We start from the raw sequence: 111876 nt of genomic DNA, 5'->3' as shown, positions 1-111876 counted from the left end.
GACCCGAGGACGGGATGGAGCCGGCGTCCGGGCGATCCGCCGTGCCGCCACCCTCCTTCCCCGCGGAGCCCGTCTCCTCGGCCTTCGCCGTCTCCCGCGTCGTCGCGTCCCGCGGACCGGCTCCTGTGCCGTCCTCGGGTGCCGACGGCCGGCCGGAGGGCGGTGCGGCGGGGGCGGCGGCGTCCGCGGGGCCGTCGGAGGGCGCGGACCGCTCCTTGACGACCAGCCCGCCGGCGAGCAGCAGGACGACGCCGGCCGTGAGCCCGGCCCACAGCAGCGGCGGTCTGCCGCGCCGGCGGCGGGCCCGGCTCCCGCGGCGGCGTCGGCGGGACGCGTCGGAGGCGGAGGGCGGAGTCGATCGGTGCACACTCATGATCACGCAGCCTGACCGGACCGTGTGATCGCCCATGGACGGCTTGTGGACCGCTGTGTAACAGCCGTGCCCCGCGCGCGGCGGTTCGCACGTACATACGCATACTGAGATCCATGCCACGGGTCCTGATCATCGAAGACGACCGCGCCGTCCGGGACGGCGTGCGCCTGGCCCTGCGCCGCCAGGGACACGAGGTCGCCGCCGCCGCGACCGGCGAGGAGGGGCTGGAACTGCTGCGTTCCTTCCGGCCCGACGCCGTCGTCCTCGACCTGATGCTGCCCGGCATGACCGGTCTGGAGGTGTGCCGCCGCATCCGCGCCCACGACCAGGTGCCGATCATCATGGCCACCGCCCGCGGCGACGACACGGACATCGTCGTCGGACTGGAGTCCGGGGCCGACGACTACGTGGTCAAGCCGGTCCGGGCCCGTGTGCTGGACGCGCGCATCCGCGCCGTGCTGCGCCGCGCGGGCACGACGGACGACCCGGGCGCCTCCCGGGTGGAACACCACGGCGATCTGGTCATCGACCGGGCCGGGCTCACCGTCACCCACCGGGGGCAACCGGTCGCCCTCGGCCCCTCCGAACTCAGGCTGCTCCTGACCCTGTCCGCCTCCGCCGGGCAGGTCTTCAGCCGCCAGCAGCTCCTGGAAGCCGTCTGGGAGCACAACTACCACGGCGACGCGCGGCTGGTGGACGCCTGTGTCAAACGGCTGCGGGCCAAGATCGGCGAACCGGCGGGCAGTCCGCACTACGTCCACACCGTGCGGGGCTTCGGCTACCGCTTCGGGCCCCGGTGAGAACGCCACGCGTGCCGCGCGCGCTCAGCGGGCTGCGCGTGCGGCTGGTGGTGGCCTTCACCCTCGTCGCCGTCGTGGCCGCGGTGACCACCGGCGCCCTCACCTTCCGCGAGGCGCGCAACGGCGTCCTGCAGCAGAGCCAGGACACCGTGATCGAGGACTTCCGGCACCGCGTCAACACCCTCGCCCCCAACTACCGCTTCCCGCCCGACGCCTCCGACCTGCAGTCCTTCGCCACCGACGTGTCGCGCGGCGGGCCGTCCCAGAACTGGCGGGTGCTCGTCGCCTACCGGGAGGCGCGCGCCACCTCCGAGCCCGGCGACGAGTTCCGCGAACTGTCGCCCCGGATGCGCGAGTCGGTGCGCACCCGGCTGGCCACGGTGTTCCAGCGCGTGACCCGCGACGGCCACTCCTCGCTGGTCGTCGGCATGCCCGTCACCTTCGCGGGGCGCTACACCACCGAACAGCCCGCCTCCGGGCTGGAGGTCTACCTCACCGTGCCGCAGCGCGAGGAGCAGGGCTATGTGGACGCGCTGGTCACCGCCATCGAGCGGGCCACCGTGCCCGCCCTGGCCCTCGCCGTCCTGGTCGCCCTGCTGGCCGCGCGGGGAGTGCTGCGGCCCGTGCGGGCCCTGCGCCGGGCCACCCGCAGCATCGCCGAGGGCCGCCTCGACACCCGGCTCGCGGTCCAGGGCTCGGACGAACTGGCCGACCTGTCCCGCACCTTCAACGAGACGGCCGCCGCGCTGGAGGGGTCGGTGGCGGAACTGCGGCGCATGGAGGCCGGCGCCCGCCGGTTCGCCGCGGACGTCTCCCACGAACTGCGCACCCCGCTGGCGGCGATGTCGGCGGTCACCGACGTACTGGACGAGGACGCGGCGGACCTCGACGAGGACACCGCGACGGCCGTGCGCCTCATCAGCGAGGAGACCACGAAGCTGGCCGGCCTCGTGGACGACCTGATGGAGATCTCCCGGTTCGACGCGGGCGCCGCCGCCCTGCACCTGGACGACATCGACCTCGCCGAGTCCCTGCGGCGCACGCTCGCCGCGCGCGGCTGGCAGGACACCGTGGAGACCGCCCTGCCCGGGCCCGGCGAGCTGCGCGGCCGGGTGGACCCGCGCCGCCTCGACGTCGTCGTCGCCAACCTCGTCGCCAACGCGCTGCGGCACGGGGCGCCGCCCGTCCGCCTGCACCTGCGCGAGGAGGACGGCCCCGACGGCGGGAGGCGGGCGGTCGTCGAGGTCCGGGACGGCGGGGACGGCATCCCCGAGGACGTCCTGCCGCACGTCTTCGACCGCTTCTACAAGTCGGACAGTGCCCGCACCCGCAGCGAGGGCAGCGGCCTGGGACTGGCCATCGTCACGGAGAACGTACGCCTGCACGGCGGCTCGGTCCGGGCCGGGAACCGTCCGGACGGGGGAGCCGTCTTCACGGTCGTCCTCCCGCTGCAGCCCCGGTGCGCCGGGGACGGGTCCGCGCACCCGCGCCAGGAGGACCGGACATGAACCCACGACGCACGCTCGCTCCCTTCCTGCTGTGCGCCGCGCTGCTCCCGCTCGCCTCCTGCGGCATCCCGGAGACCGGCGTGGTGGAGGCGGGGGAACCCGCGACCGGCGTCCTGGACCGGGCCGGGACGCCCGTCCCGACGGAGAGCGCGCCCGAGACCGTGCCCGCCGCCGCGGTTCCGCTCTACTTCGTCGCGGACGGCGCACTGGTGCCGGTGGTCCGCGAGGTGACCGGCACGGCCGACCTCGGCGGCGCCGTACTCATGCTGTTCAAGGGGCCGGACGGCGACGAACGGGAACGGGGGCTGACGACCGAACTGCCGCCGGCCGCCGGGGCGCCCACCGTCCGCGCCGACGGAGCGGCGGTCGTCGTCCAGCTCCCGAAGGGGACCGGGAGCCTCAGCGAGACGGCCGTCGACCAGCTGGCCTGCACGGTCGCCGTCGCCCGCCTGCGTCAGGACCCGGCCCTGGGCAGCGCGCAGGTGACGGTGGAACAGCCCGGCGGCCGACTCGCCGGCCGTTCCAGCGACGACTGCCCGACCGGCGCGGACGACGCTGCCGACGGAACGGGGGACACCGGCGGAACCACGGGCGGAGACACGGGTGGAACCGCGGGCGGAGGCACCGCCGCGCACTGACCGCACGCCCGCGCGCGCTCACAGGCAACCCCAAGCAACTCGTTCCCCTCCTCCTCCCACGAGGGCCGTCCGCACCGGCGGAGCCCCGGCCCGAGGCATTGAGGAGCGATTCTTGATACGTGCTCGACGGACATGGGCCGCCGCGGCGGCGGCCCTGACCGGGCTGGGAGTGGCGCCCGCCGCCGCCCACGCCGCACCCCGGCCGCCAGGCACCCCCTCCGTCCCGGCGACCCCGGCCGGCAACGCGGACCTCCCGCGCGGCTGGCAGGTCACCGGCACCGGTGACGACAGAGCCCTCCAGTGGCGCTCCCCGAGGAACGTCCCGCACGGCGACGCCCGGGTGGAGTTCCACGCCGACGGCCGCCTGCTCGGCGTACCGGAACCGGACGACGACGGCCGCACCTTCCGCTTACCGCTGCGCGACACCGGACCCGCCGCCCTCGACGGGCTCGAGGACCTCCAGGTCCTGGCCGCCGGCCGCCGCCTGGACGAGGAACCCGGCGCCTCGGCCCGCGAGCGCCGCCCCTCCCAGGCGCCCCCCGCGAAACTCCCGCCCCAGCTCCCCGCCGGCACCGTGGACCCGGGCACGCCCGGCCGGTTCGCCACCACGACCGGCGAGTACACGCTCGACCCGGTCCGGCTGCCCGGCCTCACCGCACCGGTCGAGATGCGCGGCGTGGTCGTCGCGCCCAAGGGGGCGACCGGCAAGCGCCCGCTCGCCCTGTTCCTGCACGGCCGCCACGCCACCTGCTACGTCCCCGGCCAGGGCGAGGAGGCCGTCACCATCGACTGGCCCTGCGCCGACGACGCCCGGCCCATCCCCAGCCACCGCGGCTACCTCCAGGACCAGAAGCTGCTGGCCTCCCAGGGCTATGTGACCGTCTCGATCTCCGCCAACGGCATCAACGGCCAGGACGGCGACCTCGAGGACGGCGGCGCCCAGGCCCGCTCCTCCCTGGTGCGTTCGCACCTGGACCGCTGGGCCGGCTGGGCCACCCGCCCCGCCACGGCACCGACGGCCGTACGCGGCGGCCCGAAGGCCGACCTGTCCCGCGTCCTGCTCGTCGGCCACTCGCGCGGCGGCGAAGGCGTCGACCGGGCCGCCATGGACAGCCTCTACCCGCCGCCCACCGACCAGGACGGCGCCCCCGGGCGCGCCCGCTGGAACATCCGCGGCACCGTCCTCGTCGGCCCCACCGCCTTCGGCCAGAACCCCGTCCCCGACGTGCCGTCACTGACGATCCTGCCGGGCTGCGACGGCGACGTCTCCGACCTCCAGGGCCAGTTGTACGTCGACGGCACCCGCGGGGTGAGCCGGGGCCGGGCCCTGCACAGCGCGGTCCACATCACCGGCGCCAACCACAACTACTTCAACAGCGAGTGGACGCCCGGCCAGGCCGAGGCACCCGCCTCCGACGACTTCTGGGACGACCCCGAGGGCCGCGACCCGGTCTGCTCGGTGGGCAGCCCCACCCGGCTCACCGCCGAGCAGCAGCACCGGGCCGGCGCCACCTACATCGCCGCCGCCGCGCGGCTGTTCGTCGCCGGCGACGACCGGGTCCGCGAGCTGATCGACGGCACCGGCCGCCGGGCCCCCTCGGCCGACCCGGCACGGGTGCTGACCCACGCGGTCGGCGCCGGACGCGGCGCCGGACTCCTGCCCGACGGCGGAGTGGAGGTGACCGGCGGACGCCTGTGCTCCGCGGTCGACCCCGACCCGGCCGCGGCCTGTCTCGGCGAGAACGCCCGCGGCGCCTCACCGCACTTCGCGTACTGGCAGCCGGAACGCGAGGTCGGCCGCGGCGCCGTCGCCCTCGACTGGACCGCACCGGGCGCCCCGGCCCGGATCCGGCCCCAGGCACCCGTCTCCCTCGAAGGCGCCCAGAGCCTCGCCCTGCGCGTCATCGTGCCGCCGGGCAGCACCGGCACCCGGCTCGACGTGTCCGTCACCGACGCCGCCGGCAAGCGCGCCACCCTCGGCGGCATCCGCGCCGACGGACTGCCGGGCAGCGACCGCACGGCCTCCTACTGGGCCCAGGAACTGCGGGTACCGCTCACCGCCGCCGCCCGCACCGGAATCGACCTGCGCCGCATCGCCTCACTGGAACTGACGCCCCGTTCGCGCTCCGGCCAGGCGTGGCTGATGGACGCCTACGCCTGGCAGCCGGGCACCCCCCGGGTGCGGCCGGCTCCGCTGGCCCGGGTCGACGTGGGCCGGACGACGGTCCAGGAGGGCGACGACGGGGAGCGCACCTACCGCGTCCCGGTGCGCGTCTCCGGCAAGAACGGCGGCACGGTCCGCACGTACGTCACCGATCCGGTGACCGGCGTGACCGAGCACCGGCTGGTGAACGTCCGTCCCGGCGGCTCCGGCATCGACGTGACGGTGAAGGTGGCGGGCAACAAGCGGTACTCCTGGGACACCTCGCACGACCTGCTGGTGAAGGCGGTCCGCGGATCGGTCGTCGGCTCCTACGCCGGCGGCGTCACCGTCCAGAACGACGACCCGATGCCCGAGGTCGCGGTGAGCCCCGTCGCCGACGAGGTCACCGAGGGGCAGCCGCTGCGCTGGCGCGTCACCTTGTCCGAGCCCGCCGACGTCCACGTCGGCAGCCTGCTGCTGCCGGTGCCGGACGACACCCGTCCGGAACTGTCCACCAAGGACGTCGACCCGGACTGGCTGCTGGAGAACGCCTGGGAGGTCCCCGACGGCGAGGTCCCGCTGTCCCGGCTGGAGTACCTCTCGCTGTGGGCCCTGGTCCCGCCGGGGGAGACCGACGCCGAGGTGACGGTGCCCACGGTCCGCGACGAGGTCACCGAACCCGCCGAGCACATCGGGTGGCAGCCCACCGACGACGCGGGTGAGCCGCAGGGCCCGGTGCTGAACGGCACGGTGCTCGACGCGTCGTAGACGACCGGCCCACCACCGCACGCGGCCCCGGACCGCCCCGTCCGGAGCCGCGTGCGGTGGCGCAGGTCACGTGTGAGGGCGCCGCCGAGCGCGCACGATGACGCCATGCCCGTTGACACCCCGCTCACCGAACACGGCACGGCAGCCCTCCGGGGCGTGCGGATCGCCGACTTCTCCCGCGTGCTCGCCGGACCGTACGCCACCATGCTCCTCGCCGACCTGGGCGCCGAGGTCGTGAAGGTGGAACGGCCCGGCACCGGCGACGACACCCGCGCCTGGCGCCCGCCGGCCGACGCCTCCGGCACCTCCACCTACTTCCTGGGCGTCAACCGCAACAAGCGGTCCGTCACCCTCGACCTCGCCACCGACGAGGGACGCGACCGGGCCCGCGAGCTGATCGCCGGCTCGGACGTCGTGGTGGAGAACTTCCGCCCCGGGACCATGGACCGGCTCGGGCTCGGTCCCGAGAAGCTGCGCGCCACCGACCCGAGGCTCGTCTACTGCTCCGTCACCGGCTTCGGCACCGGAGCGGGCGCCGCACTGCCCGGCTACGACCTGCTGGTGCAGGCCGTCGGCGGCCTGATGAGCGTCACCGGGGAACCGGACGGCGAACCCGTCAAGACGGGCGTCGCCCTCGTCGACGTCATCACCGGACTGCACGCCACCGTCGGCATCCTCGCCGCCCTGCGCCACCGGGAGCGCACCGGCGAGGGCCAGCTCGTCGAGGTGAGCCTGCTCGGCTCGCTGCTGTCGGCGATGGCCAACCAGGCTTCGGGCTATGTCGCGGCGGGCGTCGTCCCGGGCCGGCTCGGCAACGCCCACCCGAGCATCGCCCCCTACGAGACCTTCCACACCGCCGACCGGCCGCTCGCCCTCGCCGTCGGCAACGACCGGCAGTTCGCCGCACTGGCCACCCTGCTCGGCGCGCCGGAACTCGCCGACGACGCGCGGTTTCGCACCAACCCCGACCGCGTGGCCCACCGCGACGCGCTCCGGCCGCTGCTCCAGGACCGGCTGCGCACCCGGGGAGCCGACCACTGGGCGTCCGTGCTGCCCGAGGCAGGGGTGCCGGCCGGTCCGGTCAACGCCCTCGACGAGGCCTTCGCCTTCGCCGACCGGCTGGGCGTCCGAGCCGTCGTGGACGTCGACGGTACCCGCCAGGTGGCCCACCCGATCCGCCTCTCGGCCACTCCGGCGAGCTACCGCGCCAGACCTCCTGAGCTGGGCGAACACACGGAGGACGTGTTCCCCGCCGACCGGAGCGCGGACGGCTGACGCGGGCCCGGCGTGGCCGGGCGTCCGAGCCGGGGTCGCCTGGGTACCCTCCGCCGCATGGCGCTGGACGCAAGGACGGAACCGCCGCGCCGGACACCGGCGCGGCAGCGGACCGACCGCACGCTGGGCCGGGCGCTGGCCCGATGGGCGACCACGACCGATCACAAGGTGATCGGCAACCTCTACATGACGACGTCCTTCGGGTTCTTCCTGTTCGGCGGCGTCCTCGCCCTGCTGATGCGCGCTGAGCTGGCCCGCCCCGGCCTCCAGCTGTTCACCGCGCACCAGTACAACCAGCTCTTCACCGTCCACGGCACGATCATGATGCTGCTGTTCGCGACGCCGCTGTTCGCCGGGTTCGCCAACGCGATCATGCCGTTGCAGATCGGCGCCCCGGACGTGGCCTTCCCCCGGCTCAACGCCCTCTCGTACTGGCTGTACCTGTTCGGCGGCCTGATGGTGGTGGCCGGGTTCCTGACGCCCGGGGGAGCGGCGGCCTTCGGCTGGTTCGCCTACGCGCCGCTGAACAACGCGGTCTTCAGCCCCGGGGCGGGCGGCGACCTGTGGACCATGGGACTGGTGGTGACCGGCGTGTCCACCACGCTCGGCGCGGTCAACTTCATCACCACCGTCCTGTGCCTGCGCGCCCCCGGCATGACCATGTTCCGGATGCCGATCTTCACCTGGAACGTGCTGTTCACCTCGATCCTGGTGCTGCCCGCCTTCCCCGTGCTCACCGCCGCGCTGCTCGCGCTGGAGGCCGACCGGAAGTTCGGGGCGCACATCTTCGACGCGGCGAACGGCGGGGCGCTGCTGTGGCAGCACCTGTTCTGGTTCTTCGGCCACCCCGAGGTGTACATCGTCGCCCTGCCGTTCTTCGGCATCGTCTCCGAGATCATCCCGGTGTTCAGCCGCAAACCGATCTTCGGCTACGTCAGCCTGGTGGGCGCCACCATCGCCATCACCATGCTCTCCGCGGTGGTGTGGGCCCACCACATGTTCGCCACCGGCGCGGTGCTGCTGCCGTTCTTCTCCCTGATGTCGTTCCTCATCGCGGTGCCGACGGGAGTGAAGTTCTTCAACTGGATCGGCACGATGACGCACGGCTCGCTGTCCTTCGAGACGCCCATGCTGTGGTCGTTCGGGTTCCTGATGACGTTCCTGCTCGGCGGCATGAGCGGCGTCCTCATCGCCTCCCCGCCGCTGGACTTCCACCTGACCGACTCGTACTTCATCGTCGCCCACCTGCACTACGTGCTCTTCGGCACGGTCGTCTTCGCGATGTTCGCCGGGTTCTACTTCTGGTGGCCGAAGTTCACCGGCAGACTCCTCGACGAGCGCCTCGGGAAGATCCACTTCTGGACGCTCTTCGTCGGCTTCCAGACCACCTTCCTCGTCCAGCACTGGCTCGGCGAGCAGGGCATGCCCCGCCGCTACGCCGACTACCTGGCCGCGGACGGCTTCACCGCGCTGAACACCCTCAGCTCCATCGGCGCCTTCCTGCTCGGCCTGTCCACGCTGCCGTTCCTCTACAACGTGTGGCGCACCCGCCGGTACGGCGCGAAGGCGGAGCACGACGACCCCTGGGGCTACGGGCGTTCCCTCGAATGGGCCACCTCCTGCCCGCCCCCGCGGCACAACTTCACGGCCCTGCCCCGGGTCCGCTCCGAGTCCCCGGCGTTCGACCTGCACCACCCGGACATCGCGCGACGCGACCAGCGGCACGAGCAGAGGAGGCAGTAGCCCCGTGAGGACCGAAGCCCGACTCTTCACCGGTGTGGCGGCCTTCTTCGCCGTCACCGCCGCCGGCTACGGCTGGTTCTCCCACGAGCCGGCCGGCACCGCCGCCCTGACCGTCGCCTTCCTGATGGCCTCGCTCGTCGCGTTCTTCCTGCGCGTGCAGTACCGCAAGCGCGGGCCGCGCGCCCAGGACCGCGACGACGCCGAGGTCCAGGACACGGCCGGCCCGCTCGACTTCTTCCCGCCGCACAGCCCGTGGCCCGTCGTCACCGCCCTGGGCGCCGTCGTCCTCGCCCTCGGCATCGTCTACGGCCTGTGGCTGGCCCTCATCGGCTTCGGTGTCCTCGCCGCGGCCGTGCTCGGCCTCGTCCTCCAGTACGCGGGCCGCGACGCTCAGCGCTCCAGCTCACCCGGCGGGGAAGCGGACTCCTCCGGTCCCGCGTCCTCCACGTAGACCCGGTCGCCGTAGTATCACTCGCTCAGGGCCGCCCGCAGCCGCCCCACCCGTGGACCCTCGCCGGGCGCGGTGGGCGCCGGCGGCTCCGGCTCCCGCCGCGACCGCAGCACGTGCCGCTCCTCGGGCCCCAGGGGCTCACGGGTCTCGACGTAGCCGCCCGCGAGCGTCTGCCGCAGGTGCCCCGTCTCCGCGCCCTCCTCCAGCCGCTCGCGCTCCCGCTCCCGCAACGCCAGGCAGACCCGCTTGGTGACCATGAGGGCGATCGGCGGCAGCACCACGAGAGCGACGCGGAACACCCAGGTCAACAGGTTGATCGAGACGTCGAAGACATGGGCGAGGATGTCGTTGCCGCCCGCCAGGAGAAGCACCCCGTAGAAGCAGACGGCCCCGACACCCAGCCCGGTCCGCACGGGCTTGTCGCGGGGCCGGTCGCACAGATGGTGCTCCTCGTCGTCGCCCGTCACCCAGCGTTCGAAGAAGGGGTAGGCGTACAGCACCGCGAACAGGGCGCCCGGCAGCAGCACCGCGGGCACCAGGACGTTCCACATGACGGTGTGACCCCACACCGTCGTCTCGAACGGCGGCATCAGCCGCAGCGAGCCCTCCAGGAAACCGACGTACCAGTCGGGCTGCGAGCCGAAGGAGACCACGTCGGGCCGGTAGGGGCCGTACGCCCAGATCGGGTTGATCTGCGCCACCGCCGCGAGCAGCGTCAGGACGCCGAAGACCATGAAGAACAGGCCCGTGGAGTTGGTCACGAACTGCGGGAACATCGGCTTGCCGACCGCGTTGCGTTCGGTGCGGCCCGGCCCGGCCCACTGGGTGTGCTTCAGGTGGAACACCAGGATCAGATGGAGCGTCACCAGCGCCAGCAGCAGCCCCGGGACGAGCAGGATGTGCACCGGGTACAACCGCGGGACGATGTCCTCACCGGGATACTCGCCGCCGAACACGAACATGCTGACGTACGTCCCCACCACCGGGATCGACAGCATGATCCCCTGTGCGATGCGCAGCCCCGTCCCGGACAGCAGGTCGTCGGGGAGCGAGTAGCCGGCGAAGCCCTCGACGAGGGCCAGCGCGAAGAGCGTCACACCGATCAGCCAGTTGGCCTCACGCGGCCGGCGGAACGCCCCGGTGAAGAAGACCCGCAGCAGATGCACTCCGATGGCCGACAGGAACACCAGGGCGGCCCAGTGGTGCAGCTGCCGGATCAGCAGCCCGCCGCGCACCTCGAAACCGATGTCCACCGTCGAGCGGTACGCCTCCGACATGCTCAGCCCGAGCAGCGGCTCGTACGAACCGTCGTAGACGACCTCCGTCATCGAGGGCTCGAAGAACAGGGTCAGCCACACACCGGTCAGCAGCAGCACGACGAAGCTGTACAGGGCGATCTCGCCCAGGAGGAACGACCAGTGCTCCGGGAACGCCTTGCGCAGCAGCGTCCCGGCCGAGGAGACGGGAAGCCGCTCGTCGGCCCGGTCGACGGTGCGTTCGGCCACGACGCGGGCCCGCGCACCCGCGCGGGCCCTTCTCCTCTGGAACAGCACGGCGCATGGATTCCCCGGCGCCCGCGCCGGAAACTACCCCGCCGCGCCGGCTGACTACGTACGGTCACCCTTCGGCTTGCCCCTCTGGTCGGGCGTGCCGTGCGGCGGCGGGGAGAACGGCTGCGGCGAGGTCGCGGGGGACACGGGGGAACCCGAGCGGCCCTGCCCCTGCTCGGGGCGCACGGCTCCCGGATCGCCGGAAGACGGCTGCGCACCGGACCGCAACTGCTCCAGCCGGGCCGTCAGCAACTCCGTGGCGGGGAGCCGGTCGGCGTGCGAGCGCTCGTACGCCAGCAGCTCCTCCACCTCCTCCGCGCCCAGCGACCGGACGCGGCTCTCCAGCCCGCCGATCGGCAGATGGTCGTAGTCGGGCAGGGGCAGGCTGTCGCGGGCGGGGTCGGCCATGGTTCTCACTTCCCTCTGTACGGCGTCCTCGGTGTCCTCGGCGGTCAGCGGCCGCCCGGGCCACCGCTGCCGAACGACCCGCTGCCGCCCTCGTCCCAGCGGGGCCGTTCCTGTCCGGAGGCGGTACGGCTGCCCTGGTGGCCGAGGTCGTGGGGCAGCGTCCGGTCGTCGCTGCGGGGCATCTCGTCGGGCTCGCGCCGCTCACGCACTTCGCGGACGGGCCCGTCGGCCGGCATGCGCGGCTGCTCGTCGGGGGTCGGCGGCGGCGACTCCTTGCGCTTCTGCCGGCTGCCGAAGGCGAACGCCCCGATCAGCAGCCCGACGACCACCACGGCTGCGACTCCGATACCGATACCGATGCCGCCACCACCGGCGGCCAGGTCCATCCATGCGTTCGTCATGGAGCGCGGGTACCCCCGGCCCGCGCCGCCAACCTGCTCAGCTCGACCGGGCGGACCGCGTCCGGGAACGGTTGGCCTTCCGGATCGCCGCCAGCAGGTCCGCCTTCGACATCCGCGACCGCCCCTCGACCCCGAGCCGCTTGGCCACGTCGTACAGGTGCTCCTTGGACGCCTTCTCGTCGACGCCCTCGCCGCTGCGGCCGCCCTGCCCCCGCGGCCGCCCGGACTGCGGGTCCGACGGGCCCTTGCGGCCGCCCTCCTTGCGCTCCCAGTGGTCACCGACCTTCTCGAACTTGTGCTTGAGCGCTCCGTACGCCACCCGGTGCGCGCGCTCGCCCTCGCCGTACTCCTCCACGGCCGAGTCGTGCGCCTTGATCCAGGTGCGCTGGGCCTCCCGGGGCGAGCGCTCCAGCGTCGACGGCAGTTCCTGTCGTCCCGGCATGTCGTGCACCTCCGCAAGCGGTCGACGTCCGCGCTGTCACCAGCGTCGGGGGAGTCCACGGGTGCCCGTCGGCCCGCGCCGGAAAACGGACGGAACCCTTGGGAACACCGGGCCGGGCGGTTTGGCGGCGACACCGGCGGCAACCCGCGCGGTGTGACTTCGACGACTTCCCAGCAGGAACTCTTCCGCTTCCTCGAGGACCGCTTCGCCTGCGCACAGGCCTGCACCGAGTGCGCGCGGGCCTGTGCCCTGCGGGCGAGCCTCGTGGACCCGGACGGGACCGAGAACCAGGAACTCGTGCGGCGCAAGGGCATCATGTGCGCGGAGGTCTGCGACGCGACCTGCCGGATGCTCTCCGAACAGAACCAGGTGGACGAGGACGCGATCCGCGTCCAGCTCGAATGGTGTCTGCAGGTCTGCCTCGAGAGCGCGCACGTCTTCGACGCCCACCCGGGCGCCGAGGAGAGCGCACGGGCGTGCCGCGACTGCGCCCGCGCCTGCGGAGAGTTCCTCGCCACCCTGCGCTGACCACCGCACCCCGGGGGCCGCGGCGCGCGGGGCGTTAGCCTGCCGGTATGACGCTCACGCGGGCAGGCGATCCGGCGGGCGACCCGGGACTGTTCGGCCCCGGCTCGGTGACCTGGCAGGCGCACGGCGACCCGATGATGTGGATCGCCGGCATCCGCGCCCTGTACCTCCAGGCGCTGCACCCGCGCGCCGTGCGCGGCGTCATGCAGAACAGCGACTTCCGGCGCGACGCCTGGGGCCGCCTGATGCGCACCGCCGGCTTCGTCGGCACCACGACGTACGGGACCACCGAGGACGCCGAACGGGCCGGGGCCCGCGTCCGCAGGATCCACCGCATGCTCGGCGCGACGGACCCCGACACCGGCGAACGCTACGGCGTCGACGAACCCGCACTGCTGCTGTGGGTGCACTGCGCCGAGATCGGCTCCTACCTGCACGTCCTGCGCCGCTCCGGCTTCCCGCTCACCGACGCCCACGCCGACCGCTACCTCGCCGAACACCGGCACAGCGCCCGCCTGGTCGGCCTCGACCCCGCCACCGTGCCCGCGGACCGCGCCGCGCTGGCCGCCTACTTCGCGCGCGTACGGCCCGAACTGGCCGCCGGCGACGACGCGCACGAGGTCGACGACTTCCTGCGCCGCCCGCCCGTGCACCCCCTCCTGGTCCCCGCACGCGCGCTGCTGTGGCACCGGGTGGCACAACTGGCGTACGACTCCCTACCGCCGTACGCGCACGAGCTCTACGGCAGACCGGCCCCCGATCCCGCCACCGTGACCCGTCGGCTGCGCGCCACCGGCACCGTCCTGCGCACGATCCCCGCACGTCTGCGCTGGCAACTGCCGCCCAAACACATCCTGCGCGCCGTGGCACGGCTCGGGCCGGCCGCGCGCCCGGCACCGTACAAACTCGGACCATAGACCGCCATACTGGACCCGCCAGGGGAGGGCGCAGCGGACAGGACACAGAGCTACGGGGGCGGGCGTAGTGATGGGGGACAGCACGCTGATCCAGGGCCGGTACCGGCTGCTCGACCGGATCGGACGCGGCGGCATGGGCGAGGTGTGGCGGGCGCGCGACGAGTCACTGGGGCGGCACGTCGCCGTCAAGTGCCTCAAGCCGCTGGGCACGGACCACGACCACGCCTTCACGCGCGTCCTCAGGGAGAGGTTCCGGCGCGAGGCCCGGGTGGCCGCCGCGCTCCAGCACCGCGGGGTGACCGTGGTGCACGACTTCGGCGAGAGCGACGGCGTGCTCTTCCTGGTCATGGAGCTGCTGGACGGGCACGACCTGAGCCGGCTGCTGGAGGACAACAAACACCATCCGCTGCCGGTCGCCGACGTCGTGGACATCGCCGAACAGGTCGCCGCGGCGCTCGCGTACACCCACGAGCAGGGCATCGTGCACCGCGACCTGAAGCCCGCGAACATCGTCCGGCTGGCCGACGGCACGGTGAAGATCTGTGACTTCGGCATCGCCCGGCTCGGCCACGACGTCGGGTTCACCACCCGGCTGACCGGCACCGGCGTCGCCATGGGCACCCCGCACTACATGTCGCCCGAACAGATCGGCGGCGACGACGTGGACCGGCGCAGCGACCTGTACTCACTGGGCTGCGTGCTCTACGAGATCGCCACCGGCGTGCCGCCCTTCGACCTCGACGACGCCTGGGCGGTCCTCGTCGGCCACCGCGACACCCGGCCCGAGCCGCCCCGCACCCACCGGGCCGAACTCCCCGCCTACCTGGACCGGATCATCCTGGACCTGCTCGCCAAACAGCCGGAGCAGCGCCCGCACGACGCCCGGGAGCTGGGCCGGCGGATCACCGCCGGCCGCACGGCACCGGCGTACGCGCCGGGCGTGGTGGCGCCCCGGTCCAAGGCGCCGCAGCCGGTCGGCCTGGTAGGAGCGGGCCGGGCCGAGCCGCCGTCCTGGACCGGCGGCACGACCACCGGCCGCGAGGCGACCGGCACCGGTCCGCGCACCACGCCGCCCGGCCCCGCCCCCGGGCTGTCCGCCGACCGGGTTCCCCGGCCCGGTGATCCCGCGCCCGCCGGCGACCCGCGTCCCGCACCGGCGCCGGAGGAGGCCGCCGCGCTGGCCGGGCGGCACCACGCGGGCCTGAGCCTCGGGCGGCTCGGCCGCTGGGAGGAGGCGGGGGAGATCCACCGGGCGGTGGCCGCCGAGCGCGAGCGCCTGCTCGGACCCGACCACCCGGACACGCTGGCCAGCCGTTACGAGGTCGCCTTCACCCTCAGCCGCACCGGCCACCCCGCCGAGGCGCTGCGGGCGTACAAGCGCGTGGCCGAGGCGCGCATCCGGGTGCTCGGCGCCGACCACGCCGACACCCTCGCCGTCCGCCAGGAGATGGCCTACGCCCTGGGACGGCTGGGCCGGCACGCCGACGCCCACCAGGTCTACGCGTCGGTCCTCGCCGCCCGCGAACGCGTCATGGGCCCGGATCACCCCGACACCCTGCGCTGCCGGCACAACCTGGCCTTCAACCTCGGCCGGCTGGGCCGCCCCGAGGACGCCCACCGGATGGCCCGCGAGGTCGCCGAGGCCCGCGCCCGCGTGCTCGGCGCCGACCATCCCGACACCCTGGTCACCCGCTACGAGGTGGCCTACGAGCTGGGCCGGCTGGGCCGCTGGCAGGAGGCGCTCGCCGCCTACCGCGAGGTCGCCGCGGCCCGGGAGCGCGTGCTCGGCCCCGACCACCCCGACACCTTCGCCGCCCGTCACGAGATCGGCATCTGCCTCGGTCGCCTCGGCCACAGCGCGCAGGCGCTGGCCCTGTACGAGGGGCTGATCGAGGACCGGACCCGGGCCCAGGGCCCCGATCACCCCGAGACGCTGCGCGCCCGCCACGGCCTGGGCGTCAACCTCGGCCGGCTCGGCCGCTGGGAGGAGGCCCTCGCCGAGTCCCGTGAGGTCCGCGCGCTCCGCGCCCGCGTCCTCGGCCCGGACCACCCGGACACCCTCGTCAGCCGCCGCGAGATCGCCGTCGCCCTCGGCTGGCTGGGCCGCTGGTCCGCCGCCCTCGGCGAGTACCGGGAGGTCGCCGCCGCCCGGGAACGCGTGCTGGGCCCCGACCATCCCGACACCCTCGCGGGCCGCGACGACGAGGCCCACTGCCTCGAACAACTCGGCCGCGCGGCCGAGGCCGTGGAGCTGTACCGCAGGGTCGCGGTCCTGCGCGGGTCGGGCGCGAGCCGGGCGGCGGGCACCGCGCACGCGGCCCCTTTCTGAGGCTCCTGACGGGCGCCCGCGCCGCCGGACGGCGAACCGCCCGCGCCTCGGTCGGCGGCGCGACCGCCGTCACGGGGGGGCGGGCGGCCGCGCGGTCCCGGACCGGCGGCGAGCGGGTCTGCGGTCGTCCCCGTCCCGGACCGGCGGCGAGAGGGCCTGCGGTCGTCCTGGTCCCGGGCCGGAGCCCGTGCGACCGGTCCGCCGCGGCCGCCCCTCTGGCTGCTTGCCGTCGCCCCGTGTTACCAAGAGCCATGACTCCGCCGACGCCGCGCCCCGCATCCCGCGCCTACGACGCCGTCGTCGTCGGCGGTGGCCACAACGGCCTGGTCGCCGCCGCCTACCTGGCCCGCGCCGGGCGCTCCGTGCTGGTGCTGGAGCGGCTGGACCACACGGGCGGGGCGGCCGTGTCCGCCCGGCCGTTCGCCGGACTCGACGCGCGGCTGTCGCGGTACTCCTACCTGGTCAGCCTGCTGCCCGAGAAGATCGTGCGGGAGCTGGACCTGGACTTCCGGGTGCGCGCACGCACCGTCTCCTCCTACACGCCCGTGCGGCGCGACGGCCGGCCCACCGGGCTCCTCGTCGGCGGGGGCGAGCGGCGGACCCGGGAGTCCTTCGCCCGGCTCACCGGCTCGGAGCGGGAGTACGCGGCCTGGCAGAGGTTCTACGGAATGACGGGGCGCGTCGCCCAGCGGGTCTTCCCGACCCTCACCGAGCCGCTGCCCACCCGGGACGAGCTGCGCCGCAGGATCGACGACGAGGCGGCCTGGCGTGCCCTGTTCGAGGAGCCGATCGGCGTCGCCATCGAGGAGCACTTCGCGGACGACCTGGTGCGCGGCGTCGTCCTCACCGACGCGCTGATCGGCACCTTCGCCGACGCCCACGAGCCGTCCCTGGTCCAGAACCGCTGCTTCCTCTACCACGTGATCGGCGGCGGCACCGGAGCCTGGGACGTGCCGGTCGGCGGCATGGGCGCCCTCACCGACGCCCTGGCCGGCGCGGCCCGCGCGGCGGGCGCCGTGCTCGCCACCGGGCACGAGGCGCTGCGCGTCGACACGGACGGCCGGACCGCCGAGGTCACCTACCGTTCGGCCGACGGTGAGGGCGTCGTCGCCGCCCGGCACGTCCTGGTGAACGCCTCCCCGCGCGAGCTGGCCGCGCTCACCGGGCAGGCCCCGCCCCCGCCGGCCGAGGGCGCCCAGCTCAAGGTGAACATGCTGCTGACGCGTCTCCCGGCCCTGCGCGACCCGGCGGCCGACCCCCGTGAGGCGTTCGCCGGGACCTTCCACATCGCGGAGGGCTACGAACAACTGGCTGCCGCGCACGCCAGTGCCGCCGCGGGCGAGCCGCCCGCCGCCCCGCCCTCCGAAATCTACTGCCACTCGCTGACCGACCCCGGCATCCTCGGCCCGGAGCCGGCCGCCGCGGGCATGCACACCCTCACCCTGTTCGGCCTGCACACCCCCGCCCGCCTCTTCACCCGGGACAACGACGCCGTGCGCGAGCAACTGCTGAGGGCGACCCTCGCCCAGCTCGACGCGCACCTGGCCGAACCCCTCGAGGACTGCCTGGCGACCGACGCCGACGGACGGCCCTGCGTCGAGGCGAGGTCGCCGCTGGACCTGGAGCGCGACCTGGGCCTGCCCGGCGGCCACATCTTCCACCGCGAGCTGTCCTGGCCCCACGCCCAGGACGGCACCGGCCGCTGGGGCGTCGAGACGGGGCAGGCCAACGTCCTGCTCTGCGGCGCGGGCGCGGTGCGCGGCGGCGGAGTCAGCGGAATCCCCGGCCACAACGCGGCCATGGCGGTGCTGGAGCAGGCGACGGGCTGAGTGGCGCATGCGCCGGACGGAGCTGGGTACCGCGACATAACGGAAATTCCGTACGCACGATCCGTACGACAAGGAGCCCGCCATGGCCGACCTCAGCCCCATCGACCTGCAGAAGGCCCTCAGCGGCATGGACTACCCGGCGGACAAGAAGTCGCTCGTCGACTGCGCCCGCAAGAACAAGGCCGACGAGAAGGTCGTGAGCCGTCTCGACGGCCTCGAGGAGAACAGCTTCGACGGCCCCAACGAGGTGCAGAAGGCCGTCTTCAACGGCTAGCGGACGCCTCCTGGACGCGTACGGCCGGTCAGTCGGCCGACGCCGTCCACCCCACCGCCTCGATCCGCGCCGCGTCCGCCGGACGCGCGTCGTGGAACAGGACGCGGCCCGCCGCCTCGGCGCGCAGCCCGTCGACGTACGCCCCGCGCCCCACGTACAGCCGGTCGGTCGTGTACCGCCAGCGCAGCGTGAGACCGCGGGCGGTCGGCAGGGCGGCCGTCAGCCCGTGCCACACGCGGCCCGACCAGCCGCTGACCGCACCCGCCGGGTGCACCCGCGGTTCCTCGCCGCGGCGCGTGGTCGTGAACGGCACGGGCGCCCAGGTGGCGCCGCCGTCGGTGGTGGCCTCCAGGACCAGGGCGTCCGAGCCCGGTTCGGTGTCCCACCACACCGCGCAGCGCAGCCTCGCTCCGCCGCCGGAGGTGTCCAGCGCGGGCAGCGTCAGCGTGGCCGTCGTGGAACCGGCCGTCCCGGAGAACCACGCCGTACGCCCGTGCGCGGGGCGGACCGGCACGGCCCGCGCCAGGTCGGTGGCGGCGGCGACCCGGGGAGCCGACCCCGAACGCCAGGTGCGCACCGGGTGCACCGAGTTGCCCAGCACCACCAGGAACGAGTCGGTCGTCGGGTCCAGCACCAGCGAGGTACCGGTGAAGCCGGTGTGCCCGGCGGTGCGCGGGGTGGCCATGGCGCCCATGTACCAGTGCTGGTACAGCTCGAAGCCCAGGCCGTGCTCGTCGCCCGGGAAATCGGTGTTGAAGTCGGTGAACATCAGCTCCACCGACTCCGGGCGCAGGATGCGCGTCCGTCCGTAGGAGCCGCCGTTGAGCAGGGTGCGGCCGAGCACCGCCAGGTCCCAGGCGCAGGAGAACACCCCGGCGTGCCCGGCGACGCCGCCGAGACTGAAGGCGTTCTCGTCGTGCACCTCGCCCCACACCAGCCCCCGGTCCAGGCCGGACCAGGGCTGCCGGGCGTCCTCGGTGGCCGCGATCCGGGGTCTCCAGGAGGCGGGCGGGTTGTAGCGGGTGCGGCCGAGGCCGAGCGGGGCGGTGATCTCCTCGCGCAGCAGGACGTCCAGGGGGCGGCCCGTGACCTGCTCCAGCACCAGCTGGAGGGAGATCATGTTGAGGTCCGAGTACAGGTACGCCGTGCCCGGCGGGCTGACCGGCGCCTCGTCGTAGACGAGCTGCACCTTCTCCTCGTACGTGGGCACCCGGTACAGCGGGATCCACGCCCGGAAGCCGGAGGTGTGGGTCAGCAACTGGCGGACCGTCACGGCCTGTTTGCCGGCCCGGCCGAACTCCGGCAGGTACGAGGCGACCGGCGCCTCCAGCTCGATCGCGCCGCGCTCCAGCTGCTGCACGGCGAGGATCGAGGTGAACAGCTTCGAGATCGACGCGAGGTCGAACACAGTGTCCTCGGCCATGGGAATCTGCTCCCCGGCGGGGAACTCCACGCCGGTGTCGCTCTCCTCGTCGTAGGCCCGGTAGCGCACCGCCATGCCGATCGGCTCGTGCAGCGCCACCGTCCCGCCCCGGCCGGCGAGCAGCACGGCGCCCGCGTACCAGGGGTGTGCGGGGGAGGGGCCGAGGAACGCCTCCGCGTGGGTGACGAGTCGGCGCAGGTGCCCGGCGAGCAGTCCGGCGCGCTCGGCGGAGCCGCGCCGCAGCGTGGGGCGGCGGCCCTTGTCCGCGACGGCCTCGGCCGGTCCGGCCGCGAACGGGGCGATGGCCAGGGCGCCGCCCAGGGCCAGGGCACCGGCGCCCAGTTGACGCCGAGTGAGTCCGTTCGTCACCTGTCCGGCCATCGAAGAGCCTCCCGCCACCGAAGCTGAAAGTATCTTTCGTGGATCGCCGTGCGGGGTGAAACTTTCCTGTCAGGGACCGGTCGTGTCAATGGGGCGTGCGGAGCCGACGGGCCGTCGGACCCGCCCGGCAGGCCGCCGGGCGGGTCGCGGGCCGGCGCGGCTCAGCGTTCGCGCACCCGGACGACGCGCAGGTCCGGCGACGACCGGATGTCCCGCTCGCAGAACCGGGACGTCACCCACCGCTCGCCGGAGAACAGCCGGGTCTGGTCGGCGTGGTGCGGCGAGGCGGGATCGGACGACTGGGAGTAGGCCAGCAGCGTCCGGGCCACCGGACAGCGGCTGCCGTCCCAGCCCACGGCCTGGATGTAGCTGGAGCCGGTGGTCACCTCGGTGTAGCCGCCGCCCGTCGGGTCCCACACCGGCTCGATCTTGTTCCAGACGCCCAGTGACTCCGTGCCCCCGCCCACGGGTACGCGTGCGCCGCCCCGCACGACGAACTGGTGGTCGCCGAGCCGCGCGTCGAGCGCGATGCCCGCCGCCCGCAGTTCGCCGACCGCGTCCGCGAGGGCGGTGGCGAAGCCCGGCGCCCCGGTGTTCAGCGTGTTCGGGGTGGCCACCGGGTCCGCGGGCGAGAACGGCACCTTCCACAGCTGTCCTGCGGGCACCGCCTTGGTGAGCGCCCGCCAGAACCGGTCGAAGAGCAGCGCTCCCCGGCTGTCGACGTCGACGGTGCGGTCCCAGTCGGCGAGCACACCGCAGGCGGCCCGCACGTCGACGGGGCGTCCGGCGCTGTCGGCCGCCGTACCGCCCGGCAGCGCGGCACAGGCCCGCGCCGCGTCGTCCGCCACCAGATCCCCGGCGGGCACCCGGTCGGCGAACTGCTGCCGCTCCAGGTCGGCCACGGTCAGCCCGCCCCGGCCGGCCATCGCCGCCACGTCCTCGATCGCGCCCCGGGTGCGCATCGACCGCTGGGTGCCCACGGTGCCGAAGACCCGCTCGTAGCCGGTCAGCGGCCGGTCCGCGTTGGCCAGCCAGGCACTGTCGTTGGAGTTCTCCGCGTACGGCGCGTCGGTGAGGGTGGGCATCCGCGACGGGCCGAAGATCCCGGGCTGCACGGCGTCCCGGTCGCGGCCCGGCGCGCATGCGGCGCGCGAGCCGTCCAGCACCGCGAGCCCCGAGGACGGGTAGGTCACCTCGCCGAGCGCCGTCGAACAGCGCGCGGCCAGCTCGTCGGTGATGCGGGGGAGCACCTGCGACTGGGTGAACAGCGTGTGGCCGCGCGCATCGGCGGCCACGGTGTTCACCCACGGCAGGCCCTGGGTGCGGCGCAGCGAGTCCAGCACGTCGTCCGTGCCCCGGGCCCGGCCGAAGCCGAGCGCGGTGTCGGAGGCGCGCAGGTTGGCGGCGTTGGGGTCGTTCAGCGCGTACGCCGTCGTGCCGGTCCAGGGAAGGGGCGTCGAGGCGCCCAGCGAGGTCACCACCGGGCCGTACCGGGTCCACCACTGGGTCCTGGTCACCGGGGCACCGTCGCGCACGGGGACGGTGACGGACCGCGCCGTCATCCGCTCGCGCCTGCCGTCCACCAGGTAGACGGTGGGGTCGGCCGGGTCCAGCTTCAGCTGGTGGAGGTTGAGGGTGACGCCGGTGGCCACGGTGTGGCTCCAGGCGACGTGCGCGTTGTGGCCTATGGACACCGTCGCGGAGCCGAGCAGGGAGCCGCCCGCCATGTTCAGCCGTCCCGGGATCGTCTGCTGCGACTGCCAGAAGCGACGCCCGCCGTGCCACGGGTAGTGGGGGTTGCCGAGCAGCAGTCCGCGCCCGTTCGCGGTGGTGCGTCCGCTGAAGGCGACCGCGTTGGAACCCATGTCGGCACCGTCGGCGGCGAACAGCTCGCGGGCCGCCCGCGCGACCGCCTCGGGGGCGGGCTGCGTCGCGGACGGCTCCCGGGAGGCCCCGGCCGGCGGCCGCGCCGCCGTGATGCCGTCCACGGCACGGCCCTGCCCGCCGAGCACGGAGAGGGCGAAGCCGCGCGCGGCCACGTCCAGCGCGGTGACCGGCCGCACCCAGGCGGCACCGCGGCACGCCGGATCGGTGACGCGGTTCTGCTCCAGCCAGGCGTTGTACCCGGCGGCGAAGCCCCGCATCAGCTCCTTCGCGTCCCGGCTGGGACCCCGCGGCGCCGGTTGGGCCAACAGCCTCTCCACCGTGCCGGCCCGGCGCACGCCCCGGAAGTACAGGTCACTGGAGAGGTTGGTGCCGGCCGACGACAGCGAGAGGTCGGACGTCCCGTCGGCGCCGAAGAAGCGGGAGCGCTCGCCGCGCACGGTCACGAACCCGTCGGCGAGCACGCAGACCTGGTCGGCGGCCTGCGCCCAGCCGGTGCCGAAACCGAGGTCGGCGTAGTCCTCGGCGACGATGTGCGGAATGCCGTACTCGGTGTAGCGGATCACGGCGGACAGCCCGCCGTGGGACGGACGTTCGTGCCGGTCGCGGGCGGGACCGTCGGCGGCCGCCGCGGGCAGTGCGGTCGCCGCGGTCAGCAGCGCGACGGCCACGGCGGCGAGCCGTCTCGGACGGATGCGCATCGTGCCTCCCGACGTCTCAGGGGGAAAGGGCGGCCGAGCGTACCAGCCGGTATGTGTACGTGTCAGTGGCATGACACGAGCCGTTTCCCGTGCCGCGCACATGACTTGACCCGCCCCGCCGCCCGGCCGAGGATCGGGCCATGACGCTGACGCCCGGACACGGCAGCACGGTCGACGGGGTGCTGCGGCGCAGCGCCCGCCGCACTCCGGCCCGCGTCGCGGTGGAGTACCGCGACCGCGCCTGGACGTACGAGGAACTCGACACCGCGGTCTCCCGCGCGGCGAGCGTCCTGCTGGCCGAGGGACTGTCCCCGGGCGACCGGGTCGGCGCCTACGGGCACAACTCCGACGCCTACCTGATCGCCTTCCTCGCCTGCGCCCGCGCGGGCCTGGTGCACGTCCCGGTCAACCAGAACCTGACCGGCGACGACCTCGCCTACATCGTCGGCCAGTCCGGCAGCGCACTCGTCCTCACCGACCCCGACCTGGCCGCCCGGCTCCCCGAGGACGCGCGCACCCTGCCCCTGCGCGACGCCGACGGCTCACTCCTGTCCCGGCTGCCCGGGGCACCCCCGTACGACGGACCCGAGCCGGGCGCCGAGGACCTCGTGCAACTGCTCTACACCTCGGGCACCACCGCCCTGCCCAAGGGCGCGATGATGACCCACCGGGCGCTGGTGCACGAGTACCTGAGCGCGATCACCGCCCTCGACCTGCGCGCCGGAGACCGTCCCGTGCACGCCCTGCCGCTCTACCACTCGGCACAGATGCACGTCTTCCTGCTGCCCTACCTCGCCGTCGGCGCGACCAGCATCGTCCTCGACGCCCCCGACGGGGACCGGCTCCTGGACCTGATCGAGGCCGGCCGTGCGGACAGCCTCTTCGCGCCGCCCACGGTATGGATCGGCCTCGCGGGCCGCGCCGACTTCGCCACCCGCGACCTCGGCGGCCTGCGCAAGGCCTACTACGGTGCCTCGATCATGCCCGTGCCCGTCCTGGAGCGGCTGCGCGCCCGGCTGCCGGACCTCGCGTTCTACAACTGCTTCGGCCAGAGCGAGATCGGCCCCCTGGCCACCGTCCTCGGCCCGGACGAGCACGAGGGCCGGATGGACTCCTGCGGCCGGCCCGTCCTCTTCGTCGACGCGCGGATCGTCGACGAGGACGGCAAGGACGTGCCCGACGGCACCCCCGGCGAGGTCGTCTACCGCTCCCCGCAGCTGTGCCAGGGCTACTGGGACAAACCCGAGGAGACCGAGGCCGCCTTCCGCGACGGCTGGTTCCACTCCGGCGACCTCGCCGTCCGGGACGCCGAGGGCTACTTCACGATCGTCGACCGGGTGAAGGACGTCATCAACTCCGGCGGGGTGCTGGTCGCCTCCCGTCAGGTCGAGGACGCCCTCTACACCCACGAGGCGGTCGCCGAGGCCGCCGTGATCGGCCTGCCCGACGAGCGGTGGATCGAGGCGGTCACGGCGGTCGTCGTGCCCCGCGGCCAGGTCACCGAGGACGAACTGATCGCCCACGCCCGGCAGCGCCTCACCCCGTTCAAGGCACCCAAGGCGGTGCGGTTCGTGGACGCGCTGCCGCGCAACGCCAGCGGCAAGATCCTCAAACGCGAGCTGCGGGACCGGTTCGCCGGCCGCTGACCCGGCGCGGCGTCGCGCGCGGCCGGTGCGGCCAGTGCCGGCGGCCGCACCGGCCGCACCGGCCGTCCGGCCCGACTCGCCCGGCCCGCGCGTCCCCGGCGACTCCGCCGCGCCCGCGGCCCGGCGATCCACCGCCGCGACCGGCTCGTCGCCGACGTGGCGGGCGCTCCGGATCCAGCCCGGCCCCGGAAACCGGGACGGTCCCGCGCACCCCCGATCCCCCGAAAGGCACCCCTCTCGTGGCCTGTCGGCGCCCGGGACCGATCGCTAGGCTGACCGCGGACGACGACACCGGGAGGAGCACGGACGTGGCCGAGAGCACCACCCACCAGCGCCCGCTCATGGGCTGGGACAAGCCGGACCTGGACCTCAGCAACGCGCAGTGGCAGTCCAGCAGCCGGGGCCTGGGGGATGTCCAGATCGCCTTCGTCGAGGGGTTCATCGCCATGCGCAACAGCGGCAGCCCGGAAAGCCCCTCGCTGATCTTCACCCCCGCGGAGTGGGGCGCGTTCGTGTCGGGCGCGCGGGAAGGCGAGTTCGACCTCACCTGAGCCGCCGGGACGCGCCCGCGCCCGAGCCGCCGGGGCTGGGCCGACCGGCCGAACCGGGGTGTCCGGTCGCGCCCCGGGGGGAACTCGGTCTTCCGGAGGTGAGGCACCCATGAGCACCCTGCCGGTCATCGCGGCGGTCGACGGATCGGACGACAGCCTGCGCGCCCTGGACTGGGCGCTGGAGGCAGCCCACCGGCGCGAAGCGCCCCTGCGGGTGGTGCACGTGCGCCAGTACGCCTCCTGGGCCCAGACCGACGTCCTGGTGGCGGGCCCGCCGGACACCGGCGAGGACCCGGTGCTCGACCAGGCACGCGCACACCTGGAGGGCCGGGCCTGGACGGTCTCCACGGAGTACGTCGGCATGGAGGGCGTCCCGGGCGCCGTGGTGCCGGAACTGGGGGCCGACGCCCAGCTGCTCGTGCTCGGCTCCCGGGGCCGCGGCGGCTTCGCCAGCCTGCTGCTCGGCTCCAACGGGATGGCGGCGGCCCGCGACGCCGAGTGCCCCGTCGTGGTGGTGCCGCGCCCGGGCCGCGAGGTCCACGGCGAGGCGCCGGACGAGCCCGGTCCCCGGGTGGTCGTCGGCCTGCACGTGGACAGCCCCGACGACGCCACGCTCTCCTTCGCCTTCACCGAGGCGGCCCTGCTGGGTGCCCGCCTCCAGGTGGTCGCCGCCTACCCGTGGCCGGTCCAGACCTGGGCCGCGGCGGGCCAGATGATGCCGCTGGTGATCGACGAGGTCTCCGTCGAGAGCGAGACCCGCGTCCTGGCGGACGGCTTCCTCGCCCCGTACCGGGGGCGCCACCCCGACGTCACGGCCGAGACCCACGTGGTGCCCGGCGACGCGGCCGGACACCTCGTCGCCGCATCCCGCGACGCCGCCCTGGTCGTCGTCGGACGCCACCGCCGGCGGCTGCTGGCCCCCGCCCGCATGATGGGCTCGGTCGCCCACGCCGTCCTGCTGCACGCGGCGGCCCCGGTCGCGGTCGTACCACCGGCCCCGCCGGGCGAGGGCTGACCCACTCCGTCGGCGCGGGAACCCGGACCGTCGTGACCACCGGGCCCGCCGAAGGTCCCGGACACGGAGGCGGACCGCGCGTCCCCGCCGGGCACCCGCCCGCACGCCGTTCGCGGGCCCCGGCCACGTACCATGGCGGCATGTCGTTCCTCCGCCGCCGCAGCGCCACGCCCGCCGGGCCCGACTTCGACGTACTGGCCATGGACCCGGGCGACTGGCCCGGCAATCTGGGCGCCGGCCTGCTGCCCGCGCCCGACGGCAGCTGCCAGGGCGTCTTCCTGCGCTACGACCTGTTCGGCGGCCGCGGCCCCGCGATGATCATCGGCAATCTGCCGGAGGGCTCCCCGGCCCGCGAGGTCCCCGAGGGTGAGATCCCCTTCGAGGTGGCCCAGCTGCTGCTGGCCCTGGAGAACGACGAGGAGGTGACGGTCGCCGGCGCCGAGGACGTCCCCGTGATGCAGGGCGACAACCTGCTCATCGTGCGCCGCCTCAAGCTCTCCGAGAGCCGGATCTCCTGTGTGCAGTTCGACCGCAGCGACGGCGTCCTGGTGACCATCGCCGCCTGGGACCGCCCCATCACCGACGATCTGTACGCCCTGCTGAAGCCGCTCCCGGCGGAGCTGTTCCAGCAGGGCTGAGCCGGCGGCTACCGCAGGGTCGAGAGCGTGACGTCGGCGGCGCGCACGTACGCGACCCGGTGGCCGAACTGGATCTCGTAGTACATGTCCTCGCCGGTCACCACCCGGTGGGAGGCCTCGTCGAAGGTGACCGCGTAGTAGTACTCGCCGGGCACCTTCTCACCGACCACGTACTTCTGCCCCTCCGGCAGCCGGTACGGCAGCGGCGACACCGTCTGGGCGGGCACGCCCGCCGGGTAGGCGGACTTCTCCGGGTACGCGCGCCCGTACACCGGCACGCTGTCCAGGCCCTCCCTCGGCGTGATCACCCGGCCCGACGCGGGGACCGTCGCCGGGTTCTTCCCCGGGTTGTGGAACCACGCCTTCTGCCCCAGGTACCAGATGGCCGTCCAGTCGCCCCACCGGTCGGCCACGGCGTACTGCTGACCCGTGGAGACGCGGGAGGACAGGTCGTTCACCCCGGTCGTCGGGGCCGTGCCCAGACCGATGTCCCTGATCAGGGGAGCGTTCACGTCGTGGTCGGAGTAGAGCCGCACCGCGCTGGAGCCGTGCGGCGCGCAGGGCTCGCCCCGCGTGACGCAGCCGGTGTAGACGGGGCCGTTCTCCGCGTAGTCGGGGCGGATCGTCACCATGCCGGAGTTCTTGCCGGCGGTCGGTTCGAAGGGGCGGCCCAGCAGCTGGAAGTAGTGCCGCCAGTCCCAGTACGGGCCCGGGTCGGTGTGCATGCCGGGGATCGTCGCCGTGGTCGTGCCGGGGACGTTGTCGTGGCCCAGGATGTGCTGCCGGTCCAGCGGGATGTCGTACTTCTTCGCCAGGTACCTCACCAGCCGCGCCGACGAGCGGTACATGGCCTCCGTGTACCAGGCGTCCGGTTCCGCCAGGAAACCCTCGTGCTCCAGGCCGATCGACTGCGCGTTGACGTACCAGTTGCCCGCGTGCCAGGCCACGTCCTTCGCCTTCACGTGCTGGGCGATGTGGCCGTCGGTGGAGCGCAGGCTGTAGTTCCAGGAGACGTAGGTGGGGTCCTGGACCATGTCGAGCACGCCGTTCCAGGCGCCCTCGGTGTCGTGCACGACGATGTACCGGACGCGCTGGGAGGCCGGCCTGTTCCCCAGGTCGTGGTTGCCGTAGTCGCCGTCGCCGAACTCCTCGTACGGCGCCGGGATCCACTCGCAGGACACCGTCCTCGGGCACTCGGTGCCGGCGGCCTTCGCGGCCCGCAGACCCACGTCCTCCAGTTGGGAGACGTCGGGAGCCACGTCGGGGTCGGCGGTCAGGGTGACCCGCTGCCCGGCGTCGGTGGTGCGCCGCTCGCCCGAGCGGATCACCTCGAACACGTCGTTCGCGTACGCCGCGGCCGTCGCCGAGTCCTCCGCCCCGGAGAAGCGGGCCACCGCCCCGTACCAGTCCGCCGGGTCGGCGCTGAGCGGCTCGCCCGCCTCGCGCTGGGCGGCGGCCAGCAGCGCGGCACCACCGGCGACGTTCGCCGCCGGGTCGGTGCGCAGCGCCTCGGTGCTCAGGCCGGTCAGCTCGGCCGCCCTCGGCAGTGTGGTGAGCCGGGCCGGGAGGGTGGCGGGCGGTGAGGTCTTCGCCTTCGGGCGCAGCGGGGCGCGCGCGTCGTCGCCGCGCGGGTCCTCCGTGCCCTCGTCGTGGTGGGAGGCCCCGGCCAGCGCGGTGCGCGCGTCGGTGAGGTGCAGCGGGCCGTAGCCGCCGGTCACGCTCGGGGCGCCGCCGTGCGCGTCCCAGCGGGACTGGAGGTAGGAGACGCCCAGCAGGACGCTCCGCGGCACCTGGTACTCGGCCGCCGCCTCGGCGAACGCCTGCTGCAGGCGGTCCGGGGCGGGCGGCGCGTCCGGCGGGCGGGCGGCGGACGGTGCCGCGCCGAGCAGCGGCAGCAGCAGGGCCGCGGTGGCGAGGGCGGGCACGACGGGGGTTCTGCGCAAAGCGGCCTCCTGTGACGGTCGGACGTCGCGGGGACGTGCCGGGGACGTGCCGGGTGTGAACGACGGGAGGTGCGGGGCCGGGCGTGGACCAGTGGTACCCGGCAGTCCGACAATCCGTCAATCATGCCGTCAGGGCGGCGATTTCCCACGTCAGCAGGGGGTCGGGCGAGTTTCGCCGCGCCGGCCCACGGGCCTGCGCGGCGTCAGTGGCGTACACCAATGGCCGCCGTCGGGAGTCCGGGCACACGAAAAACCGCGGTGCGCCCTCCCGGAGGGCGCACCGCGGTTTTTCGTCCCGTTCCTCAGCGTGTGCCGACCGCCGCCCGCACGGCCCTGCGGGCCATCTGGCAGTCGTCGTGCAGCCGGCGCAGCAGCAGCCGCTGCTCCTCGCCGGAGGGCACGGCGCCCGGCTGGGCGGGCACCGGCTGGGCCGGCACCGCGTCCTGCATGGAGCGCTGCACGGCCGTCTCGTAGGTACGGATCTCCCGCGTCAGCACCAGCATCAGGTTCACCAGGAAGGCGTCCCGCGCGGCGGTGCCGCCCGCCTGGGCGATCTGGCTGATCTGACGGCGGGCCACCGGGGCGTCGCCGAGGACCGCCCACAGGGTCGCCAGGTCGTAGCCCGGCAGGTACCAGCCCGCGTGCTCCCAGTCCACCAGCACCGGACCGGCCGGCGACATGAGGATGTTGGACAGCAGCGCGTCACCGTGGCAGAACTGGCCCATGCCCTGGCGTCCGGCCGCGTGGGCGATGCCGTGCAGCAGCTTCTGCAGGTCGCCCAGGTCGCGGTCGGTGAGCAGCCCCAGATCGTGGTACCGGGAGATCCGGGCCGCGTAGTCCAGCGGGGCGTCGAAGGTGCCCGCCGGCGGCCGCCAGGCGTTGAGCCGGCAGACCGCGCCGAGCGCCGCCCTGATGTCCGCCCGGGGCGGGGACTCCAGCGGGTGCCGCTGCAGCGCCGCCACCCGTCCCGGCATCCGCTCGATCACCAGCGTGCAGTTGTCCGGGTCCGCCGCGATCAGCCTCGGCACCCGTACCGGAGGGCGGTGCCGGACGAACGAGCGGTATGCCCCTATCTCGTGCCGGATGCGCTCCGCCCAGGCGGGGGAGTGGTCCAGTAAACACTTGGCGACCGCGGTGCTGCGTCCGGTCGTGCCGACCAGGAGCACGGACCGCCCGGTGCGGCGCAGCACCTGCACCGGGGAGAACTCCGGGCAGATCCGGTGCACGGAGGCGATCGCCGTGCGCAGCTGGGCGCCCTGCGGGCCGGACAGGTCGATTCTTCCGCTGAGCGGCTGGGTGCCGGGGCCCGTGCCGCGCCGCGCCCTGCCCGCCCCGAGGACCGGGGCAGCCGGACGCGCGGGGGCGAGGTAGGGGCCGCCGCCCGCCGCCGGGCGGGGGTGCAGTGAGCGCTGCGGGGCGGACACGGAGGACGATGCTGCGTACATGGGCGAGACAGATCCCTTCGTGTGCCTGCTGTGCCTGCCTGAAGAGCCGCGCCCGCCCCGCCAGGAGCAGGCGTCTCTTCCGAAAGCCGTCGCGCTGCCCGCCCGGCCGCCCGGGGTCACCCTGGGGAGTAATCCCGCGGCGACCGGGTCGGGGTGGCGCATTCCTACCTGACACCCGTCCGCCCGTGGCACACCATCTGGCGCACCCTGGCGAACGGTGGCGAATAGTCGCCCGGCAACCGGCACGGGGCTACTGTCAACTCAGCCGAGAACCTGGGGGCTTGACGTGAGCAAAGAACCCAACACCCGTCTGTCGGACCTGTTCGGCCTGGCCGGCTGGTCCAAGGGCGAACTCGCGAGGCTGGTCAACCGGCAGGCGGCGGCCATGGGCCACCCCCAGCTGGCGACCGACACCTCGCGGGTGCGGCGGTGGATCGACATGGGGGAGATCCCGCGCGATCCGGTGCCGCGGGTGCTGGCGGTTCTGTTCACCGAGCGTCTCGGCCGTGTCGTGACCATCGAGGACCTCGGTCTGGTCCGGCACGGGCGCGCGGGGAAACGGCAGGGCGGCGGGAGCGAGGAGCATCCCGACGGAGTGCCGTGGGCGCCCGAGCGGACGGCGGCGGTCCTCACCGAATTCACGGGAATGGACCTCATGCTCAACCGACGCGGCTTGGTGGGCGCGGGCGCCGCGCTCGCCGCGGGCTCCGCACTCAGCAGCGCCATGCACGACTGGCTCCACACCGACCCGGCCCTGGCGGCCGACGCCCCCGACCTCCACCAGCCCCTGCACGCCGACCCCGTCGGGTTCGACCGCTACGAGGCCGCCCCCATCGGGTCGCAGGAAGTGGAGGAACTGGAGCGCTCGGTCGAAGTGTTCCGCGCCTGGGACGCCGCCCGCGGCGGCGGCCTCCAGCGCAAGGCCGTGGTGGGCCAGCTCAACGAGGTGGGCGGCATGCTCGCCTACCGTCACCCGCCCCACCTCCAGCGGCGCCTGTGGGGCGTCGCCGCCAACCTCGCGGTCCTCGCGGGCTGGATGTCGCACGACGTGGGCCTGGAACCCACGGCCCAGAAGTACTTCGTCATCGCCGCCCACGCCGCGCGCGAGGGCGGCGACCGGCCCCGGGCCGGCGAGGCGCTCTCCCGGGCGGCCCGCCAGATGGTGCACCTGGGCCGTCCCGACGAGGCGATGGACCTGATGAAGCTCGCCCAGTCGGGCTCGGGGGACCAGGTGCTGCCGCGCACCAAGGCGATGCTCTACACCATCGAGGCGTGGGCGCAGGCGTCCATGGGCAAGGGGCAGGCGATGCGCCGCACCCTGGGCCGGGCCGAGGACCTCTTCGTCTCCGACAAGGCGGACGTGCCGCCGCCGGACTGGATGCAGACGTTCAAGGAGGAGGACCTGTACGGCATGCAGGCCCTCGCCTACCGGACGCTCGCCGAGTTCGAGCCGGGGGCCGCCGCGCACGCCCAGCACTACGCGGACAAGGCGCTGGCCCTCCGGGTCGACGGCCGGCAGCGGTCGAAGATCTTCGACTATCTGTCGATGGCCTCCGCCTGCTTCATCGCCGACGATCCCGAACAGGCGGACCGGTACGCGCGCCTGGCCCTGGTGTCGATGGGGTCCAACTCCTCCCAGCGGACCTGGGACCGGCTGCGGCAGATGTACCGGCTCACCGCGCAGTACGCCGGCTATCCGAAGATCCAGGAGCTGCGGGAGGAGATCGAGCTGGCGCTGCCCAAGGCGAAGGCGTCCAAGGGCAGGGGGAGAGGCGGCACCGCCAAGGCGTAGCGCGCGGCCCCGGCGGTGAAGCAGGGGCCGTTCGGCGGCGTGCGGTCCAGGTGGCGGCGTGGAGCGGGCGGTGGTGTGCGGGTCAGGTGCGGGGCGCGGGGCCCTGCCTCGGGGTCACCCGGGCCACCAGTACACAGGCGTCCTCCCGGCGCAGGGACTCGCCCACCTCCTGCGTCACGATGCTCAGCACCTCCTGTGCCGAGCGCGCCCCGGTGAGCCGGGGGGCCAGGGCGAGGAGGCGTTGGCGACCGGCCGGTACGAGTCCGCCGGTGTGCAGCACCAGCAGGTCACCGGCCTGGAGGTCGGTCCCCGTCCGCCCCGTCTGCCCGGTCTCCGTCCCGTCGCGGAACAGCAGCGGGGCGGGACCGTCGGCCTGGGCCCACGTCAGGGTGCGGCTGCCGGGCCGGTAGCCGCAGTACACGGCGCCGCGCACCGGCGGCAGAGCGGTGGACCGGAGCAAGCGGGCGAGCCGGTCCGGGAGTTCTCCCGGGCGGGTGCCCGCCGCCGTCAGGCCGCGCAGCGCGCCGATCACCATCGCCGGGCCCTGCGCCGGGTCGGTGTCGGCGCCGGTGAGGTCGCCGACAGCGAGCAGGGTCTCGTCACCGGCGAGGGGGCAGGCGTCGTACCAGACCCCGCACCGGGGCGTGTCCGCCGCAGCGGGCAGATACCCGGCCGCCAGGTCCAGGCCCGGCCGTCCCTGGTGCGGGAACCGCAGGAGGCCGTGCCAGGGCGGCGGCACGGCTTCCCGCGGTTCGACCGCGGCCCGTGGCCCGGTGCGCGCGGGCAGCGGGGAGTGCCGGAGCGAGTCACGGGTCTCGCTCACGGCCCGCTGGCTGCGGCGCAGTTCACCGACGTCACGCAGGACCGCCCACATGGAGGCGGTGCTGCCGTCGGCGTCGAGCACGGGCTCGCCCATCATGTGCACGGTCCGTACGGTGCCGTCGGGGCGGACGACGCGGAACTCCCCGTCGATGGGGCGGCCGTCGACCAGGCAGTCCGTGACCATCGAGGTCAGCTTCGGCCGGTCCTCGGTCAGCACCAGGGACGGGAACTCGTCGAGGCTGAGCGGTGCGGCGGCCGGGTCGCGGCCGAGGATCTGGAAGAGTTCCCCGGACCACTCGGCCTCGTCCGTCAGCAGGTTCCACTCCGCGCTGCCGACCCTGCTGAGCAGCGAACCCGGGCGGGGCGCGGGCGCCGGCCCGTCCCGCAGCTGCGCCAAGTGCGCGTCCAGGTCGCTGAGCTGATGCAGTGCCAGATCGCACAGGGCGCGGTGCCAGCGTCCGCGGGGACCGGTGCCGTCGCTCTGGTCCCGCCGGACGGCGTCCACGTCGCCCTTGAGCCGCCGGGCCTGCGATATGAGCGCCTCGACCGAGCCGCGTCCCGGGGGCTGGACGGCCGGGTGGTCCGTGGAGAGATGGGACGACATGACGCACTCCGATGTGCAGACGGTACGAACCAAGGCGGGACCGAGGCCGGCGGGAGGGCCGTTACGACTGTTGCACAGCCCGCGATGCCTCGTAAGGGATTTGGCAAGACACGATACGGTGGTGCTCGCGGCATATGCCACCGTCTTCCCGGAGTGAGTTCGACGCCCCGGAAGCGTAGGTGCACGGGCCCCCAAGTCGTAGTCCGCCTACGGGACTTGGGGGACCGAGCGGCCGTCCGGGGCAGTCGCCCGAGTGTTCGTCGGACTCGTGTTCTACGGGGTCGTGTACAGCGCGGGCCGAGGCGCGAGGTCGACGGGGGTGCGCGAGCCCGTCTCCAGCGCCCGCACCCCGGCGTCGGCGACCGCGGAGGCCGCGTACCCGTCCCAGGCGTCCGGCCCGGTGACCCGGCCCCCGCGGGCGGCGTCGACCCAGGACTGCACCTCGCGGTCGTACGCGTCCGAGAACCGGACGAGGTAGTCCTGCGGCACCTCCCGGCGGGCTCCGCCCGCGGCCGTCACCACCATGGTGCGCGCGTCCCCGATCCGGGCGCTGCCGGTCTCGCAGACGGCCTCGCAGCGCACCTCGTAGGCGAAGCCGCAGTTGACGAAGATCTCCACGTCGACCAGGGCGCCCCGCTCGGTCTCGAAGAGCACCAGCTGCGGGTCGAGCAGACCCTCGGGCGCGCCCGCCGACGGGCGGGGCCGCAGCACGGTCACCGCGGTCAGCTCCTGACCGAGCAGCCAGCGCGCCGCGTCGATCTCGTGCGAGACGGAACTGGTGACGAGCATGTCGGAGGTGAAGTGCGGCGGTGAGGAGACGTTGCGGTGCACGCAGTGCAGCATCAGCGGCCGCCCCAGCCGCCCGCCCTCCAGCAGCGACTTCAACTGCCGGTACTCCTCGTCGTAGCGCCGCATGAACCCGATCTGCGCCAGCCTGCGGCCCAGCCGGGCCTCCGCCTCCACCACCCGCAGCGCGCCCGCCGGGTCCGGCACCATCGGCTTCTCGCACAGCACCGGCAGCCCGCGCGCGAACGCGGCCAGCAGCGCTTCCTCGTGCGCCTCGCCGGGGGAGGCGATCAGCACGGCCTCGACGCCCGGCGCGTCCAGCACGGCCTCGACGTCGGTGTGCGCGACGACCCCGTCGATCCCGGCCACGGCCGCCTTCGCCCGCTCGGCGTCGGGGTCCGCGACGGCGGCGACCCTGGCGCCGCTCACCACCCGGTCGAGGCGCCGTACGTGATCGGCGCCCATGTGCCCCGCGCCCAGGACCGCCACACCCAGAAGATCGCTCACGCTCCGCCGGCTCCTTCCCCGCCCGCCGCCGCACCCGCGGAGGGCGGGTGCGTGTACCGCGAACAGGGTTTCACGGTCGTCAAGGGGCCGGGGTGGCCGGAGCCGGTGGACGCGGTGGACGCGGCGGCCGGACGCGGTGCCGGCGTCAGTACCGCAGCACGCCCGCGATGCCCTCCGCCTCGCCGAGCGCGCCGTCGGGGACGAAGCGCACGTCGGCGCCGGTCTCCAGGCACTGCTCGACGATCTCGTCCACGATGTCCTCGCGGGCGTCGAGGTCGCCGTCGTGCGCCGGGACCAGGTGCTCGCCGTCCTCGCGCATCGTCACCTTGAAGTTCTCCTCGACGGCCAGCAGCCGGACCCGGCCGGTGTGCGCGCTCTCCCACAGCTCGTCGACCCCGGCCGCGAAGTCCTTGCGCCCGCGGGCGGCGTCCAGCTCCCGCGCGACGTCCTCCACGGAGCCGCGCGCCTCGTCGTCGAGGACGGGCGCCACCGCCTGCCGGACGGCCTCGGCCGTGCCGTGCGCGAGGCCCCCGTGCGGGATCAGCACCGCGTCGCGCACGGTGTTCCCGGTCTCCTCCAGTACCGACAGGGCCGGCTGCGGTCCGGTGACGTACAGCGGCCGGGGGTGGGCGCGCAGCACCCTGCCCATCTCCGTGTCGGCGTCGCGCAGGAAGCGGCGGGTGTTCTCGTCCCGGAAGGTGCTCGGGGCGTCGCCGATCCGTTCCTGGCGCTCGGGGTCGAAGTCCAGCGGCGGCCGGTCCATGGGGAAGCCGCCGGTGCGGTCCTCCACGATCCGCCCCGCGCCGCCGCTCCACAGCGTGACCCGGTCGGCGGCGACCGACAGCACCCAGAAGGGCCGCTCGGCGGCCTGCGCGGCGACGAGGTTGCGGGTCAGGAAGGTGTCCGAGAGGACCACGCGCTCCGGGACGGAACGGGCGAGCGTCCACACCTGGTGCTCACCCGGCGCGGCGAAGATCGCCAGCCCGTCCTCGGCGTACGTCAGATCGACCTCCGCGAGCGCCCGGTCGAGCTCCCGGGACACCTCCATGCGCCGGTCGCGGGTGACGGCCGGATCCTGCTCGAGCTGCTTCTTGGCCTCGGCGACCGCGTTGCGCAGCCGGACGGGGTCGCCGGCGTTGTCCGGCTCCCGGCGGTGCGTCGGCGTCAGCACGGACACGGCCGGGTAGGGGCGGGGGCGCCGGAGTTCGGCGAGGGCGCTGGGACTCAGATCGTGCTCCATGTCAGCACGATAGGACGAAAGGACCTATCGGGCATTCGGAGCAATCCGGGGCGTGCGCCGTCACTCGTCCCCGCCCTGGGACGACTCGGAGCCGCAGGAACTGCCGTCGGGCGGCAGGGAGCCGTACAGCAGGAAGTCGTCGACCTTGCGGTGCACGCACTCGGACGACGCGTAGCCGGTGTGCCCCTCGCCCTTGTTGTCGAGCACCACGGCCGAGGGCCCGATCCGGTCGGCCGTCTGCTCGGTCCAGCGGTACGGGGTGGCCGGGTCGCCCCGGGTGCCGACGAGCAGCATCCTCGCGGTGTCGAGGTCCTTCACGTCCTCACGGATGTAGTCGGTGCCCTTGGGGCGGCCGTAGCACATCAGCACCTGGGTGAGCCGGTACCGTCCGAAGACCGGCGACGCCTCCTCGTACCGGGTGCGCAGCCGGCCCAGCGACTCGGCGACCTGCGCGGCGGAGGGCCGGTCGGGGTCGTCGGCGCAGTTGATCGCCATCAGCGCGGCCGGCAGGTTGTCCATCGGGATGTCCTCCGGGTCGGTCAGACCGGCACCGGTGTTCCCCCGGACGGCGATGCCCGTCCGGTCGCGGACCGGGAAGCCCACGCCGCCGGACACGAAGCCCTCCAGGCCGCTGGTGTCGCCGCTCTCCATGAGCTGTGCGAGCGCCCGTTCCAGCGAGGGCCACAGCTCCCGGCTGTACAGGGCCTGACCCATGGCCCCCACCATGTCCTGGCCGGAGAACGGCTCGCCGAAGCCGGTCGGCACCGGGTCCGCGTCGAGCGAGGCGACGACCTGCTCGACCAGTCGCCGGGCCTGTCGGGCGTCCTGCCCGAACGGGCAGGCGATGTCCTCCACGCACCAGTCGAGGAAGTTCTCCAGAGCGGTCTGCTGGCCGCGCGCGCCGGCGAGCCCCTGCTCGGTCAGCGGTTCCGTCAGGGTGTCCACACCGTCCAGCACCATCCGCCCGACCCGGTCCGGGAACTGGGCGGCGTAGACCGCGCCCAGCCGGGTCCCGTAGGAGAAGCCGAGGTAGTCCAGCCGGTCGTCGCCGAGCGCCTGGCGCATCACGTCCATGTCGCGCGCGGCTTCCACCGTGCCTATGTGGCGCAGCACGGGGCCCGAGTGTTTCGCGCAGTCGGCCGCCGCGTCCCGCAGCCGCCGCAGCACGTCCTGAGGGTCGGTGAGCTTCTCGTCCCCGTCCGTCGCCTCGATGATCTCCACGGTGGCCGGGCCGCAGGTGACCGGCGAGGAACGGCCGACACCGCGCGGGTCGAAGGCGACCACGTCGTAGCCGTTGGTCAGGTGCATGAACTCCTTGCCCCCGGCCGCGAGTTCGTCGACGCCGGAGCCGCCGGGGCCGCCGAAGTTCAGCAGCACCGAGCCGCGCTTGTCGCCGGTCGCCCGGTACCGGGCCAGGGCGAGGTCCAGCGTCCTGCCCCCGGGGCGGTCGTAGTCGAGGGGGACGGTGACCTTCCCGCACTGGAGGTCCTTCGGGGCCTCCATGTCCTCGCACGCCGACCAGGTGACCTTCTGGTCGTAGTACCGGGACAGGTCGGGCCCGGTGTCCCTCGCGGTCGCGGCGGGCAGCCCGGCGACCAGCAGGGCCAGTCCGAGCGCGCCGGTGACCGCGCAGCGCCGGACCGAGGGCCGAGACTCCAGCTTGGCCTGCATCGATGCCTCCCGGGCGCCGGGTCGCGGACCGGTGGTCGGCGCCCTCGCTCACCATAAGCGGGCCCCGGGCGGCTCGCCTCCGGGCGGCGGAACCGTGCGCGCGGAGCGTCGACGGCGGTCGTCGCGGCGCTTTGCCCGCAGTTCGACAAAACGGTCGCTCGATGGAGTGAAAGGCGTATGAGCCATAACTCGGATGGTGCGTCCGCGTTTTAACCGGTGCGGGCGAGTGCCCGCGACCATGTCTGGAAGGCAGGGAACTCATGAGAAGGGTTACCCGAAACGGTGTGTTCGCCGTCGCCGCCTCCGGCGCGCTGGCCGTGACGATGCCCGCGTACGCGGCCTTCGCGTCCGACGGCGCCGCCGCGGACGGCTCCGCGGTCGGCTCGCCGGGGCTGATCTCCGGCAACACCGTCCAGCTCCCGGTGGACGTCCCGGTGAACGTGTGCGGGAACACGGTGAACGTGGTGGGGCTCCTCAACCCGGCCGCGGGCAACAGCTGCGCCAACACCGGGGCGAGCGGCGCGGCCGGCAAGGGGGCGGACGCCTCCAAGGGCGCCGGCGCGTCGGGCGGCGCGGTCGCCGAGGGCGGCGCGCAGGACTCGCCGGGCGTCATCTCCGGCAACGGCGTGCAGCTGCCGGTACACCTTCCGGTGAACGTCAGCGGCAACAGCGTGAACGTCGTCGGCGTCGGCAACCCGGCCGTCGGCAACGAGTCGGTGAACACCTCCGAGGACGAGCCCGAGCGCGTCGCGCCCCCGGAGCGGCCGGAACCGGAGCCGTCGGCGCCCGAGCCGTCGGCGCCCGAGAAGGAGCGCCCGCGGCCCCAGCCGTCCCCGCACGCCGCCGCGCCGCAGGAACCGGCGTCCCTGGCCCACACCGGCGCCGACGGGACCCTGTCCGCCCTCGCGGGCGGCGCCGCCCTGGTGCTCGGCGGGTCCGTCCTCTACCGGCGGTTCCGGCCGGGCGCCCGGGGCTGACCGCCCGGGGCTGACCGACGGCGGCGACGGTGCCGGGCGGGCCGCCGCCCCGGCGGTGAGCGATGCCGCCGACCGGGTGACCTGCCGCCGGGGCGGGCTGCGCGACGCGGCGCACCGGGCGCGGCGCGCGTGCCGCCCGTCGGCCGGCGAGGGTGCCGTCGGCCGGGGCGCGTCGCTCCCGGTCGGCGCCGGCAGGGCCTTCCCCCTCGCGTCCCCGCCGTACTCACCTGCGCGACCGCCCGTCGGCGAGCGCTCCCCGGCTCACCGCCGTCATGCGGGCGAGCGCGTCGACCCTCTTCCCGCGCGAGCCTCTTCCCGCGCGACCCTCTTCCCCGTACGGCCCTCTTCCCGTACGAGCCTGTTCCCGCGCGAGCCTCGTGCCGGTCCGGGCCCGTCGGGCTCAGGCCCGCCCGGTGTGGAACCGGCGGTGCAGCGCGTGGATCTCCCCGGTCAGTTCCGGTACCGGGCCGTCCACCGCCACCGCGGGTGCCACCTCCCGCACCGCCAGCGTCCGCACCGGCGGGGCGGGGACGCCCAGTTCCGCCAGCCAGCCTCCCAGCTGCTCCGACGAGGCGACGTACACGATGCGCCCCAGGCCCACCCACGCGTGGGCGGCGGCACACATCGGGCAGTGCTCGCCGGACGTGTAGACCGTCGCGCCGGCCCGCTCCTCGGGGGTGAGGTGGGCGGCGGACCAGCGCGCCAGCTCGAACTCCGGGTGACGGGTGCGGTCGCCGGAGGCCACGCGGTTGCGGTCCTCGGCCAGCACCTCCCCGGCGGCGCCGACCAGCACCGATCCGAACGGTTCGTCGCCCGCCTCCAACGCCTCGGCCGCCAACTCCACGCAGCGGCGCAGGTACGGCAGTTCGGCCTCCATCACGGCCATGCTCGGGAACCTCCTCGATCTTCCGGTGCTCACCGGCAGCCTAAGCCGCCCCTCCCTTGCTACTGGCTATCGGGAGAGTTACAGTCTCTAACAAGAGCTACCGCTTCTCGCGGTTTCGCTCGCGCCGATCATCCTGAGCATGGAGAGAAGGGACCGCCATGTCCGCCGTCACCCCGCAGTCGCCCACCTCGCACACCGTCCTCGGATCGGGCCCCGCCGGCACCGCACTCGCCCGCGAACTGGTGCGCCGGGGGCACCGCGTCCGGCTCGTCGACCGGAAGGGGGACGGCCCCGCCCTCGAGGGCGTCGAGCGGTTCGCCGCCGACGTGAGCACGGCCGAGGGCGCGCGGGCGGCCATAGGCGCAGCCGCGGTCGTGTACCACTGCGTCAACGTCGGCTACCACCTCCAGACCGAGGTGATGCCGCGCGTGCAGGAGGCCGTCCTCGCCGCGGTCGGGGAGACCGGGGCCCGGCTCGTCGTGCTCGACACCCTCTACCCGTACGGCGAGACCGGGGGAGCCGTGATGACCGAGGGCAGCCCCTGGCAGGCGACCAGCCGCAAGGGCCGGATGCGCGCCGAACTCGACGAGCGCTACCTGTCCGCGCACCGGGCGGGCACGGCCCGCGTCGTTCTCGGTCGCAGCGCGGACTTCGTGGGACCGGGGGTGCTCAACTCGTCCCTCGGAGCCGCCGTCTTCCCGGCCGCCCTCACCGGTGGGGAGGTCGCGGGCCTCGGCGACATCGATCTGCCGCACAGCTACACGGACATCCGGGACGTCGCGGCCGGCCTGGCCACGCTCGGCGAGCGTCCCGAGGGCGACGGCCGGGTCTGGCACCTGCCCACCGCGCCCGCCGTCAGTACGCGCGAGATCCACACGATGATCGAGAAGCGGGTCGGCCGGCCGCTGAACGTCGTGGTGGTCGCCGAGCCCCGCCCCTTCGGCCCGTTCGACGAGCGGTTCATGGCGGAGTACGCGGAGATGTTCTACCAGCACACGGAGCCGCAGATCATGGACTCCTCCGCCTTCGAGCGGACCTTCGGCGCGGTGCCCACGCCTCTGGCGGACACCGTGGACGCCACCGTGGCCTGGTACGAGGAGTGGCTCACCGGCCGGTGACCCGGCAGGTCCGCGGTGCTCTCGCCCGTTCAGCGCCGGGTACGGGCCTTCGACCGGTCCAGTGCGGCGACGCCGAGGGCGGCGAGGGCGATCTGGATGAGCCACTCGACCCAGTCGACGCCGTCGGTGTCGGCCACGTCGAACGCCGCCGCGACCCACGATCCGATCAGTGCGGCGACGATGCCGACCAGGATCGTCCACAGGATTCCGATGCGCTGGCGGCCCGGGACCACGAGTCGGCCCAGGACGCCGATGACGATGCCGATGACGATCGCGCTGATGATGCCGTCGATTTCCATGTCCACCCCTTCTTGTCAAGACCCCCGCGGTTGGCGTGTGCCCGGTGCGGGCGGGCGTAGTCCACGGGCGTCCGTCACCAGGCACGCGGCGGTCGGCCGGCGAAGGGACACACACGAGGGCCGGCCCGCCGAAGCGGACCGGCCCCCGGTGTTCCCTTCCCTCGTCTCCAGGGCGTCTCTAGGGTTTGCGCATGCTCTTCGCCGCCGTGGCGGCGCACACCGAGCCCAGGGCCAGGGTCAACGCGCCGATGATGATGTTGTTCCAGATGACACCGGCGTCCGGGTTCGTGCCGACGATCCAGGGCGAGATGATCATCCAGATACCCATCGCGCACATGGCGCCGCTGAGGCCGTACATGCGCTCCGGGGCACGGGTGAATCCCAGGGCCAGCAGGCCGATGGCGATTCCGATGATCAGATTGTGGGCCACGAGCGCGGGCTGGCTGGTGGTGAAGTGGACTATCCACGGGGACACGGCACAGTACAGGCCGAGCAGGAACACCGGCCCGTCCACGAGTGCCACGTCGCGGCCGCCGAGCATGCGGGCGTAGCGCGCCTGCATTTCCGGGGCGTCGGGATGGCTGGTGATGTCACCTCGGGGGTGCGAGACGTTGGCCATGAGTCGTCTCCTTTGACTAACCGGGCCGTCCGATGCGGTCTTCGGAAGCGCCGCACGCGTCCATTCTGCTCTTATTTTTCCCTTATGTGTAGTCGTGGGGGCGGTCCGTCGTCAGGGAACGAGTCGGACATGTCGCCGCGGATCGCGGGCAGGCGAACAGATGTCAGTCGTCATGGACACAGCGACAGTGGAGGTGGTCGTCGTCATGGGTGCGAAGGTGTTGGAGCGTTTCCCCGCGGGCTCGCCGCGCGGGTCGTGGCCGGCCGAGGAGTACGCCGCGCGCCGTCGTGCTCAGGGAGAGCCCGCGACCGTCGTGATGGACCTCAAGACGGACGCCTTCCTGGTGGTCGTTCCGGCCCGGGAGGACAAGTGAACCCCTCACAAGTGAACCCCTCCCGGTGACGGCGCGGCCGGTCAGCGTCCGGCGCCGGACAGCGCCGCCAGATGTGCCCGGCGCACCGGCGCCGTCTGCCCCTGCACCAGCAGGAACATCGCCTCCCTGGCGAGCCGCTGAGCGGGGCTGTCGAGGCTCGTCGCCCGCCCGCCGCCGGCCACCACCGCCGCGGTCGTGGCCGCGCGCATGAGGTCGTACGCCCGGGTCCGCAGCGCCAGCCGCTCCTCGACGTGCTCGTGCGCGACGGGGTGGTCGGCGAGGGCGTAGGCCCGCGCCCTGACCTCGTCGAGCCCGGCCCGCAGCGACTCGGCCGCCCTCCGCTCGTCCGGCGTGTCGCCGAGCAGGTCCAGCGCGGCGCGGGCGACGCCGAAGACGGCCGGGGAGGCGTTGGCGCTGCGCGGGACGTCGACGCGCGCGAACTCCGCCCGCGGGGTGCGCCGCACCACGTTCGCCGCGGGCACCCGCAACCCGTCCAGCTCCAGGGAGACCGTCCGGGCCGCCGTCAGCGCCGCCAGACGCAGGGGCGGCGACGGCCGCAGTCCTGGCTGCTCCCGGGCGTCGGCGAAGGCGAACACCACCTCGTCCGCTTCGGTCACGCCCGCCAGCAGCATCACGTCGTTCAGGCCCCAGCCGGTGTACCAGGGCACGGTGCCGTCGAAGCGCACCCCGTCGCGGTCGACGCGGGCCCGCACCGGGACCCGGGGGAACGCCCGCACGTGCGCGTAGGCGATGCCCGCGAGCAGCTCGCCGGTCGCCAGGGGGCGCAGGAACCGTTCACGTGCCGCGAGTCCCGGCGAGGCCCCCGCGAGCAACCGGACCGGCGTGTGGTGCTGGGTCTGCACGAACCAGGTGGAGCAGCAGGCACCCGCGAGGATCTCGGCGATCTCCCGGGCCACCGAGTCCGGTGCCGCGGCCCCGCCGAACTCCTCGGGGGCGCTCACGCCGAGCAGCCCGCCGCGCCGGACCGCGTCCAGGTGGCTCGCGGGCACACCGTCCTGGTCGACGCGTTGCGCGCAGGGGGCGAGAAGCTCGTCCGCGAGCCGGCGGGCCTCGGTGACGAGCGGGTGGGGTGTGGTGGTCATGCGGTGATTCTCGCGACCGCGCCCGGCCGTGACGAGGGGGCCGCCCGGAGCGGCGGTCCGACGGGGGAATGAATGCCGGCGGAAGAAAGTTGTGTATTACATCTAGCTCGATCGATCCCATTCCAGCGAGGCTCCCCGTGAACCACCCCGCCCCCGAACGGCCCGCCGACGTCGTCGCCCGGCTGCGGGCCACCTTCCGCACCGGCCGTACCAAGCCCGTCGAGTGGCGCACCGGCCAACTGTGCCGCCTGCGCGCCCTGCTCACGGAGAACGGCTCGGACCTGGAGGCGGCCCTCCACGCCGACCTCGGCAAGAGCGCCGCCGAGGCCCAGCGCACGGAGATCGGCTTCACCGTGCGCGAGATCGACCACACCCTCGACCACCTCGCCGACTGGCTGCGCCCCGAGCCCGCCCCGGTCCCGGCCCACCTCGGCGCCGACGCCACCGCCTGGACGCAGTACGACCCCCTCGGCGTCGTCCTCGTCATCGCGCCCTGGAACTACCCGGCCCAGCTGCTGCTCGCCCCGGTCGTCGGCGCCCTGGCCGCGGGCAACGCGGTGGTGGCCAAGCCCAGCGAGCTGGCCCCGGCCACCTCCGCCGCGCTGGCCCGGCTGCTGCCGCGCTACCTGGACACCGACGCGGTGGCCGTCGTCGAGGGCGGCGTCCCCGAGACCACGGCCCTGCTCGCCGAGCGCTTCGACCACATCTTCTACACCGGCAACGGCACCGTCGGCCGCATCGTCATGCGCGCCGCCGCCGAGCACCTCACCCCGGTCACCCTCGAACTCGGCGGCAAGTCACCCGCGTTCGTCGACCGCGACGCCGACCTCGACACCGTCGCCGCCCGGCTGGTCGCCGGCAAGTTCCTCAACGCGGGCCAGACCTGCGTGGCCCCCGACTACGTGCTGACCGACCCGGAGACCGCCGCCGCCCTGGAGCCGGCGCTGGTCCGGGCCGTCGAGGCGCAGTACGGGACCGACCCCGCGCGCTCCACGGAGTACGCGCGGATCGTCAACGAGCGCCACTTCGACCGGCTGACCGGCCTGCTGGACTCCGGCCGGGTGGTCGTGGGCGGCGGCAGCGACCGGTCACGGAAGTACCTCGCGCCGACCGTGCTCGCCGACGTGGCCCCCGACGCGCCGGTGATGCGGGAGGAGATCTTCGGCCCGATCCTGCCGATCGTCACCGTGCCCGGCCTGGACGAGGCGATCGATTTCGTCAACGACCGCGACAAGCCGCTGGCCCTCTACGTCTTCAGCGAGTCCGACGGGACCCGGGAGCGGTTCGCCGCCGAGACGTCCTCCGGCGGGCTCGGTCACGGCCTGCCGCTCGCCCATCTCACCGTGTCCGACCTCCCGTTCGGCGGGGTGGGGGAGAGCGGCATGGGCAACTACCACGGCCGGTACTCCATCGAGACCTTCAGTCACCGAAAGGCGGTCCTGAAGAAGCCGCTGGGCTGACCGGTACGACGACTCCACGCCAACCCGGCCGATGTTCGGCCGGGTTGAACTGGTCTACACCCTTGACTGGTACAGACCAACGCGGTTGAGTGTGCCTCCACACCCCCCACCACGGCCGCCCCCGACGCCGTGGCCGGTACGGCCGGCCCGTGCGCAGGGCTCGCTCCTCCCTTCCCCGACGCGGGAGCGGCCGTGCTCCGCCGAAGGAGGCAGTCCGTGTCGAGGCGCCGTATCTCCGCCGTGGTCACCGCACTCGCCCTCGCGGGAGCCGTCCCCGCCTTCCTGCCCGCCACCGAGGCGTCCGCCGCCTCCTGCTCGAGCTACCCCGCCTGGTCGGCCGGCGCGAACTACAACGCCGGCGACATCGTCCGCTACACGGACGGCAAGGCCTACATCGCCGAGCACGCCAACCCGGGCTACGACCCGCTGATCAGCACCTGGTACTGGGAGCCGTACGCCTGTGACGGCGGCTCCCAGACGCCGGTCGGCAACTTCGTGGTGACCGAGGCGCAGTTCAACCAGATGTTCCCGGGCAGGAACTCGTTCTACAGCTACAGCGGCCTCACCGCCGCGCTCAGCGCCTACCCCGGCTTCGCCAACACCGGCAGCGACACGGTGAAGAAGCAGGAGGCCGCCGCCTTCCTCGCCAACGTCAGCCACGAGACCGGCGGACTGGTGCACATCGTCGAGCAGAACACCGCCAACTACCCCCACTACTGCGACTGGAACCAGCCCTACGGCTGTCCGGCCGGCCAGGCCGCCTACTACGGGCGCGGCCCCATCCAGCTCAGCTGGAACTTCAACTACAAGGCGGCGGGCGACGCCCTCGGCATCGACCTGCTGAACAACCCCTGGCTGGTGCAGAACGACTCGGCCGTCGCCTGGAAGACCGCCCTGTGGTACTGGAACACCCAGTCCGGGCCCGGCAGCATGACCGGGCACAACGCGATGGTCAACGGCGCCGGTTTCGGCCAGACGATCCGCTCCATCAACGGCTCCCTGGAGTGCGACGGCAAGAACCCCGCGCAGGTCCAGAGCCGCGTCACCAAGTACCAGCAGTTCAGCCAGATCCTCGGTGTCTCCCCGGGCGGCAACCTGTACTGCTGACCCCCGCCGGGCGTGTGCGAGACTCCGCCGATGACCTCGGAAACGATCACCGCGGAGTCCTCCGGCACCTGGCACCTCGGCGACCTGCCCGTCCGCCGCGTCGGCTTCGGCGCGATGCGGCTGACGGGCAGCGCCGCCTTCCACCTCGGCACCCCGAGCGACCGCGAGCGCTCCCTCGCCGTGCTGCGCAAGGCGGTCGAACTCGGCGTCAACCACATCGACACCGCCGCCTTCTACTTCTCGTCCCTGCGCTCCGCCAACGAACTGATCAACAGCGCGCTGGCCCCCTACGCCGACGACCTCGTGATCGCCGCCAAGGTCGGCCCGTACCGCGCGTGGTCGGGGGAGTGGGGCACCTCCGCCCGCCCCGAGGACCTGCGCGCCCACGTCGAGGAGAACCTGCGTCAGCTCGGCCGCGACCATCTCGACGTCGTCTATCTGCGCCGCATGCGGCAGGACTCGATCGCCGACCACTTCGGCGCCCTGGCCGAACTGCGCGCGGCGGGCCTGATCCGCCACCTCGGCGTCTCCGACGTGGAGCCCCGCCACCTCGCCGAGGCGCAGGCCATCGCGCCCGTGGTCTGCGTGCAGAACCGGTACGGACTCGGCTTCCACGACCCCGTCACCGACGAACTGCTCGCCCGGTGCCGCGAACAGGGCATCGCCTTCGTGCCGTTCTACGCCCTCGCGGGCGAGGCGGGTCCGCGGGGTGGCGCCTCGACGGCGCACGAGGAGGAGGTCCGCGCGGTCGCCGGGGCGCACGGCGTGAGCCCCGCCCAGGTCCGGATCGCCTGGACCCTGCACCAGGGCCCGCACGTCCTCGCCATCCCCGGCACCGGCGACCCCGGCCACCTCGCCGAGAACGTCGCCGCGGGCGCCCTGCGGCTCACCGACGGGGAACTCGCGCGGCTCGACGCCGCCCGGACCGGCTGACGCGGGCTACGCGGTCCAGGCGCCGTCCCGCATGATGTGCCGCCCCTTCAGCTCCCGCACCTCGTGCCACGCCTGGACCGCGAGCGGCCGCACCCGGAACCAGGCGTACGACGCGCCGTCCCCGCGCGGGTCCCAGCCGGTCTTCGCCGCGAACGCCTCCGCCGCGCCCGCGGGCGCCTCCCGCAGGCCGAACACCTCCGCCTCACCGTCGATCAGCACGACGTCCCGGGTGTGCCCCAACGCCAGCCGGGCCCGGCCGCCGTCCCGCAGGTTGCGACCGGTCGGATTGGCCGCCCGCGTGCACAGCCACACGGCGTCCCCGTGCCACACGAACCACAGCGGAACCATGCAGGGCACCCCGTCGGGGTCCGCCGTGGCCACCCAGATGTCCAGCTCGCGCTCCAGCCGGTCCAGTACGTCCTGCCGGCGCTGCCCGGGCCCGCGCGGCGGTGCGGTGATCTCCATGGCCGTGACGGTAGCGGCCGGGACACGCCCACGCCTCGGGCCGGAGGACTAGGACCGGAGACTGGCGTCCGGCGAGTTTTACGTATAACCTCTCCCGTCAATCGCCCGTCCCGGAAGGTCCCGATGCCGCACATCGCCCTGGTCGCCCTCGTCGTCGACGACTACGACGAGGCGATCCGCTTCTACACCGAGGCCCTCGGATTCCGCCTGACCGAGGACACCCCCCGGCCCGACGGCTCCCGCTGGGTGGTCGTCGAGCCCGGCGCGGGCCACGGTGGCACCGCTCTGCTGCTGGCCCGCGCCAAGGGCGAGCGGCAGCGGGCCCGGATCGGCGACCAGACGGGCGGACGCGTCGGGTTCTTCCTGCACACCGACGACTTCGCCCGCGACCACGCCCGGATGACGGCCGCCGGCGTGATCTTCCTGGAGGAGCCCCGGCGCGAGCCCTACGGCTCGGTCGCCGTCTTCCAGGACCTGTACGGCAACCGCTGGGACCTGCTCCAGCCCGCCGCCTGACCTCCCCGCCCTTCGCCACCGACCCGCCGAGGAACGACCGCTCATGTCATCTACGCGCATAGACACCGAAACCCTCCGCCGCCTGCCCAAGGCCGTGCTCCACGACCACCTCGACGGCGGCCTGCGCCCCGCGACCGTGGTGGAGCTGGCCGCGTCCGTCGGCCACACCCTGCCCACCACCGACCCCGACGAGCTGGCCGCCTGGTACTACGAGGCCGCCAACTCCGGTGACCTGGTGCGGTACATCGCCACCTTCGAGCACACCCTCGCCGTGATGCAGAGCCGGGAGGGACTGCTGCGCACCGCCGAGGAGTACGTCCTCGACCTGGCCGCCGACGGCGTCGTCTACGGCGAGGTCCGCTACGCCCCCGAGCTGATGCTGAAGGGCGGCCTCGGCCTCGCCGAGGTCGTCGAGACCGTCCAGGAGGGCCTGGCCGCGGGCATGGCCAAGGCGGCCGCCGCCGGCACGCCGGTGCGCGTGGGGACCCTGCTGTGCGGCATGCGGATGTTCGACCGGACCCGCGAGACCGCCGACCTCGCGGTGGCCTTCCGGGACGCGGGCGTCGTCGGCTTCGACATCGCGGGCGCCGAGGACGGCTTCCCGCCCGCCGACCACCTCGACGCCTTCGAGCACCTGCGCCGCGAGAACGTCCCGTTCACCATCCACGCCGGCGAGGCCCACGGCCTGCCCAGCATCCACCAGGCGCTCCAGGTGTGCGGCGCCCAGCGCATCGGCCACGGCGTCCGCATCACCGACGACATCCCCGACCTGGCGGCCGGCAAGCTCGGCCGGCTCGCCGGCTGGGTGCGCGACCGCCGGATCGCCCTGGAGATGTGCCCCACCTCCAACCTCCAGACCGGCGCCGCGACCTCGATCGCCGAGCACCCCATCACGGCGCTCAAGGACCTCGGCTTCCGCGTCACCCTGAACACCGACAACCGTCTGGTCTCCGGCACCACGATGACCCGGGAGATGTCCCTGCTCGTCGAGGAGGCCGGCTGGACCGTGGCGGACCTGCGCACGGTCACGGTGAACGCGCTGAAGAGCGCCTTCATCCCCTTCGACGAGCGCAGGGCCCTGATCGAGGACGTCGTCCTGCCGGGCTACGCGGCGGCGCTCTGAACCAGCCCGCGCACATAGGCGGCCTGTCCGACGTGCTGGAGATCGTCGGACAGGACGCTGACCAGGCGCGTGCCGAGCGTGACCGGCGGGTCCCAGTTCTCGTCCACGACGCGCTCCAGGTCCTTGGCGGTCAGGGAGCGCAGCGCACCGAGCGTCTGCTCGTGCACGGCGTCGTAGTAGCCGGTCAGCAGGTCGGCGGAGTCGACGCGCACCTTCGCGACCTGCGCCGGGCTGTGGCCGTACCCGGTGTCGAGGCGGGGCAGGCCCAGCCCGAAGCGCTTCTCCCACGCACCGGTGAGCCACACCTGGTCGAGCCCGAAGGCGTCCGCAACGTGGTCGTCCTGGACCCGGGTGAGGTGCCACACCAGCCAGGCGACGGAGTTCGCGTCGTCGGCGGGGCGGGCGTTCAGGCCGTCGGGCGGCAGGTCCCCGACGGCGGCGTGGACTTCTTCCCGGATGCGGCCGTAGCCCTCGATGAGGATGTCCTTCGCGTGCATGCCTCCACCATGGCGCAACCGGCCCTCAGCCGCTCGCCGTTCCCAGCAGCCCCATGAGCGCCCGCGCCGCCGGGCTGGTGGCCTGGACGGGCGGCAGGAGGGCGATGGTCTCGTACGCGGTCTCGTCGCCGTCCTTCAGGGGCAGCGAGGTCAGGGAGGCCCGCTTGTCCCGGAAGTGGCGCGGCACGACCGCGATGCCGAGGTTCTCGTCGAGCAGGTCGAGCAGGCCGTGCACGTCGTTCACCTCCAGCGCGACGGTCCGCCGTACGCCCGCCGCGGCGAAGGCGGTGTCGGTGACGCGTCGCGGCCCCCAGTCGGGGTGGAAGTCGACGAACACCTCGTCGGAGAGGTCCCGCGGGGTCAGCGGCGCGCCGTACGCCGCCAGCCGGTGGTCGGGGTGGCACAGCACCGTCATCGGCTCGCCGGCCAGCGACACGGACCGCAGCTGGTCCGTGTCCTCCTGCGTCCGGTAGGCGAAGGCCAGGTCGAGCCGCCCGGCCGCGACCTCCTCCGCCAGCTCGCCCGAGCCCGCCTGCCGCAGCCGTATCTCCACGTCCGGGTGCTCCCGGCGGAACGCGGCCAGCAGCCCCGCCACCGGCACCCCGGCGATGCACTGCTCGGTCCCCAGCGACAGCGTGCCGCGCAGCACACCCTGCACCGCGGCGACCGCCTCGTGCGCCGAGCGCACCTGCGCCAGGATGCGCCGCGCCTCCTCCAGCAGCGCCCGCCCGGCCTCGGTCAGCGTGACCCGGCGGGTCGTGCGCACGAACAGCGGCGCCCGCAGCTCCCGCTCCAGCGCCCGGATGGACGCCGAGAGCCCGGACTGGGACACCAGCAGCCGTTCGGCCGCCCGGGTGAAGTGCTGGTCCTCGGCGACCGCCACGAAGTGCTGGAGATGACGCAGTTCCATGACTCAGAAGCGTATCCGCACAATCCCATCGGATTCTTCTGTTGGACCACTGCCCGCAGGTCACGCCAGAGTGGGACCGGTTCCGCACACGGCCCGTACCCGGGCGCCAACCCCTCTGGAGTCGCGTTGTACACCGCACACCCCGACCGCTACGCGGACATGCCCTACCGGCGCACCGGACGCAGCGGCCTGAAGCTCCCCGCGCTGTCGCTCGGTCTGTGGCACAACTTCGGTCCGGACCGTCCCGTCGAGACCCAGCGGGCGATCCTGCGCCGCGCCTTCGACCTCGGCGTCACCCACTTCGACCTCGCCAACAACTACGGCCCGCCCCCCGGCTCCGCCGAGTCCGCGCTCGGTGACGCGCTCAAGGCCGACTTCGCGCCGTACCGCGACGAGCTGGTCATCTCCACCAAGGCCGGCTATCTGATGTGGCCCGGCCCGTACGGCGAGTGGGGATCGCGCAAGTACCTGCTCTCCTCCCTCGACCAGAGCCTCGCCCGCATGGGTCTGGACCACGTCGACATCTTCTACTCGCACCGCCCCGACCCCGACACGCCCCTGGAGGAGACGATGGGCGCCCTGCACACCGCGGTGCAGCAGGGCAAGGCGCTGTACGTCGGCGTCTCCAACTACTCGCCGGAGCAGACCCGCGAGGCCGCCCGCATCCTCGCCGAGCTGGGCACGCCGCTCCTCATCCACCAGCCGCGCTACTCCATGCTCGACCGGCGCCCCGAGACCAGCGGTCTGCTGGACACGCTCGGCGAACTCCAGGTCGGCTCCATCGCCTACTCCCCGCTGGAGCAGGGCCTGCTGACCGGCCGCTACCTCGACGGCATCCCCGAGGACTCGCGCGCCGCGAGCGACAGCCCCTTCCTCGACTCCGACGCGGTCACCGGGGAACTGGTCGGCAGGCTGCGCGCCCTGAACGACGTCGCGGCCGACCGCGGGCAGTCCCTGGCGCAGCTGGCGCTGGCCTGGGTCCTGCGCGAGGGCCGGGTCACCTCCGCCCTGGTCGGCGCGAGCAGCCCGCGGCAGCTGGAGGACAGCGTGGCGGCCGTCGGGAACCTGGAGTTCGGGGCCGACGAACTGGCCCGGATCGACGAGATCGTCAAGAAGTAGGAAGCGGAACGGACGACCCACGCGATCCCGGAGGCGGCGGCCCGCCTCCGGGATTCCGGCATGTCCGGACCCGGGCCTTCCGGTACCGCCGCCCTGCCCACACCCCGCGACGCGCTGTTTCGGCCACCCACTGCCGTGAATATGCCAGGAGAGTGGCCGGAAATTCATGGTGACAGTGGTTCAGTAGTGAACATACTCACCTACAGGGCGTCTCACAGCACGCGACAGCGTCCTCACGCACAGCACACGAGCCGCACGGACGTCACGCCCGACCGGCAGGCGGACTGCGCGACGGGGGAGGGGAGCAGTGCACGACGAGTTCCTGTGCCATGTCACCGCCTACGGTGTCTGTGACGGACGGCGCATCGGAGTACCCCTGGGGACCTACCGGGCCCCCACCCTGGCCCTCGCCCTGTGGTGGCTGCGCGACCGGGCGTCCTGGATCGCCGAGCGGCTCGACCCGCAGCCCGACACCCCCCACTTACCCCGCGGCGCCCTGACCCCGGTCGCCGACGACGCCCCCGACGTGCCGCGCGTGCTGCGCACCTGGTGCGCCGACGACGTCCAGCAGGAGCTGGTCGCCGAGGAGCTGGCGGCGGGCCGTCTGGTGCGCGTCGCGACCAGTGACGACACGACGGAGTACGAGCTGATGGCGGAGTCCGTGGACGCCCTGCGCATGCAGCGGGCCGCACCGCCCCTCGTGGTCCCCGTCGCCTGAACCCTCGCGCCGGCCTAGGCGCCGGCCGCGCCCCCGTCACGGCGCCGCCCCACCCGGCGGGCGAGCAGCGCGCCGAGGAACCCGGTGACCAGCCCCCACGGCAGGGCGAGGCCGACCGCGGCCCAGAGCCTGGGACGCAGGAACAGCTGTCCGGCCAGTCCGCCGCCCAGGTCGCCGATCCCGAGCACTGACAGGCCGTAGTGCGCGGAGATCCGGCCGACGAGGCCGATCATGAGGACCGTCAGCGCCAGCGCCACGGCCATGTGCACGGCGTGCAGCCAGGCCGGCACGGCCGCCGGGGAGCGGCGCGCCAGCAGGACTCCGGCCGCCAGGAGCAGGACCGCCGCGACGACCAGGAGCCACCACCACCGCCCGTCCCGCTCGGTGACCGACCCCAGGTTCAGGGCGGCGACGTCCGGCTTGCGCAGCACCTCGTCGAGGACGTGCGGCATCGGCAGCCCGAACGGCCCCTCCACGCGCCCGTCCCAGGTGGCTCCGAGCCCGACCGTGAGCGCGAGCCACGCCAGATTCGGCAGGCCGAGCAGCAGGACGGCGAAGGTGTCCGCCGGGTGCCCCCGGGTCCCGGCGACGACCAGCCCGACCAGGGCGCCGACGACGACGTAGGCGAGCAGCAGCGCGAGCATGGCGTACGCCGCCGGGCGCACCGAGGTGTGCAGGCGCAGCAGCCGACCGGGCAACGGTGCCCGGCGCGAGACCAGCAGGGCCGACAGGAGCACACCGGCCAGCCACAGCAGCCCGAACAGGACGGTCAGCGGCACGTCCGTGGTGAAGCCGACCCGCGGAGCGACGCCGAACAGGTCACCCAGGTCGTCCAGCAGGCCCTCGCCCAGCGACACCTCGAAGGTCTGGCGGGCCGCGAAGGAGAGCCCCAGCAGAGCCGCCAGCCACAGGACGGCGATCCGTCCGGCCCAGCCGGCCAGCTCCGCCGCACCGGCGACCGCCCGGTGCCGCAACGGCCGCAGAAAGCCCCGGCCGACGACCAGGGCGCCGATCAGCGTCACGGACAGCGGCAGCACGGTCAGACCCGCGTCGGTCTCGGCGAAGCCGCCCGCGTCCCCGGACAGTTCCAGGGCCCCGCCCACCGCGGTGACGACGGTCGCCGTGACGACCCGGGGGAAGGCGTTGTCGGGCAGGTCCGCGGCGCCGGCCGCCCACAGGCCCAGCGCGGCCACGACGCCCATGGCGACGAGCCCGGCCAGGACCGTGGCCAGGGCCTGCGGCCAGCCGTGACGGGCGACCGCCTGTCCGGACGTGCCGGGTGGGGTACGCGAACTCACGCTGCCACGCTAAGCAGCACCGGCCCGCGGCGCGCGCCGACGAGACCGTCCGCGTCCGCCCGGCGCCCGATCGGGCTCCCGGCCGAGCGGCCGGGCTAGCGCACGGCCCACGCGGTGCGCACGACCAGGGCGTGGTCGCCGAGCCCCAGCAACCGGTCGGGCGGTACCTCGCCCCGCGTCGTGAACACCGCGAGGACCCGGCCCGTCTCCGGGGCGAACGCCACGTCCAGCACCGTGCCGCGTGCGGTGCCGGTCTCGGTCAGGACCCGGTGCCCCAGCAGCTCGTGGTGGACCGGAGCCGACTCCGCGGCCTCGGCGGAACCGACCCGGACGGCACCCGGACCGACCGACAGCACCGCCTCCCAGGGCAGTGCCGTCTCCCCGCGGAAGCGGCCCCTGCGCAACCGGAGCCGGCTCACCGCGCCGGACGCGACGTCGACCGTCAGCGACGTCACGGTGCCGACCGGCCCGCCCCCGTCCGGCACCAGCACCGGCAGCCCCCGCACCTCGGTGAACAGCATCACGGCGGCGAGCCCTTCGGGTGACCGGGCACGCCGGCGACCAGCGCGGTCAGGCCCGGCAGATCGTCGGCGACGTGCGCGGCGGCCTCCCCGGCCAGCACGAGGTCCCGGCCGGCGAGGGTCACGGAGACCCCGCGCGGCACGTACACCCGCCGCCCGTGCCGGGACTGACCGGGAACGAACCGCCTGCTCGCCGCCACCCGGAAGCCGACGACCCGTCCGCCCGTGCCGCCCTCCACCACGACGTCGAGCACGGTGCCGACCTCGTCACCGGCCTCCGTGAGGACCCGGGCCCCGATCACCTCGGCCCGCAGCGACTGCCGGCGCTCCGTCAGCACCGCCGCGCTCACCAGGCCCCGCCGGTCGCGGATCATCACCGCGTCGTGCCCGAGGGCGTACACGGACGACCAGGGCAGCCCCTCCTTCAGCGGACCCGACAGCAGTCCGCGGCCGGTCAGGGTGAAGCCGGTGATCCGGCTCGCCCCGGCGTCGCATACGGTGTCCTTGACATGGGCGACCGCATCGCCGCCGAGGGTGACCACCGGCCGGGTGGTGAGGCTTCGCGCGGCCATCAGTTCGTTCATCGCACGCCCTTCCCGCACCCTCTCCCGCCATCTCGGGTTCCCCGTGCCACTGTGACGATGCCCGCAGTACGAAGACACGGGGACTGCGAAGCCGGGGCCGGGGTACGAGGACAGGTGCAGCAGCGGCCGGCCCGGCTTCCGAGAGAGACACGCATGACCGAGTACCTGGACGGGGCAGTGATACCGACTGGTTTCGACGTACCCGTTGAACCGCTCCGACAGGGGGCCCACTACTCCGGGGAACCGGGGTGCATAGCGCGGGCACGTGCCTTCGCCTCGCACTTCCTCGACCGGCTCAGGACCGAGTGGTGCGCCACCATCGGCCCGCGGTCCGACGGCGCGGTGCTGCTCGTGGTGAGCGAGCTGATCACCAACGCCGACCGCCACAGCAAGGGCCCCTACATCCTGGAGCTCGAGGGCACGCCCGCCTCGGTGACCGTGTCCGTCTACGACAGCAGCGGCGCGGTGCCCGAGCGCTACCCGCGCGATCCCGAGCGCGTCGGCCGGCACGGCCTGGAGATCGTCCACGCGCTGGCGGAGGCGGTCGTCGTCGAGCGCGTACCGGTCGGCAAGCGCGTCAAGGCGCTGGTGCCCCTCACCGAGGCGTGACCCCGTCCGACCCGGTCCCGGACACGGACGCACCGCCCCACCTCCGGCGTGTGGGGCGGCACAGGCACCTCGTCGATCGGCCCGGTCGGCCTCAGGCGGTCGGCCCTCAGGCGCAGCCCAGCTCGCCCAGCATCCCCTCGCGCAGCCGCGTGATGATCCGCTTGATCAGCCGGGACACGTGCATCTGCGAGCAGCCGAGCCGCTCCCCGATCTCCGCCTGGGTGGCCTCCTCCACGAACCGCATGTGGATGATCCGCCGGTCGCGCTCGCTCAGCTCGGCCATCAGCGGGGCGAGCGAGTGGAAGTCCTCGACCAGCCGCAGCCCGTCCTCCTCCACGCCGATGAAGTCGGCCAGCACCGACTCGCCGCTCTCCGCCCCGTCGCCGGTCAGCGCCGCGTCCAGCGAGGAGGAGTTGTAGCCGTTGGAGGCGATCTGGCCCTCGATCACCTCGTTCTCGCTGATGTTCATCAGGGTCGCCAGCTCGGCGACGGTGGGCTCGCGGTCCAGACGGGAGGAGAGTTCCTCACGGGCCTTGGCCAGCTCCACGCGCAGCTCCTGGAGCCGCCGCGGGACGTGCACCGCCCAGGTGGTGTCCCGGAAGAAGCGCTTGATCTCGCCGACGATGTAGGGCAGCGCGAAGGACGTGAACTCCACCTCGCGCGACAGCTCGAACCGGTCGATGGCCTTGATCAGGCCGATCATGCCGGTCTGGACGATGTCCTCCATGTCGTCCCCGCGGCCGCGGAACCGGCCGGCGGCGAACCGCACGAGAGACATGTTCATCTCGATCAGCGTGTTGCGGGCGTACTGGTACTCGTGCGTGCCCTCTTCGAGTTCCGTCAGGCGCTGGAAGAACTGGCGCGACAGCTGCCGCGCGTCACGCGGAGCCACGGCGCGGGGGTCCTCGACGCCCGGCAGTGATCCCTCGTCCGTCCCGCTCCCGGTGGTCTTCCCGACGACCTGCGCTTCCGGCCGGATCACGGCGGTCTCCATTACCTCTCCCACGAAAGTCACGGTTCGGCGTCTCCCTAGGTTCTTCCCGCGCCGGCGGGTACCCGGGTCGCCGCGGCACATGCCTCTCATTTTCACGGATGGCGGAAAACCGATGCCGCGGCACCTTCGCGGAGCGACGTGCTCGCACCCAGCGTAGCTCCGCGGGGCCCGCCCGGCACCCGGCGATTTCCCTGTGGGCTGAACGCCGCCCCCTTCCCCCTCCGCGCCGTGATCCTAGGCTGAGGAGGTGACCAGCCACGTGCCGAACGAAGCCCGCGTCATTCCCCTGCGCCCCCGTGCCCAGCGCCCGGAGGCCGCCCCCGCCGCCCGGCCGGCCGCCCCGGAGCGAAGGCGCCCCGCGGCGCGTGAGCCCCTGTGGCGCGACCTCGTCGGCGACGTCCTCCGTCGCGAACGCCTCGCCCAGGAGCGCACCCTGAAGGAGGTCGCCGAGACCGCCCGGATCTCCATGCCGTATCTGTCGGAGGTGGAGCGCGGCCGCAAGGAGGCGTCCTCCGAGGTGCTGGCCGCCGCCGCGGGCGCCCTCGGACTGGGCCTCGGCGACCTCCTGGCCCGCGCCCAGGGAGAGCTGGTCCGGCTCGCCGCCCGGCACGCCGGTCCGGGCCGGGGCCCCGGCTCCTCCGGCGCGCGGTACGACGGGATGTGCCTGGCCGCCTGACCGCGCTCCGGGACGGCGCCCCGCCGGGCGCGCGGCGCCGTCCCGGCGCTCACACCCGCGCCAGGCGCCGGCTGAGCACCTCGTCGGCCAGCCCGTAGGCCACCGCCTCCCGGGCGGTGAAGACCTTGTCGCGGTCCATGTCGGCGCGCAGCGTCGCCACGTCGTGCCCGGTGTGCCGGGCCAGCACCTCCTCGACCTGCGCGCGGATCCGCACCATCTCCTTGGCCTGCAGGGCCAGGTCGGTGACCGTGCCCTGACGGCCGCCGCTGGCCGGCTGGCCGAGCAGCACCCGCGCGTGCTCCAGCACGAACCGCCGTCCGGGGTCGCCGCCGGCCAGCAGCACGGCGGCCGTGGAGGCGGCCTGCCCGACGCAGAACGTGGAGATCGGCGCCTGGACGAAGGTCATCGTGTCGTAGATCGCCATCAGCGACGTGAAGGAGCCGCCGGGGGAGTTGATGTACACCGCGATCTCGCTCTCGGGAGCCGAGGACTCCAGGTGCAGGAGCTGCGCGATGACGACGTTGGCCACACCGTCGTCGATCTCGGTGCCGAGGAAGATGATCCGCTCCGACAGCAGCCGGCTGAAGACGTCGTAGGACCGCTCGCCCTGCGGGGTCCGCTCGACGACGTTCGGAATCGTGTAGCTCCCCATGTCACAGCCCCATCCGTCGCTTCGGAGCGGCCGGGCGCACATCCGCGAGGGACTGGACGACCCGGTCCACCATGCCGTACTCCCTGGCCTCCTCGGCCGTGAACCAGCGGTCCCGGTCGCCGTCCCGGGAGATGGTCTCCGGGCTCTGCCCGGTGTGCTCGGCGGTGATCCGTTCGATGGTCCGCTTGGTGAACTCCAGGTTGTCGGCCTGGATCTCGATGTCGGCGGTGGTGCCGCCGATGCCGGCCGACGGCTGGTGCATCATGATCCGCGCGTTCGGCAGGGCGTAGCGCTTGCCCGCCGTGCCGACGCTCAGCAGGAACTGCCCCATGCTCGCGGCGAACCCCATGGCGAGCGTCGACACGTCGTTGGGGATCAACCGCATCGTGTCGTAGATGGCGAGCCCCGCGTGCACGGAGCCGCCCGGGCTGTTGACGCACAGCGTGATGTCGGCGCGCGGGTCCTCCGCGGACAGGATCAGCAGCTGGGCGCAGACCCGGTTGGCGGAGACCTCGTCGACCTGCGTGCCCAGCAGCACGATGCGCTGCGCGAGCAGCTGCGCCGCCAGATGGTCGTCGAACCGGGAGGGAGGGGTGTCGCCCTCCTGGGCGCGGGGCCAGGTGGCCGGGGCGGGACCGGCGGTGAGTGGGGACATCGGCGCTCCTTGTCGAGTCGTCGGACGAGTCGTGCGCGGCCGATGGCGCCGCGCTCCCTCCCACTCTTGGCCCGCGGCGGTCCCGAGCAGCCCTTTCTCTGCCCGCGGCAGATCTGCCACGGGCAGAACGCTCGGAGGCGGAGCGGACGGCGGGTCCCGGGCGGCCGACGAGTCCCGGGCGGCCGATGAGTTTCCGGACTCCGGCGGGTCGACAGTGGTGACCGTGTTTCCGCGCCCGGGAGGGTACTGATGGACACCGACGGATTCACCACCTGTCTCTGGTTCGACGGCCGGGCGGAGGAGGCCGCGCGCTTCTACGTCTCGCTCTTCGAGAACTCGTCCCTCGGGGCCGTCACCCGCTACCCCGAGGGCGCGCACCAGCCCGCCGGCACCGTGCTCACCGTCGACTTCACGGCCAACGGCCAGCGGTTCGTGGCCCTCAACGGCGGCCCGGAGTTCCGGTTCAACGAGGCGATCTCCTTCCAGATCACCTGCGACGACCAGAAGGAGGTCGACCACTACTGGGCCGAGCTGACCGAGGGCGGCGGCGAGGAGGGGCCCTGCGGCTGGCTCAAGGACCGGTTCGGCGTCTCCTGGCAGGTCGTCCCGGGCCGGCTCGAGGAGATGTTCCGGGACCCCGATCCCACGAAGGTGGCGCGGGTCAACCAGGCCATGATGACGATGCGCAAGCTCGACATCGCCGCGCTGGAGAAGGCGTACGCAGGGGAGTGAAGCCACATGCGACCTGAAGGAACGCCCTGCTGGGCGGATGCGATGTTCGGCGACGTCGAGGGGGCCAAGCGCTTCTACGGCGACGTCCTCGGCTGGACCTTCGGCGTGTCGTCGTCGGAGTACGGCGACTACACCCAGTGCTACGCGGACGGCAAGGCGGTCGCCGCCGTGGTGCCGCCGGTGCCCGGACAGGAGGACCAGGCGCAGTGGTGCCTGTACTTCGCCACCGCCGACGCCGAGGCGAGCGCGGCGCGCGTCCGGGAGGCGGGCGGCGACGTGGTGATGGGGCCGATGCGGGTCGGCGACTACGGCACCATGTGCCTGGCCCGGGACCCGGGCGGCGTCGTCTTCGGCCTCTGGCAGGGCGGCACGCACGAGGGGTTCGAGGCCGTCGCCGTGCCCGGCGCGTACTGCTGGGCCGAGGTCTTCACCCGGGAGCCCGGCGCCTCGGACGCCTTCTTCCCCGCCGTCTTCGGCTACACCGCGAAGCAGATGGAGGACGACAACGTCGACTTCCGCGTCTTCGATCTGGGCGAGGAGCCCGTCCTGGGCCGCATGGCCATGACCGACGACTTCCCGCCCGAGGTGCCGTCGTACATCAACGTCTACTTCACCGTCCCCGACTGCGACGCGGCCGTGACCCGCGCCACCGCACTCGGCGGCACCCTCCGCTTCGGGCCGATGAGCACCCCGTTCGGGCGGTACGCGGCGCTGAGCGACCCGCAGGGCGCCGACTTCTCGGTGATCGACGTCACCAGGACCGAGGGTGACATGCCGAAACTCACGGACGTCCGCTGAAGCGGCCTTCCGGCCCGGTCCGGTGGACCCGCCGTGCCATGGCATGATCGGGCGCATGCTTGAACGTGTTGTGGCCGCGTGCGACGGGGCTTCGAAGGGAAACCCGGGCCCGGCCGGCTGGGCCTGGGTCGTCGCCGACGCGTCGGAGACCCCGGTGCGCTGGGAGGCCGGCCCGCTGGGCAGGGCCACCAACAACATCGCCGAACTCACCGCGCTGGAGCGCCTGCTGGCATCGACCGACCCCGGCGTGCCGCTCGAGGTCCGCATGGACTCGCAGTACGCCATGAAGGCCGTCACCACCTGGCTGCCCGGCTGGAAGCGCAACGGCTGGAAGACGGCGGCCGGCAAGCCGGTCGCCAACCAGGAACTGGTCGTGCGCATCGACGCGCTGCTCGACGGCCGCTCGGTCGACTTCCGCTACGTGCCCGCCCACCAGGTCGACGGCGACCGGCTGAACGACTTCGCCGACCGCGCCGCCAGTCAGGCGGCCGTCGTCCAGGAGGCGGCGGGCAGCGCGCTCGGCTCACCGGAGCCGCCGCCCGCCCCCGACGTCCCGGCGAAGAAGGCACCGCGCCGCAAGCCGGGCACCGCCCGCAAGGGTGGCGGCGCCTCCGCGCGCACCATCAAGGCGAAGTTCCCCGGACGCTGCCTGTGCGGCCGTTCGTACGCGGCGGGCGAGTCCATCGCCAAGAACGACCAGGGCTGGGGCCATCCGGAGTGCCGCACGGCCGCGGCCGGCTAGGACGGGAGCGCGGGACCGGTCCCCGGACGGGAGAGGGACGGTGCCCGGCGGACGCGGACGCCGGGCGCGCGACCCGCGTCGGGCGGGGTCACGCCCCACCGTTCCTCACCTCTGTACGCTGCGTAGCGACATGATCGCTCAGAGTGCAACCCAGGGGTGAATGTGAAGGTCGCCTGCGTCGGCGGCGGGCCCGCCGGCCTGTACCTGTCGATCCTGCTGAAGCTGCGGGACCCGTCCCACGACATCACCGTCCACGAACGCAACCCCGAGGGGTCCACCTACGGCTGGGGTGTGACCTACTGGCGCGGCCTCCTCGACCGGCTCCACGCGCACGACCCCGCGTCCGCCCGCGCCGTCGAGGAGCACTCCGTGCGCTGGCGCGACGGCGTTGCCCACGTGGGCGGGCACACGGTCCGCCACCACGGGGACGAGGGCTTCGGCATCGGCCGCCACCGGCTCCTGGAGATCCTCGCCGCCCGGGCCCGCGCCCTGGGCGTGCGCCTGGAGCACGAGCACGAGGTCCGCGCCGACCGCCTTCCCGACGCCGACCTCGTCGTGGCGGCCGACGGCGTGGGCAGCGCCCTGCGCACCCGGTACGCCGGTCACTTCGGCACCGAGGTCCGCGCCGGGCGCAACCACTACCTCTGGCTCGGCACCACCAAGGTCTTCGACGCCTTCACCTTCGCCTTCGCCGAGACCGACCACGGCTGGATCTGGGCGTACGGCTACGGCTACGGCCCCGGGGGCAGCACCTGCGTCGTCGAGTGCGCGCCCGAGACCTGGTCCGGGCTGGGACTGGACCGGGCCGACGAGGCCGAGGGGCTGGTCGTACTGGAGAAGCTCTTCGCCGACGTCCTCGACGGCCACCCGCTCACCGGCAGGTCCGGGCGGGGCGCCGGCGCCTCGTGGCTGACCTTCCGCACCCTCACCAACCGCACCTGGTCCCGGGGCAATCTCGTCCTGCTCGGCGACGCCGCCCACACCACGCACTACTCCATCGGCGCCGGCACCACGCTCGCCCTGGAGGACGCGATGTCCCTGGCGGCGGCGCTCGGCGAGCCGGTCGCCCTCCGGGACGCCCTCGCCCGCTACGAACAGGAGCGCAGGGCGGCCCTGCTGCCGGTGCAGAGCGCGGCCCGCCACAGCGCCCAGTGGTACGAGAACCTGCCCCGCTACATCCGGCTGCCCCCGCAGGAGATGTTCGCGCTGCTCGGCCAGCGCCATTCGCCGCTGCTGCCCTACGTCCCGCCCCGGCTGTACCACCGGATCGACCGCGCGGCCGGGCGACTGGAGACGCTGCGCCGGCTCAAGCGCCGGCTGGGGCCCCGGATCGCACGGACGGTCGAGGCGCGGAACCTGGCCGCCCGCGGCTGAGCCGCCCCGCCCGCACCGTGCCGACGCGGTGCGGGCGGGCACCGGATGACAGACTGGCGCCCATGGACGAGCGCACTTTCGACAGGTCGGACCAGCACGCCTCGGTGATCGGACTCGGCACCTGGCAACTCGGCGCCGACTGGGGAGACGTCGACGACAAGGAAGCCCTCACGGTGCTGGAGGCGGCGGCCGAATCGGGGGTGACCTTCTTCGACACCGCCGATGTGTACGGCGACGGGCGCAGCGAGGAGACCATCGCCACCTTCCTGCGCGGCCGGCCCGACCTGCACGTGCTGGTGGCCACCAAGATGGGCCGCCGGGTCGAGCAGATCCCGCAGAACTACGTTCTGGACAACTTCCGGGAGTGGAACGACCGTTCCCGCCGCAACCTCGGCGTCGACGTGATCGACCTGGTGCAGCTCCACTGCCCGCCCACCCCCGTGTACTCCAGCGACGAGGTGTTCGACGCCCTGGACACCCTGGTCGAGGAGGAGCGCGTCGCCGCGTACGGCGTCAGCGTGGAGACCTGCGCCGAGGCGCTGACCGCCATCGCCCGGCCGAACGTGGCGAGCGTGCAGATCATCCTCAATCCGTTCCGGATGAAGCCTTTGCGCGAGGTCCTGCCGGCGGCCCGGGAGGCGGGCGTCGGCATCATCGCCCGGGTGCCGCTCGCCTCCGGCCTGCTGTCCGGCAAGTACACCCGGGACACGGTCTTCGCCGCCAACGACCACCGCAACTTCAACCGGCACGGTGAGGCCTTCGACCAGGGGGAGACCTTCTCCGGCGTCGACTTCGCCACCGGCGTGGAGGCGGCCGCCGAGTTCGCCGCGCTCGCCCCCGAGGGATACACCCCGGCGCAGCTGGCGCTGCGCTGGATCATCCAGCAGCCGGGCGTGACCACCGTGATCCCCGGCGCCCGCTCGCCCGAGCAGGCGCGCGCCAACACGGAGGCCGCCCGGCTGCCGGAGCTGTCCGAGGACACCCTCGCGGCCGTCCGCGACCTCTACGAGCGCCGGATCAAGGACCAGGTCGAGGGCCGCTGGTAGCCGGCGCGCGCGGACCTCACGGCACCAGGAGCAGTTCCCGTTCCCGCTCCTGGTCGCCGGAGGCCGCTCCCTCGTCCCGCGTGCCGAAGGCGCGGGACAGCAGCCGGCTCGCGGTCTCGACGGCCTGCGGCGTGCCCTGCACGGTGACCGTCACCGGCGCGGACAGCGGGGCGCCCGCCTCCCGCGGTTCCGAGGACGCCTCCGGGGCGCCCGCGGCGTCGAAGGTCGCGGTGCGTACCGTCGCGTGCTCGTCGGACGGCAGACTGTCGGGAGCCCCGAAGACGCCCTCCAGCGCGCGGACGATCGCCCGCGCGTCGTCGACGCCGCCGCCGCTGAGCGTCACGGTGAGCTGAGTGTCGGACATCCTTCGCCTTCCTCCGGGCTGCGTGGTTCCCGGCCCGTGTAACCGGCCCCCGGCCGCCCAAACGCCCATGGCCGTGCGGGGGCCTGCGGGTGGGGAACCCGGGAAGAGGGAAGGGGACGCGGTCACGACAACGGGAGGAAAAGTGACGGACACGGACGAGGGACCGGCCCGGCGCAGAGGGCGCAACGAGACCGAGGAGGAGCGGGCGGACCGGATGTGGACGGAGCTGATCCAGGAGGTCCGCGTCGCCCAGATGGGTGTGCAGATCCTCTTCGGCTTCCTGCTCACCGTGGTGTTCCAGCCCAAGTACGACGACCTCTCGGACACCGACCAGATGATCTACCTGATCACGGTCGTCCTCGGCGCGGTCACGACCGGCGCGCTGATCGGGCCGGTCTCCCTGCACCGCCTGGTCTCGGGGCGGCGCGTGAAACCCCAGGCGGTGCGGTGGGCGTCCCGGCTGACCCTGCTCGGCCTGGTGCTGCTCCTCGCCACGACGGCCTGCTCGCTGCTGCTGATCCTCCGCGTGGCGACCCACGACGGCTTCGTGCCCTACCTCGTCGCGGGCGTGGTGTTCTGGTACCTGCTGTGCTGGTTCGGGATCCCGATGTGGACCCGGCACCGCCACACGTCCCGCTGAGGGCGGTCAGCCCTCGGCCATCAGTTCCGCCAGGAAGTCGTCGACGCGCACTTCCTCCCGTCCCGGCCGGACCACGTCGTACGTCTCGCGCAGGAACGCCTCGACCGCCGCCGCCCACAGGTACACCACGGCGCGGTGGCGGCCGCCGTCCGTCCGCGTGTCGCCCAGCAGTTCGACGCGCAGCTCGTCCCACATGCCCCGCGACTCGGGGCTCAGCCGCACGTCGCCCTCGCCGACCGGACGGGTCAGCCCTTCGCCCACCATCTCCCGGTCGAGGGTCCAGCGGGCGAGCACCCGGCCGTCGTGGCTGAAGACCACGGTGAGGGCGAACGGGTCCGCGGCGTCGTAGGCGAGGTGGGCGAGGACCGGGCAGCGTTCGGTCTCACCGGCCTGGAGCTGCACGACCAGCGTCTTGCGCACGAGGGACTTCACGACAGGGGCCTCCCGGGGAACGGCGTAGGGCCCTCTAGTACCCCGTACGCCCGCAAGATGCTCAGGCGTACGGGTGATTCGCGGCGGCCCCGCCGTCCCCCGGTCCCGCTGCCCCGGCTCCGCAGACCCGGTGCCGGCCGGAGCGGCGCCTCAGGAGTCGCCCAGCGCCTCGCGCAGGGCCGGGAGCAGGGTCTTCTCCGACCAGTCCAGGAAGGCGGGTTGGCTCTCGCCACCGATCTGCACCAGGGCGATCTCGGTGAAGCCGGCCTCGGCGTAGGGGCGTACGGCCTCCACGAACGCGTCCGGGTCGTCGCCGCACGGGATCGACTCGGCGACGTCGTCCGGGGTGACGAACTGGGTGGCCGCCTCGAAGGAGTCCGGGTGCGGCAGCTCGGAGTTGACCTTCCAGCCGCTGCCGAACCAGCGGAACTGGGCGTGGGCGCGCTTGATCGCCGTGTCCCGGTCGGGGTCGTAGGAGACCGGGAGCTGGCCGACGCGCGGCTTGCCGCGGCCGCCGTGCCGGTCGAAGGACTCCAGCAGTCCCTGCTTGGGCTCGGTGGCGATCACCAGGTCGGCGTGCTCGCCCGCGAGCTTGCAGGAACGCTCCCCGGAGACGGCGATGCCGATGGGCGGCGGGCTGTCCGGCACGTCCCACAGACGCGCCGACTCCACATCGAAGTGGGTGCCGCGGTGGTTCACATGACCGCCCTCGAACAGAGCACGGATGATCTCCACGGCCTCGTGGAGCATCTCGTGCCGCACGTCGACCGACGGCCAGCCGCCGCCCACGACGTGCTCGTTGAGGTTCTCGCCCGAGCCGAGCCCCAGCCGGAAGCGGCCCTCGGACAGCAACTGCATCGTCGCCGCCTTCTGCGCCACCACCGCCGGGTGGTAGCGGAACGTCGGACACGTCACGTAGGTCATCAGCGGAATGCGGGAGGTCGCCTGCGCCGCCGCGCCCAGCACGCTCCACGCGTACGGCGAGTGGCCCTGCGCCCGCAGCCAGGGGAAGTAGTGGTCCGAGGTCACCGAGAAGTCGAACCCCACCTCCTCCGCGCGCACCAGATGGCCGACCAGCTCACGGGGGCCGGCCTGCTCGGTCATCATCGTGTATCCGATTTGCACCATAAGAGGCGAGTCCCCGGCCGGACGGAGCGAAAACAGGGGAGGTGCGGCGAAGCCGGCAGCAGGGGAGGGTGAAGCCGTCCGTCAGGTGCGCCGGTCCGGGCCCTCCCGGAACGTCGCCAGGACGGCGGCGAGCGCCTTCTGGTTCGCCGTCTCCGCCCAGTCGTCCGCCGGCGCCGTCCAGCGCAGCGAGAAGCTGCGTCCGCCGCCCAGGAGGAAGCCCCGCCCGAAGGTGCGCCTGCGCTCGCCGCCGTCCCGGACGACCCACTCCATGTCGGCGGCCTCACGGCCCCGGTACGTCGTCGCCCGTACGGCGCCGATACGGCGGTACTCGCCGTCCGAGCGCCGGAGCCCGGGCTCCACGTCGTCGCGCCACACCGCCACGGGGTCCTCGCCCGCCCGCTCGCTGTGGGTGACCGCGAGCGTGCGCGGGTCCCCGTCCGCGCCGAAGACGACCCGGTAGGCCCCGTCCGGCACGCGCGAGGTGTCCAGGCGGCGCCAGCCCTCGGGGAGGGCGACGGAGAAGCCCTCGGGCGCGTCGTAGCGGCGGAAACCGGCCGGGAGGGGGTCGCCGGGCCGTGAGGGCGAGGGCGAGACCGAGGGTGGCGGTGAGGGCGCCGCGCCGGCGGGAGGCGCCGCTTCTCCCGAGGGCGGTGTCGCGGGGGCCGAGGGGCGCCCGCGGGCCCCGGCTGCGGCGTCGCCGTCGGTGCCGGGCAGTCCGTGGGTCACCGCCAGGACGGCGGCCGTCACCGCGACGACCGCCAGGACGGTGACGGCCGCCGTCGCCCGCCGGTTCCCCGGCCGGCCCGCCTCCCGGGCGGCGGCACACGCGCCCCGCAGCCGGGGCCGGGGCACCGCGCGGACGGCCGCGTCGGGATCCTCCGTGAGGACCCGGGTCAGGGCCGCACGCACCACCGGGTGGGTCAGGCGCTCCCGGTGGTCCTTGCGCAGCAGCCCCCGCACGGTCTGGGCGAGCGGACCGGCCCGCACCGGGGTGCGCAGCGGCAGCCGGTCCACGCCCCGCAGTGTCGCCTCGGGCCGGCCCCGGTCACGGAACGGCGGACGGCCCTCGGCCATCGCGTAGAGGAGCGCGCCCAGCGTCCACAGATCGGCCGCGGGCCCGAACCGCTCGTCGCGGGCCTGCTCGGGCGAGGCGTACGAGGGGGCGGTCAGCCGGGGAACGAGGGCGGCGCCGGCCAGTCCGAAGCCGGTGACGACGACCGATCCCTCCTCCCGCACCCACACCTGTCCCGGGCTCAGCTCCCCGTGCGTGACGCCCTGTCCGTGCGCGGCCTCCAGGACCTCCAGCAACTCCAGACCGACGCGCGCCGCCCGTACGTAGTTGAGCGTGCCGTGCCGTTCCAGGAGTTCTCCGAGCGGCACTCCGCCGGGCCACTCGGTCACCGTCCACAGGAAGCCGTCCTCCACCACCGCGTCGACCACCTCGGCGACCCGCCCGGGGCACCGCGCCTGCAGCGTCGCGCCGGTGCGGACCACCCGGCCGGCGGTACGGCGCGCCGTCTCGCCGGCCCCTTCCCCCTCGGGCAGCGCGGTCTGCGCGACCAGGCACGGGCGGCCCGTGTGGACGTCCTCCCCGGACCAGGAGACATGGTTCGTCTCCCGGTGCACGACCTCGAGCAGGCGGTACCGTCCGGCGATCAGCTCGTGTGTGGAGACGCGCGCCCTGCCCATGGTCATCCCTCGTTCGCACCGTCGGCTCTCGGCTTGCCCAGAAGTACGGGGAGCCGGGCGGGCCGCGTTCAACGCGGCGGCGAGTCGGTGGGAATCGAGGTCGTGGGGGCAGTGGCGCGCGGACCCCGTCAGCGCAGCCCGAAGCGGTCCGCCCAGCCCGTCATGTCGGCGGTCGTGGCGTTGCCGCCGCAGACCACCAGCCCGATCCTGGCGCCGTCCCCGACCCGCTCCACCACCCGCCGGGCCGCAGGCAGCAGGCACCCGGCGGCCGGCTCGGTCCACACCTTCCCGTGCTCGGCCAGCGCCAGCGAACCCTCGACGGCCTCCCGGTCCGGCACCACCAGCACCTCGGTGACCAGCGCCGACACATGCTCGTACGTGAGCCGGGAGACGGCCGGGGCGCTGAGCGTGGTGACGATCGACGACAGGGACACGGAGCGCGGCCCGCCCGCCGCCAGGGCCTGGGACATGGCCTCGGCGCCCTCCGTCTCCACGCCCCAGATCCGCACGTCGGGCCGACGCGCCCGCAGCGCCGCCGCCACCCCCGCGATCAGCCCGCCGCCTCCGATGCTCACGACGACGTCCGTCAGCTCCCCGGCGTCCTCGGCGAACTCGAGACCCACGGTGCCCTGCCCGGCGACCACCACGGGGTCGTCGAAGGGGTGGACCAGGGTCAGCCCCTCCTCGCGCAGCCGGGAGACGAGCGCGAAGGCACTGTCCATGCCGTCGGTGAGCCGCACCAGCGCGCCCGCCTCCTCGGCCACCTCCACCGAACGGGCCGGTGCCGTACGCGGCATGACCACCGTGGCCTTCACGTCGAGCGCGGCGGCCATGACCGCCACGGCGACACCGTGGTTGCCGCCGCTGACCGCGACGACCCCGGCGGCCCGCTCGGCCTCGGTCAGCGACAGCAGCTTCGCCGTCGCGCCGCGCGCCTTGAACGAACCGGTGCGTTGGAGCAGCTCCAGCTTCGCGGTCACGGGCACCCCGAGCAGCCCGGACAGCCCGGGGCTGGGCACGGTCGGGGTGCGTACGACGTGTCCGGCGATCCGCTCGGCCGCGGCTTCGATGTCCGTGATCCCGATCAAGGCACTCTTCCTTCCGAACCCGGGCGCCCGTCCGCGCCCGCTCGCACCCTTTCGCGTGCGGTGCCCAAGGTCAACACGGGCCCCGGGGTCCCACGAGGCACGGGCGCACCACGGCCGGGCCGGCCGACGGGCGCGCGGCTCAGTGTTGCTGTGGCTTCTGCGGCGTCGCCTCGCTCGGCCGCACCACGACGAACCCCTCGCCCTGGAGCACCAGTTGGACGGCCTCCCCGGACCCGCCGCGCAGCATCGAGCCGATGGACTGCGAGCGGTGCAGCGAGGTCGACAGCCCCGCGGACCAGCCGACGACCGCGTCGGTGTCGACGTAGACCGGGTACTGGGGCGAGACCGGGATGACCAGCGGGCTGCCCTCGCAGATCAGGCCCAGCCTGCCCTGGCCCGTGAAGACGCTGTTGAAGAGCCCGCCGCCGGCGATGCCGGAGCCCTTGACGGTGGAGATGCGGTACGACAACGAGGCGTCGAAACACAGGACGTTGCGGCCGTTGACGGTGAACTCGTCACCGGGCTCGACGTCCACCACGAAGCAGTTCTGCGCCTCGTGCGCGAACCATGCCTCGCCCTGTCCGCGCACCGCCATCAGGGGCAGCCCCTCGCCGGTGACCGCGCGCTTGAGCATCCCGCCCACACCCTGGCCCTTGCGCTCGAACTGCAGACTGCCGCGGTAGGCGACCATCGCGCCCTGCCGCGCCAGCATCTCGCCGTTCACCGTGTAACGGATGCACTTGGAGTTCTCGACGGTCATGCCCGGCGCGGTCGCGGGCTGCACCATGTGCTCGCTGGAAAAGAGGTCACCCTTCATAGGCGCATCCTGTCCCGGAGTGCCCCGTTCCGCCAAGATCGGGTGGTTCCCGGCTCGTTCAGCCGCCGAAGAGCTGGGTCCAGTACGTGCCCGCCCGCCCGCCGCCGGCGAGGCCGATCCCGAGGTGGGTGAAGTCGGCCTCGAGGATGTTGGCCCGGTGACCGGGACTGTTCATCCAGCCCTCCACCACGTCGGCGGGGGAGCGCTGGCCGCAGGCTATGTTCTCGCCGACCGTGCGCCGGGCGGCGCCCGCGGCGGCGGCCCGGTCCCAGGGCCGGCCGCCGTCCGGATCGGTGTGGGAGTAGAAGTCGCGGGCCACCATGTCGGCGCTGTGCGCCTGGGCGGCGGCGGTGAGCCGCGGGTCGACGGCCAGCGCGGGCAGACCGGCGCGGGCCCGCTCCCGGTTGGTGAGGTCGACGACCTCGTCCGTGGTGCGGGCCAGACCGTCCGGGGTGAGCGGCACGGCCCACAGCACCGTCCAGTACGTGTCGCCCGAGGGGCCGCCCGTCGCGTGTCCCCACCCGGTGTGGGTGAAGGCGGGATGGTGCAGCGTACGGCGGGTCCGCTCGGCGCGCAGGCAGTAGGTGACGAACTCGGCGGGGGTGCGCGGGCCGGAGACCAGGTGCTCGCCGACGGTGAGGTACGCGTACCCCGCGGAGACGACGCGCTGGTGGACGCAGACGCCGTCCCGGGTCTCGACGCTCAGCGCGCCGGCCGCGGACATCGCGGCGGCGTGCGCCCGGGCCGCGGTGTGCAGGCGGGCGTCCGCTGCGACGGGCCGGGAACCCGCCGCCGTCCGGGCGGCGTTGACCAGGGTCAGGAACCCGTCGGAGTCGGGGACCGGCACCGACGCCGGCACGGGTCGGGCGGGCACCCCGCGTGCGGCGAGCGGCTGCGGCGGACCGTCCGCCTCGTCGTCGACGTCCACCCCGAAGTCCCGGGCCAGCCCGGCGAGTCCGTCGGCGTACCCCTGCCCCAGGGCGCGCAGCTTCCAGCCCGCGCCGCGCCGGTAGAACTCCGCGAGCAGCAGGACCGTCTCCTGCCGGGGACGGGCGGGGACGAACCGCGTCAGCGCGTGCCCGCGCGCGTCGGCGACCTGGAGCGCGGGGGAGGGGAGCGCGCCGAGGGCGGTGCCCGGGTCGGAGGGGCTGACCGCGATCGTGACGCGGGTGGCACCCGGCCGCAGTCGCGCCGGATCGACGGTGAGCGTGTCGCCCCGCAGGCGGATGCCCGGTGCCCGCGGCTGGTTGTAGAAGACGAAGTCGCCGTCCCCGGCCACCTTGCCGCCGTCGTCGGTCACCAGCGCCGACACGTCGAAGGCGCCGGGCACCCGTACGCTGACGGGTCCGTCCGGCAGGGGGAGGTTCCCCCCGGGCACCAGCTCACTCATCTGCCGCCCTGCCTCCCGGTCGGCGCTCCTGCGGGTGTCGGCTGTCGGGTCAACGTCCGCCGCGGGGCAGGGGTTCCCGGTCGGCCGGTCGGCCCGGACCGGCGGTCTCCGGTGCGATCAGGCCCTGCCGGTAGGCGACCGCCACCGCCTCGGTGCGGCTCGCCGCCTCCAGCTTGGCGAGGATGTTGGAGACGTGGACGCTCGCCGTCTTGGCCGTGATGAACAGCTCCTCGCCGATCTGGCGGTTGCTGCGCCCCCGGGCGAGGAGCCGCAGCACCTCCTGTTCGCGGGCGGTCAGCTGCGTGGCGCGGTCCCCGGTGTCCGCCGGCCGGGCCCGCCGCACCAGATCGTCCAGCCGCTCACGCAGCGGGGCGGCACCCAGCCGGTCGGCCTCCCGATGGGCGAGGCCGGCCTCGCGGGCCGCCTCCTGGGGGCGGCCGGCCGCCAGCAGCGCCTCGGCCAGCCGCAGCCGGCAGCGGGCCCGTTCGTACACGTCGCCGTGGGCGAATCCGTCCACCGCCCGCTGCCAGGCCGCCGGGTCGGGCCCGGTGGCCAGCCGCTCCCACTCCGCCTCCGCGCGGGCCAGCCACGCCTGCCCCTCCGGGCCCTGAGGCCGGTCGTCCTCGCCCCGGCGGGCGGACCGGCGGGCCTGTTCCAGCAGTTCGGCCGCGGCCTGAGTCCACCGGCCGGCTTCCGCCTCGTCGCCGGCCGCGCGCAGCCCCACGACGGTGTCCGCGACCGCGGACAGGGCGAGCGCGGCGAGCCGGACCGTGACGGCCGGCGGCGTCCCCGCGTCGTCGGTGAGCCTCGCCACGGTGGACCGCGCCCACCGCACGGCGTCCTCCGGGTCCCCGCGCAGCGCGGCGGCGTCGGTCAGCACGATGCCCGCCACCAGCGTGACCATCCAGTCGAACGGTCCGTCCAGCAGGGCACGCGCGCGGTCGGCGGCCCCGAGGTCGCCGCGCGCCAGCGCCACGTACAGGACGGGCGCGACGGTGTGGGCGCCCGCGGCGGGCGGGCCGCCGGCCTCGTCCTCGGCGGCCTCGCGCAGGCACTCCTCCCAGTGCCCCAGCGTGTACCGCACCAGCAGCCGCAGATACCGCATCTCCCGTGCGTAGGGCGAGGACAGGAGCCCGGAGCGCCGGGCCCGCTCCAGTCCCTCCGCCGCCCGGTCCAGGCAGTCCGCCGGGGCTCCGGACTCGAAGCACCCGATGGCCAGGTTGAACAACGCGCGCAGCTCCACCGGTGCGTTCCCCGCCCGGCGGGCCAACTCCCGGGCCTCCCGCAGCCGTCGCCGGCCACGCTCGGTGGTCCGGTTGTCGTCCTCGAGACCGATCACCGAGATCAGGAGGTCCGCCCGGGCGTCGGCGACCCCCAGTTCCTCGGCGACGCGCAGGGCCCGGCGTCCCACCCGCAGAGCGGTCTCGATCTCGCCGACCTGACGTGCCGCCATGACGTGGGTCGCCGCGGCCCACACCCACGTCGGCGACGGCGGCTCGGCGGGGATCAGGGCGAACGCCTCGCTGCTGTGGGCGAAGGCGGCCGACAGGTTGTCGACCCGCAGCAGGTTCCCGGCGAGCGTGTAGCGGACCCGGGCCGCGAGTTCCAGGTCCGCGTCCTGCCCGAGGCCGGCCAGCGCCGACCGGGTGAGCGACACCGCGCGGTGCAGGTCGCCGGCGTGCGCGGCGGCGGCCGAGGCGCGCAGCGTGAGGGTCACGGCGTCGGGGCCGGCGGGCCGTGCGGCGGCGTCGACCACCGACCACAGGTCCAGGGCCGCCTCCAGGTGCCGCAGCTCCTCGGCGGGCGCCCCGATGCGCTGGGCGTGGTCGGCGGCCTCCAGGGACGCGGCGAGCGCCTGGGGCAGGTCGTGGCTCTCGCGGTGGTGGTGGGCGCGCTCGGCGGCACTGTCCGACCGGCGGTCCGGACCGCCCAGCAGCCGGGCGAACGCGCCGTGCAGCCGGGCCCGCTCGCCGGGCAGCAGGTCGGCGTAGACCGCCTCGCGGGCGAGGGCGTGCCGGAAGGAGTAGGTGTCGCCGTCGTCGGAGACGAGCAACTGCCGTCCCAGGGCCTCGCGCAGCGCCGACTCCAGTTCCTCCTCGGGCAGCCCGACGGCGTCCCGCAGCAGCTCGTGCCCCACCCTGCGCCCGGCGACGGCGGCGGTGCGCAGCACCTGCTGGGCCGTCTCCGACAGCTGCTCGAACCGGATCAGCAGGACGTCGGCCAGACCGCTGGGCACACCGTGGACCGGCGCGTCCGTGGCCGCGACCAGTTCCTCGGCGTAGAAGGCGTTGCCCTCGGCGCGTTCGACGATCCGGTGCACGGTCGCCTCCGGCAGCGGCCGCTCCCGCAGCGAACGCACCAGCCGGGCCACGTCGCCGTCGGGCAGCGGCCGCAGCTCCAGGCGCTCCACGGACGGCAGCCGCACCAGCTCGGCGAGCAGGGGGCGCAGCGGGTGGCGTCGGTGCAGGTCGTCCGCCCGGTACGAGGCGAAGAGCGCGACACGGTGACCGCGGGCGCCGCCCGCGGGCCGTTGCAGCACGCCCCGGCTGAGGAGGAACCTCAGCAGGTCCCGGGAGGACTGGTCGGCCCAGTGCAGGTCCTCCAGGACCAGCAGCAGCGGGGCGACGTCGGACAGCTCGGCCAGCAGCGCGGCCACGTCCTCGAACAGGCGCAGTCGTGACCGCGTGGTGCCGTCCCGGCCCTCCGCGTCCTGCGGGCCGGCGCCCAGCAGCCGGTCGGCCACCGGGTGGGCGGCCAGCACGGCGGCGAACCGCTCGTCGGCGGCGAGCACGCCGAGGATCTCGGTGAACGGCAGGTACGGCAGGCCGACGTCGCCCAGGTCGACGCAGTGCCCGGTGAGGACGGTCGTCCCCGCCGCGGCCGCCCGCCCGGCCACCTCGTCCAGCGTGCGGGTCTTGCCGACGCCGGCGTCCCCGGCGATCAGCACCGCGCGGGCCTCGCCGGCCCGGGCGCGCTCCAGTACGCCGGTGAGACGCGCGAGTTCGTCCTCGCGGCCGACGAGCGGACTGACGGAAGAGGTCTGCGGCACGTCCCCATCCTGGCACGCGGGTCGGACAGCCCCGCGGGAAACCCGCGCCCGGGGGTCCGGTCCCACCGGACCGCCCGGACGGGGCGCGCCGCCCGGACGGGGCGCGTCGCCTGGACGGGGCGCGTCGCCTGGACGGGGCGCGTCGTGCGGACGGGGCGCGCCGTGCGGACGGGGCGCGCCGTCGTGCTCAGCCCCGCAGGGCCCGGGCCCAGTCCGCCGGGACCCGGTCCGCCGGACCGGGGGACGGCTGGTCGGCGGGGTGGCTGCTCGGCGGGGCGAGGGCCGGGCCCGACGCCCTGACCTCCTCGGCCGCGTAGTCCCAGAACCAGTCCTCGCCGGGTTCGAAGCTCTGCACCAACGGGTGCCCGGTGGACCGGTAGTGGCCGGTGGCGTGCTGTCCGGGCGAGCTGTCGCAGCAGCCCACGTGGCCGCAGCTCGCGCAGCGCCGCAGATGGAACCACCAGCCGCCGGACGCGTCGCAGTCGGCGCAGCCGGTGCCGCTGGGCGGGGCGGCGGGGTCGATTCCGGTGTCGTCGTTCATGTCGGCTCCTCGGTCGGTTCGGGCTCCTCGGCCGGTTCGGTCCCGGCGGTGAGCGGCAGCAGCACCTGGAAGCGGGTGTCCCCCGGAACGGACTCCACCTGGAGCGTGCCGTGGTGCTTGTCGACCACGATCCGCCAGGAGATGTCCAGGCCCAGCCCCGTGCCCTCGCCCACCGGTTTGGTGGTGAAGAACGGGTCGAAGACGCGCTCCCGGATCTCCGGGGCGATGCCGGTGCCGGTGTCGCGGAACTCCACCAGCAGCCGGTCGTGGTGGAGCGCGGTCCGCACGGTCAGCGTGCCCTCGCCGCCCGCGTCGTTCATCGCGGAGACCGCGTTGTCGATCAGGTTGGTCCACACCTGGTTGAGTTCCGCCGGGTACGCGGGGACCGGCGGCACCGTGCGGTCGTACTCCTTGACCACCTCGATCCGGGGCCCGATCTTGCCGGAGAGCATCAGCAGGGTGCTGTCGAGCAGTTCATGGACGTCGACGGTCCGGTGCGGCGCCCGGTCCAGCTGCGCGTACTGCTTGGCCGCGTCCACCAGGTGGGAGATACGGGCGGTGGAGTCCGCGATCTCGTTCATCAGCAGCTCGGTCTCGACGGTGTAGTTGAGCCAGCCGACCGCTCCCGGCAGGATTTCCTCGTCCACGGCCGCCGCGACCTGCTCCAGCCACTCCGTGTCGAGGCCGGCCTGCACGAAGGTCGGCGCCAGCCGCCACCCCTCCCCGATGCCGTGGTCGTCCAGCCAGTCGGTGAGCGCGTCCTCCCGGTCGGCGGCCTCCAGCGGGGTCAGCGACGGCGCCTTGGCGACCCGCTCGGCCGTGCGCTCCTGGATGTCGATCAGCCCGGCGAGCGCGTCGCGCGAGAACGGCCCCTCGGCGATCACGGCCAGCTTGTGCCGCATCTTCGCCACCCGTTCCCGCAGCGTCGAGGTGGCCCGCACGGCCGCCGCCGCCGGGTTGTTCAGCTCGTGGGTGAGTCCGGCGGACAGCGAGCCGAGCGCCAGCAGCCGCTCGCGCTGCCCTATGGTCCGCTGGGTGTTCTTGGACCCGAAGAACAGCCCCTCCAGCAGGTGCACCGCCATCGGGAACCACTCCCGCATCACGGCCGCGAAGGTCTCGGCGGGCAGCACGAAGAACCGCGTCGGCTCGGTCACCCGCATCGAGTTGGTGTAGACCTGCGGCACCCGGTCGCCGACGTACGCCTGCATGGCGCCCGCGTACACCCCGCGCTGGGAGGTGCGGTTGGTCTCCACGTCGTCCGCGCCGACCCGGCGGGAGAGGACGACCGTCCCCTCCAGCATGACGTAGAAGCAGGTCGCGTCCTCGCCCTCGGCGTACACCGGACCGGGTTCGAACAGCTCCACCCGGCCCTCGGCGCACAGCCGGCCCAGCTGCTCGGGCGTCAGCTTCTCGAACAGGAACAGCTCCCCGATCTCCCGGGGGCTGCACGGCATCGGCCGCCCGCTCACGACTGCTCCAGGTACCGGTGGACGAGCATCACGGCCATCGCTCCCTCTCCTACGGCGGACGCGACCCGCTTCGCGGACTCGGCGCGGGCGTCGCCCGCCACGAACACGCCCGGGACGCTGGTCTCCAGGTGGTACGGCGGCCGGTCCAGCTCCCAGCCGGCGGGCGGCCGCCCGTCGGGCGTCAGGTCGGGTCCGGCCAGGATGAACCCGCGCGCGTCGCGCAGCACCGTGCCGTCCAGCCAGTCGGTGTGCGGGGCCGCGCCGATGAACACGAACAGCCACTGGGCGTCGACCAGTTCGGTGGAGCCGTGCTCGTCGCGCAGGGTCAGCCGCTCCAGGTGGCCGTCGCCGTGCGCCGACTCGACGACGGTGCCGCAGCGCACACGGATGTTGGGGGTCTCCTCGATCTGCCGGATCAGGTAGTGCGACATCGACGCCGTCAGCGACCGGCCGCGCACCAGCAGCGTCACGGACTTGGCGCCGCGGGAGAGGAACATCGCCGCCTGCCCGGCCGAGTTGGCGCCGCCCACGATGTACACGTCGTGGTCCTGGCAGGCGGCGGCCTCGGTCAGCGCGGAGCCGTAGAAGACACCGCAGCCGGTCAGGTCGTCCGTGCCCGGCGCGGCCAGCTGCCGGTAGGAGACGCCGGTCGCGAGGATCACGCTGTGCGCGGCGATCGACGAGCCGTCGGAGAACCGCACGATCCGCGCCGCGCCGCTCGCCTCCAGCCCGGTCACCTCGCGCGCGGTGAGGATCTCGGCGCCGAACTTCGACGCCTGCCGCCGGGCCCGCTCGGTGAGCTGACCGCCCGAGACGCCGTCGGGGAAGCCGAGGTAGTTCTCGATGCGGGAGCTCTGTCCGGCCTGTCCGCCGGTGGCCGACCGCTCCACCAGCACCGTCCGCAGCCCCTCGGAGGCCCCGTACACGGCCGCGCCCAGCCCGGCCGGGCCGCCGCCGATCACCACCAGGTCGTAGAAGTCGGCGGCCGGTGTCGTCGCCAGGCCCACCCGCGCCGCCAGCTCCGGCGCCTCGGGCTCCACCAGCGGCGTCCCGTCCGTCGTGATCACCACCGGCAGCCGCTCGCCGTCCTGCCCCGCCGCCGACAGCAGCCGCCGCCCCTCCGGCTCCTCGGCCGAGTACCAGCGGTACGGCACCTGGTTGCGCGCCAGGAACTCCCGGACCTCCGAGGACCGCGCCGACCAGCGGTGCCCGACGACCTTGGTGCTGGGCACGGGACGGTGGTCACCCGCGCGCCAGGCCCCGAGCAGGTCGTCCAGGACCGGGTACAGCTTCTCCTCGGGCGGGTCCCACGGCTTGAGCAGGTAGTGGTCCAGGTCGACGACGTTGATGGCGTCGATCGCCGCGTCGGTGTCCGCGTACGCGGTCAGCAGGACGCGCCGGGCGCCCGGGTACACGTCCATGGCCTGTTCCAGGAACTCGATGCCGTTCATCTGCGGCATCCGGTAGTCGGCGAGGATCACCGCCACGAGGTCGCCGCGCAGCTTCAGCTCGCGCAGCGCCTGGAGCGCGGACTCGCCGGACTCCGCCCGCACGATCCGGTACGACGCGCCGTAGCGCCGCCGCAGGTCGCGGGCGACGGCACGGGAGACCCCCGGATCGTCGTCCACGGTCATGATGACGGTCCGCGTCGCCCCGTCGGCCTGTGCCATGCGTCCCCCACGTCGAGCGGCCGGATTCACGGCACGGCCTCCCCGTCACCGCACCGGCCCGCGCTCCATCGTATGTTCGGTCCCGGCTCCTCGCTCAGGCAGCGCGGAGGACGTCCCACCCGGCGCCGCGGGGCGGGCCGCGTCGGCGTTCCCCCGCTCCCCGCTGCGGGATCATGAGGACGGCGTGGGGAAGACTGGCCCCATGGACGACGTGACCGCGACACAGGGAGGGGCCCGCATGACGCGCCCGATCACGGCAGGGGTGGACGGTTCCGAGGAGAGCCTGGCCGCACTGGCCTGGGCCGCCAGGGAGGCGGTCCGGCGCCGGGCGCCGCTGCACGTGGTGCACGCCTGGCAGGCGCAGACCGGGGACGGCGCCGGGGAGCGGGACGCGCAGGAGCGGTGGGTGCGGGAGGCGGTCGCCGAGTCGGTGCGGACCGTCACCGAACGGCACCCGGAGCTGACCGTGTCCACGGAGGTGCGCGAGGCCGACGACGCCGTCGCCGTGCTGCTCGCCGCCGGGGCCGGCGCCGAGGAACTGGTGCTGGGCTCACGCGGCCACGGGGCGGTCGTCGGGTTCCTGCTCGGCTCCGTCGGCCAGCAGGTGATCGCCGAGGCCACCCGTCCGGTGGTCCTCGTGCGTTCCGGCGACGAGGCCGCGTCCGAGGCGGCGGGCCGCGAGGTCGTCGTGGGCCAGCAGGGCGAGCCGGAGGACAGCGCCGACGTGATCGGGTTCGCCTTCGAGGCCGCCGCCGCGCGCGGCGCCACCGTGCGCGCCGTGCGGGCCTGGACCCTGCCGACGGTGTTCACCTACAGCCCGGGTTCCATGGCCCTCGCCGACGAGGCCGGGGGGCTGGAGCAGTACGAGCGCAAGGCGCTCGGCGAGGCGCTGGGGCCGTGGCGGGAGCGCTTCCCGGACGTGCCGGTGATCGAGCACGTGGAGATGGGCAGCGCCGGCCAGGTGCTGCTGTCGGTGGCCGGCGGGGCCCAACTGGTCGTGGTCGGCCGCCGTGCCCGCCGTACCGCCGTCGGCGCCCGCATCGGTTCCGTGGCGCACGGTGTGCTGCACCACGCCGAGTGCCCGGTGGCGGTGGTCCCGCACGCCTGAGGGCGCCGGGCGGCGCGGTCCGCCGCTCAGTCCGACGTCGGCTGCAGCGTCTCGCGGGCCCGGGGCAGGATGTGGGCGATGTAGTCCGCGACGGCGGTGTCCAGGCCGATGTCGTGCTGGGCCCGCTCGGAGAGGTACCAGCGGTGCTCCAGCAGCTCGTGGTAGATCTCCGCCGGGTCCATCGCGCCGCGCAGCTCCACCGGAACCGCCCGCACGGTGGGCCGGAAGACCTCGCGCACCCAGCGGTGGGCGAGGACCTCCGGGCGGGCGCCCAGGGGGTCACCGGGGGCGTAGTCGTCCTGGGTGGCCATCCAGCTCTCCAGGTCGTTCAGCAGCCGCCGCGCCTGGTTCTCCTCGGCGTCCAGACCGGTCAGGCGCAGCAGCTGGCGCTGGTGGTGGCCGGCGTCGACGACCTTGGGCACGAAGGTGACCGTGTCGCCGTTGGAGGCGTGCTCGATCTGCATCTCGGCCACGTCGAAGCCTAGGTCGTTCAGACGCCGGATGCGGCGCTCGATGTAGTGGTACTTGCCCGCCGGGTAGACGGAGGTGCGGGTCAGCTCCTGCCACAGACTCCGGTAGCGGGCGCAGATCTCGGTGCCGAAGTCGACGGGGTCGACGGAGGGGTGGAGCGCCCCCGACGCCTCCAGGTCGAGCAGTTCCCCGCTGATGTTGACCCGGGCGAGATCGAGGTCGTAGTCGCGCTGCCCGTCGCTGAGCCGCTGGTGCAGTTCCCCGGTCTCGGCGTCCACCAGGTACGCGGCGTAGGCGCCCGCGTCGCGGCGGAAGAGGGTGTTGGACAGCGAGCAGTCGCCCCAGGCGAACCCGGCGAGGTGCAGCCGCACCAGCAGCACCGCGAGGGCGTCCATCAGGCGGTGCATGGTCGCCGGGCGCAGCGTCGTCTCGAACATCGACCGGTAGGGCATCGAGCCGCCCAGGTGCCGGGTGATCAGCACCGGTTCCAGGGGCTCGCCCGCGGTGTCGGTGCGGCCGGTGACCACGGCCAGCGCGTCGACCGCGGGGATGGCGAGCCGGTCCAGGTCGCGCAGCAGCTGGTACTCGCGCAGCGCGGGGCGTTCGGCCAGCTCCTTGACGGCGACGACCTCGTCCCCGGCCCGGGCGTAGCGGACGACGTGCCGGGAGATGCCGCGCGGCAGCGGCACGAGGTACTCCTCGGGCCACTCCTCCAGCGGCGTCTGCCAGGGCAGTTCGAGCAGGAGCGCGGGGTGCTCCGGGTTGGTGGCGCTGATCTGCAAGGCCATGCCACGACTCTAGAACGCCCGTTCCCGGGCCTGGCGGGCGGCTTCCTTCACGAGGCCGCGGTGGACCGGGCCGTGCCCGGGGAGCAGGACGTCGGCGTCGAGTCCCGCGACGACGTCGAGGGAGGCCAGGGCGCCCGCCCGGTCGTGGTGGAACATGCCGGGCAGCAGCTGGGGGCCCGAGGTCCGGGAGGTGGCGTGGGCGCTCACCAGCGCGTCGCCGGAGATCACCACCCCGGCGTCCGGGAGGTGGTAGACGCAGTGCCCGTCCGTGTGCCCGGGGGTGTGCACGGGCACCGGGCGGCCGGGCAGGTCGAGCGCCCCGCCGGTGGGGAAGGGCTCGGGCGAGACGACCGGATGCCGCTCGGTGCCGCCGGAGCGCAGGACGTGCGCCGCCCAGGGCAGCACGCCCGGACGCCAGGCGTTGCGCAGTACGGCGGTGAGGGACACCTGCTGGAGGAAGTCGCGCCGGGCGTGGGGCACTTCGGCCGGGTGGAGCCAGACCGGCGTGCCGTACGCGGCGCGCAGGTACTCGGCCGAGCCCAGGTGGTCGTTGTGCGCGTGGGTGACGAGCACGGCCGTCACCGCCTCGGGCGCGGTCCCCGCGGCGGCCAGGGAGTTCAGCAGCGTCCGGCGGTCGCCGGGGTAGCCGGTGTCGATCAGGGTGGCGGCGTCGCCGTCGGTGAGGATCACCCAGTTGGTGTGGCCGCCGTGCACCAGGAAGGTGCCGTCGGCGACCTGCCGGACGTCCGGTCCCATGGTTCTCCCGCGTCGTGGTGACTGCCCTTCGGGCGACAGCCAACCAGACGCGGGAGCCGGGAAGGACGCACGACCCTCGGCCTCCGGTACGCGGTCTTCAGCGCACGCCGTGCGGCCGGAACTGGACGCTGATGCGGGGCCCGGCGGCGCGGGTGCTCTTGGGCACGCAGTGTTCCCAGGTCCGCTGGCAGGAGCCGCCCATCACGATCAGGTCGCCGTGGCCGAGCGGCCGGCGCACCGTGGCGCCGCCCCCGCCCACCGGGCGCAGCAGGAGATCGCGGGGCGCGCCGACCGAGAGGATCGCGACCATCGTGTCCTGGCGCGCGCCCCGGCCGATCCGGTCCCCGTGCCAGGCGACGCTGTCCCGGCCGTCGCGGTAGTGGCACAGCCCGGCCGTGGTGAAGGGTTCGCCCAGTTCCCCGGCGTAGTGGGCCGTCAGCGCCTCGCGCGCCTCGGTCAGCAGCGGGTGCGGGAGCCGGTCGCCCGCCCCGTAGAAGGCCAGCAGCCGGGGTACGTCCACCACCTGGTCGTACATGGCCCGCCGCTCGGCGCGCCACGGGACCTCGGTGGCCAGGTGCCGGAAGAGCGCGTCGGCGCCGCTCAGCCAGCCGGGGAGCAGGTCGATCCAGGCGCCGGAGCCCAGCTCGGTGCGGCGCAGACCGTCGAGCGGGCCCAGCCGGACCTCGTCGGTCTGGTCGAAGAGCGAGCCCTGGAGGTGCGTGGTCATGGGACCAGCGTACTCCGTATTCGAAAATGCGTTCTACTTCTGGTCGCGCCCCTTTCGATACGCCGGTGCATCCGATACGTTCACGCATCGAATCGACGAGGGGCGTGGCGGTGAAGGCGACGACCGGGCGGGTGACCAGGCGGCGCCTGCGCACCCGCGCCAAGCTCCTGGACGCCGCCTTCGAGGTGTTCGCCGCCAAGGGGTTCGGGCGGGTGTCGATCGAGGAGGTCTGCGAGGCCGCCGGATACAGCCGGGGCGCCTTCTACTCGAACTTCGGCACCCTCGACGAGCTGTTCTTCGCGCTCTACCGGCAGCGCGCCGACGAGATCGCCGAGCAGGTGTCCGAGGCCCTCGCCGGCGACGGGCCCGACCTGGACGTCCCGGCCGCCGTGGACCGGGTCACGGAGGTGCTGCTCCTCGACCGGGCCTGGCTCCTGGTCAAGACGGACTTCTTGGTGCACGCCGCCCGCGACACCGACGTGGCCCGGACCCTGCTGGAGCACCGGGCGCGCCTGAGGGGAGCCGTCGCCGACCGGCTCGCCCGGGCGCGCGGACACACCCCGTTGCCCGCCGTGCTGGGCGACGCCGAGAGCGCCGCGCACGCCGTGGTCGCCGCGTACGACGGGGTCACCACCCAACTGCTGCTGGACCGGGACGTCGAACACGCCCGGGTCCGGCTGGGCCAACTGCTCACCGCGCTGCTCACGGACGGCGGCGCCGGTCAATGACGAACAGGAAGGGACGGTCGCCATGGACGCCGACGTCATCGTGGTCGGAGCGGGACTGGCGGGTCTGGTCGCCGCGCACGAGCTGACCAGCCGGGGCCGCAGGGTGGCCCTGGTCGACCAGGAGAACGCGGCCAACCTCGGCGGGCAGGCCTTCTGGTCCTTCGGCGGCCTCTTCCTGGTCGACTCCCCGGAGCAGCGCCGTCTCGGCGTCAAGGACTCCCTCGACCTGGCCTGGAGCGACTGGCAGGGCAGCGCCGGCTTCGACCGGACCGAGGACGAGGACTCCTGGGCGGTGCGCTGGGCCCGCGCCTACGTCGAGTGGGCGGCGGGGGAGAAGCGCTCCTGGCTCGCCGGGCACGGCATCACCTTCCTGCCCACCGTCGGCTGGGCCGAGCGCGGCGACCTCCGGGCCGGCGGGCACGGCAACTCGGTGCCGCGCTTCCACATCGCCTGGGGCACCGGCACCGGGGTCGTCGAGCCGTTCGTGCGGTACGCGAAGCAGGCCGCGCGCGACGGGCTGCTCACCTTCCACCACCGCCACCGCGTCGACCACCTGATCGTGGAGGACGGCACGGCGCGCGGCGTCCGGGGCACCGTCCTCGCCGAGGACCGCTCGCCCCGTGGCGTCGCCTCCAACCGCGACGCCGTCGGCGAGTTCGCACTCGCCGCCCGGGCCGTGATCGTCACCTCCGGAGGCATCGGGGGCGACCACGACGTCGTCCGCCGCCACTGGCCCGAACGCCTGGGCACCCCGCCCGCCGAGATGGTCACCGGCGTGCCCGCCTACGTCGACGGGCGGATGCTGGACATCAGCGCCGAGGCGGGCGCACGCCTGGTCAACCGCGACCGGATGTGGCACTACACCGAGGGCGTGCGCAACTGGGACCCGATCTGGCCCGGACACGGCATCCGCATCCTGCCCGGCCCCTCCTCGATGTGGTTCGACGCCCTGGGCCGCCGGCTGCCCGAGCCCTGCCTGCCCGGCTACGACACCCTCAGTACCCTGCGTCACCTGCGCACCGCCGACGGCCTCGCGGACCACGACCACTCGTGGTTCATCCTCACCCAGAAGATCATCGAGAAGGAGTTCGCGCTCTCCGGCTCCGAGCAGAACCCGGACATCACCGCCAAGGACCGCGCCGGCTTCCTGCGCGAACGCGTCCTCGGCAAGGGCGCGCCCGGTCCGGTGGACGCCTTCCTGCGTGAGGGCGCCGACTTCGTGACGGCGCCGAACCTGGAACAGCTCGTCGACCGGATGAACGGGCTCACCGACAAGCCGCTCCTGGACGCCGCCTCCATCCGGCGCCAGATCGAGGCCCGCGACCTCCAGCTGGCCAACCCCTACGCCAAGGACGCCCAGGTCCAGGGCATCCGCAACGCCCGCCGCTACATCGGCGACCGACTCGGCCGGGTCGCCGCCCCGCACCGCATCCTCGACCCGGCGGCGGGCCCGCTGATCGGCGTCAAGCTGCACGTCCTCACCCGCAAGACGCTCGGCGGCATCCAGACCGACCTCGACTCCCGCGCCCTCGGCGCCGACGGCACGCCCGTCGAGGGTCTCTACGCGGCCGGCGAGGTGGCCGGCTTCGGCGGGGGAGGGGTGCACGGGTACAACGCGCTGGAAGGCACCTTCCTCGGCGGCTGCCTGTTCTCCGGGCGCGCGGCGGGCCGGGCCGCGGCACGGCAGACGGCCTGAGCGGCGCGTCCCCGGCGGCGGCCGCGGTTCCTCACGACCCGTCGAGGAGCCGGAGCAGCACGGAAGCGTGGCTCTCCGCGGGCGACTTGGACGCCGTCAGCAGCGTCACGTCGCCCCGGCGCGCCAGTTCCCGCACGTGGTCGAGGAGTCCGGCCGCCTCCGGGTCCGCCAGCTCGGCCTCGTAGCGCTCGGCGAACTCCTCGTACGAGCCCTCGCCGGCGTGGTACCAGCGGCGCAGCTCGGTCGAGGGGGTCAGCCCCTTGGGCCACTCGTCGACGTGTGCCGCGTCCTTCGCCACGCCCCGCGGCCACAGCCGGTCGACCAGGACCCGCACCCCGTCGTCCGGTTCGGGCGGGTCGTAGACGCGGCGCACACGCACGGTCATGGACGGTCCCCTCTCGCTCGGCGCCGATGCCGCCGTGAGCCTACGTCCGTCTCCGGCGAGGCGCCGGGGACGGGTGCGCCGTTCGGGCCCCGGCCGGTTCCCCGCCGCGCCTGCCGGGTACTCCGTCGCTCGGACGAGGTGACGAGGAGGTCGGCGCATGCGCGCATCGGACGGGATGCCGGTCGTCCGGTCGCTCGACGAACTGACCGGCCTGGTACGGCGGCACCGCGGCCTGTACGTGCGCTGGTCGCGGGGCCCCGGCACCGACCTCGCCGAGGTCTCCAGCACCGACGAACTCACCGGCGTGCCCCTGCCCGGTCTGTCCGCCAGTCCCCTCGACGTGGAGGCGTGGTGGGCGGACCGGCCCGTGCGGGTGTGGGCGGCGCGCCGACTGCACGACTACGCGCACCTGCCGCACGACAAGGGCCCGGGCGTCCGGCCCTGGGTCCTCACCGGGCGGGAGGCCGGCCGCGGCCCCGACAACGAACCGCTGGTCGCCGACGCCCGCCCCCTGTGCTGGATCGCACCGGACGTGATCGAGGAGGCCCGGGAGGAAGTGGAACGCCAGGAGCGTCCCTGGGGGCCGCTGCGCCGGGGCGGCCGCTGAGACGGCCGGCCCAGCGGCGGCGCATGGTCAGCCGGAGCGCCTGCGCACCGCCTCGCGGCGCTTGAGCGCACGGCGTTCGGTCTCGCTGGTCCCGCCCCACACGCCGATGGACTGCCCGGTGTCGAGCGCCCATCGCAGACACTGCTCCTGTACCGGGCAGGTCCGGCAGACCGCCTTCGCCTGCTCGGCCTGCAGCGCGGCCGGTCCGGTGGTGCCGATCGGGAAGAACAGGTCGGGGTCCTCCGTGCGGCACGCGGCGTGCTCTCGCCAGTTGTCCATCAAAGTCACCTGCGATCGGTATCGTTCGCGCCCTCGTGAATCCATTGCTCCGTTCCGGGTGGCCCGTCGATACGGGGTGAAACCGGCGTCGGCGCCTTCGATCGCGTCCCTCACCGTCCGCGCAGCGACCGAGCCGCCGCCGACGCGACCGCCTCGGCCAGCGTGGCCAGGGCCGGGGAGTCGAGCTTCCACTGCTGCCAGTACAGCGGGACGTCCACCGGAAGGTCCGGCGCGAACTCCACCAGCCGGCCGGTGCGCAGCAGCGGCCGTGCCTGCGGCTCGGGCACCATGCCCCAGCCCAGACCGGCGGCGACGGCCTCGGCGAACCCCTCCGAGGTCGGCACGTAGTGCCGTGCGGCACTCGCGCCGCCGAGACCGAGCCGCCGCGCGAAGCCGTCCTGGAAGTCGTCCCGCCGGTCGAAGACCATCACCGGCGCCCCGGGGAGCCGCTCGCGCAGCGGCCCGTCCAGGTACCGCGCCGCGAACTCCGGTGCGGCGCAGGGGAGATAGCGCATCCGGCCCAGACGCCGGACGGTGCAGCCGGGGACCGGGTCGGGAGAGGAGGTCACCGCGGCCATCACCACGCCCTCGCGCAGCAGTGCCGCCGTGTGGTCCTCGTCCTCGCGGCGCAGCTCGAAGCAGAGTTCCGGCTCCCGGGGCACCCGGGTCAGGGCGTCCAGGAACCAGGTGGCGAGCGAGTCCGCGTTCACCGCGACCGAGACCCGGGTCGGCTCTCCGGCCCCGCTCAGCCCCAGCTCGGCGTACGCGTCCCGCTCCAGCCGGGCCACCTGCCGAGCCAGGCGCACCAGCACCGCGCCGGAGTCCGTCGGCCGCACCGGCTTGGTGCGCAGCAGCAGCACCCGGCCGGTGCGCTGCTCCAGCGCCTTCACCCGCTGGCTCACCGCGGACGGCGTCACGTGCAGGGCCGCGGCGGCCGCGTCGAAGGTGCCCTCGTCCACCACGGCCAGCAGGGTGCGCACCTGGTCCAGGGGCAGGTCCGCCACGGCCGGCATGCTCGGTCCCGTCATCACGAAAGCTAAGGATACGTAAGAATCTTTAGCTGTACGCCCAGTGATCGCTCGCCTAGCTTCGACGGCATGACCAACGCCCTCTCCGCCGCGGCCGCCGGCTTCGGCACCGGCCTCTCGCTGATCGTCGCCATCGGCGCCCAGAACGCCTTCGTCCTGCGCCAAGGCGTCCGGCGTGACGCGGTCCTCGCCGTGGTCGGCATCTGCGCGCTGTCCGACGCCCTGCTCATCGCCCTGGGCGTCGGCGGGGTCGGGGCGGTGGTGGTGGCGTGGCCGGACGCCCTGACCCTGGTCGGCTGGATCGGCGGCGCCTTCCTGCTCTGCTACGGCGCCCTGGCCGCGCGGCGGGTCTTCCGGCCGGCCGGCGCGCTGCTGGCGGAGGGCGACGCGGCCGGCTCGCGCCGCCGTGCGGTCCTCACCTGTCTGGCGCTGACCTGGCTCAATCCGCACGTCTACCTGGACACGGTGTTCCTGCTGGGCTCGGTCGCGGCCGACCGGGGCCCGCTGCGCTGGACCTTCGGGCTGGGTGCCGTGCTGGCCAGCGTGTGCTGGTTCGCCGCGCTCGGCTTCGGCGCCCGCTACCTGGGCCGCTTCCTGGCCCGCCCCGCGGCCTGGCGGGTGCTCGACGGACTGGTCTCGGCGACCATGATCGTCCTCGGTGTCACCCTGATCGCCGGGGCCTGACCGCCGTCGGACGGAACCATCCGGCCCACGCGCTCGAACGAAGCTGCGATAGTGAGGTCCGCAGTCGAAAGATGTATCGAGCATGTAGGAAGCGCGTGGACACCAGCGAGAGCAGCGGCGACGGCGGCGGCCGGAGCGGAACCGACCCCCGGGCGAAGGCGGCCGTGCCGCCGGACCCCGCCCAGCGGCGCGGCCGGCGCCGCTGGGTCATGGACACCCGGCCCCTGCGCCGCCCGGCCTACCGCAGGCTGTGGTCCTCGACCGTCGTGACCGCCGTCGGCAGCCAGCTGACCGCCGTCGCCGTGCCCAAGCAGGTCTACGACATCACCGGCTCGTCCGCCTGGGTCGGCGCCGCGAGCCTCGCCGGACTGCTGCCGCTGATCGTCTTCGCCCTGTGGGGCGGCGCGGTCGCCGACACCATGGACCGCCGCAAGCTGCTGCTGATCACCAACACGGGCATCGCCGCGACCTCGCTGCTGTTCTGGCTGCAGGCGGTGACCGGTCTGGAGTCGGTGGCCGGCCTCATGCTGCTGCTCGCCCTCCAGCAGGCCTTCTGGGGCCTCAACGCGCCGGCCCGCAACGCCTCCATCGCCCGTCTGGTCCCGAAGGACGAGCTGCCGGCCGCCAACGCGCTCGGCTCGACGGTCATGCAGACCGGCCAGGTGGTCGGCCCGCTGCTCGCCGGCGCCCTCATCCCGGTCATCGGCCTGGCCGAGCTGTACCTGATCGACGCGCTGGCCCTGTGCGTCACCGTGTGGGCGGTCCACAAGCTGCCCGCGCTGCCGCCCCTGACGGGCGCACCGGTCCGGCGTGCCGGTGTCCGCGAGGTCGTGGCCGGGTTCCGCTACATCGCCGGGCACACGGTGCTGCTGCTCTCCTTCCTCGCCGACATCGTCGCCATGGTCCTCGGCATGCCCCGGGCGCTGTTCCCGCAGCTCGCCTCCGAGACGTACGCGGGCTACGGCGAAGGGCTCGCCCTCGGCCTGCTCTTCGCGGCGATCCCGATCGGCGCGGTGGCCGGCGGACTGTTCTCCGGGACCTTCTCCCGGGCCCGGCGGCACGGCTGGATGGTGATCGGCTCGGTCGTGGTCTGGGGTGCCGCCGTCGCCGGTTTCGGGCTCAGTTCCAGCCTGTGGCTCGCGGTGGCGTTCCTGGCCGTGGCCGGGATCGCGGACATGGTCTCCATGGTGTTCCGCGGCGCGATCCTGCTCTCCGCCGCGACCGACGAGATGCGCGGGCGCATGCAGGGCGTCTTCACCGTGGTCGTCGCGGGCGGCCCGCGCCTGGCCGACGCCCTGCACGGCGGCGCCGGTTCCGCCTTCGGCGCGCGCGAGGCGGTGACCGGCGGCGGCGTCCTGGTCGTCGTGGTGATGCTCGCCCTGGCCGCCGCGATGCCCGCGCTGCGCCGCTACCGGGTCTGAGGGCGCCTCACCGCGGACCGCGCCTCACAGCGAACCGCGCCCGTGCAGCGCGTAGTGCTCCATGAGCCGGCCCCTGGTGGCCTCCAGCCGGTGCGCGAGGATCTCGGCCACCGACCGCACCAGCACGATGCCCAGCTGCGGATCCTCCTCGCACAGCGCCTGCACCGCCGCCGCGTCGAACTCGTAGGCGCGCACCGGGCTGAAGGCCTCGGCGCCGAAGTCCCACTCGTAGGGCGGGAAGAGCCAGGACCAGCCCAGCAGGTCGCCCGCCCCGAGACTGGCGACCGTCACCCGCTGCACGGGGGTGACCTCCTGGGTCAGGGACACCGCGCCCGAGCGGATCACCCAGAAGCGGTCGGCCCGGCCACCGGCCTCGAAGATCCGGGCGTCCTCGGGAAAGGAGACCTCCCGGGCGAGTGCCGCCAGGCGTCCGCGCTGCGGCTGGGGGAGTGCGGTCAGCAGTTTGATCGCTTTGGTCATGGCACGGGGCTCCTCGCCGGCGATTCGGTTCCGGGGCTTTCCCTATGCCCATTTCAGTCGCTGTCGGCCCCCGGGGCACCTCGACGGACGGCGGTTCCCGTACGGATTCGGTGCCGGAACCGGGGAGGCGGGCGCGAGGACATGAAAAAGCCCTGGCTGGACGGGGGAAGCCAGCCAGGGCCGTAAGCGGTGACGTACGAAGGACACAGCGTCGACTCCGTCGCCACGTATGGATGAACGCTAAACCATCGCCCTGGAGTTCCGCGAATCCGGACCCGGGGCACGTGACCTGTTTCACTCGCCGGGCACCGGGACGTCACCCCTCCGCGGTGACCCTGATCGTCTCCAGCGCCGGATCGGTCGGGTCCGGCAGGTACATGCCCGCGTCCAGACCGCTGCGCAGATACCGCAGGACCGGCTCGGCGAGCCGCTCGCCCGGCAGCACGGCCGGGATGCCGGGCGGGTAGGGCGTGATCATCTCCGCGGCGACCCGGCCGGCCGCCCGGTCGAGCGGCACGTCCTCGGTCGGCCCGAAGAACGCGTCCCTGGGGAGCGCCACCTGGGGCATCCGCAGCCCGGCCGGCGACGGCACCTCGACGCGCGGCGCGGGGCCGAGGCCCGGGGCGGCGCGTGCCAGATCCTTGAGCGCGGCCAGCAGTTCCCCGGCCGTCTCCCGGTCGTCGGCGTGGGTGATCTGCATGCCGACGCGGCGGTGGTCCGTCAGATGCGCGACCACGCCGCGGTGCTCGCGCAGCCAGTCCGCGGCCTGGTAGCCCGACACACCGAGTCCCTCGATGGCGATGACGACGGGCAGCGGGTCGAAACCGTGGGCCAGTCCCGGCCCGCAGAAGTCGTCCCGGTCGTTCACGTGCATCCCGTCGATCTCCTCGACGGCGGCGCGCACCTCGGCCGCCAGCTCCAGCGCGCCGCCCATCAGCTCCCGGCCGCGCAGCGCCATCTGCCGCCGCCAGCCGTCCAGCCCGGCGAAGATCAGCGAGGAGGGGCTGGTGGTGCCCAGCAGGTCCGCCCGCATGCCGAGCAGTTCCGGCGGCACGAGGTCCCCGCGCAGGTGGAACACCGAGCCCTGCTCCAGACCGCTGCCCATCTTGTGGATGCTGGTCACGCAGATGTCGGCGCCCGCGTCCATCGCCCACGAGGGCAGATCCGGGTGGAAGGGCAGGTGCGCGCCCCACGCCTCGTCCACGATCAGCGGCGCCGACCGCCGGTGGCACACCTCGGCCACGGCGCGCAGGTCGGCGCTGGCGCCGTACGGGGTCGGGCTGGTGATCAGCGCGCCCTTGGCGTCGGGGTGGGCGGCGAAGGCCCGCTCGAACTCCTCGGCCGACGGCGGATGGGCCAGGTGCCGCCGCGCGTCCCAGGACGGCTCCACCCACACCGGCTCGATGCCGGAGAGGATCAGCCCCGACACGACGGACTTGTGGGCGTCCCGGCCGATCAGCAGCTTCTCGTGCGGTCCCGCGACCGCCAGCATCGCCGCCTTCACCGACAGGGAACTCCCGCACGTCGAGAAGAACGTGTGCTCCGCGTGCACCGCGTCGGCCATCAGCTCCTGGGCGCGCTGGAGCACCCGCCCCCGGGTGAGCCGGTCGTCCAGCCCGCCGGTCGCCAGGACGTCGCCGTGGAAGACGGCGTCGCCCAGCACCTCGCGCACCGCCGGGTCGGCCCCGCGCGCCTGCTTGTGGCCGGGCGGCGTGAACGACAGCCGGCCCTCGCTGCGGTACTCGGCGAGGGCTTCCAGAACGGGTGCGCGGGTGTGATCGGCGGCGGTCATGCCCACCCGGTTTCCCGTACCCGGCCCCGCCAATCCGTCCCGCCGGCCCTCACCGGTCGTGCCGTCCGGGAGTCAGTACCTCGTCCAGCACCCGCAGGACGGCCTCGTAGGCCATCGTCCGCACGCCGGCCTCCCGGGCGCCGTCCGGATCGGTCGGCCGCAGTTCCTCGCTCCGGGCCCGCCAGGTCCGTTCCTGTTCCACCGCGCAGGCCCTCGCCCGGTGCAGCCGGCGCAGCAGTTCGTCCGAGTCCACAACATCCGTCATTCCCTCCGCGTACCCCGGCTCGGCGCGCGAATGGCCCCTGGGCCGTCAGGGGGGAGGGAGGTTTGGGGGTACCGGCACAGGTGAGCCGGAAGTAACGGGCATTCCCACCGACCAGGGAGCTGACGGATGAGTGAGAGGCACCCCACCGAACCCGTCGTCGCGCCGCCCCGCCCCGGCCGGCGGCCGTGCGCACCCGCCGAGGCACGCCGCACCGTCGAACGCGTCGTCGCCGAGCGCCGCGGCACCGGAGGCCATCCCTCCTGGGACGCGGACGCCCTGTCGGACGCCCTGCTCGTCGCCTCGGAACTGACCACCAACGCCATCCTGCACGGCGGTGGCATCACGGACTTCCGCGTCGACGTCGTCGGACCCGGCGTCGAACTCTCCGTGAGCGACCGCAGCCACGACCTGCCGGTGGTCGTGCCGCGGACCGACCCCCAGGGCCGGCGCAGTGTGGGCGGCCGGGGCTGGCCGATCGTCTGCCGGCTGGCACGCGACGTACGCGTGGCAGACCTTCCGTCGGGAGGCAAGTGCATCACCGTCGTCGTTCCGCTGTCCTGAGTACTTTTCGAAAAGCGGAGTTTGTTCTCCCGGGGCAGGGGCAGTCGCAAGTTCGTGCTTCGGACCGGAGGCGCAGCAGCGGGAGCGGTATGGCTGCGCGGGCTCTCCGGGTGAGGTGACCCGGCCGGCGCCGTTCCCGCGGAAAGTCCCCCTGAGACCACCGTTCAGGAGCGATCCGCATGCTCATCGAAACACCCACCGTCCGTCCCGCCGCACCGGAGACCACCGAGACCGCAACCCCCGCCGACACCGCAGCCCCCGCCGCCGGCCGTCGCCGGCACGACGACGCCCCCGACACCATGGCCCTCTTCGGCCGCCTGGCCGGCCTGGAGGACGGGCCCGAGCGGGACGCCGTCCGCGACGAACTCGTCACCGCGTGGCTGCCCATGGCCCACCGCATCGCCGGACGTTTCCGCGACCGCGGCGAGTCCATCGAGGACCTGCGCCAGGTCGCCGCGCTCGGCCTGGTGAAGGCCATCGACCGCTTCGACCCGGAGCGCGGCGCCTTCGAGAGCTACGCCGTGCCCACCATCACCGGCGAGGTCAAGCGCCACTTCCGGGACCGGATGTGGGCCCTGCGGGTGCCCCGCCGGGTCCAGGAACTGCGCAACAAGGTGCGGGTGGCGCGACGCGAGCTGACCCAGAGCCCCGGCAGTCCCGAACCCTCGGTGGCCGATCTCGCCGCGCACACCGGGCTGACCGAGGAGGAGGTCAGCGCCGGGATGGAGGCGCTGGAGAGCTTCAGCACCCTGTCGCTGGACGCCGAACTGTCGGCGGGCGACGACGGGTACAGCCTCGCGGACACCCTCGGCGCGGCCGACGCCTCGTTCGACACGGTGATCGACCGGGAGTCCGCCAAGGAGGGCCTGCGCAGGCTGCCCGAACGCGAGCGGGCCATCCTCTACATGCGCTTCTTCGAGGACATGACGCAGAGCCGGATAGCCGACCGCCTGGGCATCTCGCAGATGCACGTCTCGCGGCTGATCAGCCGCAGCTGTGCCCGGGTGCGGGACGAGGCGCTGGGGCAGCGGACGGGCCACCGGGCCACCGGTCGGCCGGTGCGCACCTGCGGGACGACGGCGACGAGGGAGGAACGAGAGGGATGCTGACGCCCCACCCCGCGGTGCTGCGCGGGCTCCTCGACGCGTACGAGGCGGCGGCCCTGGACGAGCCCGTCGACCCCATGGGCGGACCCGGTCCCCGCACCCGCGACCTGGCCTACACGCTGTGCGTGTCGACCGGCACGCGCGAGGTGCGGCACGCCCTGGAGGCCGCGCGACGGCAACTGGCGACCGCTCCGGTCGCGGCACCCCAGGCCGCGGTGGCGGCGGACTGAAACACGAAGAACGGCTGGTCCCGGCTGCCCGCACACCCCTCCGGTGTGCGGGCAGCCGTCGTGCGCGCGGGCGCATGTGGACGCAGGGGGCCCCGTCCGAGGGCCGTCCGAGGGCCGACGAGGCATGCGGGGTCCCGGGCGCGGCGCACGGGGCGGTGGCAGCCCGCGGCGGCAGGTCGGGGGCAGCAGGGGTGGGCAACGGCGTCCGGTGTACGGCGGCAGGCCGTGCGGGCGGCCCGTGACCGGGAGGCGGGTGTGCGGCCCGTCGGCCGGGGCATTCGCTGTCCCGGAGGGGAGGCTCACCATGAACGCACGTGTTCTCGCACAGACCGGCCGAGGCCGGGCCCGCCGGGCCGCGAACGGCTCGACCGCCGAGGGGGCCGCCAGGGCGGGACTCACCGCCCGCGGCGTGATCTACCTGCTGGTCGGCGTCCTGGCCCTGCAGATCGCCTTCGGCACCGGCAACCGGGAGGCCGACCGGGGCGGCGCCCTGGCCGAGCTGGCGGACAAGCCGTTCGGCGCCGTACTGCTGTGGGCGCTGGGCGCCGGGCTCGTCGGCATGGCCCTGTGGCGGCTGTCCGAAGCGCTCTTCGGCGCCACGGGCAAGGACGGCCACACGGCCAAGAAGCGGCTGCCGGCCGCCGCCCGGTGCGTGTTCTACGCGTTCGTCGCCTACTCCGTCCTGGCCTTCGCGGCGGGCTCCGGCGGCGGCGGGTCCAGCGACCGGCAGTCCCGGGACGTCACGGCCAAGGTGATGGAGATGCCCGCCGGGCAGTGGATCGTCGGCCTGGCCGGCGCCGGCATAGTCGTCGCGGGCGTCGTGATCGCCGTGCAGGCGCTGCGCCGCAGCTACCACAAGAAGCTCAAGCTCGGGGAGCTGAGCCCCCGGACCCGGCGGCTGGTCGACGTCACCGGCGTCGGCGGGGGAGCGGCCCGCGGAATCGTCTTCGCCGTGGCGGGCGGCTTCGCCGTACGCGCCGCCGTCGACTACGAACCGGACCGGGCCAAGGGTCTCGACGACACCCTGCGCTCCTTCGCCGAGACCCCGCTCGGGCCCTGGCTGCTGGTCCTCGTCGCCGCCGGACTGGTGCTGTTCGGCGTCTTCTCCTTCGCCCTCGCCCGCTGGCGCAGGGTCTGAGCCGCGCGGAGGGGGGAACACGGGGCGAATGAACGAACACGAGATTCCTCCGCCGGACGGACGGCCCGTGGACGTCTACCTCGATCTCCTGCGCGTGCGCATGGAGAACGACGACTACCAGCTCCTGCTCAGCGTGGTCGAACCGGTCCTCCAGGCCATCGACGAGCACCAGATGCCCACCATCGACTTCTCCCTGGACGGAGACAGCGCCGAGGCGCTGCCGCAGGAGATCAGGGACGAGGCCGCGCTGGTCATCGCCACCGCGGTCACCGGCCGCCTGGACAACGAGGTCGTGGAGATCAGCACCGACGAGACCGGCCCGGTGCGGGTCGTCACCGACGCGGCCACCGCCTCCGACCCCGAGCGCCTCGGCGAGATCGCCGACTACCTCAAGGAACGCCACAGGCAGAACGAGGAACTGCGCGGCATCGCCGAGGCCAGCGGTCTGCCCAGCGACTTCTGACCCTCACCGCCTCGGCGTCGCCACGGACACGCCGAGCGGCCGGGCGAGACCGACCACCGCCTCGTCCAGACGCTCCAGGTGCCGCAGTACGCGCCCGGTGATGCGCCCGTACCGCGGCACCCCGCCCGCCTCGAACTGCAGCAGCGAGGCGATGCTGGGGCCGGTCTCCACCTCGGCGACCGCGTCCTCGTCGGCGACGCGCGCGGCGATCGCCTCGATGTTGCGCACCGTGCGCCGCACCGCCCCGCGCAGCCGCGGGTCCGCCGCGATCGAGGGGTGCGTCGGCAGCAGCTCGGCCGTCGCGGCCAGCGAGCGCGCGTGGTAGGCGCACGTCTCCAGCAGCGCCACCACGTACTGGGCCGTGTTGCGCCGGGCCCGCAGCGGCGTGATCGGATGCGTCAGCGGCTGCGTGGCCGCCCGCAGATCGCCCAGCGCCTGGTCCAGGTCCCGCGCCTTGTCCAGCAGATCGGCCGCCGGCCCGCCGCTGAGCTGGTCCACGGCGCCCTCGGTGACGTCGGTGAGCCGCTCCAGCACCGTACCCAGCAGTTCGTTCGTACGGCGGTCGGTCCGTATCGGCAGCACCAGCGCCGCCGCGACGATCCCGCAGGCCGCGCCGAGCGCCGTCTCCTCGATGCGCAGCAGCAGCACCGACAGGCTGTAGGTGTGCAGCAGGGTGTAGAGCAGCCCCAGCATCGCGGTCACGAAGAACGACATCAGCGTGTAGGACAGCGGCGCCGTGTAGAACATCGCGAAGATCAGCAGCAGCACCAGCCCGAACGCCGTCCAGGTGTGGTTCCCGACCAGGCCGGCCAGCACGATGCCGGCCACCACCCCCAGTACGGTGCCCAGCAGCCGCCGGTAGCCCTTGACCAGGATCTCCCCGGTGGAGGCGGTGTTGATGAAGACGATCCAGCAGGTCAGGACCGCCCAGTACCAGCGCTGCGAGGACAGGAACTCCCCGCCGACGATGGCCAGCGACGATCCCACCGCCACCTGCACCGCGGCGCGCGTGGTCGGCCGCCGCAAGCCGGTCGGCTCGTCCTTCTCCGCGGCCTCCTCACCGGCGTCGATGGCGGCGTCCTCGGCGTCCAGCTCCTCCCGGGACCTGGTGGTCGCCGGGGTGTCGTCGGACTCGTCCTGCGGGCCGTCCAGGGCGATCCTGAGGCCCATCACGGCACGGGCCGCCTCACCGATGCCGCGGAACACGTCCTGGACGGCCGGCGTCGCCTCCGGCAGGTTCTCCTCGTCGCGGTAGCCCAGCAGCCGGTTGCGCAGATGGGACAGCGCGGTCCCGCGCGCCTCCGCGGGCGGCCGCAGCACCAGCGTGCGCAGCGCCCCGAGATCCCGGCGCAGGGTCTCCGTGGCCTCGCCGGGCGCCGGCGAACGGCCCACCGACGGCGCCGGCGCGCCCGGCAGATGAAGGGTCAGGGTGTCCGCACGCTCGGCGCTGCGCGCGGTCAGCAGCAGCAGGCCCAGCCGCTCCGCGGCGATCTCCGCGTCCGCGATGCGCCGCTGCACCAACCGCGCCGTGGACGGGTCCGGAGTGCCGTCCTCCAGCCGGGACTGGATCATCAGCGCCGTCTCGTGCAGGCGTGCGGTGCCGTCCCGCAGGTGCTCCAGCGTCCGGTCGATCTCGTCCGGTCCGGCGTCCAGCAGCTCCGCCTGGGCGGCGAGCAACTGGGCCAGCCGGGCACGGAACGCCTGCCGCAGCCGCTGCAGGACACCCGCGGGTGTCGACGGCACCACGGCGAAGCGCACCACCGCGCTGCACGCGAACGCCACCGCGATGGCGCCCAGCAGCCCCGGCAGCACCGACACGTCGGCGCCGACGAACAGGGAGACGAAGTAGACCTGGAAGCCGATCAGCCCCAGCGCCGTGCCCCGGTCGCCGAACCGGCGCACGAAGACGGCGCAGAAGATCAGGACGACGAAGAAGACGTCACCCAGGACGACCCGCGAGGTGAGCAGCGAGCTGACCGACACCGACGCCAGGGCGACGGGCAGCCCGAGGGCCAGGGTCACCGCCTGCGCGCCCGGCTCCTTCTCCCGGATGGCGAAGGTCGCGACCATCGCCGCCATGGCACCCGCCACCAGATGGGTGACGTCCGCGCCGAACACCGCGAGCACGCCCAGCGCCAGCGCGATGGCGCCGACCGTCCGCAGCCCCGCCGTCAGCCGCAGCAGACCCGGGTCGGACGCGGCGACCCGGTCCCGCAGCCGTGTCCGCACCGAGCGCCCCGCTGCCTTCACGCCGCCGCACACTCTCCCGACTCGCACGCCCGATTCCCGGCCGGTTCGCGCCGAGATCCACTTCTCAGCATGTCATGCCGCGCGTCCGTCCCCACCAGGGGGTCACGGCCGGGCCAGGCCCGCCTCCGCGACGCGTTCGCGCACCTGCTCCGGCGTCAGATAGGCGTCGGTGTACTCGAAGTCCTTCAGCTTGGCCGGCTTGCGGGCCTGGAAGCCGGTGCGCACGAAATCGTCGCCGGCGACCGCGTTCAGCGCCCAGTTGGTGGCCACCCGGGCCTTGGCCACGCCCGTGCGCAGCGCCGACCAGTGGTAGCCGCGGGCCACCGCCTGGGCCGGCAGGCCCTTCAGCTCGACACCGAGCGGCTTGGAGACCGCGTCGGCGCCGCCGAGGTCCACGACGAGCCCCAGGTCCTTGTGGACGTAGGGCCGCATCGGCTGGTTGCGCAGGGTCGCGATGATGTTCTCGGCGACGTGCCGGCCCTGCCGCATGGCGTGCTGCGCGGTCGGCGGGCAGACGGCGCCCTCCTGGCCCTTGGCGAGGTCCGGCACCGCCGCCGAGTCGCCCAGCGCGAACACCCCGTCGTGGTCGGGCAGGCACATCTCGGCGGTGACCGCGAGCCGTCCCTTGACCGTCTCCGCGCCCAGCGTGGCGATCAGCGGGCTCGCGACCACGCCGGCGGTCCAGATCAGCGTGCGGGTGGGCACCACGCGGCCGTCGGTGAAGGTGACCTCCTCGGGGCCGGCCTTCTCGATGGAGACGCCGAGGGAGATCTCGATACCGCGCCGGGTGAGCACCTCCTGGGCGTCCCGGCCGAGCTTCTCGCCCAGCTCCGGCATGAGCTTGGGCGCGATGTCGATGAGGTGCCACTTGATCAGGCCCGGGTCGAGCCGGTTGTAGCGCTTGACGGCCGCGTGCGTCAGCCGCTGCAGACAGGCCGCCGTCTCGGTGCCCGCGTACCCCCCGCCGACCACCACGAACTGCAGTCGCGAGGCGCGCTCCACCGGGTCCTGGCTGGCGTCGGCGAGATCGAGCTGCGCGATCACGTGGTCGCGGATGTACGCGGCCTCCGCCAGCGTCTTCATGCCGAACGCGTGGTCCGTCAGCCCCGGGATGTCGAAGGTGCGGGTGATGCTGCCGGGCGCCAGCACGATGTAGTCGTAGGGCTCGTTGACGATCTGGTCGGTGATGGTGCGCACCACGCACACCTTCGCCTTCAGGTCCACCCCGATGGCACCGCCCGGGATGATCCGGGTGCGGTACTTGCTGCTGCGGCGCAGGGAGAGCGCGATCGACTGGGGCGTCAGCACCCCCGAGGCCACCTGGGGCAGCAGCGGCAGATAGAGCTGATAGGAGAACGGTGTCACCAGGGTGATCTCGGCCTCGCCGGGGGAGAGCCGCCGTTCCAGACGGCGGACGCACTCCACGCCGGCGAAACCTGCGCCGACCACCAGGATCCTGGGTCGTGTCACGGTGTTCATCCCTTTCTGCGGCTCCAGGCGGTCTGCCGCGAACGCCGTTCGCCTGCCCCTGGATCGCTCTTTCGCACCTCGTCGATCCCATCGCGTCCGCGCGGATCCGGCCAGCCGGGCGCGGCAGGCAGGCGACACCTCCTGATCACCACCATGCCCGCCCCGGGCCCGGAGCGCACCGGGCGGGAGTGAACGGAAGGGAACTTTCCGGTGCGCGAGCCGTGCCCGGCCGGGCACCGGGATCAGCGGGCGCCGCGGAAGTGGCAGAGCAGCAGACACACGTCGTCGTCCCGCTCCGAGTCGCTGAGCAGCGGCCGCAGGATGCCGTCCGCCGAACCCTCCAGGTCCGTCTCCAGCGCCGCCGGGCCGAACGAGCCCAGCGCCTCGGCCAGCCGCGCGATCCCCGGGTCTATGCCCCGGGCGCGCCGCTCCACCAGACCGTCCGTGTACAGGGCGAGCGTCGAGCCCGGCGCCAGCGGCACCGTGTGGTCGCGGATCTCCTGCTCCAGCGGAATGCCGAGCATCGCGCCCGGCTTGGCGTCCAGGGTCTGGACCCGCCCGTCGGCAGCGCGCAGCACCGGCGGCGGATGGCCGGCGGCGGCCCAGGTCAGCGTCGGCTCGTCCGGGTGGAAACGGGCGATGACGGCCGTGGCGAACAGATCGGGCTGGAGGTGGTGCAGGAAGGTGTGCAGCCGGGTCAGGAGCCGGCCGGGGCTGCCGTCGTCGACCGCGTAGGCCCGCAGCGCCGTGCGCAGCTGGCTCATCATCACGGCCGCGCGCAGTCCGTGCCCGGTCACGTCGCCGACCACGGCGATCACCCCGCCGTCGGGCTGCCGGAACGCGTCGTACCAGTCACCGCCGATGTTCAGCCCGTGGGTGGCCGGCAGATAGCGCGCGGCCAGGGCGAGACCCGGCGGCGCCGGCAGCTCCGTGAGCAGGGCCCGCTGCAGGGTCTCCGCGATGTCGCGGTTGTGCTGGTAGCGCTGGGCGTGGTCGATGGCGATGCTCGCCCGCCGGGTCAGCTCGACCAGCATCACCGCGTCGTCCGCGTCCCAGCGCTCCCCGGGCGGGGAGAGCGTCACGACGCCCAGCGGCGCCTGCCGGGTCGGCAGCGGGATGCACAGCAGGGGCCGGTCCGGGGACAGCGCCGAGGGCGGCTGGTCGTCGACACCCGGCAGAGCGCCCGGATGCGGGGCCGCGTACTGCGGCCGACCGGTGCGGGCGGCGACCACGGCGGCGGCCGGATGGGCCGGACCGGGCCGGTCGCCGTCCTGTTCGAACAGCCAGACGTCGACGGTGGCGGCGTACTCGGGCACCAGCAGCTCCGGCAGCCGGCGCACGATCTCGTGGTGGTCGAGCGAGGCGGTGAGCACCGCGCTGGCGTCCGCCAGGAAGGTCAGCCGGCGACGGGCGTTCTCCGCCTCCGTGCGCGCCTTGCGCTCGGCGGCGAACGCCTCGCGCTGGGCCCGCCCGGCGGCGTCCAGCTCGGCGTGCAGCGCCACCACGCCCTGGTTGGTCTGCTGCAGCTCCTCGCGGTGGAACTCGACCAGGTTCTCCTGCTCGGTGAGCCGGTCCAGGACTAGGGCCGTGTCCTCGTCGGCTCCCAGCAGGGCCTCCGCCAGAGCGGCCGGATCGTCCACCGCGACGTCCGCGTCGGTGCCCGGCACCGCCTCCGGGCAGGGCACCGTGACCCGCCACGGCGGCTGACCGGCCGCCGCGGCGTCGGGCGAGGGCGTGACGACCGCGTGCAGCACGCCGCGGCCCGCCTCCGCCCCGGCGGCGGGGGACGCCGTGCCCGTCTCCAGCGTGAGCCGCCAGGTGCCGCCCTTGGTCAGGCACAGCCGCAGCTGCGCGCTGAGCGAGGCCACCAGCCGGGTGCGCTCCAGTGCCGGCACGCCGTAGGCCGCGGCCAGGCGCGCGGTGGCGATGCGCGCCCGCGCCGCGTCGGTGATGTCGGTGATCTGCCAGCTCCGGGTCATGGTCCGTCCGGCGGGGTCGAGGCCAGTACGACCACGGCGGTGTCGTCCCGTACCGGGCGCGCCGGGCTGCTGGCGTCCCGGACCGTCACGGCGGCCGTCACCGCCGGGTCGACGTCCGTGCGGCAGGTGTCGGCCGTCGGGGTCCAGCGGCTCGGCAGGCCGTCACTGTGCAGGACCAGCACCCGGTCGTGCGACCAGGCCGTCTCCTCCTCACGCAGGGTGGTGGGCCGGTGGGTGCCGACGATGCCGGGCCGGGACACCAGGTGGCGCCAGGTGCCCTCCACGCACAGCCGCGCCCCGATGTTGCCGACGCCCGCGAACCGGAGCGTCGCGGCCCGGGTGTCGACCTGGGCCACCGCCACGGCCGCGCCGCGGGTCCCCGACAGCGCGGTGTCCAGCCGCCGCAGCGCCTCCGCGGGCGGGAGGTGGGCGGCGCCGCGCAGCGCCTCCACCGCGGCGCCGGAGGCGTGGGCGGCCTGCGGACCGTGTCCCAGCCCGTCGGCCAGCATCAGGGTGACGCGGTCACCGGCCCGCACCCACGCCCAGGCGTCGCCCGAATACTCCGCGCCCCCGAACGGCACGTTCACCGCGCCGGCCCGGACCCGGACCGCCGGGCCCCGCTCGCGGGCGGCGACCGCGCGCACCGGGCCGATCCGGGCGACCACGACCGTCCCCTGGCCGGGGACGCTGCGCAGGTCGAAGTCGTCCGCCAGACGGGCGCAGGTGCCCAGACCCGCGCCGAGGGAGCCCGTCGTGGTGAAGCCGTCGCCGAGCGCGGCGGACACGTCGGCGATCCCGGGACCGTGGTCGACGGTCGCGACCTGCACGAGCAGGTTCGTCTCCCGGCCGGCCTCGAGGACGGCGGGGGCGACGACGTCGATGAGGACCTGCCCGCCCCCGGCGTGCTTGAGCAGATTGGTGGCCAGCTCGGTCGCCACCAGCGCCGCGGTGGCGGTGCGCTGCTCGTCCAGTCCGGCCATCGACGCCGCGTGCTCCGCGGCGACCCGGGCGTCGCGCACCCGGGTCGAGTCGTGCACCGGTACGTCCCACACGCGCGGCATCAGGACTCCTCACGGGGGCGGGGGGCCCGGCCCACCCAGGAGGTGACCCGCACGGTGGTGCCCGCCCCCGGACGGCTCTCGATGGCGAAGTCGTGCACCAGGCGCCGGGCCCCGCCGAGCCCCATGCCCAGCCCGCCGCCCGAGGTGAACCCGTCGCTGAGGGCCTGGTCCAGGTCCGCGATGCCCGGCCCCTCGTCGCTGAAGGTCAGCCGCAGCCCCTGGGCGCCGCCCTCGGAGACGGGCTCGGTCTCCATCGTCCCGCCACCGCCGTACACGAGCGTGTTGCGGGCCAGTTCGCTGGCCGCCGTGACCAGCTTGGTCTGGTCCACCAGACCGAAGCCGAGCTGCGCGGCCGCCTGCCGCACGTGCTGACGTACCCACACCAGATCCATGTCCGAACGGATCGGCAGGCGGGCCTGCGCGCCCGCGGCGGTGTGCATCACAGACTCTCCCGGCGCAGGCCGCCGTAGCGGGACGACGGCGCGTGCTCCGTGAGCAGCGCCATGGCCACCTCGGTGCTGAGCGCGGTGTGCACCCCCGGCAGTGTCAGGCCCAGCTCGACCAGGGTGATCGCCACCGCCGGCCGCATGCCGACCACCACCGTCCGCGCGGCCAGCAGCTCGGTCTGCCCGGCGATCTCGGCCAGCACCCGGCCGAGGAAGGAGTCGACGATCTCCACACCGGAGATGTCGATGATCACACCGGTGGCCCCGCTGCGGGAGATGGTCTCCGCGAGGTCCTGCTGGAGCTGCTGGGCCGTGCTGTCGTACAGGTCTCCCTGGAGGGTGACCAGCAGCACCTCGCCGAGCCGCAGGACCGGGACATGACCCGTCGCGGGCCCTCCGTGAGGCCCCGGGAACGCCTGGCTCACCGCGTGACCGTTCCGTTCGCCCCGGGGGTCACGATCCCGACCCCGAGCTGGTGCAGCACGTATCCCAGCGCGTCGGCGAGGCTCGACCGGGTCACCACGGTGCCCAGGTCCAGGCCGAGGTGGACCATGGTCTGCGCGATCGCGGGCCGGATGCCCGACACGATGCACTCGGCGCCCATGAGCCGGGCCGCCGCGACCGTCTTCATCAGGTGCTGGGCCACCAGCGAGTCCACGGTCGGGACACCGGTGATGTCCAGGATCGCGTACCGCGCCTGCTGCTCGACGATGGACTCCAGCAGCGTCTCCATCACGACCTGGCTGCGGGCGCTGTCCAGCGTGCCGATGAGCGGAACGGCCACGATGCCGTCCCAGAGCTTGATCACCGGAGTCGCCACCTCCAGCAGCTGCAGCCGCTGGCGGTCGATGAGCGCCTGGCCCTCGCTGAGCGCCGTCTGCATCACCACGACCCGCAGGGTGCCCATCAGCACGCTCAGCGTGGTGACGCAGTCCCGGACGTGGGTGTCCGTCGCCTCCTGGAGGTCGGACAGCAGAAGGTTCTCCACGGGCGGGCGGAGCGTGGCCAGTTCACTGGAGACCTGCGCGGTGCTCAGCCCCGCCCGGGAACGGGCCGCGCCCATCCGCGCCAACTGCTCGCGCACCGCCGTGAAACCGGCGGCGTCCGGGTCCTCGACCCGTCCCGCGTCGGCGACTTGGGCCAGCGCGTCCACCACGGCCTTGCCCGCTTCCACCGCCTCGTCGCGCGAGACGGTGAACACGGCCCGGAACAAGGGCTCGTCCGCCCAGCGCTGGGCGATCTGCTCACGGCGGCGCCGCAGAAAGTCCCTGACCTCGTGCGTCGGCGATCCCGCCATGGACTCCGCCTGATCCGGCACCTGTCCCACTCCTCATCCGCGTTGCGCCGCACCGCCCCGGAAGGGGCCGTGACGGCGACGTGTCTCTGCCGGGCGTCAACTGTATCCACCCGTCGACCTCGTACGACACCTGCTCCCGGGGAGCGGTCCGGATGAGCGCCGAGCAGGACGGGAACTCAGGCCCCCGGTACCTGCGGCCCCTCCGGTTGCGCGTCGATACGGGACAGCGCCTCCTCCACGCTCTCGGAGACCGGCACCGTGATGCTCACCCCGGTCAGGTCCAGCACCCGCCGCACCGCCGCGGTGGGCGAGATGATGTGCACACTGCCGGGCAGCTCCCGGGCCTCCTGATAGACCCGCAGGATGATGTTCATGCCGGAGGAGTCCATGAACGGCACCTCCGACAGGTCCAGCAGGAAGTGCCGCCGCCCGTGGTGCAGTTGGTTGGCCAGGTGGTGCTGGAACTCGGTCGCGGTGTCGACGTCCAGGTAGCCGGCCACCTTCAGCAGCGCGACCTCCTCCCGCTCCAGCGTCACCTCGACGGACAGCGGGTTCTGGGCTATGGGCACGTGTACCTCCAACAAAACGGCCGGGCGGTGGGACGTCATGTCCCACCGCGCTCGGCGGTTACCCCCGAATCCGTCCCTCACACCCGGCCGTCCCGGCAGAACGTACGTGCCCCGCGTCACCCCACCCGGATGCCCACCAGACACGTGTCGTCGTCCGTGTCCGACCGGCTGTAGGTGAGCAGCCGGTCCAGATGCTGGTCCAGCGTGCTCGGCGCCGGACGCGCCGTGCTGAGCAGCTGGGCCAGCGACTCCTCCACCGAGCGGTCCCGCCGCTCGATCAGCCCGTCCGTGTACATCAGCAGCGTGTCCTCGGCGGCCAGCTGCACTTCCGCCTCCTCGTACGACGCCTCGGCCACCGCGCCGAGCAGCATGCCCTTCACCAGGGGCAGCGGACCCGCCTGGGCGTCACGGACCAGTACCGGCGGCAGATGGCCCGCCCTGGCCCAGCGCAGCGTGCGCCGGGCCGGGTCGTACAGCCCGCACACCGCCGTCGCGGTCACCCCGCCGGTCAGGTGGTGCACCACGATGTTGAGCCACGACAGCAGCTGGCCCGGACCGGCACCGGTCACCGCGAGGCCGCGCAGCGCGTTGCGCAGCACCACCATGCTGGTCGCCGCCTCTATGCCGTGCCCGGCGACGTCCCCCACGCACAGCAGCACCAGCCCGTTCGGCAGCATCACCGCGTCGTACCAGTCGCCGCCCACCAGCTGTTCCGTCTCCGCGGGCCGGTAGCGCACGGCCACCTGGAGGTCGGGCACCTTGAGCGGGGTCTGGGCCGGCGGCATGATCGCGTGCTGCAGCTGCAGGGTCAGCCGGGCGCGCTCGATGGCCTGCTGCTCGGTGTGCGCCAGCTGGTCGCGCGTGGCGGCGAGCGCCACCTCCGTCCAGTGCTGGGCCGAGATGTCCTGGTAGGCCCCGCGGACCACGAGGAGCCGGTCGTCGGTGTCCAGGACCGGTTCGGCGACCACCCGCACGTGCCGGGTCACCCCGTCCGGCCGCTGCAGCCGGAACGCCGCCGACGCCGAGCGGCGGTGGTGCAGCAGGGTGCGCAGGAACCGGCCGATGGCGACGGCGTCGTCCGGGTGGGCGTGCGCCGCCAGCCGCTCCAGCGGCACCGGGGTGCTCGACTGCGGCCGTCCGTACAGGTCGAACAGCTGCCCGTTCCAGGTGATCTCGCCGGTCAGCAGGTTCTCCTCGAACCCGCCGATGCGGCCCAGACGCTGGGCGTGCTGGAGCAGACTGGCCAGCCGGGCCGTCTCGTCCTCGATGCGCCAGATGAGCAGGACGGCGTTGCCGTGCCGGCTGACACTGATGTCCGCGACCGCCGAGAGCGGCACCTGGTCCACGAGCGCGGTCAGGTTCAGACGCCGGGCCCGGAACGGTTCGCCGGTGGCGTAGACCCGCTCCACGTTCTGGAACAGCTCGCTCTCCCCGGCGGCCATCGGGTACGCCTCCAGCAGCAGCGCACCGCCCACGACGGCGCGCGGCCGTCCGGCGGGGTCGAGGAAGCTCTTGTTCACGTGCTGGATGCGGAAGTCCGCCAGGTGCCCGTCGGCGTCCAGGTGCGGCACCAGGACCAGCGCGGGGTCGTACAGCCCGTCGGCCAGGTCCATCAGCTCCACGGCGTCCGGCACGACCCGCGGCTCCTGCCCGGCGGCCTGCGAAGGCACGTACGACTCCAGCGTGTGCGCGCACAGCTCCGCCAGCGCCTCCACCTGGCGCACCACCTGCGGCGGCTGCGGAGCCAGCGGGGCCGGCCAGGCGATCTCCAGCACCCCGTGGATGCGCCCGCCGGTGCCGGCCGGAACGGCGACCCGGCCGCCGTCCGGGTACTGGTGCCGGCCCACGCTGGGCAGCCCCGTCTCGGCCAGGGAGGTGATCCACTGGCCCGCGCGCTCGGTCAGCCCGCACCGGGCCACCGTCGTCACGTCCGGCGGCACATAGCGCCAGCGGGAGGCCTCGGCCGCGGAGAAACCGGCGCTGCCGGCCAGCGTGAGCGACCCGTCGTACCCGGCCGCCCAGATCGCCACGGCGACCGCGCCCAGCGGACGCAGCGCCTGCTCCAGCAGCGCGTCGGCGACGGACTGGGTGTCGCCGGCGGCCAGCGCGCCGCTCTCGGCGGCCCGCAGCCGCACGGCGGCCGACCCGGCGCCCGCCTCGCCTCCGTCCGGGCCGTCCGGGCCGTCGGCGGTGTCGGCGTTGCGCACGGCGGCGGTGGCCGCGAGGAACGCGTCCGTCACCTCCGACACCCGGTCCCGGGCGGCCTGGTTGATCACGTCGACCGCGAACTCCAGGGGGGTCACCTGGGACTGCTCGGCCAGTTCGGCGAGCTGCCGGGCGGCCTGCGCCGGGCCGCACCCCAGCCGGGCGACCAGGATGCCCTTGGCCAGCTCGATCAGGGCCCGGCCCTCGGCCTCCGCCTGGGCGGCCCGCACCTCGCGGCTGAGCCGGTCCACGGTGGCCGCCAGCCGCCCCACGGGCGACATCGGGGTCATGCCGCGCAGATCGGCCGCGGGTCCGTCCACCGCGCAGGAGCGCGGCGGCGCGGACGGCCCGGGGCGCGAGACGGACGCCTCCCGGTGGGCGCCGGCGGCCGGTTCACGGGACTCTTCGGACGTACTCACGGGTGCGACGCTCCTCGGCCGGGGACCGCGGCGGTGTGCGACGGGAGGGGCCGCGCACCGCCCGGCCCGCCGCGGTGGGGGACGGGGGCCGGGGTGCTCATGCGGGCAGCCACCGTCGGACGCAGGCGATCAGGTCCTGCGTGTCGACCGGCTTGGTGACGTAGTCGCTGGCGCCCGAGGCGAGGCTCTTCTCCCGGTCGCCCGGCATCGCCTTGGCGGTGACCGCGATGATCGGCAGCTCGGCGTAGCGCGGCATCCGGCGGATCTCCTCCGTCGCCGTGTAGCCGTCCATCTCCGGCATCATCACGTCCATCAGGACCAGGTCGACCTCCGGGTGGTCCATCAGCGTCTCGATGCCCCGGCGCCCGTTCTCCGCGTGCAGGACCCGGAAGCCGTGCAGCTCCAGGATGCCGCTGAGCGCGAAGAGGTTGCGCGCGTCGTCGTCGACCACCAGGACGGTGCGCCCGGCCGGCGAGTCCTCGGGGTGCGCGGCGAGGCGCTGCGGCTCCTCGGACCGCACCAGCGAGAGCACGTCCCCGGGCTCCTCGGCGGCCAGGTGCAGGGCGATGCGCTCGCGCAGCTCGTCGAGGCTGGACAGGAACTCCAGGGCACCGCCCTGGGCGCCGGAGCGCAGGTCCTCCTCCAGGGCGGCGTCCGCGCGGTGACCGCTGTGCACCAGCACCGGCACGCTCGCCAGCGCCGAGTCGCCCCGCAGGGCCCGCAGGAAGCGGGACGCCTCGGCGTCCGGCATGCCCAGCTCCAGGACGACGCAGTGGCACGGCTCGGCGGCCAGCGCACCGGCGGCCTCCTGCGCCCCCACGGCCGTGATGACGTCGAGCGGCGGCCGGTCGCCCGCGTCGTCCCGCCCGTGCGTCAGGTCGGCGACCACACTCTCCGCGACAAGGGTCAGCAGCCCTCGCGGACGCTCCTCGACCACGAGCAGCCGCCGGGGACGGCGACGGTGGCCACCGGTGAGTTCGGGCACCGCCGCCGGACGGTCGAGCACGTCGGCCGGCGACTCGGCCGGGACCGCCTCGGCCCCGTGCCCCAGCAGCTCCTCGAAGTCGGGCCGGGCCACGGGCAGGAACAGGGTGAAGGTGCTGCCCCGGTCGGGGGTGCTGTCCACGGTGACGGCGCCGCCCAGCAGCTGGGCGATCTCCCGGGTGATGGACAGGCCGAGCCCGGTGCCGCCGTACTTGCGGCTGGTCGTGCCGTCCGCCTGCTGGAAGGCGCCGAAGATCGATTCGAGGTTCTGCTCGGGGATGCCGATGCCGGTGTCCTTCACCCGGAACGCCACCACCGCGCCGCCCCGGACCACTCCGGCGGGCACCTCGTCGTCCGGTGCCGGTTCGACGGCCAGCTCCACGCCGCCCCGCTCGGTGAACTTCACCGCGTTGGACAGCAGGTTGCGCAGCACCTGACGCAGCCGGGAGTCGTCGGTCAGCAGGTCCGCCGGCGCCCCCGCGGCCGTCTTGACCGTGAACTCCAGGCCCTTCTGCGTGGTCATCGGCCGGAAGGTCGCCTCGACGTACTCGATGAGCTGCCGCAGCGTCACGCGCTCGGGGGAGACGTCCATCTTCCCCGCCTCGACCTTCGACAGGTCCAGGATGTCGTTGATCAGCTGGAGCAGGTCCGATCCCGCGGAGTGGATGATGCCCGCGTACTCGACCTGCTTCGGCGTGAGGTTGCGCGAGGGGTTCTGGGCGAGCAACTGCGCGAGGATCAGCAGGCTGTTGAGCGGGGTGCGCAGCTCGTGGCTCATGTTGGCCAGGAACTCCGACTTGTACTTCGAGGCCAGCGACAGCTGCTGGGCGCGCGTCTCCAGCTCCTGGCGCGCCTGCTCGATCTGGAGGTTCTTCGCCTCGATGTCCCGGTTCTGCGCCGCCAGCAGGGACGCCTTGTCCTCCAGCTCGGCGTTGGAGCGCTGCAGCTCCTCCTGCTGCACCTGGAGCTCCGCCGACCGGGCCTGGAGTTCCGCGGTCAGCCGCTGCGACTCGGCGAGCAGCTCGTCGGTGCGGGCGTTGGCCACGATGGTGTTGACGTTGACGCCGATGGTCTCCATCAGCTGTTCCAGGAAGTCCCGGTGGATCTGGGTGAACGGCGCGACCGACGCCAGCTCGATCACGCCGAGGACCTGTCCCTCGACCACGATGGGCACCAGCACCAGGGCGGTGGGCACCACCTCGCCGAGCCCGGAGGAGATGGTGACGTAGCTGGGCGGCAGCTCGTCCACCACGATGGTGCGCCGGCTGCGCGCGGCCTGGCCGACCAGGGTGCGCCCGAAGGCGATGCGGGTGGGTCTGGTCGAGTCCTCGGGGTAGCCGTAGGAGCCGACGAGCCGCAGCTCGGGCCCGCCCTCACCGTCCTCGGCCAGGTAGAAGGCGCCGTACTGGGCGGAGACCAGCGGCACCAGCTCGTCCATGATCAGCTCGGCCACCACCGGCAGGTCCCGGTGCCCCTGCATCAGGCCCGAGATGCGTGCCAGGTTGGTCTTGAGCCAGTCCTGCTCCTGGTTGGCCCGCGTCGTCTCGCGCAGGGACTCCACCATGGAGTTGATGTTGTCCTTCAACTCGGCGACCTCGCCGGACGCCTCCACGTTCACCGAACGCGTCAGGTCGCCCTCGGCGACGGCGGAGGTCACCTCGGCGATCGCGCGGACCTGGCGGGTGAGGTTGCCGGCCAGCTCGTTGACGTTCTCCGTGAGGCGCTTCCAGGTGCCGGAGACCCCCTCCACCTCGGCCTGACCGCCGAGACGGCCCTCGGTGCCGACCTCGCGGGCGACGCGGGTGACCTCGTCGGCGAAGGCGGAGAGCTGGTCGACCATCGTGTTGATGGTCGTCTTCAGCTCCAGGATCTCGCCGCGCGCGTCGACGTCGATCTTCTTCGACAGGTCGCCCCGGGCCACCGCGGTCGTCACCAGCGCGATGTTGCGCACCTGGCCGGTGAGGTTGTTGGCCATGGAGTTGACGTTGTCGGTGAGGTCCTTCCAGGTGCCGGCGACGTTCGGCACGTGCGCCTGGCCGCCGAGGCGGCCCTCGGTGCCGACCTCGCGGGCGACGCGGGTGACCTCGTCGGCGAAGGCGGAGAGCGTGTCGACCATCGTGTTGATGACGTCGGCCAGCGCGGCGACCTCGCCCTTGGCCTCGACGGTGATCCGCTGCGACAGGTCGCCCCTGGCCACGGCGGTGGCGACCTGCGTGATGGAGCGGACCTGGCCGGTGAGGTTGTTGGCCATGGAGTTGACGTTGTCGGTCAGGTCCTTCCAGGTGCCGGACACCCCGCGCACCTGTGCCCGCCCGCCCAGGTTGCCCTCGGTGCCGACCTCGCGGGCGACGCGGGTGACCTCGTCGGCGAAGGCGGAGAGCTGGTCAACCATCGTGTTGATGGTGTTCTTGAGTTCCAGGATCTCGCCGCGCGCGTCCACGGTGATCTTCTGGGAGAGGTCGCCCTTGGCCACCGCGGTCGCCACCTGCGCGACGTTGCGGACCTGGTTGGTCAGGTTCCCGGCCATGAAGTTCACCGAGTCGGTGAGGTCGCGCCAGGTGCCCTTGACGCCCTGCACGTCGGCCTGGCCGCCGAGCCGCCCGTCGGTGCCGACCTCGCGGGCGACGCGGGTGACCTCGTCGGCGAAGGCGGAGAGCTGGTCGACCATCGTGTTGATGGTGTTCTTGAGTTCCAGGATCTCGCCGCGCGCGTCGACGTCGATCTTCTGCGACAGGTCGCCCCGGGCCACCGCCGTGGCGACCTGGGCGATGTCACGGACCTGGGTGGTCAGGTTCCCGGCCATCGCGTTGACCGAGTCCGTCAGGTCGGCCCAGGTGCCCGAGACCCCCGGCACCCGCGCCTGGCCGCCGAGGGTGCCCTCGGTGCCGACCTCGCGGGACACCCGGGTCACTTCGGAGGTGAACACGGACAGCTGGTCCACCATGCCGTTGAAGACCTTGGCGATGTCACCCATCAGACCGTCGGCCTCGTCCGGCAGACGGGTGCCGAAGTCCCCGTCCCGCACGGCCGTCAGGCCCGCCAGGAGTCGGCGCAACTCCTGGTCGCCCGGCACCGCCTCGACGGTTCCGGCGCTGTCGCTGGTCATGCGCACCCTCGTTCCGCTCCCCGGAGTCCTCCGAACGAGGACTCGTCGACCCCCTCCGGACCGATCGGCGGTCCGGTGTCCTGCGCGTGCATTTCCGCAGTTCACGGAAGTGCCCAAGGAGAAAAATACGTCAGAGGCTAACCCAGGTGACGGGCGCGGGCAAAAGGCGCGGCGTCACCCGGTGGAGCGACCCCCTCGAACGGGAACCGAATGCGCCGGGCGGGGCCGGGTATCCGCTGCTGTGAAGCCGGTCCGGGCGAGGCGTCCGGCCGGCCCCACAGTCGTCGTCGATGCGGGAGGGAAGGAACGGCGTGCCGATGGAGAGCATCTGGGCGTACCCGGCGGGAAGCGGCCACACGGAGGGGCAGGACCTCACCGGCTGCGCCGTCGCCGCCGCCGACGGCACCATCGGGCACGTGGACCGCGAGGCCGAGCACTTCGGCATGCGGCACCTGGTCGTCGACACCGGCGTCTGGGTCTTCGGCCGCAGTGTCCTGGTGCCCGTGGGCGTGGTCACCGGCATCGACATCGGCGCCCGGTCGGTCACGGTCGCCTGCACCAGGGCGGAGGTCAAGGCCGCGCCCCGGTTCCGCACCGACAGCGAGACGATGGACCGGGACTATCTGGCGTCCGTCGGCGACTACTACCATCGGCTTCCGCCGCGGGACACCTCCGCGGAATGACCCGGTGCCGAACGAGAGCACGGCGAACACCAGGGACACCACTGACATGGAACCAAGCGACGCGATGACCACGGCCACTTCCGGCGGCACGGCGCCCGGCCTGCCGGCACCGGTGGCCGTGACCAGCGCGGCCACCGCACGCGCGTACGCGGAGTCGGTGGCGCGCGCCCAGTGGGGGGCCGGCCGCGGGGTGCGCGAGGAGGACGTCGTCGACCTGCTGCTCGTCGTCTCGGAGCTGGTCACCAACGCCATCCGGCACGGCGACGGACTGGCCGGCTTCGAGGTCCGGCCCACGGACCAGGGGATGTGGATCGCCGTCCACGACCACAGCCCGGTGGTGCCGAGGGCCGCGGCCGCCTTTCCCACCCGGCACCGCGGGAGCGGCTACGGCTGGCCGCTCGTCGCCCGCCTGGCGCGGGACATCGAGGTGAACCGTCGCCCGGAGGGCGGCAAGACGATCAGCGTGCTGGTGCCGCTGCGGGACGCGGACGCGGCCTGACCGCCCGGACCGGACCCCGGCGAGGCGCCGCCGCCGGTCACCAGGGCAGGAAGACGTGGATGTCCTTGCCCCGCTCACCGGTGACGACGCTCACCTGGTCGGAGAGGGTGTGGATCAGGTGCCAGCCGATACCGCCGCCGCCGCTGTTCGGGTGGAAGGGACGCGGCGCGGGCTCCGTCCTGCTGGTGTCGTGCATGACCACGTGCACACCGTCGAAGGTCCGCCGCAGCCGCAGCTGGAACGGCCCCGGAGCGTACTGCACCGCGTTCGCCGCCAGCTCCGTGACGACGAGCAGGATGTCGTCCCAGTGCTCGGGCTGCGCGGGCGGTGCCGCACGGGCGAGGTCGTACAGGAACTCCTCCGCGACCAGCCGCGCGCCGGTCACGTTGTGCAGCTCCCCGGAGAAGCTGGCGGTGCGGTTCGTGATCTCCTCGGAAGCCAGTGTCCTGTCCCAACGCGACTCGGCTGCCATTTCGCCTTCCCGGCCCGGCCACGGCCGGGCGTTGTCCCTTCTTCGCATTCCCTTGGTCTGTAGTTCCCGTGGCGGGCGAGCCTACGCGCGTCGTTCCGAGGTCCGGGAGGGCGGCGGACGGGCGACCGGGTCGTGACCCGACGCGGTCGCCCGGCGCCCGTCAGCGGAAGAAGACGTTGTCCGCGTCCTCCCAGGCGGCCGGCTCCTCGGGCACCGTCCGGGGCCGGCGGTGCGAGCGGGCCTCGTACATCGCCTCGATCTCGAAGGCGTAGGTCCGTACGATCTCGTCGCGGCGCAGCTTCATCGACGGGGTCAGCAGACCGTTGGACACGTCGAACGGCTCGGGCAGGACGCGGAAGACCCGGATGGACTCCGAGCGCGAGACGGTGCTGTTGGCCGCGGCGACCGCCCGCGCCACCTCCTCGCGCAGCGCGTTCTCCTCACGGGCCTCCCGCGCCGGGGTGTCGCCCTGCAACGCCAGGCCGGCCCGCCAATGGGACAGGAACTGCGGATCGAGCGTGATCAGGGCACCGACGCAGGGCCGGTTGTCACCCACCACCACCGCCTGGTGCACCAGCGGATGCATGCGCAGCCGCTGCTCCAGCGCGGCCGGGGCCACGCTCTTGCCCCCGCTGGTGATGATGATGTCCTTCTTGCGCCCCGTGATCGCCAGGTAGTTCTCGTCGTCGAGGTGACCGAGATCCCCGGTGGCCAGCCAGCCGCCGCGCAGCACCGCGCGGGTGGCGGCCTCGTCGCCGAGGTAGCCCTGGAAGAGGGACGGCCCGCGCACCAGGATCTCCCCGTCGTCGGCCACCCGGATCTCCATGCCGGGCAGGGGCTGCCCGACGGTGCCGGACTTCTCCCGCCCGTAGGGCTGCATCGTCAGCCCGCCGCAGGTCTCGGTCAGCCCGTACCCGTCGTGGACGTACACCCCGATGCCCTCGTAGAACAGGGCCAGCTCCCGGCTGAGCGGTGAGCCGCCGGACGTCGCGCGCCGTACCCGGCCGCCCAGGGCGGTCCGCAGCCGGCGGTAGACCGTGCGCTCGTACAGGGAGTGCTGGAGCCGGAGGTCGAGACCGGGCCCGGGGCCCCGGCCCAGCCGGCGGCGCTCCAGCG

At 73.9% G+C, this 111876-nt stretch carries 105 protein-coding genes and 1 pseudogene (2 of these 106 running past the window's edge); 48 read left to right on the top strand and 58 right to left on the bottom strand.

Annotation, left to right across the window (positions count from 1 at the left end):
* On the bottom strand, positions 1-373 hold the 5' portion of the coding sequence (locus tag ACFZP7_RS04305; protein ID WP_385633881.1) for a DUF3152 domain-containing protein. The gene continues 554 nt to the left of window position 1, outside the view; the window shows 373 of its 927 coding nt (coding positions 1-373); it begins with the start codon at positions 371-373; its stop codon lies off the left edge, out of view.
* 113 nt (positions 374-486) lie between these two features.
* Here ACFZP7_RS04305 and ACFZP7_RS04300 point away from each other — a divergent pair, with 113 nt between their 5' ends.
* The 7 genes from ACFZP7_RS04300 to ACFZP7_RS04270 all read left to right on the top strand — a co-directional run bounded on the left by ACFZP7_RS04300 (position 487) and on the right by ACFZP7_RS04270 (position 9699).
* Positions 487-1173, top strand: a complete 687-nt coding sequence (locus tag ACFZP7_RS04300) for a response regulator transcription factor (protein ID WP_046249738.1) — start codon at positions 487-489, stop codon at positions 1171-1173.
* 11 nt (positions 1174-1184) lie between these two features.
* Entirely contained in the window at positions 1185-2681 is a 1497-nt protein-coding gene (locus ACFZP7_RS04295) for an ATP-binding protein (protein ID WP_385633880.1), read from the top strand.
* Positions 2678-3319, top strand: coding sequence for a hypothetical protein (locus ACFZP7_RS04290; protein ID WP_385633879.1), 642 nt, complete (start codon positions 2678-2680; stop codon positions 3317-3319). Before ACFZP7_RS04295 ends, ACFZP7_RS04290 begins: the two co-directional genes overlap by 4 nt.
* 112 nt (positions 3320-3431) lie before the next feature.
* Positions 3432-6230, top strand: coding sequence for a hypothetical protein (locus tag ACFZP7_RS04285; protein WP_385633878.1), 2799 nt, complete (start codon positions 3432-3434; stop codon positions 6228-6230).
* Positions 6231-6335: 105 nt separating this feature from the next.
* Positions 6336-7505 (top strand): CaiB/BaiF CoA transferase family protein, encoded by a 1170-nt coding sequence (locus tag ACFZP7_RS04280; protein WP_385633877.1) that lies wholly within the window; start codon positions 6336-6338, stop codon positions 7503-7505.
* Positions 7506-7562: 57 nt separating this feature from the next.
* Positions 7563-9248: a cytochrome c oxidase subunit I gene (gene ctaD / locus ACFZP7_RS04275; protein WP_385633876.1), complete on the top strand. Its 1686-nt coding sequence runs from the start codon at positions 7563-7565 to the stop codon at positions 9246-9248.
* 4 nt (positions 9249-9252) lie between these two features.
* Entirely contained in the window at positions 9253-9699 is a 447-nt protein-coding gene (locus ACFZP7_RS04270; protein WP_385633875.1) for a cytochrome c oxidase subunit 4, read from the top strand.
* Here ACFZP7_RS04270 and ACFZP7_RS04265 read toward each other — a convergent pair.
* The 4 genes and pseudogenes from ACFZP7_RS04265 to ACFZP7_RS04250 all read right to left on the bottom strand — a co-directional run bounded on the left by ACFZP7_RS04265 (position 9639) and on the right by ACFZP7_RS04250 (position 12500).
* Positions 9639-11252 (bottom strand): annotated as a pseudogene (locus ACFZP7_RS04265) (cytochrome bc complex cytochrome b subunit). The gene ACFZP7_RS04270 and the pseudogene ACFZP7_RS04265 overlap by 61 nt on opposite strands.
* Positions 11253-11306: 54 nt before the next feature.
* Complete coding sequence (locus ACFZP7_RS04260; protein ID WP_031021055.1) at positions 11307-11657, bottom strand: hypothetical protein; 351 nt, start codon at positions 11655-11657, stop codon at positions 11307-11309.
* A 44-nt stretch (positions 11658-11701) separates the two neighbouring features.
* Positions 11702-12058, bottom strand: a complete 357-nt coding sequence (locus ACFZP7_RS04255) for a DUF6479 family protein (RefSeq protein ID WP_029393742.1) — start codon at positions 12056-12058, stop codon at positions 11702-11704.
* A 37-nt stretch (positions 12059-12095) separates the two neighbouring features.
* Entirely contained in the window at positions 12096-12500 is a 405-nt protein-coding gene (locus tag ACFZP7_RS04250; RefSeq protein ID WP_031021058.1) for a ChaB family protein, read from the bottom strand.
* 153 nt (positions 12501-12653) lie between these two features.
* On the opposite strand from ACFZP7_RS04250, the gene ACFZP7_RS04245 reads away from it, so the two are divergent.
* The 5 genes from ACFZP7_RS04245 (at position 12654) to ACFZP7_RS04225 (ending at position 18377) form a co-directional block, all read left to right on the top strand.
* Positions 12654-13028, top strand: coding sequence for a four-helix bundle copper-binding protein (locus ACFZP7_RS04245; protein ID WP_019327265.1), 375 nt, complete (start codon positions 12654-12656; stop codon positions 13026-13028).
* A gap of 47 nt (positions 13029-13075) precedes the next feature.
* Entirely contained in the window at positions 13076-13945 is an 870-nt protein-coding gene (locus tag ACFZP7_RS04240; RefSeq protein ID WP_385633874.1) for an oxygenase MpaB family protein, read from the top strand.
* Between the two features lie 70 nt (positions 13946-14015).
* Positions 14016-16274 carry a tetratricopeptide repeat protein gene (locus ACFZP7_RS04235; protein ID WP_385633873.1) on the top strand — a complete coding sequence of 753 codons (2259 nt, stop codon included), beginning with the start codon at positions 14016-14018 and terminating at the stop codon, positions 16272-16274.
* A 251-nt stretch (positions 16275-16525) separates the two neighbouring features.
* Positions 16526-18103, top strand: coding sequence for a phytoene desaturase family protein (locus tag ACFZP7_RS04230; RefSeq protein WP_385633872.1), 1578 nt, complete (start codon positions 16526-16528; stop codon positions 18101-18103).
* 82 nt (positions 18104-18185) lie between these two features.
* Positions 18186-18377 carry a DUF2795 domain-containing protein gene (locus ACFZP7_RS04225; protein WP_385633871.1) on the top strand — a complete coding sequence of 64 codons (192 nt, stop codon included), beginning with the start codon at positions 18186-18188 and terminating at the stop codon, positions 18375-18377.
* 28 nt (positions 18378-18405) lie between these two features.
* On the opposite strand, the gene ACFZP7_RS04220 is transcribed toward ACFZP7_RS04225, so the two are convergent.
* Positions 18406-20181: a serine hydrolase gene (locus ACFZP7_RS04220; protein ID WP_385633870.1), complete on the bottom strand. Its 1776-nt coding sequence runs from the start codon at positions 20179-20181 to the stop codon at positions 18406-18408.
* Positions 20182-20342: 161 nt separating this feature from the next.
* Positions 20343-22766 (bottom strand): penicillin acylase family protein, encoded by a 2424-nt coding sequence (locus ACFZP7_RS04215; protein ID WP_385633869.1) that lies wholly within the window; start codon positions 22764-22766, stop codon positions 20343-20345.
* Positions 22767-22906: 140 nt separating this feature from the next.
* Between ACFZP7_RS04215 and ACFZP7_RS04210 the strand changes: the two genes are divergently transcribed.
* The 4 genes from ACFZP7_RS04210 (at position 22907) to ACFZP7_RS04195 (ending at position 26616) form a co-directional block, all read left to right on the top strand.
* Positions 22907-24412: an acyl-CoA synthetase gene (locus tag ACFZP7_RS04210; RefSeq protein WP_385633868.1), complete on the top strand. Its 1506-nt coding sequence runs from the start codon at positions 22907-22909 to the stop codon at positions 24410-24412.
* A 308-nt stretch (positions 24413-24720) separates the two neighbouring features.
* A complete protein-coding gene (locus ACFZP7_RS04205) occupies positions 24721-24963 on the top strand; it encodes a DUF397 domain-containing protein (protein ID WP_029393745.1) in 243 nt (80 codons plus the stop codon).
* Positions 24964-25072: 109 nt separating this feature from the next.
* The gene (locus ACFZP7_RS04200; protein ID WP_031021075.1) at positions 25073-25978 is read left to right on the top strand and encodes a universal stress protein; all 906 of its coding nucleotides are present in this window, start codon (positions 25073-25075) and stop codon (positions 25976-25978) included.
* A 140-nt stretch (positions 25979-26118) separates the two neighbouring features.
* Entirely contained in the window at positions 26119-26616 is a 498-nt protein-coding gene (locus ACFZP7_RS04195; RefSeq protein WP_031021076.1) for a hypothetical protein, read from the top strand.
* 8 nt (positions 26617-26624) lie between these two features.
* Here ACFZP7_RS04195 and ACFZP7_RS04190 read toward each other — a convergent pair whose 3' ends face one another.
* Complete coding sequence (locus ACFZP7_RS04190; RefSeq protein ID WP_385633867.1) at positions 26625-28559, bottom strand: N-acetylmuramoyl-L-alanine amidase; 1935 nt, start codon at positions 28557-28559, stop codon at positions 26625-26627.
* Positions 28560-28861: 302 nt separating this feature from the next.
* Complete coding sequence (locus tag ACFZP7_RS04185) at positions 28862-30004, bottom strand: aminoglycoside phosphotransferase family protein (RefSeq protein WP_029393747.1); 1143 nt, start codon at positions 30002-30004, stop codon at positions 28862-28864.
* A 286-nt stretch (positions 30005-30290) separates the two neighbouring features.
* Between ACFZP7_RS04185 and ACFZP7_RS04180 the strand changes: the two genes are divergently transcribed.
* Positions 30291-31796 (top strand): hypothetical protein, encoded by a 1506-nt coding sequence (locus ACFZP7_RS04180; protein WP_385633866.1) that lies wholly within the window; start codon positions 30291-30293, stop codon positions 31794-31796.
* 82 nt (positions 31797-31878) lie between these two features.
* On the opposite strand, the gene ACFZP7_RS04175 is transcribed toward ACFZP7_RS04180, so the two are convergent.
* The 4 genes from ACFZP7_RS04175 to ACFZP7_RS04160 all read right to left on the bottom strand — a co-directional run bounded on the left by ACFZP7_RS04175 (position 31879) and on the right by ACFZP7_RS04160 (position 37426).
* Positions 31879-33222, bottom strand: coding sequence for a SpoIIE family protein phosphatase (locus ACFZP7_RS04175; protein ID WP_385633865.1), 1344 nt, complete (start codon positions 33220-33222; stop codon positions 31879-31881).
* 273 nt (positions 33223-33495) lie between these two features.
* Positions 33496-34515 (bottom strand): Gfo/Idh/MocA family protein, encoded by a 1020-nt coding sequence (locus tag ACFZP7_RS04170; RefSeq protein WP_385633864.1) that lies wholly within the window; start codon positions 34513-34515, stop codon positions 33496-33498.
* Between the two features lie 145 nt (positions 34516-34660).
* A complete protein-coding gene (locus tag ACFZP7_RS04165; protein ID WP_031021086.1) occupies positions 34661-35755 on the bottom strand; it encodes a hypothetical protein in 1095 nt (364 codons plus the stop codon).
* A 60-nt stretch (positions 35756-35815) separates the two neighbouring features.
* A complete protein-coding gene (locus ACFZP7_RS04160; protein ID WP_127445123.1) occupies positions 35816-37426 on the bottom strand; it encodes an alpha/beta hydrolase in 1611 nt (536 codons plus the stop codon).
* A 260-nt stretch (positions 37427-37686) separates the two neighbouring features.
* On the opposite strand from ACFZP7_RS04160, the gene ACFZP7_RS04155 reads away from it, so the two are divergent.
* Complete coding sequence (locus ACFZP7_RS04155; protein ID WP_385633863.1) at positions 37687-38403, top strand: chaplin family protein; 717 nt, start codon at positions 37687-37689, stop codon at positions 38401-38403.
* A 400-nt stretch (positions 38404-38803) separates the two neighbouring features.
* Here ACFZP7_RS04155 and ACFZP7_RS04150 read toward each other — a convergent pair whose 3' ends face one another.
* Positions 38804-39289, bottom strand: coding sequence for a nucleoside deaminase (locus tag ACFZP7_RS04150; RefSeq protein ID WP_019327283.1), 486 nt, complete (start codon positions 39287-39289; stop codon positions 38804-38806).
* 158 nt (positions 39290-39447) lie between these two features.
* Between ACFZP7_RS04150 and ACFZP7_RS04145 the strand changes: the two genes are divergently transcribed.
* Positions 39448-40407, top strand: a complete 960-nt coding sequence (locus tag ACFZP7_RS04145) for an NAD-dependent epimerase/dehydratase family protein (RefSeq protein WP_385633862.1) — start codon at positions 39448-39450, stop codon at positions 40405-40407.
* Between the two features lie 29 nt (positions 40408-40436).
* Here the strand turns inward: ACFZP7_RS04145 and ACFZP7_RS04140 are convergent, their stop codons facing one another.
* Together ACFZP7_RS04140 and ACFZP7_RS04135 are read right to left on the bottom strand one after the other, a co-directional pair.
* Positions 40437-40706, bottom strand: a complete 270-nt coding sequence (locus ACFZP7_RS04140) for a GlsB/YeaQ/YmgE family stress response membrane protein (RefSeq protein ID WP_029393749.1) — start codon at positions 40704-40706, stop codon at positions 40437-40439.
* Positions 40707-40884: 178 nt separating this feature from the next.
* Positions 40885-41325 carry an SPW repeat protein gene (locus tag ACFZP7_RS04135; RefSeq protein WP_220672358.1) on the bottom strand — a complete coding sequence of 147 codons (441 nt, stop codon included), beginning with the start codon at positions 41323-41325 and terminating at the stop codon, positions 40885-40887.
* 172 nt (positions 41326-41497) lie between these two features.
* On the opposite strand from ACFZP7_RS04135, the gene ACFZP7_RS04130 reads away from it, so the two are divergent.
* Entirely contained in the window at positions 41498-41698 is a 201-nt protein-coding gene (locus ACFZP7_RS04130) for a hypothetical protein (RefSeq protein WP_037823165.1), read from the top strand.
* A 41-nt stretch (positions 41699-41739) separates the two neighbouring features.
* Here ACFZP7_RS04130 and ACFZP7_RS04125 read toward each other — a convergent pair whose 3' ends face one another.
* Positions 41740-42801, bottom strand: coding sequence for an acyl-CoA dehydrogenase family protein (locus ACFZP7_RS04125; RefSeq protein WP_385633861.1), 1062 nt, complete (start codon positions 42799-42801; stop codon positions 41740-41742).
* A 137-nt stretch (positions 42802-42938) separates the two neighbouring features.
* Between ACFZP7_RS04125 and ACFZP7_RS04120 the strand changes: the two genes are divergently transcribed.
* The 3 genes from ACFZP7_RS04120 (at position 42939) to ACFZP7_RS04110 (ending at position 46301) form a co-directional block, all read left to right on the top strand.
* Entirely contained in the window at positions 42939-44261 is a 1323-nt protein-coding gene (locus tag ACFZP7_RS04120; RefSeq protein ID WP_385633860.1) for an aldehyde dehydrogenase family protein, read from the top strand.
* A 216-nt stretch (positions 44262-44477) separates the two neighbouring features.
* A complete protein-coding gene (locus tag ACFZP7_RS04115; protein ID WP_029393751.1) occupies positions 44478-45368 on the top strand; it encodes a glycoside hydrolase family 19 protein in 891 nt (296 codons plus the stop codon).
* 30 nt (positions 45369-45398) lie between these two features.
* A complete protein-coding gene (locus tag ACFZP7_RS04110) occupies positions 45399-46301 on the top strand; it encodes an aldo/keto reductase (protein WP_185908372.1) in 903 nt (300 codons plus the stop codon).
* Between the two features lie 6 nt (positions 46302-46307).
* Here ACFZP7_RS04110 and ACFZP7_RS04105 read toward each other — a convergent pair whose 3' ends face one another.
* A complete protein-coding gene (locus ACFZP7_RS04105) occupies positions 46308-46766 on the bottom strand; it encodes a pyridoxamine 5'-phosphate oxidase family protein (protein ID WP_086877054.1) in 459 nt (152 codons plus the stop codon).
* A gap of 123 nt (positions 46767-46889) precedes the next feature.
* Here ACFZP7_RS04105 and ACFZP7_RS04100 point away from each other — a divergent pair, with 123 nt between their 5' ends.
* Both ACFZP7_RS04100 and ACFZP7_RS04095 read left to right on the top strand, forming a co-directional pair.
* Positions 46890-47282 (top strand): VOC family protein, encoded by a 393-nt coding sequence (locus ACFZP7_RS04100; protein WP_210951868.1) that lies wholly within the window; start codon positions 46890-46892, stop codon positions 47280-47282.
* A 43-nt stretch (positions 47283-47325) separates the two neighbouring features.
* Complete coding sequence (locus ACFZP7_RS04095) at positions 47326-48405, top strand: adenosine deaminase (RefSeq protein ID WP_030976502.1); 1080 nt, start codon at positions 47326-47328, stop codon at positions 48403-48405.
* On the opposite strand, the gene ACFZP7_RS04090 is transcribed toward ACFZP7_RS04095, so the two are convergent.
* Positions 48387-48902, bottom strand: coding sequence for a mycothiol transferase (locus ACFZP7_RS04090; RefSeq protein ID WP_031021106.1), 516 nt, complete (start codon positions 48900-48902; stop codon positions 48387-48389). The genes ACFZP7_RS04095 and ACFZP7_RS04090 overlap by 19 nt on opposite strands.
* Before the next feature lie 25 nt (positions 48903-48927).
* Positions 48928-49812, bottom strand: coding sequence for a LysR substrate-binding domain-containing protein (locus ACFZP7_RS04085; protein ID WP_031021107.1), 885 nt, complete (start codon positions 49810-49812; stop codon positions 48928-48930).
* 126 nt (positions 49813-49938) lie between these two features.
* On the opposite strand from ACFZP7_RS04085, the gene mgrA reads away from it, so the two are divergent.
* Both mgrA and ACFZP7_RS04075 read left to right on the top strand, forming a co-directional pair.
* The gene (gene mgrA, locus ACFZP7_RS04080) at positions 49939-50931 is read left to right on the top strand and encodes an L-glyceraldehyde 3-phosphate reductase (protein WP_019327297.1); all 993 of its coding nucleotides are present in this window, start codon (positions 49939-49941) and stop codon (positions 50929-50931) included.
* 307 nt (positions 50932-51238) lie between these two features.
* Positions 51239-51649: a hypothetical protein gene (locus ACFZP7_RS04075; RefSeq protein ID WP_019327298.1), complete on the top strand. Its 411-nt coding sequence runs from the start codon at positions 51239-51241 to the stop codon at positions 51647-51649.
* Between the two features lie 14 nt (positions 51650-51663).
* Here the strand turns inward: ACFZP7_RS04075 and ACFZP7_RS04070 are convergent, their stop codons facing one another.
* The 3 genes from ACFZP7_RS04070 to ACFZP7_RS04060 form a co-directional block, all read right to left on the bottom strand.
* On the bottom strand, positions 51664-52947 hold the full coding sequence (locus ACFZP7_RS04070) for a streptophobe family protein (protein ID WP_385633859.1): 1284 nt from the start codon (positions 52945-52947) through the stop codon (positions 51664-51666).
* A gap of 95 nt (positions 52948-53042) precedes the next feature.
* Positions 53043-53468: a PRC-barrel domain-containing protein gene (locus ACFZP7_RS04065; protein ID WP_385638333.1), complete on the bottom strand. Its 426-nt coding sequence runs from the start codon at positions 53466-53468 to the stop codon at positions 53043-53045.
* Positions 53468-54052, bottom strand: a complete 585-nt coding sequence (locus ACFZP7_RS04060; protein ID WP_109203521.1) for a PRC-barrel domain-containing protein — start codon at positions 54050-54052, stop codon at positions 53468-53470. The genes ACFZP7_RS04065 and ACFZP7_RS04060 overlap by 1 nt, the downstream gene beginning before the upstream one ends.
* A gap of 153 nt (positions 54053-54205) precedes the next feature.
* Here ACFZP7_RS04060 and ACFZP7_RS04055 point away from each other — a divergent pair, with 153 nt between their 5' ends.
* Positions 54206-54661, top strand: a complete 456-nt coding sequence (locus tag ACFZP7_RS04055; RefSeq protein ID WP_385633858.1) for an ATP-binding protein — start codon at positions 54206-54208, stop codon at positions 54659-54661.
* Positions 54662-54767: 106 nt separating this feature from the next.
* Here ACFZP7_RS04055 and ACFZP7_RS04050 read toward each other — a convergent pair whose 3' ends face one another.
* A complete protein-coding gene (locus ACFZP7_RS04050; RefSeq protein ID WP_031021113.1) occupies positions 54768-55655 on the bottom strand; it encodes an RNA polymerase sigma factor SigF in 888 nt (295 codons plus the stop codon).
* 247 nt (positions 55656-55902) lie between these two features.
* Between ACFZP7_RS04050 and ACFZP7_RS04045 the strand changes: the two genes are divergently transcribed.
* Positions 55903-56331, top strand: a complete 429-nt coding sequence (locus ACFZP7_RS04045; RefSeq protein WP_019327304.1) for a helix-turn-helix domain-containing protein — start codon at positions 55903-55905, stop codon at positions 56329-56331.
* A 49-nt stretch (positions 56332-56380) separates the two neighbouring features.
* On the opposite strand, the gene ACFZP7_RS04040 is transcribed toward ACFZP7_RS04045, so the two are convergent.
* Both ACFZP7_RS04040 and ACFZP7_RS04035 read right to left on the bottom strand, forming a co-directional pair.
* Entirely contained in the window at positions 56381-56983 is a 603-nt protein-coding gene (locus ACFZP7_RS04040) for a ClpP family protease (protein ID WP_019327305.1), read from the bottom strand.
* A 1-nt stretch (position 56984) separates the two neighbouring features.
* Positions 56985-57638, bottom strand: a complete 654-nt coding sequence (locus ACFZP7_RS04035; protein WP_062135757.1) for an ATP-dependent Clp protease proteolytic subunit — start codon at positions 57636-57638, stop codon at positions 56985-56987.
* Positions 57639-57887: 249 nt separating this feature from the next.
* Between ACFZP7_RS04035 and ACFZP7_RS04030 the strand changes: the two genes are divergently transcribed.
* The 5 genes from ACFZP7_RS04030 to ACFZP7_RS04010 all read left to right on the top strand — a co-directional run bounded on the left by ACFZP7_RS04030 (position 57888) and on the right by ACFZP7_RS04010 (position 62330).
* On the top strand, positions 57888-58370 hold the full coding sequence (locus tag ACFZP7_RS04030; RefSeq protein WP_385633857.1) for a VOC family protein: 483 nt from the start codon (positions 57888-57890) through the stop codon (positions 58368-58370).
* Between the two features lie 6 nt (positions 58371-58376).
* Positions 58377-59168 (top strand): VOC family protein, encoded by a 792-nt coding sequence (locus tag ACFZP7_RS04025; RefSeq protein WP_385633856.1) that lies wholly within the window; start codon positions 58377-58379, stop codon positions 59166-59168.
* A 43-nt stretch (positions 59169-59211) separates the two neighbouring features.
* The gene (locus ACFZP7_RS04020) at positions 59212-59910 is read left to right on the top strand and encodes a ribonuclease H (RefSeq protein WP_029393756.1); all 699 of its coding nucleotides are present in this window, start codon (positions 59212-59214) and stop codon (positions 59908-59910) included.
* 156 nt (positions 59911-60066) lie between these two features.
* Positions 60067-61284 carry an FAD-dependent monooxygenase gene (locus ACFZP7_RS04015; protein WP_385633855.1) on the top strand — a complete coding sequence of 406 codons (1218 nt, stop codon included), beginning with the start codon at positions 60067-60069 and terminating at the stop codon, positions 61282-61284.
* Between the two features lie 62 nt (positions 61285-61346).
* Positions 61347-62330 (top strand): aldo/keto reductase, encoded by a 984-nt coding sequence (locus ACFZP7_RS04010; protein ID WP_046249647.1) that lies wholly within the window; start codon positions 61347-61349, stop codon positions 62328-62330.
* Positions 62331-62346: 16 nt separating this feature from the next.
* Here ACFZP7_RS04010 and ACFZP7_RS04005 read toward each other — a convergent pair whose 3' ends face one another.
* Positions 62347-62694: a hypothetical protein gene (locus tag ACFZP7_RS04005; RefSeq protein WP_019327312.1), complete on the bottom strand. Its 348-nt coding sequence runs from the start codon at positions 62692-62694 to the stop codon at positions 62347-62349.
* 214 nt (positions 62695-62908) lie between these two features.
* Here ACFZP7_RS04005 and ACFZP7_RS04000 point away from each other — a divergent pair, with 214 nt between their 5' ends.
* Positions 62909-63334 (top strand): DUF6328 family protein, encoded by a 426-nt coding sequence (locus ACFZP7_RS04000; protein WP_146442734.1) that lies wholly within the window; start codon positions 62909-62911, stop codon positions 63332-63334.
* A gap of 6 nt (positions 63335-63340) precedes the next feature.
* On the opposite strand, the gene ACFZP7_RS03995 is transcribed toward ACFZP7_RS04000, so the two are convergent.
* From ACFZP7_RS03995 to ACFZP7_RS03950, 10 genes are all read right to left on the bottom strand, one after another.
* Positions 63341-63766 carry an SsgA family sporulation/cell division regulator gene (locus tag ACFZP7_RS03995; RefSeq protein WP_019327314.1) on the bottom strand — a complete coding sequence of 142 codons (426 nt, stop codon included), beginning with the start codon at positions 63764-63766 and terminating at the stop codon, positions 63341-63343.
* Positions 63767-63916: 150 nt separating this feature from the next.
* The gene (locus ACFZP7_RS03990) at positions 63917-64894 is read right to left on the bottom strand and encodes an LLM class F420-dependent oxidoreductase (protein WP_125771352.1); all 978 of its coding nucleotides are present in this window, start codon (positions 64892-64894) and stop codon (positions 63917-63919) included.
* A gap of 81 nt (positions 64895-64975) precedes the next feature.
* Positions 64976-66589: a serine/threonine protein kinase gene (locus tag ACFZP7_RS03985; RefSeq protein ID WP_385633854.1), complete on the bottom strand. Its 1614-nt coding sequence runs from the start codon at positions 66587-66589 to the stop codon at positions 64976-64978.
* Positions 66590-66711: 122 nt separating this feature from the next.
* Complete coding sequence (locus tag ACFZP7_RS03980) at positions 66712-67671, bottom strand: threonine/serine dehydratase (RefSeq protein WP_125537585.1); 960 nt, start codon at positions 67669-67671, stop codon at positions 66712-66714.
* 139 nt (positions 67672-67810) lie between these two features.
* On the bottom strand, positions 67811-68488 hold the full coding sequence (locus ACFZP7_RS03975; protein ID WP_109203530.1) for an AIM24 family protein: 678 nt from the start codon (positions 68486-68488) through the stop codon (positions 67811-67813).
* Between the two features lie 58 nt (positions 68489-68546).
* Complete coding sequence (locus ACFZP7_RS03970) at positions 68547-69878, bottom strand: CAP domain-containing protein (RefSeq protein WP_385633853.1); 1332 nt, start codon at positions 69876-69878, stop codon at positions 68547-68549.
* Between the two features lie 49 nt (positions 69879-69927).
* Complete coding sequence (locus ACFZP7_RS03965; protein WP_385633852.1) at positions 69928-72927, bottom strand: ATP-binding protein; 3000 nt, start codon at positions 72925-72927, stop codon at positions 69928-69930.
* A gap of 187 nt (positions 72928-73114) precedes the next feature.
* Positions 73115-73468 carry a UBP-type zinc finger domain-containing protein gene (locus ACFZP7_RS03960; RefSeq protein ID WP_125771346.1) on the bottom strand — a complete coding sequence of 118 codons (354 nt, stop codon included), beginning with the start codon at positions 73466-73468 and terminating at the stop codon, positions 73115-73117.
* Entirely contained in the window at positions 73465-74922 is a 1458-nt protein-coding gene (locus tag ACFZP7_RS03955) for an ATP-binding protein (RefSeq protein WP_385638330.1), read from the bottom strand. Before ACFZP7_RS03955 ends, ACFZP7_RS03960 begins: the two co-directional genes overlap by 4 nt.
* Before the next feature lie 11 nt (positions 74923-74933).
* Positions 74934-76607: an FAD-dependent oxidoreductase gene (locus ACFZP7_RS03950; RefSeq protein WP_355101589.1), complete on the bottom strand. Its 1674-nt coding sequence runs from the start codon at positions 76605-76607 to the stop codon at positions 74934-74936.
* Positions 76608-76845: 238 nt separating this feature from the next.
* Between ACFZP7_RS03950 and ACFZP7_RS03945 the strand changes: the two genes are divergently transcribed.
* Entirely contained in the window at positions 76846-77715 is an 870-nt protein-coding gene (locus ACFZP7_RS03945; RefSeq protein WP_031021127.1) for a universal stress protein, read from the top strand.
* Positions 77716-77741: 26 nt separating this feature from the next.
* Here ACFZP7_RS03945 and ACFZP7_RS03940 read toward each other — a convergent pair whose 3' ends face one another.
* The 3 genes from ACFZP7_RS03940 to ACFZP7_RS03930 all read right to left on the bottom strand — a co-directional run bounded on the left by ACFZP7_RS03940 (position 77742) and on the right by ACFZP7_RS03930 (position 80457).
* Positions 77742-78974 (bottom strand): DUF4032 domain-containing protein, encoded by a 1233-nt coding sequence (locus ACFZP7_RS03940; RefSeq protein ID WP_019327326.1) that lies wholly within the window; start codon positions 78972-78974, stop codon positions 77742-77744.
* 9 nt (positions 78975-78983) lie between these two features.
* Positions 78984-79730 (bottom strand): MBL fold metallo-hydrolase, encoded by a 747-nt coding sequence (locus ACFZP7_RS03935; protein ID WP_385633851.1) that lies wholly within the window; start codon positions 79728-79730, stop codon positions 78984-78986.
* Between the two features lie 97 nt (positions 79731-79827).
* Complete coding sequence (locus tag ACFZP7_RS03930) at positions 79828-80457, bottom strand: alpha-ketoglutarate-dependent dioxygenase AlkB (protein ID WP_030976564.1); 630 nt, start codon at positions 80455-80457, stop codon at positions 79828-79830.
* A gap of 104 nt (positions 80458-80561) precedes the next feature.
* Between ACFZP7_RS03930 and ACFZP7_RS03925 the strand changes: the two genes are divergently transcribed.
* Positions 80562-81185, top strand: a complete 624-nt coding sequence (locus ACFZP7_RS03925) for a TetR/AcrR family transcriptional regulator (RefSeq protein ID WP_385638327.1) — start codon at positions 80562-80564, stop codon at positions 81183-81185.
* 22 nt (positions 81186-81207) lie between these two features.
* Positions 81208-82881, top strand: coding sequence for an FAD-binding dehydrogenase (locus ACFZP7_RS03920; protein ID WP_385633850.1), 1674 nt, complete (start codon positions 81208-81210; stop codon positions 82879-82881).
* 31 nt (positions 82882-82912) lie between these two features.
* Here the strand turns inward: ACFZP7_RS03920 and ACFZP7_RS03915 are convergent, their stop codons facing one another.
* Positions 82913-83266 carry a DUF488 domain-containing protein gene (locus ACFZP7_RS03915; RefSeq protein ID WP_086877383.1) on the bottom strand — a complete coding sequence of 118 codons (354 nt, stop codon included), beginning with the start codon at positions 83264-83266 and terminating at the stop codon, positions 82913-82915.
* Between the two features lie 157 nt (positions 83267-83423).
* Between ACFZP7_RS03915 and ACFZP7_RS03910 the strand changes: the two genes are divergently transcribed.
* On the top strand, positions 83424-83873 hold the full coding sequence (locus ACFZP7_RS03910) for a DUF6098 family protein (protein WP_037823168.1): 450 nt from the start codon (positions 83424-83426) through the stop codon (positions 83871-83873).
* Positions 83874-83900: 27 nt separating this feature from the next.
* Here the strand turns inward: ACFZP7_RS03910 and ACFZP7_RS03905 are convergent, their stop codons facing one another.
* A complete protein-coding gene (locus tag ACFZP7_RS03905; protein ID WP_046250921.1) occupies positions 83901-84152 on the bottom strand; it encodes a WhiB family transcriptional regulator in 252 nt (83 codons plus the stop codon).
* Positions 84153-84262: 110 nt separating this feature from the next.
* Complete coding sequence (locus ACFZP7_RS03900) at positions 84263-85180, bottom strand: LysR family transcriptional regulator ArgP (RefSeq protein ID WP_225619589.1); 918 nt, start codon at positions 85178-85180, stop codon at positions 84263-84265.
* Between the two features lie 69 nt (positions 85181-85249).
* On the opposite strand from ACFZP7_RS03900, the gene ACFZP7_RS03895 reads away from it, so the two are divergent.
* Together ACFZP7_RS03895 and ACFZP7_RS03890 are read left to right on the top strand one after the other, a co-directional pair.
* Entirely contained in the window at positions 85250-85864 is a 615-nt protein-coding gene (locus ACFZP7_RS03895; protein ID WP_019327335.1) for a LysE/ArgO family amino acid transporter, read from the top strand.
* A 95-nt stretch (positions 85865-85959) separates the two neighbouring features.
* Positions 85960-87285: an MFS transporter gene (locus tag ACFZP7_RS03890; RefSeq protein ID WP_031021137.1), complete on the top strand. Its 1326-nt coding sequence runs from the start codon at positions 85960-85962 to the stop codon at positions 87283-87285.
* Positions 87286-87309: 24 nt separating this feature from the next.
* Here ACFZP7_RS03890 and ACFZP7_RS03885 read toward each other — a convergent pair whose 3' ends face one another.
* The 3 genes from ACFZP7_RS03885 to ACFZP7_RS03875 form a co-directional block, all read right to left on the bottom strand.
* Positions 87310-87765, bottom strand: coding sequence for a cyclic nucleotide-binding domain-containing protein (locus tag ACFZP7_RS03885; protein WP_385633849.1), 456 nt, complete (start codon positions 87763-87765; stop codon positions 87310-87312).
* A gap of 316 nt (positions 87766-88081) precedes the next feature.
* Positions 88082-89557 carry an aminotransferase class I/II-fold pyridoxal phosphate-dependent enzyme gene (locus ACFZP7_RS03880; RefSeq protein WP_385633848.1) on the bottom strand — a complete coding sequence of 492 codons (1476 nt, stop codon included), beginning with the start codon at positions 89555-89557 and terminating at the stop codon, positions 88082-88084.
* Positions 89558-89606: 49 nt separating this feature from the next.
* Positions 89607-89822: a hypothetical protein gene (locus tag ACFZP7_RS03875; protein WP_029393762.1), complete on the bottom strand. Its 216-nt coding sequence runs from the start codon at positions 89820-89822 to the stop codon at positions 89607-89609.
* A 126-nt stretch (positions 89823-89948) separates the two neighbouring features.
* On the opposite strand from ACFZP7_RS03875, the gene ACFZP7_RS03870 reads away from it, so the two are divergent.
* From ACFZP7_RS03870 to ACFZP7_RS03850, 5 genes are all read left to right on the top strand, one after another.
* Positions 89949-90383, top strand: coding sequence for an ATP-binding protein (locus ACFZP7_RS03870; RefSeq protein ID WP_046250917.1), 435 nt, complete (start codon positions 89949-89951; stop codon positions 90381-90383).
* 179 nt (positions 90384-90562) lie between these two features.
* Positions 90563-91492, top strand: coding sequence for a SigB/SigF/SigG family RNA polymerase sigma factor (locus ACFZP7_RS03865; protein WP_031021144.1), 930 nt, complete (start codon positions 90563-90565; stop codon positions 91490-91492).
* Positions 91486-91719 carry a DUF5133 domain-containing protein gene (locus tag ACFZP7_RS03860; protein ID WP_019327342.1) on the top strand — a complete coding sequence of 78 codons (234 nt, stop codon included), beginning with the start codon at positions 91486-91488 and terminating at the stop codon, positions 91717-91719. The genes ACFZP7_RS03865 and ACFZP7_RS03860 overlap by 7 nt, the downstream gene beginning before the upstream one ends.
* A 304-nt stretch (positions 91720-92023) precedes the next feature.
* Positions 92024-92857, top strand: coding sequence for a DUF1206 domain-containing protein (locus tag ACFZP7_RS03855; protein WP_019327343.1), 834 nt, complete (start codon positions 92024-92026; stop codon positions 92855-92857).
* A gap of 28 nt (positions 92858-92885) precedes the next feature.
* Positions 92886-93320 carry a hypothetical protein gene (locus ACFZP7_RS03850; RefSeq protein WP_109203539.1) on the top strand — a complete coding sequence of 145 codons (435 nt, stop codon included), beginning with the start codon at positions 92886-92888 and terminating at the stop codon, positions 93318-93320.
* A 3-nt stretch (positions 93321-93323) separates the two neighbouring features.
* On the opposite strand, the gene ACFZP7_RS03845 is transcribed toward ACFZP7_RS03850, so the two are convergent.
* The 10 genes from ACFZP7_RS03845 to ACFZP7_RS03800 all read right to left on the bottom strand — a co-directional run bounded on the left by ACFZP7_RS03845 (position 93324) and on the right by ACFZP7_RS03800 (position 109106).
* Positions 93324-95570, bottom strand: a complete 2247-nt coding sequence (locus tag ACFZP7_RS03845) for an FUSC family protein (protein WP_031021148.1) — start codon at positions 95568-95570, stop codon at positions 93324-93326.
* 102 nt (positions 95571-95672) lie between these two features.
* Entirely contained in the window at positions 95673-97049 is a 1377-nt protein-coding gene (locus tag ACFZP7_RS03840) for an NAD(P)/FAD-dependent oxidoreductase (RefSeq protein WP_019327346.1), read from the bottom strand.
* Positions 97050-97282: 233 nt separating this feature from the next.
* On the bottom strand, positions 97283-99019 hold the full coding sequence (locus tag ACFZP7_RS03835; protein ID WP_086877393.1) for a PP2C family protein-serine/threonine phosphatase: 1737 nt from the start codon (positions 99017-99019) through the stop codon (positions 97283-97285).
* The gene (locus tag ACFZP7_RS03830) at positions 99016-100080 is read right to left on the bottom strand and encodes a SpoIIE family protein phosphatase (protein WP_385633847.1); all 1065 of its coding nucleotides are present in this window, start codon (positions 100078-100080) and stop codon (positions 99016-99018) included. Before ACFZP7_RS03830 ends, ACFZP7_RS03835 begins: the two co-directional genes overlap by 4 nt.
* Positions 100080-100520, bottom strand: coding sequence for an anti-sigma regulatory factor (locus ACFZP7_RS03825; protein ID WP_030976600.1), 441 nt, complete (start codon positions 100518-100520; stop codon positions 100080-100082). Before ACFZP7_RS03825 ends, ACFZP7_RS03830 begins: the two co-directional genes overlap by 1 nt.
* Positions 100520-100951 carry an STAS domain-containing protein gene (locus ACFZP7_RS03820; protein ID WP_109203542.1) on the bottom strand — a complete coding sequence of 144 codons (432 nt, stop codon included), beginning with the start codon at positions 100949-100951 and terminating at the stop codon, positions 100520-100522. The genes ACFZP7_RS03825 and ACFZP7_RS03820 overlap by 1 nt, the downstream gene beginning before the upstream one ends.
* Positions 100948-101844, bottom strand: coding sequence for an STAS domain-containing protein (locus ACFZP7_RS03815; protein ID WP_086877397.1), 897 nt, complete (start codon positions 101842-101844; stop codon positions 100948-100950). Before ACFZP7_RS03815 ends, ACFZP7_RS03820 begins: the two co-directional genes overlap by 4 nt.
* 155 nt (positions 101845-101999) lie before the next feature.
* A complete protein-coding gene (locus tag ACFZP7_RS03810) occupies positions 102000-102392 on the bottom strand; it encodes an STAS domain-containing protein (protein WP_019327352.1) in 393 nt (130 codons plus the stop codon).
* A gap of 116 nt (positions 102393-102508) precedes the next feature.
* Positions 102509-105016, bottom strand: coding sequence for a SpoIIE family protein phosphatase (locus ACFZP7_RS03805; protein ID WP_107081993.1), 2508 nt, complete (start codon positions 105014-105016; stop codon positions 102509-102511).
* Positions 105017-105113: 97 nt separating this feature from the next.
* Entirely contained in the window at positions 105114-109106 is a 3993-nt protein-coding gene (locus tag ACFZP7_RS03800; protein ID WP_385633846.1) for a HAMP domain-containing protein, read from the bottom strand.
* 317 nt (positions 109107-109423) lie between these two features.
* Between ACFZP7_RS03800 and ACFZP7_RS03795 the strand changes: the two genes are divergently transcribed.
* Both ACFZP7_RS03795 and ACFZP7_RS03790 read left to right on the top strand, forming a co-directional pair.
* Positions 109424-109789: a PRC-barrel domain-containing protein gene (locus ACFZP7_RS03795; RefSeq protein ID WP_078912129.1), complete on the top strand. Its 366-nt coding sequence runs from the start codon at positions 109424-109426 to the stop codon at positions 109787-109789.
* 46 nt (positions 109790-109835) lie between these two features.
* Positions 109836-110288, top strand: a complete 453-nt coding sequence (locus ACFZP7_RS03790; RefSeq protein ID WP_031021158.1) for an ATP-binding protein — start codon at positions 109836-109838, stop codon at positions 110286-110288.
* Between the two features lie 37 nt (positions 110289-110325).
* On the opposite strand, the gene ACFZP7_RS03785 is transcribed toward ACFZP7_RS03790, so the two are convergent.
* A complete protein-coding gene (locus tag ACFZP7_RS03785) occupies positions 110326-110760 on the bottom strand; it encodes an ATP-binding protein (RefSeq protein WP_019331178.1) in 435 nt (144 codons plus the stop codon).
* 160 nt (positions 110761-110920) lie between these two features.
* Positions 110921-111876: the 3' portion of a long-chain fatty acid--CoA ligase gene (locus ACFZP7_RS03780; protein ID WP_210951889.1), read on the bottom strand. Its footprint extends 952 nt past the window's final position; the window shows 956 of its 1908 coding nt (coding positions 953-1908); its start codon lies beyond the right edge, outside the window; the stop codon is at positions 110921-110923.

This window comes from Streptomyces sp. SudanB5_2050 (assembly GCF_964272335.1).
GTDB lineage: Bacteria > Actinomycetota > Actinomycetes > Streptomycetales > Streptomycetaceae > Streptomyces > Streptomyces rochei.
Note: the sequence above shows the minus strand (reverse complement) of the source record. Positions and strands in the feature narration are given on the sequence as shown.

Coding starts and splice junctions, on each gene's coding strand:
- ACFZP7_RS04300 (WP_046249738.1), top strand. CDS start 487: ATGCCACGGGTCCTGATCATCGAAGACGACCGCGCCGTCCGGGACGGC.
- ACFZP7_RS04290 (WP_385633879.1), top strand. CDS start 2,678: ATGAACCCACGACGCACGCTCGCTCCCTTCCTGCTGTGCGCCGCGCTG.
- ACFZP7_RS04280 (WP_385633877.1), top strand. CDS start 6,336: ATGCCCGTTGACACCCCGCTCACCGAACACGGCACGGCAGCCCTCCGG.
- ctaD (WP_385633876.1), top strand. CDS start 7,563: ATGGCGCTGGACGCAAGGACGGAACCGCCGCGCCGGACACCGGCGCGG.
- ACFZP7_RS04260 (WP_031021055.1), bottom strand. CDS start 11,657: ATGGCCGACCCCGCCCGCGACAGCCTGCCCCTGCCCGACTACGACCAT.
- ACFZP7_RS04255 (WP_029393742.1), bottom strand. CDS start 12,058: ATGACGAACGCATGGATGGACCTGGCCGCCGGTGGTGGCGGCATCGGT.
- ACFZP7_RS04250 (WP_031021058.1), bottom strand. CDS start 12,500: ATGCCGGGACGACAGGAACTGCCGTCGACGCTGGAGCGCTCGCCCCGG.
- ACFZP7_RS04240 (WP_385633874.1), top strand. CDS start 13,076: ATGACGCTCACGCGGGCAGGCGATCCGGCGGGCGACCCGGGACTGTTC.
- ACFZP7_RS04235 (WP_385633873.1), top strand. CDS start 14,016: ATGGGGGACAGCACGCTGATCCAGGGCCGGTACCGGCTGCTCGACCGG.
- ACFZP7_RS04230 (WP_385633872.1), top strand. CDS start 16,526: ATGACTCCGCCGACGCCGCGCCCCGCATCCCGCGCCTACGACGCCGTC.
- ACFZP7_RS04225 (WP_385633871.1), top strand. CDS start 18,186: ATGGCCGACCTCAGCCCCATCGACCTGCAGAAGGCCCTCAGCGGCATG.
- ACFZP7_RS04220 (WP_385633870.1), bottom strand. CDS start 20,181: ATGGCCGGACAGGTGACGAACGGACTCACTCGGCGTCAACTGGGCGCC.
- ACFZP7_RS04215 (WP_385633869.1), bottom strand. CDS start 22,766: ATGCGCATCCGTCCGAGACGGCTCGCCGCCGTGGCCGTCGCGCTGCTG.
- ACFZP7_RS04210 (WP_385633868.1), top strand. CDS start 22,907: ATGACGCTGACGCCCGGACACGGCAGCACGGTCGACGGGGTGCTGCGG.
- ACFZP7_RS04200 (WP_031021075.1), top strand. CDS start 25,073: ATGAGCACCCTGCCGGTCATCGCGGCGGTCGACGGATCGGACGACAGC.
- ACFZP7_RS04195 (WP_031021076.1), top strand. CDS start 26,119: ATGTCGTTCCTCCGCCGCCGCAGCGCCACGCCCGCCGGGCCCGACTTC.
- ACFZP7_RS04185 (WP_029393747.1), bottom strand. CDS start 30,004: ATGTACGCAGCATCGTCCTCCGTGTCCGCCCCGCAGCGCTCACTGCAC.
- ACFZP7_RS04175 (WP_385633865.1), bottom strand. CDS start 33,222: ATGTCGTCCCATCTCTCCACGGACCACCCGGCCGTCCAGCCCCCGGGA.
- ACFZP7_RS04165 (WP_031021086.1), bottom strand. CDS start 35,755: ATGGAGCACGATCTGAGTCCCAGCGCCCTCGCCGAACTCCGGCGCCCC.
- ACFZP7_RS04160 (WP_127445123.1), bottom strand. CDS start 37,426: ATGCAGGCCAAGCTGGAGTCTCGGCCCTCGGTCCGGCGCTGCGCGGTC.
- ACFZP7_RS04155 (WP_385633863.1), top strand. CDS start 37,687: ATGAGAAGGGTTACCCGAAACGGTGTGTTCGCCGTCGCCGCCTCCGGC.
- ACFZP7_RS04150 (WP_019327283.1), bottom strand. CDS start 39,289: ATGGCCGTGATGGAGGCCGAACTGCCGTACCTGCGCCGCTGCGTGGAG.
- ACFZP7_RS04145 (WP_385633862.1), top strand. CDS start 39,448: ATGTCCGCCGTCACCCCGCAGTCGCCCACCTCGCACACCGTCCTCGGA.
- ACFZP7_RS04140 (WP_029393749.1), bottom strand. CDS start 40,706: ATGGAAATCGACGGCATCATCAGCGCGATCGTCATCGGCATCGTCATC.
- ACFZP7_RS04135 (WP_220672358.1), bottom strand. CDS start 41,325: ATGGCCAACGTCTCGCACCCCCGAGGTGACATCACCAGCCATCCCGAC.
- ACFZP7_RS04130 (WP_037823165.1), top strand. CDS start 41,498: ATGGACACAGCGACAGTGGAGGTGGTCGTCGTCATGGGTGCGAAGGTG.
- ACFZP7_RS04125 (WP_385633861.1), bottom strand. CDS start 42,801: ATGACCACCACACCCCACCCGCTCGTCACCGAGGCCCGCCGGCTCGCG.
- ACFZP7_RS04110 (WP_185908372.1), top strand. CDS start 45,399: ATGACCTCGGAAACGATCACCGCGGAGTCCTCCGGCACCTGGCACCTC.
- ACFZP7_RS04105 (WP_086877054.1), bottom strand. CDS start 46,766: ATGGAGATCACCGCACCGCCGCGCGGGCCCGGGCAGCGCCGGCAGGAC.
- ACFZP7_RS04100 (WP_210951868.1), top strand. CDS start 46,890: ATGCCGCACATCGCCCTGGTCGCCCTCGTCGTCGACGACTACGACGAG.
- ACFZP7_RS04095 (WP_030976502.1), top strand. CDS start 47,326: ATGTCATCTACGCGCATAGACACCGAAACCCTCCGCCGCCTGCCCAAG.
- ACFZP7_RS04090 (WP_031021106.1), bottom strand. CDS start 48,902: ATGCACGCGAAGGACATCCTCATCGAGGGCTACGGCCGCATCCGGGAA.
- ACFZP7_RS04085 (WP_031021107.1), bottom strand. CDS start 49,812: ATGGAACTGCGTCATCTCCAGCACTTCGTGGCGGTCGCCGAGGACCAG.
- ACFZP7_RS04065 (WP_385638333.1), bottom strand. CDS start 53,468: ATGCTGTTCACCGAGGTGCGGGGGCTGCCGGTGCTGGTGCCGGACGGG.
- ACFZP7_RS04060 (WP_109203521.1), bottom strand. CDS start 54,052: ATGAACGAACTGATGGCCGCGCGAAGCCTCACCACCCGGCCGGTGGTC.
- ACFZP7_RS04055 (WP_385633858.1), top strand. CDS start 54,206: ATGACCGAGTACCTGGACGGGGCAGTGATACCGACTGGTTTCGACGTA.
- ACFZP7_RS04050 (WP_031021113.1), bottom strand. CDS start 55,655: ATGGAGACCGCCGTGATCCGGCCGGAAGCGCAGGTCGTCGGGAAGACC.
- ACFZP7_RS04040 (WP_019327305.1), bottom strand. CDS start 56,983: ATGGGGAGCTACACGATTCCGAACGTCGTCGAGCGGACCCCGCAGGGC.
- ACFZP7_RS04035 (WP_062135757.1), bottom strand. CDS start 57,638: ATGTCCCCACTCACCGCCGGTCCCGCCCCGGCCACCTGGCCCCGCGCC.
- ACFZP7_RS04030 (WP_385633857.1), top strand. CDS start 57,888: ATGGACACCGACGGATTCACCACCTGTCTCTGGTTCGACGGCCGGGCG.
- ACFZP7_RS04025 (WP_385633856.1), top strand. CDS start 58,377: ATGCGACCTGAAGGAACGCCCTGCTGGGCGGATGCGATGTTCGGCGAC.
- ACFZP7_RS04020 (WP_029393756.1), top strand. CDS start 59,212: ATGATCGGGCGCATGCTTGAACGTGTTGTGGCCGCGTGCGACGGGGCT.
- ACFZP7_RS04010 (WP_046249647.1), top strand. CDS start 61,347: ATGGACGAGCGCACTTTCGACAGGTCGGACCAGCACGCCTCGGTGATC.
- ACFZP7_RS04005 (WP_019327312.1), bottom strand. CDS start 62,694: ATGTCCGACACTCAGCTCACCGTGACGCTCAGCGGCGGCGGCGTCGAC.
- ACFZP7_RS04000 (WP_146442734.1), top strand. CDS start 62,909: ATGTGGACGGAGCTGATCCAGGAGGTCCGCGTCGCCCAGATGGGTGTG.
- ACFZP7_RS03990 (WP_125771352.1), bottom strand. CDS start 64,894: ATGGTGCAAATCGGATACACGATGATGACCGAGCAGGCCGGCCCCCGT.
- ACFZP7_RS03985 (WP_385633854.1), bottom strand. CDS start 66,589: ATGACCATGGGCAGGGCGCGCGTCTCCACACACGAGCTGATCGCCGGA.
- ACFZP7_RS03975 (WP_109203530.1), bottom strand. CDS start 68,488: ATGAAGGGTGACCTCTTTTCCAGCGAGCACATGGTGCAGCCCGCGACC.
- ACFZP7_RS03970 (WP_385633853.1), bottom strand. CDS start 69,878: ATGAGTGAGCTGGTGCCCGGGGGGAACCTCCCCCTGCCGGACGGACCC.
- ACFZP7_RS03960 (WP_125771346.1), bottom strand. CDS start 73,468: ATGAACGACGACACCGGAATCGACCCCGCCGCCCCGCCCAGCGGCACC.
- ACFZP7_RS03955 (WP_385638330.1), bottom strand. CDS start 74,922: ATGCCGTGCAGCCCCCGGGAGATCGGGGAGCTGTTCCTGTTCGAGAAG.
- ACFZP7_RS03950 (WP_355101589.1), bottom strand. CDS start 76,607: ATGGCACAGGCCGACGGGGCGACGCGGACCGTCATCATGACCGTGGAC.
- ACFZP7_RS03945 (WP_031021127.1), top strand. CDS start 76,846: ATGACGCGCCCGATCACGGCAGGGGTGGACGGTTCCGAGGAGAGCCTG.
- ACFZP7_RS03940 (WP_019327326.1), bottom strand. CDS start 78,974: ATGGCCTTGCAGATCAGCGCCACCAACCCGGAGCACCCCGCGCTCCTG.
- ACFZP7_RS03935 (WP_385633851.1), bottom strand. CDS start 79,730: ATGGGACCGGACGTCCGGCAGGTCGCCGACGGCACCTTCCTGGTGCAC.
- ACFZP7_RS03930 (WP_030976564.1), bottom strand. CDS start 80,457: ATGACCACGCACCTCCAGGGCTCGCTCTTCGACCAGACCGACGAGGTC.
- ACFZP7_RS03920 (WP_385633850.1), top strand. CDS start 81,208: ATGGACGCCGACGTCATCGTGGTCGGAGCGGGACTGGCGGGTCTGGTC.
- ACFZP7_RS03915 (WP_086877383.1), bottom strand. CDS start 83,266: ATGACCGTGCGTGTGCGCCGCGTCTACGACCCGCCCGAACCGGACGAC.
- ACFZP7_RS03910 (WP_037823168.1), top strand. CDS start 83,424: ATGCGCGCATCGGACGGGATGCCGGTCGTCCGGTCGCTCGACGAACTG.
- ACFZP7_RS03905 (WP_046250921.1), bottom strand. CDS start 84,152: ATGGACAACTGGCGAGAGCACGCCGCGTGCCGCACGGAGGACCCCGAC.
- ACFZP7_RS03900 (WP_225619589.1), bottom strand. CDS start 85,180: ATGACGGGACCGAGCATGCCGGCCGTGGCGGACCTGCCCCTGGACCAG.
- ACFZP7_RS03895 (WP_019327335.1), top strand. CDS start 85,250: ATGACCAACGCCCTCTCCGCCGCGGCCGCCGGCTTCGGCACCGGCCTC.
- ACFZP7_RS03885 (WP_385633849.1), bottom strand. CDS start 87,765: ATGACCAAAGCGATCAAACTGCTGACCGCACTCCCCCAGCCGCAGCGC.
- ACFZP7_RS03880 (WP_385633848.1), bottom strand. CDS start 89,557: ATGACCGCCGCCGATCACACCCGCGCACCCGTTCTGGAAGCCCTCGCC.
- ACFZP7_RS03875 (WP_029393762.1), bottom strand. CDS start 89,822: ATGACGGATGTTGTGGACTCGGACGAACTGCTGCGCCGGCTGCACCGG.
- ACFZP7_RS03870 (WP_046250917.1), top strand. CDS start 89,949: ATGAGTGAGAGGCACCCCACCGAACCCGTCGTCGCGCCGCCCCGCCCC.
- ACFZP7_RS03865 (WP_031021144.1), top strand. CDS start 90,563: ATGCTCATCGAAACACCCACCGTCCGTCCCGCCGCACCGGAGACCACC.
- ACFZP7_RS03860 (WP_019327342.1), top strand. CDS start 91,486: ATGCTGACGCCCCACCCCGCGGTGCTGCGCGGGCTCCTCGACGCGTAC.
- ACFZP7_RS03855 (WP_019327343.1), top strand. CDS start 92,024: ATGAACGCACGTGTTCTCGCACAGACCGGCCGAGGCCGGGCCCGCCGG.
- ACFZP7_RS03850 (WP_109203539.1), top strand. CDS start 92,886: ATGAACGAACACGAGATTCCTCCGCCGGACGGACGGCCCGTGGACGTC.
- ACFZP7_RS03840 (WP_019327346.1), bottom strand. CDS start 97,049: ATGAACACCGTGACACGACCCAGGATCCTGGTGGTCGGCGCAGGTTTC.
- ACFZP7_RS03835 (WP_086877393.1), bottom strand. CDS start 99,019: ATGACCCGGAGCTGGCAGATCACCGACATCACCGACGCGGCGCGGGCG.
- ACFZP7_RS03830 (WP_385633847.1), bottom strand. CDS start 100,080: ATGCCGCGCGTGTGGGACGTACCGGTGCACGACTCGACCCGGGTGCGC.
- ACFZP7_RS03825 (WP_030976600.1), bottom strand. CDS start 100,520: ATGCACACCGCCGCGGGCGCGCAGGCCCGCCTGCCGATCCGTTCGGAC.
- ACFZP7_RS03800 (WP_385633846.1), bottom strand. CDS start 109,106: ATGACCAGCGACAGCGCCGGAACCGTCGAGGCGGTGCCGGGCGACCAG.
- ACFZP7_RS03795 (WP_078912129.1), top strand. CDS start 109,424: ATGGAGAGCATCTGGGCGTACCCGGCGGGAAGCGGCCACACGGAGGGG.
- ACFZP7_RS03790 (WP_031021158.1), top strand. CDS start 109,836: ATGGAACCAAGCGACGCGATGACCACGGCCACTTCCGGCGGCACGGCG.
- ACFZP7_RS03785 (WP_019331178.1), bottom strand. CDS start 110,760: ATGGCAGCCGAGTCGCGTTGGGACAGGACACTGGCTTCCGAGGAGATC.